Source organism: Chimaeribacter arupi, from assembly GCF_002858805.1.
Taxonomy (GTDB): Bacteria; Pseudomonadota; Gammaproteobacteria; order Enterobacterales; family Enterobacteriaceae; genus Chimaeribacter; species Chimaeribacter arupi.
Map to the genome: position 1 here is coordinate 1 of NZ_PJZI01000005.1, position 115,343 is coordinate 115,343.

At 57.7% G+C, this 115,343-nt stretch carries 100 protein-coding genes and 7 pseudogenes (1 of these 107 running past the window's edge); 42 read left to right on the plus strand and 65 right to left on the minus strand.

Annotated features, from left to right (window positions below; translation table 11 throughout):
• Nucleotides 1-479 precede the first annotated feature (479 nt).
• The 6 genes from CYR52_RS04340 to CYR52_RS04365 are packed head-to-tail and all read left to right on the plus strand — an operon-like array spanning nt 480 to nt 5,855.
• Complete coding sequence (locus CYR52_RS04340) at nt 480-827, plus strand: transposase (RefSeq protein WP_165698472.1); 348 nt, start codon at nt 480-482, stop codon at nt 825-827.
• Between the two features lie 16 nt (nt 828-843).
• Nucleotides 844-1,878 (plus strand): ATP-grasp domain-containing protein, encoded by a 1,035-nt coding sequence (locus CYR52_RS04345; RefSeq protein WP_165699064.1) that lies wholly within the window; start codon nt 844-846, stop codon nt 1,876-1,878.
• Nucleotides 1,871-3,001, plus strand: coding sequence for a phosphoribosyltransferase domain-containing protein (locus CYR52_RS04350; protein WP_072928247.1), 1,131 nt, complete (start codon nt 1,871-1,873; stop codon nt 2,999-3,001). The genes CYR52_RS04345 and CYR52_RS04350 overlap by 8 nt, the downstream gene beginning before the upstream one ends.
• Before the next feature lie 16 nt (nt 3,002-3,017).
• Nucleotides 3,018-3,815, plus strand: coding sequence for an HAD family hydrolase (locus CYR52_RS04355; protein ID WP_101828092.1), 798 nt, complete (start codon nt 3,018-3,020; stop codon nt 3,813-3,815).
• Between the two features lie 9 nt (nt 3,816-3,824).
• Nucleotides 3,825-4,904 carry a cysteine protease StiP domain-containing protein gene (locus CYR52_RS04360; protein ID WP_072928248.1) on the plus strand — a complete coding sequence of 360 codons (1,080 nt, stop codon included), beginning with the start codon at nt 3,825-3,827 and terminating at the stop codon, nt 4,902-4,904.
• 12 nt (nt 4,905-4,916) lie between these two features.
• On the plus strand, nt 4,917-5,855 hold the full coding sequence (locus tag CYR52_RS04365; protein ID WP_072928249.1) for an HpcH/HpaI aldolase/citrate lyase family protein: 939 nt from the start codon (nt 4,917-4,919) through the stop codon (nt 5,853-5,855).
• A 9-nt stretch (nt 5,856-5,864) separates the two neighbouring features.
• Here CYR52_RS04365 and CYR52_RS04370 read toward each other — a convergent pair whose 3' ends face one another.
• Nucleotides 5,865-6,764 (minus strand): alpha/beta hydrolase, encoded by a 900-nt coding sequence (locus CYR52_RS04370; RefSeq protein ID WP_072928250.1) that lies wholly within the window; start codon nt 6,762-6,764, stop codon nt 5,865-5,867.
• A gap of 265 nt (nt 6,765-7,029) precedes the next feature.
• Complete coding sequence (locus CYR52_RS04375) at nt 7,030-7,899, minus strand: LysR family transcriptional regulator (RefSeq protein ID WP_072928251.1); 870 nt, start codon at nt 7,897-7,899, stop codon at nt 7,030-7,032.
• 96 nt (nt 7,900-7,995) lie between these two features.
• On the opposite strand from CYR52_RS04375, the gene CYR52_RS04380 reads away from it, so the two are divergent.
• Nucleotides 7,996-9,168, plus strand: coding sequence for a YbfB/YjiJ family MFS transporter (locus CYR52_RS04380; RefSeq protein WP_241522384.1), 1,173 nt, complete (start codon nt 7,996-7,998; stop codon nt 9,166-9,168).
• A gap of 124 nt (nt 9,169-9,292) precedes the next feature.
• Nucleotides 9,293-9,925: a LysE family translocator gene (locus CYR52_RS04385; protein ID WP_072928253.1), complete on the plus strand. Its 633-nt coding sequence runs from the start codon at nt 9,293-9,295 to the stop codon at nt 9,923-9,925.
• A gap of 178 nt (nt 9,926-10,103) precedes the next feature.
• Here the strand turns inward: CYR52_RS04385 and CYR52_RS04390 are convergent, their stop codons facing one another.
• The 7 genes from CYR52_RS04390 to CYR52_RS04420 form a co-directional block, all read right to left on the minus strand.
• Complete coding sequence (locus CYR52_RS04390) at nt 10,104-11,096, minus strand: replication initiation protein (RefSeq protein ID WP_072928254.1); 993 nt, start codon at nt 11,094-11,096, stop codon at nt 10,104-10,106.
• A 1,376-nt stretch (nt 11,097-12,472) separates the two neighbouring features.
• Nucleotides 12,473-12,673, minus strand: a complete 201-nt coding sequence (locus CYR52_RS04395; RefSeq protein ID WP_241506125.1) for a plasmid partition protein ParG — start codon at nt 12,671-12,673, stop codon at nt 12,473-12,475.
• A 2-nt stretch (nt 12,674-12,675) separates the two neighbouring features.
• Nucleotides 12,676-13,302 (minus strand): ParA family partition ATPase, encoded by a 627-nt coding sequence (gene parA, locus CYR52_RS04400; protein ID WP_072928257.1) that lies wholly within the window; start codon nt 13,300-13,302, stop codon nt 12,676-12,678.
• A 1,515-nt stretch (nt 13,303-14,817) separates the two neighbouring features.
• A complete protein-coding gene (locus CYR52_RS04405; protein WP_072928259.1) occupies nt 14,818-15,978 on the minus strand; it encodes a M20 aminoacylase family protein in 1,161 nt (386 codons plus the stop codon).
• A 941-nt stretch (nt 15,979-16,919) separates the two neighbouring features.
• Nucleotides 16,920-17,330, minus strand: coding sequence for an H-NS family histone-like protein (locus CYR52_RS04410; RefSeq protein WP_072928260.1), 411 nt, complete (start codon nt 17,328-17,330; stop codon nt 16,920-16,922).
• Nucleotides 17,331-18,057: 727 nt separating this feature from the next.
• Nucleotides 18,058-18,507, minus strand: a complete 450-nt coding sequence (locus tag CYR52_RS04415) for a DUF4385 domain-containing protein (protein WP_072928332.1) — start codon at nt 18,505-18,507, stop codon at nt 18,058-18,060.
• 124 nt (nt 18,508-18,631) lie between these two features.
• A complete protein-coding gene (locus CYR52_RS04420; protein ID WP_072928261.1) occupies nt 18,632-19,708 on the minus strand; it encodes a L,D-transpeptidase family protein in 1,077 nt (358 codons plus the stop codon).
• A gap of 536 nt (nt 19,709-20,244) precedes the next feature.
• Here CYR52_RS04420 and CYR52_RS04425 point away from each other — a divergent pair.
• Together CYR52_RS04425 and CYR52_RS04430 are read left to right on the plus strand one after the other, a co-directional pair.
• Nucleotides 20,245-21,639, plus strand: a complete 1,395-nt coding sequence (locus tag CYR52_RS04425; protein WP_072928262.1) for an MFS transporter — start codon at nt 20,245-20,247, stop codon at nt 21,637-21,639.
• Between the two features lie 11 nt (nt 21,640-21,650).
• Nucleotides 21,651-24,038 (plus strand): glycoside hydrolase family 3 N-terminal domain-containing protein, encoded by a 2,388-nt coding sequence (locus CYR52_RS04430; protein WP_101828022.1) that lies wholly within the window; start codon nt 21,651-21,653, stop codon nt 24,036-24,038.
• A gap of 57 nt (nt 24,039-24,095) precedes the next feature.
• Here the strand turns inward: CYR52_RS04430 and CYR52_RS04435 are convergent, their stop codons facing one another.
• The gene (locus CYR52_RS04435) at nt 24,096-26,228 is read right to left on the minus strand and encodes a TonB-dependent siderophore receptor (protein WP_072928333.1); all 2,133 of its coding nucleotides are present in this window, start codon (nt 26,226-26,228) and stop codon (nt 24,096-24,098) included.
• Between the two features lie 531 nt (nt 26,229-26,759).
• Here CYR52_RS04435 and CYR52_RS04440 point away from each other — a divergent pair.
• A complete protein-coding gene (locus CYR52_RS04440; RefSeq protein WP_072928264.1) occupies nt 26,760-27,515 on the plus strand; it encodes a MerR family transcriptional regulator in 756 nt (251 codons plus the stop codon).
• Nucleotides 27,516-27,660: 145 nt separating this feature from the next.
• Nucleotides 27,661-28,236: a nucleotidyltransferase family protein gene (locus CYR52_RS04445; protein ID WP_165699065.1), complete on the plus strand. Its 576-nt coding sequence runs from the start codon at nt 27,661-27,663 to the stop codon at nt 28,234-28,236.
• Here CYR52_RS04445 and CYR52_RS04450 read toward each other — a convergent pair.
• Both CYR52_RS04450 and CYR52_RS04455 read right to left on the minus strand, forming a co-directional pair.
• Entirely contained in the window at nt 28,230-28,946 is a 717-nt protein-coding gene (locus CYR52_RS04450; RefSeq protein ID WP_072928266.1) for a YnfC family lipoprotein, read from the minus strand. The genes CYR52_RS04445 and CYR52_RS04450 overlap by 7 nt on opposite strands.
• A gap of 159 nt (nt 28,947-29,105) precedes the next feature.
• Nucleotides 29,106-30,044, minus strand: a complete 939-nt coding sequence (locus CYR52_RS04455; protein WP_101828024.1) for an ABC transporter substrate-binding protein — start codon at nt 30,042-30,044, stop codon at nt 29,106-29,108.
• Nucleotides 30,045-30,444: 400 nt separating this feature from the next.
• Here CYR52_RS04455 and CYR52_RS04460 point away from each other — a divergent pair, with 400 nt between their 5' ends.
• Entirely contained in the window at nt 30,445-31,314 is an 870-nt protein-coding gene (locus CYR52_RS04460) for a DMT family transporter (protein WP_072928268.1), read from the plus strand.
• Nucleotides 31,315-31,374: 60 nt separating this feature from the next.
• Here the strand turns inward: CYR52_RS04460 and CYR52_RS04465 are convergent, their stop codons facing one another.
• From CYR52_RS04465 to CYR52_RS04495, 6 genes and pseudogenes are all read right to left on the minus strand, one after another.
• Nucleotides 31,375-32,172 (minus strand): amino acid ABC transporter ATP-binding protein, encoded by a 798-nt coding sequence (locus CYR52_RS04465; RefSeq protein WP_101828025.1) that lies wholly within the window; start codon nt 32,170-32,172, stop codon nt 31,375-31,377.
• A 2-nt stretch (nt 32,173-32,174) separates the two neighbouring features.
• Nucleotides 32,175-33,086: an amino acid ABC transporter permease gene (locus tag CYR52_RS04470; protein WP_101828026.1), complete on the minus strand. Its 912-nt coding sequence runs from the start codon at nt 33,084-33,086 to the stop codon at nt 32,175-32,177.
• A 10-nt stretch (nt 33,087-33,096) separates the two neighbouring features.
• The gene (locus CYR52_RS04475) at nt 33,097-33,630 is read right to left on the minus strand and encodes a GNAT family N-acetyltransferase (protein WP_101828027.1); all 534 of its coding nucleotides are present in this window, start codon (nt 33,628-33,630) and stop codon (nt 33,097-33,099) included.
• A 10-nt stretch (nt 33,631-33,640) separates the two neighbouring features.
• A pseudogene (locus CYR52_RS22865) lies at nt 33,641-35,907 on the minus strand (NtaA/DmoA family FMN-dependent monooxygenase).
• Between the two features lie 113 nt (nt 35,908-36,020).
• Entirely contained in the window at nt 36,021-37,151 is a 1,131-nt protein-coding gene (locus tag CYR52_RS04490) for an amidohydrolase (protein WP_101828030.1), read from the minus strand.
• 37 nt (nt 37,152-37,188) lie between these two features.
• Entirely contained in the window at nt 37,189-38,187 is a 999-nt protein-coding gene (locus CYR52_RS04495; protein WP_072928275.1) for an MsnO8 family LLM class oxidoreductase, read from the minus strand.
• Nucleotides 38,188-38,404: 217 nt separating this feature from the next.
• Between CYR52_RS04495 and CYR52_RS04500 the strand changes: the two genes are divergently transcribed.
• Nucleotides 38,405-39,277, plus strand: a complete 873-nt coding sequence (locus tag CYR52_RS04500) for a pirin family protein (protein WP_101828031.1) — start codon at nt 38,405-38,407, stop codon at nt 39,275-39,277.
• A 198-nt stretch (nt 39,278-39,475) separates the two neighbouring features.
• Here CYR52_RS04500 and CYR52_RS04505 read toward each other — a convergent pair whose 3' ends face one another.
• The 6 genes from CYR52_RS04505 to CYR52_RS04530 form a co-directional block, all read right to left on the minus strand.
• Nucleotides 39,476-40,387, minus strand: a complete 912-nt coding sequence (locus CYR52_RS04505; RefSeq protein ID WP_101828032.1) for an NmrA family NAD(P)-binding protein — start codon at nt 40,385-40,387, stop codon at nt 39,476-39,478.
• Nucleotides 40,388-40,488: 101 nt separating this feature from the next.
• Nucleotides 40,489-41,235, minus strand: coding sequence for an NADPH-dependent F420 reductase (locus CYR52_RS04510; RefSeq protein WP_072928277.1), 747 nt, complete (start codon nt 41,233-41,235; stop codon nt 40,489-40,491).
• Nucleotides 41,236-41,323: 88 nt separating this feature from the next.
• Nucleotides 41,324-42,040, minus strand: coding sequence for a nitroreductase (locus CYR52_RS04515; RefSeq protein ID WP_101828033.1), 717 nt, complete (start codon nt 42,038-42,040; stop codon nt 41,324-41,326).
• A 116-nt stretch (nt 42,041-42,156) separates the two neighbouring features.
• A complete protein-coding gene (locus CYR52_RS04520) occupies nt 42,157-42,588 on the minus strand; it encodes a MarR family winged helix-turn-helix transcriptional regulator (protein WP_072928279.1) in 432 nt (143 codons plus the stop codon).
• Between the two features lie 338 nt (nt 42,589-42,926).
• Entirely contained in the window at nt 42,927-43,451 is a 525-nt protein-coding gene (locus tag CYR52_RS04525; protein ID WP_101828034.1) for a VOC family protein, read from the minus strand.
• A gap of 43 nt (nt 43,452-43,494) precedes the next feature.
• The gene (locus tag CYR52_RS04530) at nt 43,495-44,061 is read right to left on the minus strand and encodes an NADPH-dependent FMN reductase (protein ID WP_101828035.1); all 567 of its coding nucleotides are present in this window, start codon (nt 44,059-44,061) and stop codon (nt 43,495-43,497) included.
• Between the two features lie 127 nt (nt 44,062-44,188).
• Here CYR52_RS04530 and CYR52_RS04535 point away from each other — a divergent pair, with 127 nt between their 5' ends.
• Together CYR52_RS04535 and CYR52_RS04540 are read left to right on the plus strand one after the other, a co-directional pair.
• Nucleotides 44,189-45,118 carry a LysR family transcriptional regulator gene (locus CYR52_RS04535; RefSeq protein WP_101828094.1) on the plus strand — a complete coding sequence of 310 codons (930 nt, stop codon included), beginning with the start codon at nt 44,189-44,191 and terminating at the stop codon, nt 45,116-45,118.
• A gap of 159 nt (nt 45,119-45,277) precedes the next feature.
• Nucleotides 45,278-46,461: pseudogene (locus CYR52_RS04540) on the plus strand (MFS transporter).
• A 582-nt stretch (nt 46,462-47,043) separates the two neighbouring features.
• Here CYR52_RS04540 and CYR52_RS04545 read toward each other — a convergent pair.
• The 6 genes and pseudogenes from CYR52_RS04545 to CYR52_RS04565 all read right to left on the minus strand — a co-directional run bounded on the left by CYR52_RS04545 (nt 47,044) and on the right by CYR52_RS04565 (nt 51,442).
• Nucleotides 47,044-47,529 (minus strand): Hcp family type VI secretion system effector, encoded by a 486-nt coding sequence (locus tag CYR52_RS04545; RefSeq protein WP_101828036.1) that lies wholly within the window; start codon nt 47,527-47,529, stop codon nt 47,044-47,046.
• A 21-nt stretch (nt 47,530-47,550) separates the two neighbouring features.
• A pseudogene (locus tag CYR52_RS04550) lies at nt 47,551-47,882 on the minus strand (DUF1493 family protein).
• Nucleotides 47,876-48,007, minus strand: a pseudogene (locus tag CYR52_RS23065) (STM2901 family protein); the annotation flags it as partial. The pseudogenes CYR52_RS04550 and CYR52_RS23065, both read right to left, overlap by 7 nt.
• Nucleotides 48,008-48,041: 34 nt before the next feature.
• On the minus strand, nt 48,042-48,368 hold the full coding sequence (locus CYR52_RS04555) for a DUF1493 family protein (protein WP_101828037.1): 327 nt from the start codon (nt 48,366-48,368) through the stop codon (nt 48,042-48,044).
• On the minus strand, nt 48,362-48,811 hold the full coding sequence (locus CYR52_RS04560) for an STM2901 family protein (RefSeq protein WP_101828038.1): 450 nt from the start codon (nt 48,809-48,811) through the stop codon (nt 48,362-48,364). Before CYR52_RS04560 ends, CYR52_RS04555 begins: the two co-directional genes overlap by 7 nt.
• A gap of 195 nt (nt 48,812-49,006) precedes the next feature.
• A complete protein-coding gene (locus tag CYR52_RS04565) occupies nt 49,007-51,442 on the minus strand; it encodes a glucose/quinate/shikimate family membrane-bound PQQ-dependent dehydrogenase (RefSeq protein ID WP_072928286.1) in 2,436 nt (811 codons plus the stop codon).
• Between the two features lie 707 nt (nt 51,443-52,149).
• Here CYR52_RS04565 and CYR52_RS04570 point away from each other — a divergent pair.
• From CYR52_RS04570 to CYR52_RS04595, 6 genes are all read left to right on the plus strand, one after another.
• Nucleotides 52,150-52,557, plus strand: a complete 408-nt coding sequence (locus tag CYR52_RS04570) for an ExbD/TolR family protein (protein WP_072928287.1) — start codon at nt 52,150-52,152, stop codon at nt 52,555-52,557.
• 1 nt (nt 52,558) lies between these two features.
• Nucleotides 52,559-53,332, plus strand: coding sequence for an energy transducer TonB family protein (locus tag CYR52_RS04575; RefSeq protein ID WP_072928288.1), 774 nt, complete (start codon nt 52,559-52,561; stop codon nt 53,330-53,332).
• 36 nt (nt 53,333-53,368) lie between these two features.
• Nucleotides 53,369-55,609: a TonB-dependent receptor family protein gene (locus CYR52_RS04580; protein ID WP_101828039.1), complete on the plus strand. Its 2,241-nt coding sequence runs from the start codon at nt 53,369-53,371 to the stop codon at nt 55,607-55,609.
• Between the two features lie 14 nt (nt 55,610-55,623).
• On the plus strand, nt 55,624-56,265 hold the full coding sequence (locus CYR52_RS04585) for a MotA/TolQ/ExbB proton channel family protein (protein WP_101828040.1): 642 nt from the start codon (nt 55,624-55,626) through the stop codon (nt 56,263-56,265).
• Nucleotides 56,258-57,517 carry a phospholipase D-like domain-containing protein gene (locus CYR52_RS04590; RefSeq protein ID WP_101828041.1) on the plus strand — a complete coding sequence of 420 codons (1,260 nt, stop codon included), beginning with the start codon at nt 56,258-56,260 and terminating at the stop codon, nt 57,515-57,517. Before CYR52_RS04585 ends, CYR52_RS04590 begins: the two co-directional genes overlap by 8 nt.
• A 524-nt stretch (nt 57,518-58,041) precedes the next feature.
• The gene (locus CYR52_RS04595; RefSeq protein ID WP_072928292.1) at nt 58,042-58,446 is read left to right on the plus strand and encodes a hypothetical protein; all 405 of its coding nucleotides are present in this window, start codon (nt 58,042-58,044) and stop codon (nt 58,444-58,446) included.
• Nucleotides 58,447-58,537: 91 nt separating this feature from the next.
• Here CYR52_RS04595 and CYR52_RS04600 read toward each other — a convergent pair whose 3' ends face one another.
• From CYR52_RS04600 to CYR52_RS04615, 4 genes are all read right to left on the minus strand, one after another.
• Nucleotides 58,538-59,962, minus strand: coding sequence for a sugar porter family MFS transporter (locus tag CYR52_RS04600; protein ID WP_072928293.1), 1,425 nt, complete (start codon nt 59,960-59,962; stop codon nt 58,538-58,540).
• Between the two features lie 252 nt (nt 59,963-60,214).
• A complete protein-coding gene (locus tag CYR52_RS04605; protein WP_101828042.1) occupies nt 60,215-60,745 on the minus strand; it encodes a DUF4865 family protein in 531 nt (176 codons plus the stop codon).
• A complete protein-coding gene (locus CYR52_RS04610) occupies nt 60,742-61,131 on the minus strand; it encodes a tautomerase family protein (protein ID WP_072928295.1) in 390 nt (129 codons plus the stop codon). Before CYR52_RS04610 ends, CYR52_RS04605 begins: the two co-directional genes overlap by 4 nt.
• Before the next feature lie 17 nt (nt 61,132-61,148).
• Nucleotides 61,149-61,451, minus strand: a complete 303-nt coding sequence (locus CYR52_RS04615; protein ID WP_101828043.1) for a carboxymuconolactone decarboxylase family protein — start codon at nt 61,449-61,451, stop codon at nt 61,149-61,151.
• Between the two features lie 103 nt (nt 61,452-61,554).
• Between CYR52_RS04615 and CYR52_RS04620 the strand changes: the two genes are divergently transcribed.
• Nucleotides 61,555-62,448, plus strand: coding sequence for a LysR substrate-binding domain-containing protein (locus tag CYR52_RS04620; RefSeq protein WP_101828044.1), 894 nt, complete (start codon nt 61,555-61,557; stop codon nt 62,446-62,448).
• 285 nt (nt 62,449-62,733) lie between these two features.
• Here CYR52_RS04620 and CYR52_RS04625 read toward each other — a convergent pair whose 3' ends face one another.
• From CYR52_RS04625 to CYR52_RS22325, 3 genes are all read right to left on the minus strand, one after another.
• Entirely contained in the window at nt 62,734-63,276 is a 543-nt protein-coding gene (locus tag CYR52_RS04625; protein WP_101828045.1) for an antibiotic biosynthesis monooxygenase, read from the minus strand.
• Nucleotides 63,277-63,588: 312 nt separating this feature from the next.
• Nucleotides 63,589-63,870 (minus strand): YjcB family protein, encoded by a 282-nt coding sequence (locus tag CYR52_RS04630; protein WP_072928299.1) that lies wholly within the window; start codon nt 63,868-63,870, stop codon nt 63,589-63,591.
• Between the two features lie 107 nt (nt 63,871-63,977).
• A complete protein-coding gene (locus CYR52_RS22325; protein WP_139300285.1) occupies nt 63,978-64,223 on the minus strand; it encodes a hypothetical protein in 246 nt (81 codons plus the stop codon).
• Here CYR52_RS22325 and CYR52_RS04635 point away from each other — a divergent pair.
• Nucleotides 64,222-64,830, plus strand: a complete 609-nt coding sequence (locus tag CYR52_RS04635; protein WP_072928300.1) for an alpha/beta hydrolase — start codon at nt 64,222-64,224, stop codon at nt 64,828-64,830. The genes CYR52_RS22325 and CYR52_RS04635 overlap by 2 nt on opposite strands.
• Nucleotides 64,831-64,835: 5 nt before the next feature.
• Here the strand turns inward: CYR52_RS04635 and CYR52_RS04640 are convergent, their stop codons facing one another.
• On the minus strand, nt 64,836-65,495 hold the full coding sequence (locus tag CYR52_RS04640) for an O-methyltransferase (protein ID WP_072928301.1): 660 nt from the start codon (nt 65,493-65,495) through the stop codon (nt 64,836-64,838).
• A gap of 529 nt (nt 65,496-66,024) precedes the next feature.
• Between CYR52_RS04640 and CYR52_RS04645 the strand changes: the two genes are divergently transcribed.
• Nucleotides 66,025-67,104 carry a hypothetical protein gene (locus CYR52_RS04645; RefSeq protein ID WP_101828046.1) on the plus strand — a complete coding sequence of 360 codons (1,080 nt, stop codon included), beginning with the start codon at nt 66,025-66,027 and terminating at the stop codon, nt 67,102-67,104.
• On the opposite strand, the gene CYR52_RS04650 is transcribed toward CYR52_RS04645, so the two are convergent.
• Nucleotides 67,101-68,051 carry a LysR family transcriptional regulator gene (locus CYR52_RS04650; protein WP_101828047.1) on the minus strand — a complete coding sequence of 317 codons (951 nt, stop codon included), beginning with the start codon at nt 68,049-68,051 and terminating at the stop codon, nt 67,101-67,103. The two genes, CYR52_RS04645 and CYR52_RS04650, sit on opposite strands and share 4 nt — an antisense overlap.
• 87 nt (nt 68,052-68,138) lie before the next feature.
• Between CYR52_RS04650 and CYR52_RS04655 the strand changes: the two genes are divergently transcribed.
• The gene (locus tag CYR52_RS04655) at nt 68,139-68,774 is read left to right on the plus strand and encodes an alanyl-tRNA editing protein (RefSeq protein ID WP_072928304.1); all 636 of its coding nucleotides are present in this window, start codon (nt 68,139-68,141) and stop codon (nt 68,772-68,774) included.
• A gap of 196 nt (nt 68,775-68,970) precedes the next feature.
• On the opposite strand, the pseudogene CYR52_RS04660 reads toward CYR52_RS04655, so the two are convergent.
• Nucleotides 68,971-69,798: pseudogene (locus tag CYR52_RS04660) on the minus strand (OBAP family protein); the annotation flags it as partial.
• 130 nt (nt 69,799-69,928) lie between these two features.
• Entirely contained in the window at nt 69,929-70,096 is a 168-nt protein-coding gene (locus tag CYR52_RS04665; RefSeq protein WP_072928305.1) for a con-10 family general stress protein, read from the minus strand.
• Nucleotides 70,097-70,519: 423 nt separating this feature from the next.
• On the opposite strand from CYR52_RS04665, the gene CYR52_RS04670 reads away from it, so the two are divergent.
• A complete protein-coding gene (locus tag CYR52_RS04670; protein ID WP_072928306.1) occupies nt 70,520-70,717 on the plus strand; it encodes a hypothetical protein in 198 nt (65 codons plus the stop codon).
• 36 nt (nt 70,718-70,753) lie between these two features.
• On the opposite strand, the gene CYR52_RS04675 is transcribed toward CYR52_RS04670, so the two are convergent.
• Nucleotides 70,754-71,635, minus strand: a complete 882-nt coding sequence (locus CYR52_RS04675; protein ID WP_101828049.1) for a PhzF family phenazine biosynthesis protein — start codon at nt 71,633-71,635, stop codon at nt 70,754-70,756.
• A gap of 79 nt (nt 71,636-71,714) precedes the next feature.
• Complete coding sequence (locus CYR52_RS04680; protein WP_101828050.1) at nt 71,715-74,099, minus strand: phosphoketolase family protein; 2,385 nt, start codon at nt 74,097-74,099, stop codon at nt 71,715-71,717.
• Nucleotides 74,100-74,276: 177 nt separating this feature from the next.
• On the opposite strand from CYR52_RS04680, the gene CYR52_RS04685 reads away from it, so the two are divergent.
• A complete protein-coding gene (locus tag CYR52_RS04685) occupies nt 74,277-75,827 on the plus strand; it encodes a GGDEF domain-containing protein (RefSeq protein WP_338152931.1) in 1,551 nt (516 codons plus the stop codon).
• Between the two features lie 179 nt (nt 75,828-76,006).
• On the opposite strand, the gene CYR52_RS04690 is transcribed toward CYR52_RS04685, so the two are convergent.
• Nucleotides 76,007-77,092 (minus strand): type I restriction endonuclease, encoded by a 1,086-nt coding sequence (locus CYR52_RS04690; protein WP_101828052.1) that lies wholly within the window; start codon nt 77,090-77,092, stop codon nt 76,007-76,009.
• 560 nt (nt 77,093-77,652) lie between these two features.
• Between CYR52_RS04690 and msrA the strand changes: the two genes are divergently transcribed.
• Entirely contained in the window at nt 77,653-78,195 is a 543-nt protein-coding gene (gene msrA / locus CYR52_RS04695; protein WP_101828053.1) for a peptide-methionine (S)-S-oxide reductase MsrA, read from the plus strand.
• A gap of 63 nt (nt 78,196-78,258) precedes the next feature.
• Here the strand turns inward: msrA and CYR52_RS04700 are convergent, their stop codons facing one another.
• On the minus strand, nt 78,259-80,532 hold the full coding sequence (locus tag CYR52_RS04700; RefSeq protein WP_175578988.1) for a TonB-dependent siderophore receptor: 2,274 nt from the start codon (nt 80,530-80,532) through the stop codon (nt 78,259-78,261).
• A 286-nt stretch (nt 80,533-80,818) separates the two neighbouring features.
• On the opposite strand from CYR52_RS04700, the gene CYR52_RS04705 reads away from it, so the two are divergent.
• Both CYR52_RS04705 and CYR52_RS04710 read left to right on the plus strand, forming a co-directional pair.
• On the plus strand, nt 80,819-81,226 hold the full coding sequence (locus tag CYR52_RS04705; RefSeq protein ID WP_101828055.1) for an ASCH domain-containing protein: 408 nt from the start codon (nt 80,819-80,821) through the stop codon (nt 81,224-81,226).
• Between the two features lie 25 nt (nt 81,227-81,251).
• A complete protein-coding gene (locus CYR52_RS04710; RefSeq protein ID WP_101828056.1) occupies nt 81,252-81,785 on the plus strand; it encodes a GNAT family N-acetyltransferase in 534 nt (177 codons plus the stop codon).
• On the opposite strand, the gene CYR52_RS04715 is transcribed toward CYR52_RS04710, so the two are convergent.
• The 5 genes from CYR52_RS04715 to CYR52_RS04735 all read right to left on the minus strand — a co-directional run bounded on the left by CYR52_RS04715 (nt 81,782) and on the right by CYR52_RS04735 (nt 86,790).
• Entirely contained in the window at nt 81,782-82,498 is a 717-nt protein-coding gene (locus CYR52_RS04715; protein WP_072927938.1) for an ABC transporter ATP-binding protein, read from the minus strand. The two genes, CYR52_RS04710 and CYR52_RS04715, sit on opposite strands and share 4 nt — an antisense overlap.
• Nucleotides 82,495-83,334 carry an ABC transporter ATP-binding protein gene (locus tag CYR52_RS04720; protein WP_394854019.1) on the minus strand — a complete coding sequence of 280 codons (840 nt, stop codon included), beginning with the start codon at nt 83,332-83,334 and terminating at the stop codon, nt 82,495-82,497. Before CYR52_RS04720 ends, CYR52_RS04715 begins: the two co-directional genes overlap by 4 nt.
• Nucleotides 83,335-83,363: 29 nt before the next feature.
• Complete coding sequence (livM, locus tag CYR52_RS04725) at nt 83,364-84,650, minus strand: high-affinity branched-chain amino acid ABC transporter permease LivM (protein ID WP_072927941.1); 1,287 nt, start codon at nt 84,648-84,650, stop codon at nt 83,364-83,366.
• 9 nt (nt 84,651-84,659) lie between these two features.
• A complete protein-coding gene (locus CYR52_RS04730) occupies nt 84,660-85,577 on the minus strand; it encodes an ABC transporter permease subunit (RefSeq protein WP_072927943.1) in 918 nt (305 codons plus the stop codon).
• Nucleotides 85,578-85,671: 94 nt separating this feature from the next.
• A complete protein-coding gene (locus tag CYR52_RS04735) occupies nt 85,672-86,790 on the minus strand; it encodes a branched-chain amino acid ABC transporter substrate-binding protein (RefSeq protein ID WP_101828057.1) in 1,119 nt (372 codons plus the stop codon).
• Between the two features lie 822 nt (nt 86,791-87,612).
• Between CYR52_RS04735 and CYR52_RS04740 the strand changes: the two genes are divergently transcribed.
• The 5 genes and pseudogenes from CYR52_RS04740 to CYR52_RS22870 all read left to right on the plus strand — a co-directional run.
• On the plus strand, nt 87,613-88,044 hold the full coding sequence (locus CYR52_RS04740) for a YsnF/AvaK domain-containing protein (RefSeq protein ID WP_241506146.1): 432 nt from the start codon (nt 87,613-87,615) through the stop codon (nt 88,042-88,044).
• A 73-nt stretch (nt 88,045-88,117) separates the two neighbouring features.
• Nucleotides 88,118-89,239, plus strand: a complete 1,122-nt coding sequence (locus CYR52_RS04745) for a YsnF/AvaK domain-containing protein (protein ID WP_175578987.1) — start codon at nt 88,118-88,120, stop codon at nt 89,237-89,239.
• Nucleotides 89,240-90,182: 943 nt separating this feature from the next.
• Nucleotides 90,183-91,286 (plus strand): hypothetical protein, encoded by a 1,104-nt coding sequence (locus CYR52_RS04755; RefSeq protein WP_101828058.1) that lies wholly within the window; start codon nt 90,183-90,185, stop codon nt 91,284-91,286.
• Between the two features lie 818 nt (nt 91,287-92,104).
• Entirely contained in the window at nt 92,105-94,498 is a 2,394-nt protein-coding gene (locus CYR52_RS04760) for a glucose/quinate/shikimate family membrane-bound PQQ-dependent dehydrogenase (protein ID WP_072927954.1), read from the plus strand.
• 152 nt (nt 94,499-94,650) lie between these two features.
• Nucleotides 94,651-94,863, plus strand: a pseudogene (locus CYR52_RS22870) (cupin domain-containing protein); the annotation flags it as partial.
• Nucleotides 94,864-95,674: 811 nt separating this feature from the next.
• On the opposite strand, the pseudogene CYR52_RS04770 reads toward CYR52_RS22870, so the two are convergent.
• Nucleotides 95,675-95,929, minus strand: a pseudogene (locus CYR52_RS04770) (GNAT family N-acetyltransferase); the annotation flags it as partial.
• Nucleotides 95,930-96,138: 209 nt separating this feature from the next.
• On the opposite strand from CYR52_RS04770, the gene CYR52_RS04775 reads away from it, so the two are divergent.
• Nucleotides 96,139-96,879 carry an SDR family oxidoreductase gene (locus tag CYR52_RS04775; protein ID WP_101828060.1) on the plus strand — a complete coding sequence of 247 codons (741 nt, stop codon included), beginning with the start codon at nt 96,139-96,141 and terminating at the stop codon, nt 96,877-96,879.
• A gap of 176 nt (nt 96,880-97,055) precedes the next feature.
• Here the strand turns inward: CYR52_RS04775 and CYR52_RS04780 are convergent, their stop codons facing one another.
• The 8 genes from CYR52_RS04780 to CYR52_RS04815 form a co-directional block, all read right to left on the minus strand.
• Nucleotides 97,056-97,367 carry a hypothetical protein gene (locus tag CYR52_RS04780; protein ID WP_146000862.1) on the minus strand — a complete coding sequence of 104 codons (312 nt, stop codon included), beginning with the start codon at nt 97,365-97,367 and terminating at the stop codon, nt 97,056-97,058.
• Between the two features lie 113 nt (nt 97,368-97,480).
• Nucleotides 97,481-98,581 carry an alkylhydroperoxidase domain protein gene (locus tag CYR52_RS04785; RefSeq protein ID WP_101828061.1) on the minus strand — a complete coding sequence of 367 codons (1,101 nt, stop codon included), beginning with the start codon at nt 98,579-98,581 and terminating at the stop codon, nt 97,481-97,483.
• Complete coding sequence (locus CYR52_RS04790) at nt 98,578-99,609, minus strand: putative FMN-dependent luciferase-like monooxygenase (RefSeq protein ID WP_101828062.1); 1,032 nt, start codon at nt 99,607-99,609, stop codon at nt 98,578-98,580. Before CYR52_RS04790 ends, CYR52_RS04785 begins: the two co-directional genes overlap by 4 nt.
• Nucleotides 99,606-101,231 (minus strand): dipeptide ABC transporter ATP-binding protein, encoded by a 1,626-nt coding sequence (locus CYR52_RS04795; RefSeq protein WP_101828063.1) that lies wholly within the window; start codon nt 101,229-101,231, stop codon nt 99,606-99,608. Before CYR52_RS04795 ends, CYR52_RS04790 begins: the two co-directional genes overlap by 4 nt.
• Complete coding sequence (locus tag CYR52_RS04800) at nt 101,228-102,109, minus strand: ABC transporter permease (RefSeq protein WP_072927966.1); 882 nt, start codon at nt 102,107-102,109, stop codon at nt 101,228-101,230. Before CYR52_RS04800 ends, CYR52_RS04795 begins: the two co-directional genes overlap by 4 nt.
• Nucleotides 102,106-103,050 (minus strand): ABC transporter permease, encoded by a 945-nt coding sequence (locus tag CYR52_RS04805; protein WP_101828064.1) that lies wholly within the window; start codon nt 103,048-103,050, stop codon nt 102,106-102,108. The genes CYR52_RS04800 and CYR52_RS04805 overlap by 4 nt, the downstream gene beginning before the upstream one ends.
• A gap of 26 nt (nt 103,051-103,076) precedes the next feature.
• Nucleotides 103,077-104,723 (minus strand): TIGR04028 family ABC transporter substrate-binding protein, encoded by a 1,647-nt coding sequence (locus CYR52_RS04810; protein ID WP_072927969.1) that lies wholly within the window; start codon nt 104,721-104,723, stop codon nt 103,077-103,079.
• A 400-nt stretch (nt 104,724-105,123) separates the two neighbouring features.
• Nucleotides 105,124-106,566, minus strand: a complete 1,443-nt coding sequence (locus tag CYR52_RS04815) for an amidase (RefSeq protein ID WP_101828096.1) — start codon at nt 106,564-106,566, stop codon at nt 105,124-105,126.
• Nucleotides 106,567-106,686: 120 nt separating this feature from the next.
• Here CYR52_RS04815 and CYR52_RS04820 point away from each other — a divergent pair, with 120 nt between their 5' ends.
• The 3 genes from CYR52_RS04820 (at nt 106,687) to CYR52_RS04830 (ending at nt 109,317) form a co-directional block, all read left to right on the plus strand.
• On the plus strand, nt 106,687-107,286 hold the full coding sequence (locus CYR52_RS04820) for a TetR/AcrR family transcriptional regulator (RefSeq protein WP_101828065.1): 600 nt from the start codon (nt 106,687-106,689) through the stop codon (nt 107,284-107,286).
• A gap of 215 nt (nt 107,287-107,501) precedes the next feature.
• Nucleotides 107,502-107,984 (plus strand): hypothetical protein, encoded by a 483-nt coding sequence (locus tag CYR52_RS04825; protein ID WP_101828066.1) that lies wholly within the window; start codon nt 107,502-107,504, stop codon nt 107,982-107,984.
• A 232-nt stretch (nt 107,985-108,216) separates the two neighbouring features.
• Nucleotides 108,217-109,317 (plus strand): FUSC family protein, encoded by a 1,101-nt coding sequence (locus CYR52_RS04830; RefSeq protein ID WP_146001321.1) that lies wholly within the window; start codon nt 108,217-108,219, stop codon nt 109,315-109,317.
• 10 nt (nt 109,318-109,327) lie between these two features.
• On the opposite strand, the gene srlR is transcribed toward CYR52_RS04830, so the two are convergent.
• The 6 genes from srlR to srlA form a co-directional block, all read right to left on the minus strand.
• Entirely contained in the window at nt 109,328-110,095 is a 768-nt protein-coding gene (gene srlR / locus CYR52_RS04835; protein ID WP_072927977.1) for a glucitol operon DNA-binding transcriptional repressor SrlR, read from the minus strand.
• Nucleotides 110,096-110,189: 94 nt separating this feature from the next.
• Nucleotides 110,190-110,552: a transcriptional regulator GutM gene (gene gutM, locus CYR52_RS04840; protein ID WP_072927978.1), complete on the minus strand. Its 363-nt coding sequence runs from the start codon at nt 110,550-110,552 to the stop codon at nt 110,190-110,192.
• A 49-nt stretch (nt 110,553-110,601) separates the two neighbouring features.
• On the minus strand, nt 110,602-111,381 hold the full coding sequence (srlD, locus tag CYR52_RS04845; protein ID WP_101828068.1) for a sorbitol-6-phosphate dehydrogenase: 780 nt from the start codon (nt 111,379-111,381) through the stop codon (nt 110,602-110,604).
• Nucleotides 111,382-111,391: 10 nt separating this feature from the next.
• Nucleotides 111,392-111,757: a PTS glucitol/sorbitol transporter subunit IIA gene (locus CYR52_RS04850; RefSeq protein WP_072927981.1), complete on the minus strand. Its 366-nt coding sequence runs from the start codon at nt 111,755-111,757 to the stop codon at nt 111,392-111,394.
• Nucleotides 111,758-111,769: 12 nt separating this feature from the next.
• Nucleotides 111,770-112,852 (minus strand): PTS glucitol/sorbitol transporter subunit IIB, encoded by a 1,083-nt coding sequence (gene srlE, locus CYR52_RS04855; RefSeq protein ID WP_101828069.1) that lies wholly within the window; start codon nt 112,850-112,852, stop codon nt 111,770-111,772.
• A gap of 24 nt (nt 112,853-112,876) precedes the next feature.
• Nucleotides 112,877-113,425 carry a PTS glucitol/sorbitol transporter subunit IIC gene (gene srlA / locus CYR52_RS04860; RefSeq protein WP_072927984.1) on the minus strand — a complete coding sequence of 183 codons (549 nt, stop codon included), beginning with the start codon at nt 113,423-113,425 and terminating at the stop codon, nt 112,877-112,879.
• A 91-nt stretch (nt 113,426-113,516) separates the two neighbouring features.
• Here srlA and CYR52_RS22330 point away from each other — a divergent pair, with 91 nt between their 5' ends.
• Together CYR52_RS22330 and fhuE are read left to right on the plus strand one after the other, a co-directional pair.
• Nucleotides 113,517-113,906: a hypothetical protein gene (locus tag CYR52_RS22330; protein WP_146000863.1), complete on the plus strand. Its 390-nt coding sequence runs from the start codon at nt 113,517-113,519 to the stop codon at nt 113,904-113,906.
• A 32-nt stretch (nt 113,907-113,938) separates the two neighbouring features.
• Nucleotides 113,939-115,343, plus strand: the 5' portion of a protein-coding gene (gene fhuE, locus CYR52_RS04865; protein WP_072927986.1) for a ferric-rhodotorulic acid/ferric-coprogen receptor FhuE. Its footprint extends 761 nt past the window's final position; the window shows 1,405 of its 2,166 coding nt (coding positions 1-1,405); the start codon lies at nt 113,939-113,941; its stop codon lies beyond the right edge, outside the window.

Consider the following 115,343-nt stretch of genomic DNA (forward strand, 5'->3'; position numbering starts at 1 on the left):
ATAGTAATCCTGGAAACTGTCACTGAAGTTACGAATAAACATAGATAAACGTGATGTCATTGTAAATCTATGTAATCCAATCAGTTACTCTTAAAATATTAAGACGAAAACGTTTTAGATCATCTAATTAATTACGAATGTATTCACATGAAAAATGATTTATTCGGCCCTTTCCTATCGCTTTTTCGCCTAAAAATGGAATTTATATTCCAAAAAATAGAATTATCTCTACATTTCTTGACATAATTTGCAAAGAAAAGTAAATAGCGTTGCGCAAGCTGCTAACTATCCCGCCAACTATAAAGATGGACACCACTTCTTAGCGCATTTTTCAGCGGAAAGAAATCATTGTTACAGCTGAGTATAATCCTTGGTACACCCGCCCGAAGGATTTATTTGGTTGGCAGATTATTTTCCTGTTATTGCAGGCAGGGACAACAATGCTAAAAGCCAACAGATACAATATCTTTGACATAAAAATGCAGCTGATTTTTGCCTTTGATTCGCCTGATAGTGTACAGGACGATGAGCGGCAGATTTTGCAGGAAATTCTCCCCCATTGTACCCGCAATTTACCCTTTACCGTCGAGCAGGTTGGCCTGCTGGAAGAGGGGGTTGAGTTGCTGCTCACTATGTCGCCGGGTACGGAAATTTCCATGCTGGTAAATGCGCTGAAAACACACAGTGCCAAACAACTCGGCGAGCTGACCGGCCGCCGCAAATCAGGCTTATGGTTACGGGGTTACGGTGCGCATTCTTTAGGCGAATTGCCGGCCACCGCGGCGACCCTGGCAGCGTTAATCGCCAAAAACCGGCGGGAGAAATAACATCATGATATGGCTGATGGAAGGATTTTCATCACAGCGCACCATTGCAGAAGGACTGCGGCGTGCCATCCGGGAAAATGCCTGGTGCGGCGCACAAGGCCAGCCGCTGCAGGTGCTGGCGTCGCATCGCCAGTTCCGCCCGGAAATCACGGCGGCGGCAGACATCGCCCTGCGCGAACCTACTAATCTCACAGAAAAATTGACTTTTATCCTTACTACGGCCAGGCAGTATGGCGTCAGCGTGATCCATACAGGCAAACCCTCGGCCTGGTTTGAACAACACCGGCAGCCTATTGAGGCGGCCGGGATCACCCTGATCACCGGTGTGCGTGACGCCCGCTTCCTGACGCTGGCCGAAGATAAAGCCGCCTTTACTGAGGTGTTGGCGGCACACAACATCCCCCACACCCCGGCGGTGCGGGTGAATACCCTCGGTGAGTTGCACGATGCGCTGAACACGCTGAAAAGCAGCTGGCCGCGGCTCTGTATCAAACCCAATACCGGTATTTATGGGCTGGGTTACTGGCGGCTGGATGACGATGCCCCCGCCAACCTGATGCTGAGCGCGCCTGACCAGCGCCGTATCCGCACCTCCACGTATCTCACTGCGCTGGAAGAGAGCGGCGGGCTGAAAGAACCGATGATCGTGATGCCTTACCTGCCGGGGCCGGAGTGCAGTATTGATCTGGTTGTCGATCGCGGCCGGGTCATTGCCGCTTTGGGGCGGCGTAAAAACGGCGCGATGCAAACGCTGTTTGACCGCGGCGAAGAGATTGAGCTGGCCTGCCGTGTGGCCGGGCAACTGGAGGCGGACGGGCTGATTAATGTGCAGACCAGGGCAGACGATCAGGGCAACCCGCGGGTGCTGGAGTGCAACCTGCGCCCGAGCGGCGGGGTCGGCTATGGCCTGCACAGCGGCATTAACCTGCCGGCCATGATGATCGCCCAGCGCCTCGGCCTGCCCCTGCCGTCCCAACAACTGCGCCACACCACGGTGCGTATTGTTGACGAAGCCATCCCGGTTACTGCCAGTGAGTCACACCATGCATAATCCTTACGGCCATGAAGAACATTTTCAGGCACAGTTGCCGTCCGGCACCATGTCACTCGACCTGTTCTGCCGGCCGGGCTGGAGCGCCGATACGCTGTTTTCGATGGCGCAACGGCGTAACCCGCGCCGCGCGTTCCTGTTCGTCAGCAAAGTGCTGGGCCGGCACATCCCCTGCCCGCCCAGCCTGATGCGTAAAGCATTCAGCGACCTGGCGGATCGCATTCCCGCCGGGCTGCCCGGCCCCATCCTGGTCACCGGCATGGCGGAGACGGCCGTAGGCCTCGCCGCAGGTGTCCATGCCGTATTGCGCGCCCGCGGGGAAGACGCGGTGTTGCTGACCACGACCCGCCACCCGCTGGGCGGTGAGCTGCTCTGCCGCTTTGAAGAGGAGCACAGCCACGCCACCGCCCATCTGGTGCACCAGCCTGCCTCTGCGCCCCTGCGCGACAGCGTGCGCCAGGCCCGTACGCTGGTGATGGTGGACGATGAAGCCACCACCGGCAAAACGTTCCTCAATCTCTATCAGGCGCTGCATGAGGCGGGGCTGGATCAGCTTGAGCATATCGTGACCGCGACCCTCACCGACTGGTCTGCCGGGGCGCTGGCTGAAAAGGTGGCGCTGCCGGTCACGGCCGTCTCGCTGGCGGCCGGCCAGTGGCGCTGGACAGTGGCGGAGCAGCCGCCGTTGCTGGATATGCCGCAGGTCAATATTACCGCCCGCGGCAGCCAGCCGCTGAACCACCTGGCGGCCAGTTGGGGGCGGATGGGCGTGCGTGATGTGTCACGCCTGCTGCATACGCCCGCGCCCCGGCCGGGAGAGCGTATTCTGGTACTCGGCTCCGGGGAGTATGTCTGGCAGCCCTTTATGCTGGCAGAATGGCTGGAGAGCCAGGGTGCCCGCGTGCGGTTCGGCTCTACCACCCGCTCACCGGTGGCGCTGGGGCTGGCGATGCGCAGCGCCTTCAGTTTCCAGGATAACTACGGGCTGGGCGTGCCGATGTATCTCTACAATGTCGATCCTGCTGACTATGACCGGGTGATCCTCTGTTCAGAAACCCCGGCCTCCGCCTGGGATCCCGCCTTCCTGGCGCACTTCCCGCAACTTGAATTCCATGAGGGTTGACATGCCGCACGACCATTTGACGCGCCCGATCATCTTTACCGATCTGGATGACACCCTGTTCCAGACGATGCGCAAAATCCCTGACCCGGATGAGCAGGCCAAATCACAACCCGGCGCGCTGGATCGGGAACTGGCACCGCGCAGCTTTATGATGGCGCGGCAGGCTAATCTGGTGCAGTGGATGCTGGCGCAAGCGGAAACCATCCCGGTGACCGCCCGCGGCACGGATGAACTGGCCAGGGTCTGCATTCCGTTCGACTCTTATGCCGTCACCACCCACGGCGCGGTGATTTTAACCCCGCGGGGTGAGCCGGATGCCGCCTGGCAACACCACATCACCACGTCGCTGGCCCCTTACCAGCCGCGCCTTGCTGCGCTGGCGCAACACCTTGACACCATGCTGGCCGATCCGCAGGCGGTGGATGCGGCGTTGCCGGTGGAACCGGGCTGGTGCCGGATGAATGAAGAGTACGGCATTCCTATCTATCTGGTGATGAAAGTAAGAAACAGCGCGCACCTTGAGGCGTTGAACCGCTATGCGGATTGGGTGGCAGAGACGTTTGATCTGGAAGGTTTTTATGTCCATCGGAACGGGAATAATGTTGCCTGGCTGCCGGAGTGCATCGACAAGGGCCATGCCGTGCGCTTTTTGCTGGCGCAGTTGCGCGCCACGGCGCCGGATCGCCCGGTGCTGGGGTTTGGCGACAGCCTGACCGATTACAGCTTTATGCAGCAATGTGATTTTCTGGCGCTGCCCCAACGCAGCCAGTTACTTGCCGCCCTGCAAAATGGATTGCCCCACCCCACAGCGTAAGGAGAGAGTATGCACGCATCCCATCCCCCTTTTTCCGGTGCCTATGCGCCGGGTGATGTGCAGTTTTTGCTGTCGCCGGTGACGGTGGACTACACCCCGGTGGCGGAGAAAGAGCGCCTGATCCAGCGCGGTGAGAAGCACTATTCTGACATGCTCTCGGAAGAACCGGCCCCGTCGGCGGCGCATCAGGCGATTTACCGGCAGGCGATGGCCCAGTTTGGCCCGCGCCTGGCCGGTGAAGTCGCTGCGTTGGCGCTGGGGCTGGCAACCCAGATCAGCGCCCGGCCGCTGGTGCTGGTGTCACTGGTGCGGGCCGGGGTGCCGTTGGGCGTCTGCCTGCTGCATGCCCTGCGTGAACAGGGCATCGAGGCGGTGCATTACGGCGTCAGTATTATCCGCGACCGCGGCATCGATCAGGCGGCGCTGGACTACATCACCACCCGGCACGGCAGTGAGGGCGTGGTGTTTGTGGATGGCTGGACCGGCAAAGGGGCCATTTCACGCGAGCTGACCCGTTCGCTGGCCAACTACCCGGCATTCCGCCGCGCTGCGCGTCTGGCCGTGCTGGCCGACCCCGGCGGCTGCGCCTGGTTATCTGCCTCCGGTGAAGACTGGCTGATGCCGTTCGGCATCCTGGGTGCGCCGGTCTCCGGGCTGGTCAGCCGCTCACTCTGGCGCGATAACGGCTTTCACGGCTCAATGTATTGTGAACATCTGCATGAGCATGACGTCAGCCAGGCGTTCGTGGCAGAGATTGACGCATTACGCGCCGCGCAGACTCAGCCGGTGATTGCGGCCCGGCCCGATCCGGAGCAGCGCACCATGCTGCGCCACCTCAGCCAGCGTGTGATCACCATGCTGGCTGAAACCTATCAGGTGGATTCCCTTAACCGTATTAAACCGGGCATTGCTGAAGCGACCCGCGCAGTGATGCGCCGGGTGCCGGAGCATGTGCTGGTGAGCAACCGGAACGATGTGGATGTGGCGCTGCTGGTGCATCTGGCAGAGAGTGCCGGCATCCGGGTGGAAGAGGCAGGTGACGCGCTGGGGGTTTACCGGGCCGTCACCATCATCAGGAAAGTGGCCTGACAGGAGAAGACGATGAAACTGATTACGCCAAACGATCTGGGCGCCACCATGTATGTGCCCGCCACCCACCCGGAACTGACGGCCATTGCGCAGGGTAAAAAATACCCGGAGCTGCTGTCGATGGTGATCTGCCTGGAAGATGCGGTGCTGGATCGTGATATCCCGCAGGCATTGGACAACCTGCGCCGGACACTGGCCGTGCTGGCCAACGGCCAAACCGGCGGCGACGGCCCGTTGCTGTTTATCCGCCCACGCCATGCGCTGATGGCGTCAGCGTTAATTCGCGATGAGAGCCTGAGCCTGGCGGCTGTCGACGGGCTGGTGTTGCCAAAATTTACCCTGGATTCGCTGGACACCTGGCTTTCACTGACGGCTGGTACGCATCTGCGCTGGATGCCGACCCTGGAAGATGCGCAGGTGTATGACGTCAGCCGGATGCAGGCACTGGCGGATGCCCTGCAGGCGCGGGCTGCGGATCGGGTGCTGGCATTGCGGATCGGCGGCAACGATCTGATGAGTGTGCTGGGGCTGCGCCGCAGCCGGGAGCATACGCTGTATGAGGGGCCGCTCGGTTATGTGATCAAAATGCTGGTCAGTGTATTTGGTTCGCGCGGCTTCTCCCTGACGTCGCCGGTATGTGAACTGATTGATTCACCGGAGATGCTGCGCCGCGAACTGAAACAGGACATGCTGCACGGCATGGTGGGTAAAACAGCGATTCACCCCAGCCAGATCGCGATTATCCACGGTGCGTTGAAAGTGGCCCCACGGGATTATCAGGAAGCGCTACGCATCCTGAATGCGGACAGCGCGGTCTTTAAGTCTGACGGCGCGATGTGTGAACCGGCCACCCACGTTAACTGGGCGCACCGCATCATTCAGCTGGGGCAGAAATATGGCTATGCTGACCCGTCCGCCCCGGATGCGGAGCGCATTAACCACGTCGGCTAGCCGCGGCTTTCAACGGGCAAAATGATCCAGCAGCGCATCCTGCAACGCCAGCGGCATCACCGTCTGGTGTGACTGGCCGGGATAGAGCATAAAACTGACATGCTCGCCCCCCGGTGCCTGTTGCAGGTGCCGGGCCAGTTCCCTTACGCCGTCCACCATCGCCCGTTGCTGCCGGTGTTTCGCCAGCACTTCACGCTGTTTCTCCGGCAACGCCATTTCGCGTTGCTGAAGCGATTGCTCAAACTCCCCGACCGTTAGCCGCATCTTTTCCGGCCAGACCGGGGACGCCTGTTTCAGGGTCTCTGCCGCCAGTTTGCTCAGGTAACGATCATTCCACCACACCGACGGGCTGGCCGCATAAATATGCTGGAACGCCTGCGGATGGGTCAGTCCGGTATAGACCGCAAACAAACCGCCATAGGAATGCCCGAACAGCGCCTGCTGATGATTGTTAATCGGCCACTGCGCGGCAATGTGTGGTTTCAGCACCGTCTCAACAAAGTGATAAAACGCCTGGGCATTGCCCGGCGCACCCGGTGGGTAAGTGCCGCCTGCGGGGTTGCCCTCCAGCGCGACCTGTTCCGTCGCCGGGCGATAATCCACGTCCCGCCGCGATGCGCCCGGATACCCGACTGCCACAATCACGCCCGGCTGCATTGGGCAGCGTGCGCAGCTGTAAGCCGACATCATGCCGGCCGCCAGCGGGAATGTCGCGTTGCCGTCCAGCAGGTAGATGACCGGCCAACCGTCCGCCGGGGGCTTTTCTTGCGGCACATAAGTCATGATCTGGTAGTCGCCGCTCTGGGTGGGCAAGGTTTCAACCTGTGAACCGGGCAAGGTATAGCCCTTCCCGGCCGCCAGTGCGGTAGTCGTCAGGCAGAGGCCGAGCAGAAGGAAAAGTGCGCGCATGGTGTTGTTCCCTGTGGGTGGGCGGCGGGGGGCAATACAGGGTTAAGGCCGCCCCCTTCCGCGCCACGCGAAAAATGGCCGCCGTAGCAGGGGCGGCGCATCACTGTTTTTTATGCGGCAAAACAGTAGCACAGCGCGCAACCATATTGCTAATAATTATCATTTAGATTGAGCGGGCGACATGCTGAAAATCAAGAACCCTATGATTTCAGGATTCTATAATCCCATAATCACAGGATTACAGGATTACAGGATTACAGGATTATCAATCGCTGGGGTATTGCCGGTCAAGCAGCCCGATCAACGCATCCAGGTTCGTATTGCGCGTGCCCTTGCGCCAGATCAGCCAGATATCGGCCACCGTATTTTCCCCGGTCAACGCATGTGCCGTGACCCGCGCCGCGCCCGGCAGCGTCTGCAAGACGGATTCCTGAATCAGGGCAATACCGGCCCCCGTGCTCACACACGCCAGCATACTGTGGTAAGACTCAATTTCGACAATCCGCTTCGGCTGCACATGGCCCTCATCAAACCATTTCCCTAACCGACGCCGGTAAGAACAGGTGTTACGGAACGCAAAGACCGCATCTTCCGTGACATCCTGCGGGCCATGAATAGGGGCATGATCGCGCGATGAGATCAGTACCATTTTCTCTTTATAGAGCGGAATACCTTCCAGCTCCGGCGGCAGGCTCATCACATCCGTGAACGCGGCAGCATAGCGCCAGTTAATCACACTCTCTGTTACCTCATCCGATAAGCCGGTAAACAGCTCCAGCGTTACTTTCGGGTAGCGGTTGTGGTAGGCGGCCATCACATCCGGCAGGCGAATGGCCGCCGTGCTCTCGACCGCGCCCAGGGTAAACAACCCGCCCGGCTCTTGTCGCTGGATGGAGCGCCTGCCCTCCTCCGCCAGCTCCAGCAACCGGGTGGCGTAGCCCAGGAAATTTTTGCCCTCTGCTGATAAATGGATACGCTGTTTCTCACGGATAAACAGCTGGCACCCTAACTCTTCTTCCAGCTGGCGGATGCGGGTCGTGATATTCGAGGGCACTTTATGCAGTTGCCGGGCCGCCCCGGTAATAGAACCCAGCATCGCTGCGGTCCGGAAATACTCCAGCTGTGTGAAGTCCATATTCTTCTCCAGAGAACAACTTTTTAATTATTATTCATTATACAAGAATTACTGCGCCGGATAGGCTGCTGCAGTCATATTTTTTGGAGAAGAGTTGTGTCACCTATCCGTGTTGCCTTGACCGGGTTCTTTACCCTTATTGCTGTGATGGGCATGGGGCGTTTTTCCCTGACGCCACAGTTGCCCCTGATGTTGCAGGAGCACAGTGTTTCACTGTCTTCTGCCGGGCTGTTGGCCTCAATGAACTACATTGGTTATCTGGCCGGTGCCATTTATGCCATGCGGCTGCGCAAACAGTATGCGCGGCATTTGCGCGCCGGGCTGTGGGCAACCATCGCCGCGACGCTGCTGTCAGCGTTTACCCATGACTTTACCGCACAGGCGGTTCTGCGCTTTATTGCCGGATTAGGCGGGGCCTGGGCACTGATCCTGATCACCGCCTGGACGCAAGACCGGCTGGCCGCCGCGCAGACACCGCGCCTGTCGGCAGCAGTATTCACCGGGCCGGGTGCCGGCATCATGCTGACCGGGATTTTGGCGCTGGTGCTGACCCATGACCACGCCTCTTCCGCCCAGGGCTGGATGGTTTACGGGGGCGTTGCGTTGCTGATTGGGCTTTGCCTCCGTCGCGCCTTGCCGGATGAGATCCACCGGACGCAAGCCGCGAGCGACGCGCCCTTCTCCTGGTCACCTGCGCTGAGAAAGCTGCTGATCACTTATACGCTGGCCGGTTTCGGCTACATTTTGCCCGCAACCTTTTTATCCCAGCTGGCGAATGTGATGTTCCCCCACAGTACGCTCGCCGCCCTGTTCTGGCCGCTGTTTGGCCTGGCGGCCATTGCCGGTGTGATGGCGGTGATCTTTTTGGGCACCCGTCTGCCGACCCGGCTGCGCCTGACCCTGACGCTGGTATTACAAGCGCTGGGTGTGGCGTCCGTCGTCGCCCTTCCCGGCACGGGCGGGCTGATTGTAGGGACGCTGCTGACCGGTGGCGGCTTCCTCGCCATCATGCAGCTTGCAATGCGGATGGGGCGTGAAATTGCCCCCAGCCAGACGGCGCAGGTGGTTGGGATATTGACGACCGGTTATGCGACCGGGCAGCTGGTCGGCCCGCTGGTCTCCTCCGCCAGTGTGCACCTGTTTGGCTCGCTTTCCCCGGCACTGGGGGTCGCGGCGGCCGGTCTGCTGATCGCAGCGATCGTGACGGCATGGAACCGCCCGGCGGCAGAAAGCGAACCCGCTATCCGCTGCGAACAGCCCGGTAACTAACCATAAATCCTTTCAGGCCGCCGTTGCGGCCTTTTTTATCGCGTATTTTTCTGCGTTATCTCAAAGCGGTTGTGTACCACGCTCAGAATATCTTTAACTATTCCTTTCACAAGGAGATAAACAGATGATTGAGATGACACAACTTTTACCGTTTGCGGCGATTGCGCTGGGCATGGTGCTGACGCCCGGCCCCAATATGATCTATTTAATCTCGCGTTCGATTTGTCAGGGACGAAAAGCGGGGCTGATCTCACTGGCCGGGGTCGCGCTGGGGTTTGTGTTTTACATGTTGTGTGCTGCGTTGGGGATCACCGCCCTGGTGATGGCCGTTCCCTTTGCTTACGACACATTACGTATCGCCGGCGCACTCTATCTGCTTTATCTCGCCTGGCAAGCGGTAAAGCCCGGCGGCCGCTCCCCCTTTCAGCTGAAAACCCTGACGCCGGACAGCCCGCGTAAGTTATTTACGATGGGGCTCGTCACCAACCTGCTGAACCCGAAAGCCGCGGTGCTTTACCTCTCCTTATTACCGCAATTTATTGTGCCGGCCCACGGCCATGTACTGGCGCAGTCAGTCACGCTGGGGATGACGCAAATTGCCATCAGCGTCACGGTGAATGCGTTGATTGCGATATCTGCCGGGACACTGGCGGCATTTCTGGCCGGGCGGCCGGTATGGTTACGTGTACAACGCTGGCTGATGGGCACAGTTCTGGCAACCCTGGCTCTGCGGATGCTGGCAGACAACCGGACATAACACGAAAAAGCGGGCACCCAGCATAGAATACTGATGTGCCCGCTTTCTGATATTTTTCCTTGAAGTTTCTGAGATTCTGCGGTTCGGCAAAAGTTATTCACAGAAACGGGGGATAACTCTGTGCGTTACTTGGGTGAGACCTTGCATGGATTTTTGCAGCTCACCCGGTAACAGCCGGTCAGCTCTTGGCGGATGTGCGTTTAGAGCGGGCGTTCACTTCAGCCATAATCGCCTTCTGGCTCACCTTATCGCCAATGGTTTTATACCACCCGGCCAGCTTGCGCAGGTCCGGCAAGGCCACCTTTTCCGCCTCATCATACGCCAGCAACTTGACGCGGTACTCCTCAAAAATCTCAATACAGCTGCGCGCCCATTCCCCTTCCAGATCAGACCCAACGGAGGCCCGTGGCCGCCGCGGCAACCGCGGGCGCAAAGGCTTGGTGGCTTCCGGACAGGACTCATCCATATAAGCAAATTTTACGGCAATCACCGTGCGGCCGCTTTTAATCGGCTCCCAGACCACCGAGATATCCGTATTGGCATTGATGCGGTTGATGGTCGGTTCCAGCAATTTCTGCCGGAAGTCGCGGTAGTCCTCATATTTGCCTGCCAGCCCCGCTTTTTCCCGCATCCAGGCGAGATCCAGCGTAACCTCGATGGCTTTTGTGCTGCGGCGCCCATACAGATTTTTAGCCTTGATCAACCAGCCATACAGCCTGACGGAGAAGGGCGTATCCAGTTTGGCAATATTGGTGAAGTTGAGTTTGGTGAAAGACTCTTTGAGCTCGTAAAGGTAAGGGGCCACATCCTGGCCAAAGCGCAGCACCACCGCGCTGTGATCGTCGCTGCTGACATATTCCAGCCGCGAAAACCAGGAAAGTTGTACCGTGCGGATTTTGCCGGTTTTGCCGTCCGGCTTGTAGATGGTCACCGGCTTTTTCATCAGGCTTTCCGCCGCTTCCCGCAGCTGCCGGTGGCTGCTGGAGGGGTTGACCCCATAGATGCGCTGATAATCCTGCGGAAAAAGCCGGTAAAGGGTATCCGGTTGAGGTTTCCTGCTGTCAATTTGCGCCAGTGCCAGGTTGAGCAACCGCATCTCATCCAGCGTGACGCTGTAGGCGCCTTCCAGGAGATCGTTACCCTGAACCACAGTCAGTTTGTTGAGTTCCATGAAGCAGGATCCTAAGTGGAATGTCTTTAAATTATTCCACATAAAAAATAGCCGCGTAAAGTAAAAACAACCCTTTCAATTTATTGAATATAAAGGATTTTATGGAAGGATCTTTTTTTGGCAACAGGAAATTATTCCACATAAGGTTTTTTGGGATGTTTCAGCAATGTTACCCGGCAGGGCATTTTTCCCCTTCTGTATAACAGGAAATTTCTCCACCTTTCGCGTTTACCCCGGTCAGGCCGGCCGTGCTTTTGATGGCATTCACATTCGCATACTGGCTGCAGAGAACATGAAATCTCTCCACCTTTGCGCCCTTAGCCGCAGCAGACCCGGCCGTTAACATGAAATGTCTCCACATAACGCAGCGGATAGCCAGAGCGCCCTGCCCTGCCCCAAGCCTGGCGACACGTTTTATCGGCAGGCACAGGCAACATGAAATCATTCCACCTATCGCATTGACCTGGAGGGGCGGCTTTGGAAAGGCCTTTTTGTCCCGCTCAGGAACATGAAATCTTTCCACATAACGTGCCCGTGCGTGGGCCGTATAACGCATAAAAACGGCCTGCTAACTAACAGGAAATTTCTCCACGTATCGCCGGGGCGCCATCATATTGAGGGCAGGCAGGCAGCACACGGCAATGAACAGGAAATCTCTCCACCTATTCAGGGATAAAATGAGACATGAAATTATTCCACATTACCCATTTCTGCAGATCCTGCTGCGGCATCGCTTAGTGTACAGCTAAAAAAGATCCTTTTTACGTTTTGCCTTTGCTTAAAAAACAAGCAACATGAAATCTTTCCACATAAGAACTGTCTGAGCGTTTTAAGAAAGTTCCCTGATTTATTCTTCCTGAAATCTTATTGAATTTTAAGTTTTTATTACGAAAACAAGTAAGCAGAAACCGTAAGTTATTTAGGGGGGAAAGCAGGAGTTACATGGGGAAGGAACATGAAATTCTTCCACCTTTGAAAATATCTGCCAATCGTGGAAAAATTAAAAATATGCTAATGCAGTGTAAAATTGATCCGCATCAGCCAAAAGTTATCAACAGGAAAAAACTCCACATATAAAAACTTAGCAGGATCAGTAAGTTATCCACAGGAAATCTTTCCACATTAAGCATGAAATCCTTCCACATTAAACATGAAATCTCTCCACATGTGGCATGAAATCTCTCCACATATACGCGTTTAACCTGTTGATCCTTAATACGAAAAAGGGGCCTTAAAGAGAAAGATCTAAACTAAAAAAGAAACAAACCATTATGTTGATCCTGGATCTAACAGCGATCTTTTAAGGCGGGATCGGGGTATGGCAGGACAGACCCGATGTTTTAGAACATCAGGGCCGGAGCGGCCCTGAGAGAGGATCATTGTTCGTTATGCGCCAGCCAGCCCTGGATCAATTCGGTCAGGACATCACGCATTTCACGATCCTTCATGAAACAAGTTGTTTTGAAACGACGGTGAAGATCCTCGTCAATGTTCGTTTGCAGCTTCTTCTGCGCGGCAGAAGGCTTGGCAACAGCGTCCAGTGCAGTGGCCAGCTGTTTATGTTGGCCCAGTTTCATTTTCAATTGAGCAGCTCCAGAATCTCTTTCGTCATGATTTCAATTTCACCTTTGGCATTGCCGTCAGTGGTATCGAACACCGTTCCACCATCGAGCATGGTACGGATATAGACCTGGCGTTGGGTCGTGCCGGTTTTCAGCGCCGGGACACCGGTATCCGCAATCGACTCTTTCAACACGTCCAGCATCTTGGCGGAAGCCACTTTTTTGGTGATTAGGAACCGGGCGATGATAGGTTGCAGGTTTTCACGCGCTTCAACCACCGCCAGAATCGCACCACAGGCCGCAAAGTCCAACGGTGAGGGGGTAACAGGGATCAGCACCAAATCGCTCACCATGACCGCTGCAGACGAAATGGCAGAGATCGCCGCCGCGCCGTCGATGATGACATAGTCATAATCTTTGAGCTGCTTACGGACGGTGTAGACCTCTTTCTCAGAGGCGGCCTCTGCCAAATCAAACAGGCATTTCTCTTCTTCGTACCAGTTACTGATACTGCCCTGAGGGTCGGTGTCTACCATCACGACTCTGTGCCCTTGTCTGGCCAGGCAGGTCGCAATGTTGATGGACGTTGTGGTTTTCCCTACCCCACCCTTCCCGTTGAGGAAAGCGATGATTTTTGCTGCCATGAACTCACCTTATAATCTCAGGATTCCAGGATTCTAGGATTCCAGAATCCTATGATTACAGGATGCCGGATCAGTGTGTTTACTATAATGAAAGTTAACGGCTTCTTCAAACATATGATTCTGGAATCCCAGGATTACAGGATTCCAGAATCCTGAACGAAAGCCCCGTGTGGCCTGCATTTCGAGAAAGAAAAGCGTGGCGATAATCCTGGGATTCCAGAATCCTGGAATCCTGAACGGAGGGAATTGAGGTCTGTGCACTATGCCGCCTCTGTAGGTACGTGCCAGAGAAAAGCAGGCAGCACCCGCACCGTTTGCCGGACAGGTTGCGCCTCTTTTTTCTGTCAGCGTCAGCCCCTTCAGGGGGGCAGGCATACACGGCCTGCTGACCTGAATTAGTGAGTAAAGTGAAAAAGATATGTAACAACGGCCCCTAGTGAGAATCCTGGGATTCCAGGATGGCAGAATCCCAGGATTCTCCTTTTTTGCCTTGTACCCTCATTGTGCAGCAGGGCGGATATCAGGGGGATGAGGGACATTTCCCGAGGGCATCATAAAGCGCCTGACTGAAGTAAAAGCGTCACGGGGCAACACGATGGCCAGGTGTTAAAAAATACCTTAGCAGTGTCATTATTCACGTTGGTACGGACGGGCGAAAGAGGGTTAGTGTACAGCGCTGGGGGCGTACATTAACCTCGGACATCGGCAAAAAAAATCATTGATGGTCTCTATAGGTTCCATATACAAAAGCAGTCTGAGAAATAAAAGGTTTTGCAGCCAGGACGCCTTCAACGTGCACGTTCAGGCGGATACCCGGCACATTTTCGGTTGATCACTAAGGTTTTCACCCTCCGCCGGACAGGGGTAAAAATCAGGCGAAAAAGCCGCATGTTTTCCCAGCCGACAGGTCATCAGGGATATGTGGAGTAATTTCCTGTTGCAGGAGAGAGGCAGCACTTGTCAGACGGCAAACAGGCGGTATGCTGTTTGAAGAATCCCAGAATCCCAGAATCCCAGAATCCCAGAATCCCAGAATCCCAGAATCCTAAGATGGTAGGATCCCAGGATTTTTAAAAAGAAGCGTAATAACCCATTGCATCGGCATGAGTTCCTGGGATCATGCTGCTCAGCATCTCAGCATCTCAGCATCTCAGCATCTCAGCATCTCAGCATCTCAGCATCTCAGGATACTAAGATTCCAGGATTCCAGAATCCTCAGGAGGCAATGCAACAGGAAATCTCTCCACCTAGGGTAGAGATGATAATGGCCGCTCACATCGGCAGGGAGGCTGTGCGTTTATCCGCTCAGCCTGACAGAATGCGGAATTACGCTTATGTGGAAAGATTTCATGTGAGGTGCCGGCGCGAGGATAAAAAGCACTGGACATGCCGGAGCCGGACATAAAATCCTGAGATTACAGGATTACAGGATTACAGGATTACAGGATTACAGGATTACAGGATTACAGGATTACAGGATTACAGGATTACAGGATTCTTGCGTGCCGGTTGCCGTTACGCTTTTACCGGCATCAACTGTTCAGCCAGGGTTGTCCACAGCGTGACCCCGGTTTCGATGATGGCGTCATTAAAATCATAGTGGGCGCTGTGCAGGGAAGGGGAGGGGCAGGCTCCATCCGTGCCAAGCCAGAAATAGGCACCGGGGCACGCCTGTAACATAAAGGCGAAATCTTCTGAGGCCATGGAAGGGTTAATGCCGAATGTCACGTTTGATTCACCCAACGCCCGTTTGGCTGCCCGGCAAACCTGTTCGGCCCAGGGGGCGTGGTTCACCGTTACCGGATAGCCCCGGTGATAATCCATGGTACCGCGCACCCCAAAAGATTGCGGCAGATAAGTAACAAACTCTCCGATCAATTTTTCAACCCGATCGCGCACCGGGGTCTGTAAACAGCGAACCGTCCCTTTAAGCACTGCACGTTCCGGGATCACGTTAATCGCTTCTCCGGCACTCAGCTGCGTCACGCTGATGACGGCAGAATCGAGCGGAGAGAGCCGGCGCGCAGGAATGGTTTGCAGCGCCAGAATCAATTCAGCGGCAGCCACGAGGGGGTCTGCCCCTTCATCCGGCATCGCGGCATGACAGCCCTTGCCGGTCAGGGTGACTTCGAAAGTATCCAGTGATGCCATCATCGCGCCGCTATTCAACGCAACCTGCCCCTGCGGCAGCCCCGGCCAGTTATGCAGGCCAAAAATGGCATCCATCGGGAATAAGCGAAACAGGCCATCCTCAATCATCCGGCGCGCCCCTGCCAGGTTCTCTTCGGCAGGTTGGAAAACCAGGTGCAGTGTCCCGTTAAACTGCCGTGTCTGGCTTAAATGGCGGGCAGCGGCCAACAACATGGCGGTATGGCCGTCATGGCCGCAGGCATGCATCTGGCCGGGGATTTGCGAGGCATAGGGCAGGTTCGTGCCCTCAGTGACCGGCAGGGCGTCCATATCGGCCCGGAAACCGATAACCGGGCCGGAGCCCTGGCGGAGTGTGCCGACCACGCCGGTGCCGCCCAGGCCGCTGTAAACCTCAAACCCAAAGGTTTCCAGCAGGGCTGCAACTTGCTGAGCCGTCTTGTGCTCCTGAAAACCAAGCTCAGGCCAGGCATGAAACTGGTGGCGCCAGGCAATCGCTTCATCAATCAGCGCACGAGAAAGTGTCATGGCAAGGCTCCTGTCAGCAAATCATCAGGCCCGGAAAAGGGCAGGGGGTATATCGCGCGGCAAGGGTGAGGGCTGCGGTAAACTCACGTCATTGCAATGCATCAAGCATAGAGTACGTGAAAACCGCCGGGAAAAGAATTTATGTAAAAGAGTCACGTGGCGAATTTTCATCCATCTGATAAGCACATTGCTTATATGCCCTTCTCTGCTTATATCAAATGACACAGACAGCATTTTCCCTGCCGTCTGTTTCCCTCACTGCGAAGCATAAAAGCCCATAACCGGGAGGATATTGCAAAATTTACCCGCGGCCTTGCCGCAGGCGAAGAACTGCAGGCGAGGCATTAACAGATTTAGCAAGATGATTTTCAGGAGAAATTTATAAAAGTGTGACGGCGCTGCAAAATGGCGTAAAGCCATCACGCCACGCTTTCTGATATAGCCCGGCCTGTACCCCCGGTAATTATTGAGGTGTAAATGATTAGGGCTGGGGCATCGCGCTATGATCGGGTATCACTTCCCGCTGGGGGGATTATCACGCGGTAATGAATGGGGAACGGCACAGAATCATCAGACGGTAGTAATGGATCCTGTTAGTAGGGAAAATTAAGATTAACCCTAAATGCTATAGGGCTGCAGACTATAAACCTGACAAGCTTGCACACGGGTGTCACTGAATTTTGTGAACTGCTGCTGGGAAAAAAGCTGTTTTTTAATGCGATTGCCGTAACATGGCAAGATTAACACTGCGCAAGGTAATAGCAGCCACGCATCGGCATGATGGGCCTATTTACCTGCAAATTTAGCTTATTGCAGAACATAAAAAAACGGCCTGAGATCATCAGGCCGTTTAATTTGTTCAGGGCTGCAAAAAATGCCGCCGGCTGAACACGGATATGAGGCAAGCGCGCTTCGGAAAGCCGCCGTTCATCTCAAAAAAATTACTGCTGAATCAGGAAGCTTTCTAAGGTTTTGCCGGCATCCAGCGCTTCTTTGATCGCTGCCGGGGTGCGGCCCTGGCCGGTCCAGGTTTTCAGCTCGCCTTTCTCATCTTTGTATTCATATTTAGCCGGGCGCGGAGCACGTTTTGCTTTGCCGGTTTTGCTTTTGCTGGCTTCTGCCGCCATCAGATCGCTTGGATCAATACCATCGGCCAGCAGCATTTCGCGGTATTTTGCTAATTTGTCTTCACGCTCTTTTTGCTCTGCGATCATGGATTGTTCTTCATCACGACGTTCAGAGACCACGGACTCCAATTTGGAGAGCATCTCTTCCAGATCTTGCAAAGAAACTTCACGGGCTTGCGCACGCAGAGTACGAATGTTGTTCAGAACCTTCAAAGTATCGCTCATATCATATCCATTAGTTTAGTTAAACCAGCTATAACGCGCATACTATTGGGTGACCGATGCCGCGTTGTTTCTTTGATTATAATTGTAAACATAACTCCGCCTATTAGGCAAAGGATGTTTGTAAAAAAAAACGTAAAAAATTCTATTTCTTCCCGCCGCATTATATAGCGCCGGTGACATCACTTAATCGCGGGAATTTATAGAAACATGATCCCCATCGCCGGGCGCACCTATATTGCACCACGCCGCCGTTTTGCCAATGCAGGCGTGAATTTTTAAGCCATAACCTCTTTTAGCAATGTGTGCGTATTAGTGCCGTTAACCTGGAAAATGTTCCCCATTGTTGACCGGGCATTGAGTGGATTTACTTATTGATGGCGTTTTCTTAACGCAATACCGCCTGTGCAGGCCAGGGTGTGGGTGCCGATACACGCTAATTTCCCGGTGGTGACAGGAATAGAAAATCAGGGCAGCCCGGCAAAAGGGGAATCACTATTTCCCGCCTGTTTTTGTCAGGCAAACGCAGAATAATCTGAGAACGGGATTCTGTTTTAACACAAATTACCTGACGCGTTGCCGCTTATTCCCCCTGTAAATAAGCGGCGCGATTTTTTCAATGCGCAGAGAATTTAGAAAAAATTGCCGGGTTAGCTGATGAATCGTAAAGGTTTTCACCAGCAGCAGGGCAGGGCAGGCCGTTTCCCGGCCTGCCGCTTATGTTGCCTGATCAGCCATATTGTTGCTGATGGGCTTTCTTGCGGCGCTGATAGTCTTCATCTTCGCGCAGCCGGTCCCAATAGGCTTTAAAGACGGCGGCGGCGGCCGCTTTCTCTTCATTAACGCTGTAAGGCAGCACGTTACCGGCCTCATCATATTTGCGGCCGCCTTTATGGTTGGCGTAACGGCGCGCCCGCGTATACCCCATCTGAATAAACTTACGGGCCATATCCATCCCGACAAAGTCATCCTGTTGGCGGTACTGCTCAAACAGCTGGTAAATCGCCTCAGCGGACTCTTTGGCGACAGGCACCGTCCGGAAACGCCAGTAAGGCAGAATTTCGCTTTTATAGGGCTCTACCAGCAATACCCCCTGTTCCCCGCGGCCGACCTGGTAGCATTCAGGGTGAAGGCGGAAATCGAGGGTGGTGAAGTCCTGCTGGTAATTGAAAGGGGGCATCGGCATAAGAGATCAACGGCTCCTGTGTGGAAAGACGTAACCTAAGCGTAGCAAATCGGGGCTGGGGCAAAAAAAACGGGAGCCGTTAAGGCTCCCGTTACAGGTACAGCGAATGCGGCGGTTATCAGCCTGCGCTTGGCTCGGTCGCCGTTGGCTGGCTCTCTGCCGGGGCGGCAGGCTCACTGTTCACCGGCTGGATAACCGGCGGCTGCGGGACAACTTCCGGCTGAGGTTGTGCCTGCGGCTGATCGGTCTCACCCGGCTGCACCTGCGGCTGGGCCTCCTGCAAACCGTTTACCTTCACCGGCATCCCGGTGCGGGCCTGAATCGCCTGATCCACATCGCTGGTGTTGACGCTGGCATCACCCAGCACCTTACTGACCACCGGGGTCAGGGTAATCGGCACCGGCTGAGTCGATTTCCACTGCTCTTCAGTCTGGGAGAGCGGATTGTGTACTTCAACGTAGCGGGAGCCATCCGGTTCTACGGTGGCTTTTACCGGCTCATCGATGAACTGTACGCGGGTGCCGACCGGCACATTCTCAAACAGCCATTTGATGTCATCAGCACGCAAGCGCACACAGCCGTGGCTGACGCGCAAACCGATGCCGAAGTTGGCATTGGTGCCGTGGATAGCATACAGGCGGCCCACATAGAGCGCGTACAGGCCCATCGGGTTGTCCGGGCCGGCCGGGAAGACTTCCGGCAGGGTTTCACCGCGTGCCTGATACTCCGCATGCATCGCTTTGGTCGGCGTCCAGGTCGGGCCGTCTTTCTTACGTTGTACGGACGTCACCCAGTTAACCGGCGTGTCTTTGCCCAGCTCACCGATACCGATAGGCAGTACCACCACGGTATTGGTGCCTTTCGGGTAGTAGTACAGGCGCATCTCGGCGCTGTTGATGATGATGCCTTCACGCGGGGTGTCCGGCAGGATCAGCTGATGCGGGATCACCAGTTTGCCGGGTTGCGGCAACAACGGATCGACGCCGGGGTTGGCTTCCATCATGTTGCTCAGGCCCATCTGGAACTGTGCGGCGAAGTGCTCCAGCGGATCGGTGCTGCCTTTCGGCACATCAATGACGATGTTTTCACCCACCAGACGGCTGTTCTTGGCCGGCAGCGGATACACGACCGCAAAGGCAGCCTGGCTATAGGCGGCCACTGCGAAAATTACTGTGAATAATGCACGTATTCTCATATTGTCGTTTCGTTGAGTGTTATGCCAATTGGCAGAGGGTTAACGTCATGGCCGGGCGCTGGGCGCCAGCTGTATAGTGTAGTTTTACAAGGTACCGATAAAAATAAAGATGTGTAACCAATCACATTTTTGGGCTGTGATTATAAAGATTTATTGCCCGGCCGCCACTGTTTGTTAAACAAACAGACCATGCCATTTTTCTTATCATTTTTCGACTGCCGCAATTTGCCTTAGTACGCGGGAAACATTGCGCTAAGGCCCCGTTCTGTCTGGATATTTCCGGTGAAAGTTGTTCCCGGTCACAAACTCCGGACAAAGTAAGATTACGTAAATAGTCTGTTAATTTTCTCAATTTCACCTTTTCCCGCGTCCCACCATACTCATTCCGGCAGCAACGCCGCGCCACCTCTCCGGCGTTTTGCTGTGACGTTGCGCCTTCTATTACCAACGCGTCGCCGGATACCCGGTATGCCGTCAAAAAATAACGCAGTGGCCGGGCGGCCGTTATCTTTTTGACCTTACATGAGAAGATACACATGACCCGTTTCCCCGCACTCTCCGTCACTGACAAAATAGGCTATGGCCTGGGCGATATGGCCAGCGCGCTGGTCTGGCAAACTGCCACCCTGTTTCTGGCCTATTTCTATACCGATGTGTTTGGCCTGCCGGCCGCCATCATGGGCACCCTGTTCCTGGTGGTGCGCGCAGTCGATGCGCTGATCGACCCCTGCATCGGCACGCTGGTAGACCGCACCCAGACCCGCCACGGCAAATTCCGCCCCTGGCTGCTCTGGATGGCGATCCCGTTCGGTGTCTGCTGCCTGATCACCTTCTATGTGCCGCCGGTCTCCGCCACGCTGAAAATTGTTTACGCCTGCGTAACGTACAGCCTGCTGAGCCTGGTCTACTCCGCCATTAATGTGCCCTATTGCGCCATGCCCGGCTCCCTGACGCTTGACCCGCGCGAACGGCATTCGCTGCAATCGTGGCGGTTTGCGCTCTCCTTTATTGGCGGGCTGGTGGTCACCGTCGTGGCGCTGCCGCTGGTGGACTGGCTGGGCAGCGGCAACCCGCAGCGCGGTTATTTCTTTGCGATGGGCTTAATGGGATTGCTCGGCGTGGTGCTGTTTCTTGCCTGCTTTATGTTGACCAAAGAGCGCTACCACTCGCCTCACGATAAACGCCACAGCCTGCTGGGCGACTTGCGGGTGCTGTCGCAGAACCGCCAGTGGCGTCTGGTGTTTGTTTTTAACATCCTGTTACTGGTGGCCGTGGTCACCCGCGGCTCGGCGACCATCTATTACGTGAAATATGTGATGCTGCGGCCTGAGCTGGTGTTCGCCTTTATTGTCTCCGGCATGTTGGCTGCCCTGTTCGGCGCGCTGCTGTCTGAAACGCTGCTCGGCAAATTCGACCGGGTACGCGCCTACCAGTGGACCATTGCCGCTTACGTCATCATCGGCGGCCTGATCTTCTTTATCCCACCGTCTGCCGTCTGGCTGATTTTCACCATCAACATCGTGTTCAGCTTTGTGCAGAACCTCTCCACCCCCCTGCAATGGGCCATGTTCTCCGACGTGGTGGACTACGAGGAGCACCGCAGCGGCCGCCGCCTGGATGGGCTGGTGTTCTCCACCGCGCTGTTTGCCATCAAATTTGGTCTGGCGCTGGGCGGGGCGGTTGTGGGTTGGGTGCTGGGGTTTGTGGACTATTTGCCGAATACCGCCCAGCAGCCTGCCGGGGTGGTCACCACCATCAATGCCCTGTTTACCCTGGTGCCGTCCGTGCTGTTTATCGCGATGGCGCTGCTGCTGTTTGCCTACAAGCTCAACAGCCAATATGTGCGGGAAATCGCCGCCCAGCTGGCAAAAAAACGTGATAACGCCCGGCCGGACGATCTGCCGGCCCCCGGTTCCGCCCACGCTTTATAAGGAGCATTTTGATGTCTTTTCTCTATAAGGATGCCACGCAGCCGATCGCGGCGCGCGTACAGGATTTGTTGTCCCGCATGACGGATGAAGAGAAATATGCCCAGATGCACGCTTTCTGGCTGATCCTCTCGCCGGACGGCCAACACCGCAACCGCGGCGACCTCAGCGACGATTTCGCCGGTGCCGCCGCAGAAGATGATCTGGCGACCCGCCTGTTTGCCGGGATCGGCCAGATAACCCGCCCGCTCGGCACGCATATCGTCGGGCCGAAAGAGGGCGTGCGGGCGCTCAACCGGCTGCAAAAAACGCTGATGGAAGAGACGCGGCTCGGCATCCCGGCGATGTTTCATGAGGAGTGCCTGGTCGGGCTGCTGTGCAAAGATGCGACGCTGTTTCCCTCGTCGCTCAGTTACGGCGCGACCTGGGACCCGGATCTGATTGAACAGGTGGCGGCGGCCATCCGCACCGAGGCGCAACGCGTCGGCTGCCATCAGGGGCTGGCGCCGGTACTGGATGTCTCGCGGGATGTGCGCTGGGGCCGCACTGAAGAGACATTCGGCGAAGACCCGTATCTGGTCGGCAAAATGGCAACCGCCTATGTGCGTGGGTTGCAGGGGCCGGGCCGCGATCTGCTGGCGACGCTGAAACACTATGTGGGCCACTCGTTCAGTGAGGGGGCGCGGAACCATGCGCCGGTGCATCTGGGCTTCCGCGAACTCAATGACACCTTCCTGCTGCCGTTTGAGATGGCTGTCAAACTGGCAAATGCCGGATCGGTGATGCCCGCTTACCATGACATCGACAACCAACCCTGCCACAGCGACGCATTTTTGCTGACGGACGTGCTGCGCAATCGCTGGGGCTTCGACGGCCTGATTGTGGCGGACTACGGCGGCGTCAGTCTGCTGCACCAGCACCACGGCATCAGTGCGGACGGCGCGGAGTCCGCCGCGCTGGCGTTTAACGCCGGGCTGGACATCGAACTGCCGAAGGATGATTGCGCCCGCCACCTGGCAGAGGCGCGGCAGCGCGGGCTGATTTCCGCTGAAAAGATCGATGAAATCGTGGGCCGTATCCTGCATGAGAAATTCCGGCTGGGGCTGTTTGAACACCCCTATGCCGATGAAAACGCCGTGGTGCTGCAAGAGGAGAGTACCCGGCAGCTGGCGTGGCGGGCGGCGGTGCGCTCGGTCACGATGCTGGAAAACAACGGCATCCTGCCGCTGAAGCCGCAGGCGGGGCAGACGATCGCGGTGATCGGCCCGACCGCTGACGATCCGCTGGCGTTATTGAGCGGGTACAGTTTCCCGGTGCATCTGATCATCAGTGACATGACGGCGCAAACCGGGCAGATCACCACGCCGTTACAGGCACTGCGCAACTGTTATGGTGAGGCAGCGATCCGTTACGCCAAGGGGTGCCACATTCTGGAACAGCGCACGGCGGGCGCACCGGTGTTCCCCGGTGACAGCGGCAAACCGCTGCAACATTCGCCGGTGTCGCAGGACACCCACCTGATTGCGGCGGCGGTGGAGCAGGCGCGGCAGAGTGAGGTGGCGCTGGTGTTCGTCGGCGATCTGGCCGGGCTGTTCCAGAGCGGCACCGTGGGCGAAGGGTCAGACACCGACAGCCTGCAACTGCCGGGTGTGCAGCAGCAGTTGCTGGAAGCCGTCGTCGCGACCGGCACGCCGACCATCGCCATCCTCACCGGCGGCCGCCCCTATTTCCTGAACGGGGTGGAAGAGAAGCTGGCGGGTTACCTGGTGGCGTTTGCGCCGGGGCAGGAGGGCGGCCGCGCCATTGCCGACGTTCTCAGCGGGCGCGAGCCGCCGTCAGGCCGTCTGGTGCTGTCGGTGCCGAAAAGCGCCGGGGCGATGCCCTACTACTACAACCATAAACTGAAAAGCGGCGGCACGCCGATCGCCTTCCCGTTCGGCGCGCGCTATCCCTTTGGCTATGGCCTGAGCGGCACCACTTTCCGCTATGACGATCTGCACCTGGAAGAACCGGCGGTGCCCGGCGAGAACGGCACGCTGAAGGTGCACGTCCGCGTGACCAACAGCGGCGAGCGGGCCGGCAGTGAGGTGGTGCAGGTGTATGTCAAAGACCGGCTGGCTTCGCTGGTGCGGCCTGTCCATGAGCTGAAAGCGTTCCAGCGTGTGGCGTTGCAACCCGGCGAAACGGCCCGGCTATGCTTCTCACTGCCCACAGACATGCTGAACTTCACCGATGCGCAGGGCCGCCGGGTGGTGGAGCCGGGCGAATTTGAGATTCAGGTGGGAGCGTCAAGCGCGGACATCCGCGCCAGGGTGGTGGCGAACGTTACCGGCCCGCTTTGGGTGCTGCCGAAATACTGGCGGATGGAGAGCCAGTGTGACGTAACGATTGGGCGTGACTGACACGCATAAAAAAGCCCGGCATCTGCCGGGCTTTTTGTGGGTTGCTTGCCGCTGAAATCAGAAATCGTAACCCACGGTCGCGACCACGGTGCGCTCCTGGCCCCAGTAGCAGTAGCCGGTGCCGTAGCAGGCGGCGACGTACTTCTTGTCGGTCAGGTTGTTGACGTTAAGCTGCACGAAGGCACCTTTCAGCTCTGGGCTGAACTGGGCCAGATTCATCCGTACCGAGGCGTCAAACAGCGTGGCGGACGGCATACGCAGGGTATTTTCGTTGTCTGCCCACTGGGTGCCGATGTAACGCACACCTGCGCCCAGATCCACCCCGATCGCGGAGTTGTACTGGCCCCACAGGGATGCCATCTGCTTCGGCGTGACGTACGGGGTATTGCCGTCGTTGCCGTCAACCGCATCTTTGAAGCGCACTTTGTTATAGGTGTACCCGGCGATTACGTTGAAACGATCGGTGATCGGCGTACGCGCTTCCAGCTCCAGCCCCTGGGAATGGACTTTCCCGGCCGGGACATAATAGCTGCCCTGTACGATGCGGTTCGCCACATCTTTTTGGGTCAGGTCATACAGCGCGGCGGAGTACAGTGAGGCACTGCCCACCGGCTGGTATTTCACGCCCACTTCATACTGCTCGCTGGTGGTCGGCTTCAGCAGATTGCCGTTAATGTCGGACAACGTCGCCGGGGTGACGGCGGTGCTGTAGCTCATGTACGGCGAAATGCCGTTATCGAACGCGTACAACAGGGAGGCGCGGCCGGTCACATGATCGTCGCTGCGCTCATCGGTCACGTCGGTTTCATAGGTGGTGGCCTTGGACTTCAGGTTGTCATAGCGGCCGGACAGGGTCAGGTGCCACTTGTCGAGCTTCATGTCATCCTGCAAATACCCGCCGGTCTGGGTGTATTTGCGTTTAACGTGGCTGCCGAACACGCCGGGGGTAGTGAAGGCGCCGTCCTGGTAGAGCGTGTCGCCGCCGGTTGTGCCGGTATACGGATTAAGGTTGGTGGCGTAGCCGCTCTCAGACGAGGTGTCATTGGTGAAGTGCTGGAAGTCAAAGCCCACCACCACTTTATGCTCCAGCATCCCGGTGGCGAAATCCGCTTCGAGCTGGTTATCAATCGCAAAGGCATCCAGCGAAGAGTCTTCACCGGAGTAGTAGCGGCTCATCTCCGTGCGGTCAGCATTCCAGCCAATACCATAGACCTGCTCCAGTTTGGTGTTGGAGTGGGTATAGCTGGCGTTCTGGCGGAATGACCAGGTTTCGTTGAACGCGTGCTGGAATTCGTAGCTGTAGATCTGCTCCCAGCGCTTGAAGACGTTGTGGCTGCTTTCACCGTCGAAGAAGCCGCGGCTCAGGCGATCGCCATACAGGCTGCCGTCAGCCGGGACGGCGGAGTGGTAGCCGCCGGACGGATCTTTTTGCAGGTACGCGCGCAGCAGCAGGGAGGTGTTCTCATCCGGCTGCCACAGCAATTGCGGGGAGATGGCGTAACGCTCTTCGCGCTGGTGGTCGTATTGGGTGTCACTGCTGCGGGTCATGCCGGTGATGCGGTAGGCCCACTGTTCGTTGATCGCGTCGGTGTAGTCAAACGCGCCGCCTTTGGTATTGAAGTTACCGCCGGAGAGGCGCACATGGCCTTCAGGGGCGAACTGCGGGCGCTTGGTGCTCTCGATCACCACGCCGCCGGGAATGCCCTGGCCGTACAGCGCGGAGGAGGGGCCTTTCAGCACATCAATGCGCTCCAGGAACCACGGGTCAACCTGCAGGGCGTTATAGCTGCTGCCGTCGCTTAACAGGCGCAGGCCATCCAGGAAGGTGTTGTTCACGTCGCCGCCGTGGAAACCACGCAGGGACACGGTGTCATAACGGGTTGCGCCACCGGCAAAGTTGGTGAACACGCCCGGCGTGTAGTTCAGCGCGGCGTTAACGGTGGTGGCGTTCTGGTCATCCATTTGCTGGCGGGTGACCACAGACACCGCCTGGCCGGTGGTAATCAGGGGCTGGTCGGTTTTGGTGGCACTCCGGCTGGTTTTTGCACTGTAGCCCTGGGTGGGGGTATCGGCCGTTTCGGCCGGTTGGGCGGTGACGACCACCGTATCTTCCGCCAGGGAGGCGAGGGGAACAAACAGCGCAAGGGAACACAGCAGGCTGGAGCGCTTCAGGTTAAAAGCCGACAACATATTCATCATCCCTATAAAAATCTTTTGCAGTTAAGAGAAAGAGCAACGCGTGTGAGTCATACAAAAATCTCATCTGCCTGCCCTTTTCCGGCCCGCGAGATGAGATAAAGTCATATAGTGTAAATCTAATGATAATTATTATCATTATTGTTGGTTGGATTCAAGAGGATGTATCAAGATATTGCTGTGGAAAACCGTGGTTTATCCGCATGATGGGAAAGGAATAATCCGGCAATGTTAAACTAAAGTTAAGGAAAAGTGTCAGTGAATTCTGCCCCGGCAAGGCGCGGGCTGAACAACGCCTCACGTTTAATAAAAGGTGTTAAACCATTTTTTTGCTTCAGTAGAAAATAAAAAACTCCCCGCCTGTCCGTTTCCCCCGCTTTTGGCAATCACCGCCGTTGCCCTGCCAAATGTTATGTCAGTGATAAATCTTTAGAGGAAAAAAGTATCTTTTTTCACCTATAGCGCGCAGGCTATCCCTTCACTCGCTGAAATTATCAGAGTGATGTTTTTCTGAATGGGAAATTTATGACGCTTTATACCAATGATACCCTGTGCGCGATGACCGGCATCCTCCCTGCAACCTTGCGCAGCTGGCGGCGCGCGGGGTTGGTGCCGCACACCGGCAATTGCCGCGGCATCTATAGCAGCCAGACGTTCGCCCGTGTGCGTTATGTGCTGGATCTCACCAATACGGGCGATACCCTGGCCGAAATCCACCGGTTACTCAATGCCCCCCACCGTTATCGCCGCAGCGGCTGGCAGTGCCGTACCGAAGAGGTGCTGACCCAACTGGGCCACAGCGCCACCGATGAGCTGAACCGGCTGCTGCGTACCCTCGGCACCCATTACAGCGGCGAAGCGTTCGTCAACAGCCTGCTCAGGCCGCTGAACCTGTGGTTAAGGCATGATGACCGCCCCGGCGCGGCGCTCCGGCTGGCCCGCTTCCATACGGCAGTGCTGCACCATGCCGGGCGGGTGATGGCGTTATCAGAACGGCAGAAAAGTGTGCCGATCTTTCTGGAAACGGCCAGCACCACAGATGAGACAGAAATCTGGCTGGAAGCGATCAGGTTGACCGGGCAAGGGTGCCGGGTAGAACTCTCCCCCAATGTCACCCATGTGCCCGCAGTGCCGACGCGCAACTATGAGCATCACCTGGTCTGGTGCGGCGCAGGCATCAGCCGTGACATGAAACAACACTTTATCCGCAAGCGTGAGCAGGATTACCCGGTCATGCTGTGCGGCACCAATACGCAGGAATGCGTTTTCCCCCTCACCTGAGCCTGAACCAGGCTTTGCCTTCTGCCTCCCTTTTCCCCTGACCCCTGACCGGCAGGCGGCCGCATGGTGCGCCTGCATGGCTTTTTCCCCTACACTGACGTCATACCCTTTCGACACGACCCTTTTCAGAACGGGAGCAACACGGTTGAACGCAGGCATTTTATTGATGGCGGCCGGGCTGAGCCGTCGCTATCGCGCCGCATCCGGCGGGCAGCATAAATTATCCGGCCGGCTGCCGGGCGGCGGAACGGTTTTCGGGCAGAGTGTGCACCATGCGCAGCAGAGCGGCCTGCCGGTGACGGTGATCCTGCGGCCGGAAGATACCGGGCTACAGGCACTTGCCGCCCGCGCCGGGGTGCCGTTTCACTGCGTCGCAAGTGGGGGGCTGGGTGAGTCAATTGCGGCAGGGGTAGCGGCCACGCCCACCTGGCCGGGTTGGCTGGTGGCGCTGGCGGATATGCCGTTGCTGGCCCCGGAGACTTACCTGCAGGTCAATGCGGCACTGGCGCACGCGGTGTGTGCACGGGCGGTATACGGGGAAGAGGCCGGGCATCCGGTGGGGTTCCGGGCGGAGATGAGAACGGCGCTCTGTGCGCTGACCGGCGACCAGGGGGCGCGTGCGCTGTTGAAAAGCACACCGCCGCGCCGGGTGCCGGTGGACGATCCCGGCTGTGTCTGGGACATCGACCTGCCGGATCAGCTGCCGCGCGCCGCTCAGTAATAGGTGGTCTGGTAAGTCTGGGTATAATTCAGGGTGGCGCTGCCGTAATCCCCTTCGGCGACCATCGCTGCGGCGCACTGCACCGGGTTGAAGTGGTCATCATAATGGCAACGGATTTTGGTGATCCCGGCCAGCCTGCCGTCTACCCTGGCTTCCAGGGTGGCGTCCATTCGTTTGCTGTCCGGCGCGTCCTCTTTGACGTCAATCTCGGTTTTGCCCTGCGCGCTCTGGAACAGGGTATGGCGCGGGTAGCCGAGTGCGTCGTAACGGTAGCTGGCAAAGGCGTCATCGTTCTCGGTTTTCACCACTTCGGTAATAAAACCGCGTGCATCCTTTTTATAAAGCAGGCTGCCGTCAACCGTGCGTTCAAGGCGGCAGTGCGCATCCAACTGGTACATCTTTTTCCGGCTGGTGCGATCGACAAAATAATCGCCCTCTTTCACCAGATCGACATCCACCTTCATGGCGGGCTGGAACGAGCGCAATTGCTGCACGCAGCCCTGCGCATCCAGTGAGGCAGTGACCCTGGCAGACACTTTCCCGCCGTCATCCTTCTGGATCTGGGTGAAGTGTTTAACCTGGCCGCGCAATGCATCAAAACCAAAAATATTGGCCAGGCTTGCCAGCGAAGGGTTGACCGGCTCCGGCCCGCGATCATCGCAGGCTGCCAGCGCACTCGCGGCAGCGATCAGAAGTACGGCCTTATTCACTTTCCTGTCCTTTTCAAAAGAGAGCGTGGCGCATCATAACATGCGAAATTTCAGGCACGTAGTGTATCTTTTGAGCGGATTTTTATTTTTCAACCAGAAAAAATCATGACAGGAAAATTGCTGTTAAGGCTCGTATTTATCTGCTGTTAAGCAAAATTTTCAGCCCGGATTATCCGGCAGGGCATCGGCCGGGCCATCCCCCATGCCGGGCGGGTTAACCTGCGAATAGGTTATCTGCTCATCACTCTCCCCCCAGCGCGCCAGCACCCGTGCATACTCCCCGCTGCCTATTGTTCCGTTGATCGCCTCGCTCAGCGCCGCCGCCAGCCCGTTTCCTTTGCGGGTGGTGGCCGCCACCCAGGCCGTGCGCGGGCCGTTGCCCACGACCCGCGTGGTGCCGGTGAGGGCGGCTTTATAGACGGCAGTAGAGTGGGGGCCGAAAAAGGCATCCACCCGGCCGGATTGCAGCGCCAGGCTGGCCGCTGCGTCATCCGTGACGTACACCGGCAGCGCCGCCGGCAGGCCCTGCGCGCGGTTTTGCTTGTCCCAGGTCAGCAGGATGTTCTCCTGATTGGTGCCGGAGCCGACAATCACCTTCAACCCGGCGACATCGGCGGGTTGGTTAATCGTCTGAATCGGGCTGTGGCTGCGTACCGAAAAACTCAGCGTATCGGTGCGGTAAGTGGCGAAATCAAAGCGGGTTTTGCGCTCCCGCGTCACGGCGATATTAAACAGCGCCACATCATATTTACCGGAGGCGATCCCCAGCGGCCACTGCTCCCAGGAAGCCGGCACCAGGTTCAGCTCCAGCCCCAGGCTGTCCGCCAGCAGGTGCGCGATATCAATGTCACTGCCGATGCGGGTGCGGTTATCCTCCGCCAGCACCGACAGCGGCGGTGAATTCAGCGCGCTGACCACCACCGTGAGCTTGCCCGGCACGGCAAAGGTAAAACCGGGCGGCAGCAGGGCCACGGCGGCGCTGTTTTTGGCGGTATGGATAACCTGCTGGTTGGCCGCCAGATCGATACGCGCCGCTTCTGCCTGGGCGACACCAAACGGCAGCGCCAGCAGCAGCGTCAGCAGGGGGAAGGTTTTCATAAGGTGATGTCCTGTCGGGGTATTTTCCCTACTATGGCAAAGCGGACGTGCCTGATGGAAATAACAATCTTGCATGTGCTTTTGAGGAAATCGGCAGGCCGAATAAACGCATGACAATTAATAAACATTTTGCTAACTTTTACGGACGATCCTTTTACAGGCTGAACAGATGATGATGACCCCTATGCAGGCTGACGTAGATACCGGTTCTCCGGTAGGCTGCGTTGCGTCGTCATTGCATCATGTTTACGCCATCACCTGTCCGCCACCGCCTCCTCCCGGAACTGTGCCCGTTAAGGGCTGATATTTTTCCTGATTAACCGGCCTTCGCCCGGCGCATTTTTTGCGCGGTGCATCCCTGTGCCGGTAACACATACATTCTGGAATTCCGGAGAGAGTAATGACGTTTACCCGTTCCACGCTTGCGTCTCAGGGCGCGACGTCCGGCTTTGTGCTGCTCTGGGGCAGTGCCGCCATTTTTACCCGACTGGGGCTGGATAACGCCTCACCCTTTATGCTGCTGGTATGCCGTTTTGCGCTGGCGCTGGCGACGCTGCTGATCGTGGGCTGTTTCCGTCGCCGCTGGCTGCCGAAACAGGGCACCCGCAAACAGGTGGCGCTGACCGGCCTGCTGCTGATTGGCGGCTATTCGGTCTGCTATTTTCAGGCGATGGCGCACGGCGTCACGCCGGGCCTGATCGCGACGATCATGGGCATCCAGCCGATCCTGACGCTCTGTCTGGTGGAGCGAAGGATGCAGGGCACCCGGCTGCTGGGCCTGCTGGTGGCGCTTTCCGGCTTGATCCTGCTGGTCTGGCGCAGCCTGGCAGCGTCACATTTGCCCGCGTCCGGCATCCTCTTTGCATTGGCGGCCCTGCTGTTTATGACTTTCGGGGCCATCATGCAGAAGAGAACCCCGCAGGCCCCGGCGGATGTGCTGCCGCTGCAATATGGCGTCAGTTTGCTGCTCTGTCTGCTGATGCTTCCCGTCGGCAGTCTGCACGTCACGCTGAACCGCGAGTTCCTGCTCTCGGTGCTGTTTCTGGGGGTGTTGATCTCGGTGGTGGCCCAATTGCTGCTCTACCGTCTGCTCAATGCCGGCAGTATCGTGAATGTCACCAGCCTGTTTTATCTGGTGCCGGTGATCACCGCCGCGCTGGATTACCTGTTGCTGGGGAATGCGCTGCCGTGGTCAGGCATGGCCGGGATGGCGGCGATCCTGCTGGGGATTATGATGGTATTCCGCACGCCACAGCCGGCCACAGCGTAGCCAGGCAGTAAAAAGTGATGACCAGACCGGCTGCTTACGCAGCCGGTTTTTTTATGCCCGTCACAGCACATTCGCCAGAAAACGGCGGGTACGCGGATGCTGCGGGGCGTTAATCACCTGCCGCGCTGCGCCCTGTTCCACAATTTTGCCGTCCACCATAAACACAATCTGATCCGCCACTTCGCGGGCGAACCCGATTTCGTGCGTCACCACCACCAGCGTCACGCCCGACTGCGCCAGCGTGCGGATCACGTCCAGCACTTCGCCCACCAGCTCCGGGTCGAGCGCGGAGGTCGGCTCATCAAACAGCATCACCCTGGGGTTCAGCGCCAGCGCGCGCGCAATCGCAATGCGTTGTTGCTGCCCGCCCGAAAGCTGGCGCGGCCAGGCGTCGGCTTTATGGCGCAGCCCGACGGTGTCGAGCAATTCCAGCGCCCGTGCCACTGCCTGCGGCCGGGTCAGTTTTTTATGCACGATCGGCGCTTCGATGATGTTCTCCAGTACCGTCAGGTGCGGGAACAGGTTGAAATTCTGGAACACGTAGCCCACTTCCGTGCGCTGGCGCAGAATGGCGCTCTCCTTCAATTCATACAGCCGGTCGCCGTGCTGCCGGTAGCCGATGTAGTCACCGTCAATCTGGATAAACCCCTCGTCCACCCGCTCGAGATGGTTAATGGCGCGCAACAGCGTGGATTTGCCGGAGCCGGAGGGGCCGAGGATCACCGTGACCGAGCCGGGGGCCAGCTCCAGCGACACCTCATCCAGCGCTTTGTGTTTGCCGAAATATTTGGTGACGCCGGTAATGCTGATATGGCCGCGGGCAGTGGCCGCACGTGTGTAATCGATCGCTTCTGACATGGTCAGCTCCTTACTGCGCCCAGCGGGGCGCGGCGGGTTTTCAGGCGGAAACGGTGCCACAGGGCAGGGCGTTGCTCACGGTGGGCGCTGCGTGCCAGCCAGCGTTCAACATAATGCTGCACCACCGACAACAACGTGGTGATCACCAGGTACCAGACCGCGCCCACCATCAGCAGCGGGATCACCTGCTGGGTGCGGTTGTAGATCATCTGGATGGTGTAAAACAGCTCCGGCATCGCCAGCACATACACAATCGAGGTGCCTTTCGCCAGGCTGATGATCTCATTGAAAGCGGTCGGGATAATCGCCCGCAGCGCCTGCGGCAGGATGATGCGGAACGTGCGGTGGCGGCTGGGCAGGCCCAGTGCGGCGGCCGCCTCAAACTGGCCATGGTCCACCCCCAGGATGCCGCCGCGGATAATCTCCGCGGTATAGGCGGACTGCACCAGCGTCAGGCCAATCACCGCCGTAGGGAACTGGCCGAGCACATCAATCGTGGCGTAATGCCCCCAGGCGAGGCCGGTAAACGGAATCCCGAGCGACAGCGTGTCGTACAGGTAGGAGAAGTTGTAGAGAATGATCAGCACCACCACCAGCGGCAACGAGCGGAACAGCCAGATGTAACTCCAGGCCAGCCCGGAGAGCAGCCAGGAGGGCGAGAGCCGCGCCAGCGCCAGTGCGGTGCCGAGCACAATACTGAACAGGGAACCGAGCAGCGTCAGCAATAATGTCTGCTGAAGCCCTTCCAGGATCACCGGATCGAAGAACCAGCGGGCAAACACATCCCACTCCCAGCGGGGGTTAAAGGCGATGGACTGCACCACCGCCGCCAGGATAAACAGGGTAAACACCGCGCCGAGCAGGCGCAGCGGGTAGCGCGCGGGCACCACGCGCAGGGTGGCATGTTGTTTCATGCGGTTCTCCTTACCCGGCACGGGCGTCAGCGGGGGTTGCCGTGGCCGGTACGGGGCTGCCCAGCACTTTCAGAAAGCGCAGGCGGCCGTCATAGGGTGGGCGGCTGTACTCTTCCGGGTCGCGGTGGATATCAAATTGCGGCTGATACCCCTGCGCAAGGTAAAGGCGCACCGCCTCCGGCTGGCGGAAGCCGGTGGTCAGGTAGACCTTGCGGTAACCGGCGAGCTGGGCGCGGCGCTCCAGCTCCGCCACCACCAGCAACCCCAGCCCTTTGCGCCGCTGGTCACGGCGCGTCCAGATGCGCTTCAGCTCAGCGGTGTCGGCATCAAAGGGTTTATACGCCCCCATCGCCAGGGTTTCGCCGTCGCGCTCCATCACGATAAACAGCCCCTGCGGCGGCAGATACCACTCGGTCAGCTCCTCTTCCGCCGTGCGTGAGAAGAAATCGCCGTAACGCGCCTCATATTCGCCGAACAACCCGATAATGATCGGTTGCAGCTCAGCATCCTCTGGGGAGACATCGCGGAAAGTGAATGTGCTCATGCTGCCTCCTTCAGTCGCCCAGGCCCGGCGGGTTGATCTCAGACCGGTCAAGGCGCTCGACGCCTTCCCCCCAGCGGTTCAGCACCTGGTCATACGCGCCGCTCTGGATCACGCCGTTCAGCGCGGTATTCACCGGTTGCACCAGGCCGCTGCCTTTCTTCAGGGTGACGGCAATGTGCGCCGCATTGGGCCAGCCGCCGTCCACTGAGCCAACCAGCCGGGTTTTGCCGTTCAGCGCCGCTTTCCAGGCACCGATCACGTTCGGGCCGAAATAGGCATCCGCCCGGCCGGACTGCAACGCCAGCGTCTGCGCGGCGTCGTCAGTGCTGTAGACCGGGATAAACGGCTTCAGCCCTTTTTTGCGGTTCGCCTGATCCCAGCTGAGCAGGATCGACTCCTGATTGGTGCCGGAGCCGACGATGATCCGCAGCCCGGCGATATCCTCAGCTTTCTCAATGCGGGTGATCGGGCCGTCGGCTTTCACATAAAAGCCCAGCGAGTCCTTGCGGTAGGTGGCGAAATCAAATTTCGCCTTGCGGTCTTTGGTCACGGTGATGTTGCTGATGGCGGCATCATACTTGCCGGAGGCCACGCCCAGCGGCCAGTCTTCCCAGGAGGTGCGCACCAGGTTCAGCGGCAACCCAAGGCTGTCTGCCACCAGCCGGGCGATATCCGCCTCGCTGCCGAGCATGGTTTTGTTGTCATCGGCCAGCAGCGTCAGCGGCGGGGAGTTCAGCCCGGCAATCGCCACGGTAAATTTTCCCGGCACGGCGAAGCGGTAACCCGCGGGGATCTGCGCCACGGCCGCCGGGTTAGCGGCCACGTGGATGGGGGTGGCATTGGCTTTGAGGTCAATCCCATTGCCTGCGGCCTGTGTCATTCCGGAAAACAGCAGGGCGGCGGTCAATAAAGCGGTTTTCTGCATAGCGCGGCTCTCTCTTATTATTGTCGGGAAGCAGGGGATCAGGCGGTAAACTGGTTGGCCGGTTGCGCCAGCCCAAAACTGTCACGCAGCGTTTTTCCGGGGTATTCCGTGCGGAACAGCCCGCGCGCCTGCAACAGCGGCACCACCTGATCCACAAAATGCGTAAACGTCACCGGCGTGCCGCCGTTGATGATGAAGCCGTCAGCCGCGCCGTGTTCAAACCAGCGCTGGAGGCCGTCCGCCACCTGCTCCGGTGTGCCGTGGAATAGCGGGCGCGGCGTGGCCGCTTCCAGCGCCGCCTGGCGCAGCGTCAGCCCCTTTTCGCGGGCATGGCGTTTGATCTCATCCGTGGTGCTGCGGAAACTGTTCTGGCCAATCTCACCCAGCGCCGGGAACGGGGCATCCAGCGGGTATTGGCTGAAGTCGTGGTGGTCAAAGAAGCGGCCGAGGTAATTCAGTGCATCCTCAACTGACACCAGCGCCGCCGTCTGCTGGTATTGCCGCTCCACATCTTCTGCACTGCTGCCGACAATCACGCTGACGCCCTGGAAAATGTGCAGCTCATCCGGCTGGCGGCCATTTGCCGTGACCTGCCGTTTCACATCCTGATAAAACGCCTGCGCCTCTTCCAGCGTCGGGTGGTGGGTGAAAATGGCGTCGGCATGGCGCGCCGCCAGCTTTTTACCGTCTTCCGATGCCCCGGCCTGGAACAGCACCGGGCGGCCCTGCGGCGTACGGCCGATATTCAGCGGCCCCTGTACCTGGAAGAAATCGCCGTGGTGGTTCAGCGTGTGCAGTTTGCCGGCATCGAAAAACTGCCCGGAGGCTTTGTCGCGCACAAACGCGCCTTCTTCCCAGGAATCCCACAGCCCTTTGGTGACCGTCAGATATTCGTCGGCAATGCGGTAACGCAGCGCGTGGTCCGGGTGCTGCGCGCGGGAAAAGTTTTTTGCCGAGCCTTCCAGCGGCGAGGTCACCACGTTCCAGCCCGCCCGCCCGCCGCTGAGGTGGTCGAGGCTGGCAAACTGGCGCGCCACGGTAAACGGCTCGCTGTAGGAGGTGGAGAGGGTGCCGACCAGCCCGAGGTGCTCCGTCACCGTTGCCAGCGCAGAGAGCAGGGTGATCGGTTCGAACCGGTTAAGGAAATGCGGAATCGACTTCTCATTAATAAACAGCCCATCGGCCACAAAAATAAAATCGAGCTTTCCCTGTTCGGCTTTTTTCGCCACGCTTTTGGCAAACTCAAAATTAATACTGGCATCGGCCTGGGCATCCGGGTGACGCCAGGCGGACATATTGCCGGAAGCACCGTGTAATATTGTGCCGAGGCGTAATTGGCGGCGGGTAGACATTATTTCACCTGCATGGTCAGAGTGGGGTTGAATTGACTATTCCCGAGCAGAGGCGGGAAGTAAAATAACAATTCCCGCAATTCAAATATAAAATTGGGCATAGCGCAGCATCATTACGCCAGATGGGTTAACGCCTGTTCTGCCAGCCGGGCAAAATAGCAGGCAGCCGGGTAGATCAGCCGCTCATCAGGGTTAAAACCGGGGTGGTGCAACCCCTCCGTGCTGGCGCTGCCGATGCTGACAAACGTACCAGGCACATGGTGCAGGTAGAGCGCAAAATCTTCGCCGCCCATCTGTGGCTCTGACGTCAGCACCTGGTAGCCATTTTCGGCCGCCACCTGAGAGGCGAAATCGGCCCAGTGCGGCGTATTCACCAGCGCAGGCGGGCCGGGCTGCCACACCAGTTCCGCCGACGCGCCCGACGCGGCGGCAATGCCGTGGATAATCTGGCGGATATTGTCCGGCAGGGTTTCACGAATGGCGCTGTCATGAGTGCGCACCGTGCCTTCCAGCTCCACCTGCTGCGGCAGCACGTTCCAGGTATTGCCGCCGGCGATGCGTGTCACGCTCACCACCACCGACGCCAGCGGGCTGTAGCGGCGGCTCGCCAGGGTTTGCAGGGCGCCAATCATCTGCCCGGCCACCACAATCGCATCAATGCCCTCTTGCGGGCGGGCGGCATGTGCCCCTTTGCCGGTAATACGGATAATAAAGCGGTCAACGTTGGCGTAGAAGGCACCGCCGCGGGTGGCAAAGGTGCCGACCGGCAATTCCGGCGCGTTATGCATCCCGAAAATTGCCTGTACCCCTTCCAGCACCCCGGCGTTAATCAACGCCTTCGCCCCAACAAATGTCTCTTCAGCGGGCTGGAACAGAATGCGCACCCGGCCGGGCAGCTCTGCTTCCCGCGCTTTCAGCAACCGCGCCGCCCCCAGCATCACGCTGGTATGGATATCGTGGCCGCAGGCGTGCATCACGCCCGGCTGTTGGGAGGCAAACGCCACCGGCGCAATTTCCTCAATCGGCAGGGCATCAATATCCGCCCGCAAGGCAATTAACGGGCCGCCGTGGCCTATTTCCACCACCAGCCCGGTTTTTAAAGGATAAGGCAGCGGCGTAATGCCGTGTTTATTCAGCCAGCCGGTAATCCGTTGGGTGGTGGCTATTTCTTTGCCCGAGAGTTCCGGGTGTTGGTGTAATTCACGTCGCCATGAAATAAGCTGTTCTTCTATCGGGAGTGTCATGGAAAACCTTTTATTTTTTCAAGGGGCGGGAAATAAATCAGGCAGTGACAGCCAGGTGCGCGGCTAATAATTCCAGCGACGTCATCCGGGCATCGGCATCACTGATCGGCGTATCAATAATAAATTCGTCGATGCCGTAACGGTGTTGCAGGCTGCTGAGCTGGGCATGTACCTGCGCGGCAGTGCCTTTCAGCGTGGCGCTCTGGCGCGGTTCGATCTGGTAATCGGTGAGGCCCGCCTGCCGGACAAAGGCCTCGGCCTGCTCAACACTGCCGACGGTGACGCTCTGCCCCTGTGGGCTGGTGACCCGGTAATGCTGCAAATCCGCGGCCAGCAGGGCGGCTTCCGCCGGGGAGGCCGCCGCGATCGCCTGCACTGCCACCAGCGCCCGCCCGCCGCCGCTGTTAACGTGGTAAGCGTCCAGCGCCTGCGCCAGATCGCTTTCACTGCCGTTCAGGTGCGCGGCAAACACAAACTGCCAGCCAAGCCGGGCGGCCAGCCGCGCGCTGCCTTCACTGGCCCCCAACAGGAAACGCTGGGCGGGCTGTGCGGGCAGCGGTGTGGCGAGGAGTTCATCACGGCCATCGCCGCTGGGCGTGGCGTCCAGCCAGTGGTTCAGCTGCTCGAGTTGCTGGGGAAACTCCCCTTTTTCTGCGGCATTGATCCCCTGTTGCAGGGCGCGGGTGGAGAGCGGCAGCCCGCCGGGCGCTTTACCGATGCCGATATCCACCCGGCCGGGGGCCAGCGACGCCAGCAGGTTAAAATTCTCCGCCACTTTATAGGGGCTGTAGTGTTGCAGCATCACGCCGCCCGCCCCGACACGCAGCGTGCGCGTCTGCGCCAGAATCCAGGCAATCAGCACCTCCGGCGACGGGCCGGCCAGCGCCGCGGTGTTGTGGTGTTCTGCCACCCAGAAGCGGTGGAACCCCCACGCTTCGGCCCGCGTGGCCAGCGCCAGGGTGCGTGCCAGCGCCTGCGTGGCGGTTTCACCCGCGGCAATCGGGCTTTTGTCCAGCAAGCTGAGTCGGTATGCCATGCGTGTCTCTTCCTTTTTGTGCGTTCATGGCGGCAATTATTGAAAGCCCCCGCCGCAGATGTAAAAGAAGAAATATCGCTTAAGGCAGACAGGAAGTGGGATTGCGCGGCAGGCAGTTCGCGCCCGGCTGCATTAGCGACTATCACTAAAGGAAAGAGATGGGGTATGCTCGTTCCCTTTTCCGTGACAATGTCACGTTATGTACAGGCAGATTGATATGACTTCCAGAACATGCAAACAACAGCACCTGGCCACCCGCGATGACATCGGCGATCTGGTGACCCGTCGGCCGCTGCCCGGTGCCGGGCTGCCGCAGCTTGACCCGTTTTTGTTCCTTAACCACCACGGGCCGCAGACCTACCCGGCCAATAACCACGGCCTGCCGTTCGGCCCGCACCCGCACCGCGGTTTTGAAACCGTAACCTTTATCCTGGAAGGGGAGCTGGCGCACCTCGACAGCGGCGGCCATGAGAGCGTCATCACCCAGGGCGGCATCCAGTGGATGACCGCCGGTGCCGGGCTGGTACACGCGGAGATTTCGCCTGCCTCGTTCAAACGCCACGGCGGCCCGCTGGAGATCCTGCAACTCTGGGTAAACCTGCCGTCACGCCTGAAAATGAGCAACCCCGCTTACACCGGCCTCCAGCAGGATCAGATCCCAGTGATTGAAGCCGCAGGCGGCAAGGCCACGGTGAACCTGATTTCCGGTGAATTCGGGCATCAGCACGGGCCGTTTATCTCGCTGACCGGCGTCACTATGATGACGGTACAGTGCCGCGCCGGCGCAGAGATCACCTTACCGGCCCCGGCCGGGCGCACGGTATTTTGCTATGTGGTCAACGGCGCACTGACGCTGGGGGGCGAGGCACTGAAAGCCCATCACCTGATTGAGATGAACGAGGATGGCGACTGCGTGGCGCTCACCGCCCACAGTGATGCGGTGATCCTTTATGGCCATGCTGACCCGATTGGCGAACCGGTGGTCTCTTACGGCCCGTTTGTGATGAACAGCCGTGACGAGATTAACCAGGCGATTGCCGATTATCAGTCCGGCCAGTTCGGTAACGTGGAAGTGGACAGCCACCACTGAGGGGAGGGATAAGTGGCTGAGGGCGTGGCGCGTTTTACCTGGCTGCTGCCAGGTTAAAACAGGCAAACGCCCCTGTAGCTTATCTGCGTCTGCGCACCGGCCAAGCCGGACCTGTGGCAAAGATTTTTAAACTTCATCAAGGCTGGCTAAAGCGCGCTCGTGAAGAAAATGCCAACATCTTACGAGCGCTTCCCCTTCTTATTGAGGGGCCTTTGCTGAAGCGATGAGTAGACTTTTATTTTCAGTCAAAAATTCCCGAAGTGTTTTCGCCGGCCTTCCGAGGATATAGGGAATATCGTTCTGAACCATCGACATATAGGACATGCGGCCGTCAAGCATCTGAGTAAAAAAATCAATATTCGCACCGGCATACCAGCTCTCAAACCCCTGAGAGATGAGCGAGTCAATCAGTTGACGGAACCCCTCAAGTCCTTTGTCTTCACACCGAATCTCAAGTTCTGTTATCTCGCTTAAAAGCGCGGCAATCTCTTCCCCGTTAAAACTTTCCACGCTCAACCAGTTATGCTGACCGGCGTGACGTACAGGTCCATCAAGGAGCACTTTTGCTGCTACGGCGGCAATGTCCTCCGGCGCAACATAGCCGACTCGCCGGTCACCCCAGTAAGTCGTGTAGGTGAAATTTTTGGGGGTATAAAGGCCGGTGAAGACATTCATGAACATATTCGGATGAAGATGTGTCCACGCAATACCACTCGCCTCGATATATTTTTCAATCATCTGGTGCCATACAAAGTGGGCATCGGTGGTATCCCATTCAGCGAACACACCCACATGAACGATATGGCTCACACCCGCCTTTTTGGCTGCATCCACCAGGGTTTTACTCTGCGTGAGCATGGCAACGCTGTAGCCGGTTAAAAGGAAGATCCGATCAACACCCGCCAGCGCGAGCGCGAAGGTCTCAGGTTTATCAAGATCGAGATATACGCCATCTTTTCCTTCGCGGCGCAGCTGGTCTACTTTGCCTTGCTTACGCGAAGCGATACGAAGATGGACATCTTTGCCGTCAAGTTCTTTGACGATATGGCTACCGATGGTTCCACTGGCTCCCAGAACCAGTACGACGGGTCGCTGAATGGGTGTCATCATTACAGTACCTTATTCAGTTTGATGATATAGCCTGCAGGAAGCGTTGAGGCACCGTCACTTAAACACTTAACGGGCTGGATATTCTCAACTCGTTTTGCCAGTCACATAAAGAGCGCGCGGGTCAGACGCACGGCATAGTCCGAGTCGGGGTTAGTGGTGCTGTCACCAACCCTTTCCATGATCGCCTCGATCGCGAGGTCGCGGCGCTTCGGCAGGCGCGCCCGTTCGGTTGCGGCCAGGGCATCGGGCAGTTCATCGCGCGTCAGATCCGTACAGTAAACCGGCGCGCCGGGCTGCTGACGCCATGACTCGCTGAGCGGTCCCGAATAAACCGCGTCAAGCCCGGTCTCGTCGACCAGTTTCATCGCCACATCGCGTTCCCGCTCGCCGTCGGCCGCCACGGGAATGGCGATCCGCCCGGCGGTTCCGGCAGGGACGCCTTTCTGCGCGAAGGACGCGGAGGTAATGGCGTTCCATGCTTTGGCGATGGGGCGGCCAAGCTGCCCGGCAACCCACTCACTCTCGGTTTGTCCGGCTTCGATGTCAGCGATTTCGCCGTCACGTTTGGGATAGTAGTTGGATGTGTCGATGACAACGGTGTTAGCAGGCACGCTCGCGAACAGCGGGGCGATCTTCGTAATGGCGCTGAGCGGCGTCGACAGGATCACCACGTCGACATCCTTCATCGCTTCACTGGACGTGACGGCCTGAGCACCGTGGGCCAGGATGTCGCCTTCGATCGTGTCAGGGCCGCGCGAATTGGCGACCTTTACGTCATGGCCTGCCGCGCTGAGTTTCATCACCAGCGTTTTACCGATGTTGCCTGTGCCCAGTATGCCAATTTTCATGATGTCGTCCTCGTTGTGATTAATGACCGCCGCGTGATTGATGCGGTGGAGGTCGGGGCGGCAAAAACGATGCCGCTCCCGTGGAGTTTCAGTCGTGGAAAGTCACACTCGTGTCGACCGGCACGCGATCCATATGGATCCGGTTGCCGGGTGCCGCTTCGTCCGGGTAGCCGAAAGAGATGCCAAAGAGCAATTTCAACTCATCGGGAATGCCGAGGAATTCACGGATTGTCTGGGCAAAAAAACCAAGCGCGGTTTGGGGAATACCACCGAGACCGCGCGCCGCGAGCGACAGCAGGAAGGTCTGGCCATACATACCGATGTCACCTGCAACACGGACATTGTCACCAAATGAGGGCATAAACAGGAACGCGACCTGGGGAGCATTAAAGAACGAGTAGTTCATCGCGCCTACGCGACGCCGCCCCTCCTTGTCCTCGCGCATCACGTTCATGGCTTCGTAATAGGCCTTGCCCAGCGCATCGTTACGCTTCCGGTATTCGCCGTAGTAGTCGTTCTGGTCGAAAGAGAAATCCGGCGTGAATTCTCCGGCGTCGTTTTTGGCATGCAGGATTTTGGATAGCTGCTTAAGCTTCTCGCCGCGGACAATGTGGGTATTCCAGGGCTGCGTGTTGCAGTTGGAGGGCGCGCACTGGGCATCCTCCAACACCTCACGGATAATGCTTAACGGCACGGGCTTGTCGAGAAAGCCACGGATAGAGCGACGCGTGCGGGCTGCCTCGCTGAATGCCAGTGTCTCATCTGATGATGTTTCGGTTCGGGGATGGACTGGAGTCATCGTCATAACGGCTTCCTTTGTCTGGGGGTTAGTGGTTATCACCCTTTCGCACAAACATCTCTTGCTTACAAGACTGTAGTGCACTAGATAAAATGGCGCAAAAAAGGTTGTGTACGGTCTCTTTAATCCTGACGTGGCCTACTGAGATCGCGCAAGGTGTCGCGAAGCTCGATCAGTCCCGCTTCATCCAGTTTACAGGCGCTCTTGATCTTCTGACTAACGCTCAGGATTTCTTCCCGGATGCTCTCGACGCGAGGGGTCAGATCGACCAGCACACGTCGTTCATCGTTTGGGTCACGGGTACGACTAACAAATCCCGCATTCTCAAGGCGTTTGACAAGAGGCGTGATAGTCCCCGTGTCCATGTCGAGACAGGCACCCAGCGTGCCCACAGATAAGGGCGAGTTGTTCAGCAGTTCGAGCATCACCAGATACTGCGGGAACGTCAGGCCTAACGGCTCCAGGAAGGGCTTGTGCATCCTGGCCATACGGTTAGCCGCTCCATAGAGAGCAAAAGAGAGCTCCATACCAACGCTGCGGGATTGTGTCATCATTAATTCGCCTGATATCTTCTAGTGCACTAGATTAAACCAGCTTAAAATAATTTCAAGTGCTGTCGTCGGCTGTGTAGGTAATAAAGCGTCACCGTGCCGCGTTTTATAAGCCTTGAACGCCTTTCTGGATGAGCTGGTAAAAGAAGCCAGGACTGTTCTGCAATTAACGTAACATGAAAGTTGCAACGCCCGCTTCTGGCACAGGGCTGCTGTTGCAGCCTTTATACGTCAGGCTTCTATCGACTCTGATATCTCCAGGGTATCAACTGCTTCAATGTCAAGGTAACGCACTGTAATACGGTAACAAGGTTGCGCCCTGGCAGACGCAACCGAGTCACTCAGGGCTTCCAGCGACGCAGAGATGTCTGGTCTTCATACGGAAGCTTTGAGGGCAGAGAAATCAGTTCAATGACGCTGCCCCATGGGGTGCGGCCATAGCAGAAAAAGTTATTTTCTCCGACCTCGGTCGGGAACATCAGGGGCTGAGGGGGCGTAAACATTTTCCCGCCGGCCCGCTCGAAAAGGCTGACTGCTTCATTAATATCATCAACGTAAACGGCAAAATGCTGGATACCGTAATCGCTGGGCCGCACAGGCTGGCTTTGCTCCGGCCCCTTCATTTCAAAAAGCTCCAGCCCTGGACCGTGCTTGAGCTTCATCATTCTTACCGTGGTGATTTTCGTTCCCGGAAACAGGTTCAGAATGCTTTCTGTTTCTTCGCCTTTTACATCGTCATCAGAGGGGGCGACGGAGTCATAGATAACTTCCGCACCAAAAGCCGCAGTAAAAAAGCGGGTAGCTTCATCAATATCGGAAACGGTAATGCCGACGTGGTCCATACCGCGAATAATGTCGGTAGACATAGTTTTCTCCCTGTGGTTTTACAGATATGTGTGATTTTGAAAATCAGCCCTGCCGGATCGCCATTTCTGCGAGCGCACTGAGCTGCGCCGTAATCAGGCTGCGGGTGTCCGCATCCGTTATGCTGCCGGTTTCCGGGTCAAGCCGGGATGGCGCCTGACCCACCATGATCTCCGGCTTGTTAAGCACTCTGCCATCCAGAAAGACCAGAATCTGGCGCAGGTGATACTGCGCCCGCGCGCCCCCGATGGCACCGGGTGAAGCCGTGACTATGGCGACGGGCTTGCCTGCAACCGGGGTATCCGGCAGGCGTGAAAGCCAGTCAAGTGCGTTCTTCAGCGCACCCGGCACGGAATAGTTATATTCAGGCGTGACGATAATCACTCCGTCCGCTGCCGCTATCGCTTTTCCCATTTCCAAAACGGCTTCAGGGAAGCCCTGAGCCTGCAGGTCTTCGTCATAGTGGGGAATGTCTCTGACCGAGCCGAGTGCGTTGACTTCCACGCCTTCCGGTGCCAGCAGGCCCAGATTGCGGGCCACCACGGCGTTAAAAGAACCCGCGCGAAGGCTGCCCAGCAGTGAGACAAATTTCAGAGGTTGTGCCTGTGACATGACTGCTCCCTGTGTTTTTAAAACGGATACGCCAACTCATGTCGGCGCGTTGTTTACGAACTCACTCAAGCCTGGTATAGAATTACACATCAATAAACACACCATGAGTCGCCAGAGAGTCAACTTTATGTCTACTGTATTAACCGCCGAATCTCTGCGGGGAATTACAAATTTTGTCACGACGGCCAGGTCGAGCAGCTTTACTGAGGCCGCAGAGCAGTTGGGCATCACAAAATCTGCCGTTGGAAAAAGCGTGGCACGACTTGAGGAGAGGCTGGGAACGCGGCTGTTTCACCGATCAACCCGTAAGCTGAGCCTGACCAGTGACGGAGAGGCTTATCTGGTCAGCTGCCTTTCGGCGCTGGAAATCCTGGACTCGGCGGAAAATACGCTGAGCAGGCGTCAGGACAACCCGGCCGGAACGGTCCGGATAGATATGCCGGCCTCATTCGGGCGCAACCTGATGATGCCGGTGTTGCTTGAACTGATGACCCGTTATCCGGCTCTGCGCCTGGCGCTGACCTTTAACGATCGGCTGATTGACCCGGTAGAGGAAGGCGTCGACCTGGTACTTCGTCTGGGCGAACTGCAGAGCACCGATGAGCTGATTGCGCGTCGTCTTAGCCGACAGCGTCTCATGCTGTGCGCGTCTCCCGCTTATATTGAGCGGCACGGTCAGCCCTCTGATATTGATGCGCTGAAAAAACACTGCTGCATTATGGGTTACCGACGGGGGGCGCCTCTTGCCTGGCGTCTGCGGCCAGCCGGGGAGCGGGAGATAAAGTTTATCTCTGGCTCGGCGCACCAGATAAGCGACGGCGATGCCATGCTTCAGGCCTGTCTGGCGGGAGCCGGGATTGCTCAGTTTCCGGAATCGATGGTGAACGACCTTATTGATGATGGCAGGCTTGTTGCCGTTATGCCCGATCATATGCCCGTACCGATCGAGCTGAACGTCGTCTGGCCCCGTACCAGGCACCTGATCCCCAAAGTCAGGTTTATTGTCGATGAGCTGCTCAGGAAGGCCGGCGAAGGATATTTCGGCGCTCTGAAGTAGAGTTTTTGTCACCACTCAGGCGATTTCAGGGTTATTTATCAACTTTCAGCGAACTTATATTCTGCACGTCTCAGTGCTGCCAATGGCTACCGCTCTGGTTTTTTAACGGTGTCATGCGCAGCTCAGACACAATTATTGTTAACTGACAGGATATTTGTTATGCCATTTGCTCTCTGGGCGCTGGCGATGGGTGCATTCGGTATAGGAACCACTGAATTCATCATTGCCGGCCTGCTTCCCGTTATTGCCGCTGACTTCAACGTCAGTATTCCCGTGGCCGGAAACCTGGCGACGGCTTACGCCCTGGGCGTTTTTGTCGGCGCGCCGGCCTTGATTATTCTGGGCTCAAAAGTACCCCGTAAAGCCATGCTGGTTTTCCTGATGCTGCTGTTTATGGCGGGTAACCTTGTAACAGCATTTGCGCCGACGCTGGGCGTTGCCATTCTGGGCCGGATCATCACGTCCATGACTCACGGGCCTTCTTTGGTATCGGCTCGGTTATTGCCGCAGATATGGTCGCGCCGTCTAAGCGCGTCAGGGCGATTGCCTTTATGTTTATGGGGCTGACGGTAGCGAACCTTATCGGGGTTCCCGTCGGCACGTGGATTGGACAGCATCTCTCATGGCGGGAAGCCTTTATGGCCATTGCCGTAATCGGCGCCATCACGGTTATCAGCGTTGGCATGCTCATCCCGCATCAGCCCCGTCCGGAAAACCATAATTTTGCGCATGAGTTTAATGCCTTCCGGAACAGCAACGTACTGCTGGCGATGGGCATAACGGTCTTTGGACCGGGCGCATTTTTTACCTCAATTACCTATATCGCACCCATGATGACAGAGCTTGCCGGATATCACGAAAGCAGTCTGGTATGGCTGATGCTATTGTTCGGCCTGGGATTATTTGTTGGCAACCAGCTGGGGGGTAAATATGCCGATCGCGCGCTGATGCCGATGCTGTACGTGACGCTGGCCGCTCAGGCCATGATTTTGGTAATTTTCAACTTTACTGCCCACAGTCAGGTTATGTCGGCGCTTTGTATTTTCCTGATGGCTGCTTTCGGGTTTGCTACCGTATCTCCCATCCAGAAACTGGTAATGGACAAAGCACGGGCAGCAGGTGCGCCGACGCTGGCAGCAGCCGTTAACATAGGTCTTTTCAATCTCGGCAATGCAGTCGGTGCATGGCTGGGTGGTGCGGTTATAGCCGCCGGCTTTGGTCTACAGTCGCCTAACTGGGCCGGAGCTGTACTTTCTGTTATAGCGCTGATTCTGGCAGTTTTATCCGGACTGACTGACAAAACAGGGCATGCAGCAGAAGCACTGCCAACCCGCAAAGCTTAAGCGCAGTAACTCCGACCCTAATCACAAAGCTGCCAAGCATTCTGCTTTTCACAATGATCAACGTCCGCTTCTGGCACAAAGCAGAGAAAAGGTGGCTTTCTCTTTCTGCTATACGCGAAAAGCGGGCTTTTTGGTCAATAAAAACAGCCTGTACATAATGGGACAAAGCCAGCGTCAGGGAGCAGGAAAATGGCTTAGCATGAGTTTTCGTTTCATTGCGCGTCAGACCCCTTGTCTATCGCGCCGGTATGCAGCGGCAACCGTACCCAACCTGCCCGCTGGCGGGAGAGTTCTTGAGGCAAACGCTGTGAAACCGTTGCTTATGAGCGCACAGGAAAGATGCGACAGACAAGCCAGATAAAAAAACGGCTCCCATCAGGGAGTCGTTTTTATTCTCAGTACAGCAGCTTACGCGTTGTGCTTATTTGTCCAGCGCGTAGGCAATCACGTAGTCACCGCGATCCGGGGGCTGGCGTGCGCCGCCGGCGGAGATCAGGATGTACTGTTTGCCGGTGATCGGGGCGGGTGGCAGATTGGCAGTGCACTTGCCCGGCAGCCTGAAAAAGCCCGGCAGGCTTCTGGTTAAGCAGTAGGGCGCTCATCCCATGCATCATGCGCTGACAGATTGCCGTCTTTGTACAGAACGGTGACCTTCTCGTAATTCAGTGCAACCTCTTCCATGTGGCCTGTACCCTGACAGCTTCGCGTATCGTACATAACCGGGCCGACCAAAATGACTTTTACGTTTTCCAGGACGATCCGGTAATACTCCACTTCCTGTCCGGCATCGTTGATATGGTAGAACCTGAACTCAGCAGATTTCAGCGTCTGTCCTGTTGCCGACGCTTTAAAGAGATACGGCGATGCGCTATCAAGCTCTTTAGTAAAGTGGAACGGAGAGTGCTGACGCGTGCTGGTCACCTTTCCTGTCATGGGATCGGTAGGGAGGCTTAAGCTGTGGTGCAAGGCCCGAACCTCCATGCTTCCTTCCCGACCTTGCACATCGGAAGAACCACGGATCAGCGCGCCGCCATCATCGGTCAAAAATAAATGAACAGGTATAGCCATGTAAATGCTCCTTGCTTGTGTTTAGTCGTATAACCAGCGCCCCGCTTTTGCTGATTCGATCAACATGCCGATAGTGAAATCAGGGACAGGTATGGGGGGAATTTTTTGAAGGGATTCCATGAGAAAGGTTCGTCAGGATAGTAGGTTTCAATTTTGAAGTTTCCCTTATCAACCTGGAAAGTTGTAAAAAACTCTTCCATAAGTTCTTCTGCTTCACCTACATCCAACTGCATATCTGTATCCAGATCGGTATCAGGATTTAACAGCCTTTGCTTTTTCTCATTTTGGAACAAATAAACGCCATTGTAGCGTCTGACCAGTGCGTAAATCCGGTGGTCAATATTGTCTACCATAATTTATCGCCATCCCTTGCTATGCGGTTGTAATCACGTACAGAGCGGTAAATGATCTGCGATACATCAGCAACAAGGGTAACTTCGCCGTTCAAAGGTATTGAGCGGCCAACAAATGGCGCAATGAGGTATAGCCACGTGAAAACCCCTTGCTTGTGCCTAGTCATATAACCAGCGCCCGGCTTTTGCTGATTCTGCGAACATTCGTACAGTAAGTGGTTTTGAAACTTGTTTGAGCGGTTCTTTAGTCATCCATTTGCGAAAAAACCATTCCAGTTTCCAAGGATAGTAATGCGCCATATCCAGCTCTGACACATCAACTCCATATACCTCATCATATTTTTCTATTGCATCGCCTAACTCATCAGCAGCAGCATAACTCTGTAAAGGCGTGTCCAGCTCAATGAGTATCGGCTTCATGGTGAGCGTGGTCATTAGCGATAATTCCTTACGGAAAAAGGCAAGTACCTCGTCATTAGTTACCATATTTTATCGTTACCCCTGGCTATCCTGTTGTAATGACAGGTGGCTTTGTAAACGATAGTTGCTACGTCACTGGTGAGAAGAACCCACCCTATTACCGGTACAGCGCGTCCTACGAATTTACCTAAATTATTTACCCACATCGGCTTAAGATATTTAAGGCTTGCATTCGTGAAGGTGGGGAGGCGGAAAGGTAATTCAACATCAAGGTAGCGACGGGCATAAATTGAAGCAACCGACGTTCCTTCAGTGGCTGTGCGGAATTTTCTGCGGGTTCCGATTACGGGCTGCCCTAGGATGATGAGCGTTACCGTCCCCAGATCGCCAATTTCACCCATCTGTTCGGCTACGGCATCAAGGAGAATCCAGAAAAACAGTTCGCCGGCGGAAATATTGTTAATGCCTTTATAAAAATATGTCCCGTTAAGCTCTTCCACCGTATCCATCGACCTGCTACTCCTTTAGAGGTGCATTTTTCCCGCATAATAACTATGTGTATTGAGTTTGGGCAATAAAAACAGCCTGTGCATAATGGGACAAAGCCAGCGTCAGGCCCCTGGTTTAAGAAGCAGTAACCATAAAAAAACGGCCCCTTTTCAGGAGCCGTTTTCATTAACGGTATAACCGGTTAAGCGTAACGCTTACTTGTCCAGCGCGTAGGCAATCACGTAGTCACCGCGATCCGGGGACTGGCGTGCGCCGCCGGCGGAGATCAGGATGTACTGTTTGCCGGTGGTCGGGGAGACATAGCTCATCGGGCCGCCCTGGCTGCCGACCGGCAGGCGTGCTTTCCACACCTCTTTACCGGTAGAGGAGTCAAACGCGCGCAGGTAGTAGTCCTGCGTACCGGCGATGAACACCAGGCCGCCCTGGGTGGCGAGTGTGCCGCCCAGCGTCGGCATACCGACCGGCATCTGCACACGCATTTTCACGCCGAACGGGCCGGTGTCCTGCACGGTGCCGACCGGCACCTGCCAGACGATTTTCTGGGTTTTCAGGTCAATGGCGGACAGCGTACCAAATGGCGGTTTCTGGCACGGGATGCCCAGCGGGGACATAAAGCGGTTTTTATTGACCGCATACGGTGTGCCTTTCAGCGGCACCGCGCCCATACCGGTATTGATCGCCTCACCGCCGTTGCTGCCGCGGTCGATCTTACTGGTGTCAGCCGGAATCATCTGCACCCACAGGCCAAGACGCATGTCATTGACGAAGATGTAGTGATTGTTCGGGTCGGTCGAGAGGCTGCCCCAGTTCATGCCGCCCAGGGAACCTGGGAAGCTGAGCGCTTTGTCCGTGCCCGGCACGGTGAACAGGCCGTCATAACGCATCGATTTGAAACCAATGCGGCAGGCGAGCTGGTCAAACGGCGTCGCGCCCCACATGTCGGACTCTTTCAGGGTTTCCGCGCCAATCTGCGGCATCCCGGTGGAGAACGGCTGGGTATCGGAATACTGCTCGTCTTTGATGTTGCTTTTCTTAACCGGCTTCTCTTCCACTTTGGTCAGCGGTTGGCCGGTCATACGGTCCAGCACAAAGATCTGGCCCGCTTTGGTGCCGAACACCACGGCCGGTTTGCTGCTGCCGTCTTTTTCCGGGAAGTTGATCAGGCTCGGCTGCATCGGTACGTCGAAGTCCCACAGATCGTTGTGCACGGTCTGGTAAACCCACTTCTCTTTACCGGTGGTGGCGTCCAGCGCCAGGATTGAGGTCGCGTATTTGTGGTCCAGCGGGGTACGGTTGCCGCCCCACAGGTCAACCGAGGAGCTGCCCATCGGGATAAATACGGTATTCATCGCCGGATCGTAAGACATCGGCGCCCAGGAGTTCGGGGTGCTGCGGGCGTAAGTCTGGCCCGGTTGCAGCTTCATGTTCGGGTCCTGGTTGCCTGGGTCAAACGCCCAGCGCATTTCACCGGTGATCACGTCAAAGCCACGCAATACGCCGCCCGGCATGTCGGTCTGCACGTTATCCGCGATACGGCCGCCTACCACCACGGTTGTCCCGGCCAGGGTCGGGGCAGAGGTCAGCTGGTATTTCGGATCCTGCGCGTCGCCAAGGCCCGCTTTCAGGTCAACCACGCCGTTGGTGCCGAAGTTCTGGCAGAGCTGGCCGTTGTCAGCGTTGATCTCAATCAGGCGCGCGTCGATGGTGTTCATGATCAGGCGACGCTGGCAGGTGTCACCGGCGGCCAGCGCCGGGGCCGGTACCGGGGTTGAACCCGGCGCGGACGGCTGGGTCAGCGGTTTGGTGGCGTCAAAGTAGGCCAGGCCGCGGCAGCGGTTCCAGACTTCCGCCTGCGCGTTCACTTCGTGACGCCAGATCTCTTTACCGTTGTCGGCATTCACGGCAATCACGTTGTTATGCGGCGTACACAGGAAGATGCGGTCACCCACCTGCAACGGGGTCTGCTGATCTTCCGCACCGTTACCGGTCGGGCTGTCAGGGATGTCGCCGGTGCGGAACGTCCAGGCGACTTTCAGATCTTTCACGTTGTCACGGGTGATCTGGTCAAGCGCCACGAAGCGGCTGCCTTCCGGCGTGTTGCCGTAGTTTGCCCAGTCTTTCTGCGCCTGCGCCTTATCAACCGGCACCAATGGAAGCGGTTTACCTTCAAACGCAACAGTCGGGTGCGGCTGGAACATTTGCACCAGCGTCGCCACCATGCCGACGGCCAGCACCACGGCCAGGCCATAGGAGGCCCCGGCCAGCGGCGCTTTGCCTTCCCGCTTACGCAGGGCAGGCCAGGTGGCGAAGGCCACCAGCATGACCCCAGCCGGCACCATCAGGCGGGAAACCAGCGGCCAGAAGTCGATCCCGACTTCGCTCACGGCCCAAATCACTGTGCCGATAAAGAACAGCAGCAACAGCGCCACCGCCGACGATTTACGGCGGAAGAACTGGATGGCAGACAGCACCACCACAATACCCGCAATCAGGAAGTACCAGCTCCCGCCGAGTGAAACCAGTTGGCCTCCCCCAATTGCGAAGAACAGGCCGATGGCAAGCAGCACCAGCCCAAACAGTACAGACCATATGCCCAGCGCGCGGGAGGCGCGGGCGTTTGTTTCAGCCATAACACAAACTCCTGGAGAAATAGTGTGCCAGTGACAAGAGGGGGTGCTCAGGGAAACCCGCGTTGGCATAACGGCAGGCAGGCCGGGCAAAAACACTCTTTATCAATCGGGCTATTTCTGGATAGAAAAACGGAACTGACTCCGTAACAGACCCATTACAGTTCGCCATAGGGTTAATAAATAGCCTGTGAACCATAAAGCGCGCGTAGTGTACCATCTGGTACATAGGGAGTGAATAACCCATAACAATGAGACTACTAGCTAATAGCATTTTTGCTACAAAAAGGCGGGAATATGATAAGCCGCCTGTCACAATGAAGTCTGGGTTTTCATTTTTTATCGTGCAATGAGATCCGGTTCTATCCAGTTCTTGCAGGGCTTACAGCGAATTTAATCACGAGAACGCGGCTTTTTCATCCTCACACGTCTGCCATTTTTCTTTTTATTAATATTAACAATTAATTAATAACTGCACTGACGCATTTCTCAGCAAAACAACAGGATAACGTTCCGAATGATACGCAATAGACCTCTGTCTGGCGTCAATCCGGTTTTTGCGGTTTCTGCGTGAAATGTGATTCAGCAATAATTTCAGCATGTAATTATTGTGTGTGAATCGATAAGAGTGTGAGTAAAACATCTTCAAAACGTAACAAAAATTAAACATGCGCTGACTATATTGGCTGCTTTCTTAACGAGGGAGCGCTATGCGTAACTGGAACGAACCGAAAAAGAATAAGGCGCACATCGAGTTAATCCCGATGATCGACGTCATGATGTTTCTGCTGGTGTTCTTTGTGCTGATTAGCCTGAATGTCATTCCGTCACAGGGATTAAAAACCCAGTTACCGGGGGCCGCCACCGCACAGCAACTGAAGCCGCAAAAACGCGCCATTGTCACGCTCGGCAATAACGATCAGCTTCAGCTTGATGGCCAGCCGGTCGCGCTGGACGCACTGGTCACCACGCTGAAACAGCAGCAACCCGCCGGCCAGACCACCACCATCATCCTCAACAGCGACAAAGGCGTGGCGGTGGAGCGGCTGGTGGCGGTGATGGACAACCTGCGCAAAGGCGGCTTTACCGCTGTCTCCCTCGCGACGCGGAAGCTGTGACATGTATCTCCTCTACCGTTCACGACACCTGATCAGCTGGCTGCCGGTACTGGCAGTGGCGGGCTGGGCGCTGGTGGTCAGCCAGCAGCCGCCGCTGAAGATCCAGCCCCGATACGATGAATCCACGATGGAGCTGGCGCTGGTGGAGCCGCCCGCGCCGGAACCTGAACCCCAGCCGGAACCCGAACCGCAGCCCGAGCCGCAACCCGAACCTGAGCCGCTGCCGTTACCGGAACCCTTGCCGCCGCCGGTGCCGGTTATCGAAACACCGGCACCGGTGGTGCCGCCACCGCCGAAACCCAAGCCGGTGCCAAAACCAAAAGAAAAGCGCCCGGAGCCGAAGCCGGTAAAAACCAAACCGGCCGAGAAACCGCGTGCCTTTGTGGCACCGAAAGCCGTCACCGCACCCGCCGCCCCGGCAAAACCCGCTGCGTCCGCGCCGGCGACAGCCAGACCGGCGACTAATGCACCGGCGCTGGAAGGCGCCTGGCAACAGGCACTGCGCCGCGATCTGGATGCGCGCAAGCGTTACCCGACTGGGCGACAGGCGTCACTGGAGCGCCCGGAAGGCAACGTGGAGGTCTGGCTGGAAGTCGATCGCAGTGGCCGCGTGCTGGCCTCCGGCATCAGCACCAAAGCCCGCAGCATGTTACTGAACCGCGCCGCGCTGAGCAGTTTGCAAGGGATAAGCCAGGTGAAGCCGTTCCCGCCCGAGGCGTTCGCCGGGCAGAGCAGCCGCCGCTTTACCGCCACCTTTACTTACCGGGCACCCTGACGCCCGGAACACCATAACGATGCACAGGAACACGCTATGAAAACCTTTAAACGCTCTGGGATCTGTCTGGCGGTGATTTCCGCGCTGTTGCCTTATGCAACACACGCGGCAGAAAGCACCGATGTGGGGAACATCACGGTCGAAGGCCAGTCATTGGGCGGCGGCATGATGGTGCAGGAGGAGACGCCCAAGGCGCGATCCACCATCACCAAAGAGGCGATGGATAAACAGCCCGGCGCGGGCAACGCCATCGACAAACTGAAATTCACCCCCGGCCTGAACGTCAACAGCACCGACTCCACCGGGCTGAGCGGCTTTGACTACACCATGCGCGGGCTGAAATCCGATCAGATCGGCATGTCCATCGACGGCATCCCGATGAACGACTCCGGCAACTACGAGGTGTACGCCAACCAGGTAGGCGACGAGGAGAACATCGAGCAGATCTTTGTCACCCAAGGCTCGTCCGAGGCGGACGGCCCGCACATCGGCTCCAGCGGCGGCAACATCGGCATGGTGACGCACCGCCCGTCGAAAGAGTTCGGCGGTTTCGTCAAGCAGATCCTCGGCAGCAATAACCTCAGCAAAACCTTTGCGCGGCTCGAGACCGGCGAGGTCAACGGCTTCAGCAACTGGATCTCCTACTCCCATACTGAGGCGAAAAAGTGGCGCGGCGAGGGGCGGCTCTACTCCAACAAATTCGAGATGAGCTCGCTGTTTGAGGCGGAGAACGGCAACAGCAGCAACCTGATCGTGAAATATAACCGGCAGGAAAATAACAACTACAACACCCTGAGCAAGGCGCAGTTTGAGCAGGGCGGGCGTGACCAGGATTACCCGACCACCCCGCAGTACAATAGCCGCGGCCAGCTCACCAGCTACTACAAACTCAACCGCAACCCGTTTGAGACGCTGAACCTGAGCTTTACCCAGAAACTGCAACTGCGTGATGACCTGACGCTCACCGTGCAGCCTTACTATTACTGGGGTAATGGCGGCAGCTTTACCGGGCAGTCGGCCAACTCACTCTCTTCCACCTCCGATCGCTTCGGGCAGTATGACCTCAGCAACCTGAGTTCAGACACCTATTACCGCCCTTCGTGGACGGAAACCTGGCGGCCGGGTGTGACCACCAAACTGAAGTGGGACATCAACGAGCAGCACAGCATGGATGTCGGCTACTGGTATGAGCGCACGCGCCAGTCGCAGACCCAGCCGTTCATCGCCATCAAAGGCGACGGCAACCCGGCGGACGTCTGGGGCGAGTCCGGCGGCAGCGGGCAGGTCAGGGATGCCGACGGCAATGTGGTGCAGGGGCGTGACCAGTACACCGTGACCCCGGCGCAAAAAGTCTGGGTGCAGGACACCTGGTACGTCACGCCGGACTGGACGCTGATCGGCGGGCTGGCGTACCAGCACGTTTCACGCGAGGGCAAAAACCGCGGCAGCCTGAACAGTGCGCCGGAGAACCGCAGCACCAGCTACCACGAGTTCCTGCCGAACTTCAGCGCCAGCTACCGCGTGAACCCGGAAAATCAGGTGTTCTACAACCTGTCGCGCAACATGCGTACCCCGCCGAACTACGTGCTGTATAACGTCGGCGACTCGGTGAACACCAAGCCGGAGCTGAGCTGGAACCACGAACTGGGCTGGCGTTTCCAGCGTGAGGATATGCTGGTGGCCGCCACCCTGTTCTACCTGCGCTATACCGACCGCCAGATTTCCACCACCAACCCGGATGGCGACTATGAGTTCCTGAACGTCGGCAAAGTGGAGAACAGCGGGCTGGAGCTGGAGTGGAGCGGCCAGTTACCGCACCACTTCAACTACTACACCTCCTATACCTACACCAACTCTGAACAACAGGATGACGTGACCAACCGCGGCGGCCTGTTGCCGACCAGCGGCAAGCAGATCCCGAACGCGCCGAAAAACCTGTTCAACATGACGCTGGGCTATGACGACAGCCGCTACTACGGCAGCGTCAGCGGCAAGTATGTCGGCTCCTTCTATGGCGACATGACCAATGATGAGGAGATCGGCGGCCGCACGGTGTTTGATTTAGCGGCGGGCGTCTACCTGCCGGTGGATAAAGTGATGGTGAAAAGCGCCGTGCTGCGCTTCGGCATCAACAACCTGTTTGACAAAGAGTACCTGACCTCGGCGCGGACCACGGTGTTTAACGCCGCTGCCTATAATGGTGTGAGTGCCGCCACACCCTATTACAACGTTGGCGAGGAGCGCACCTTCAGCGTCTCGCTGGAAGCCACCTTCTGATTAAGAGCCAAACCATGAACGCCACTCTGTTACACGACATTATTTTTTACGTGATGTACGCCGCGCTGGCGGTGTCGCTGGTGATTATTATTGAGCGCGCCATCAGCTTCGCCTGGACGCAGAAACAGGCCGCCCGGCTGGCGCAGATCCTGACGCCGGACGTCGAAAACGCCGCCGCGCTGCCGGATGAGCTGACCCGCCGCAACAGCCTGCCGCTGCGGGTGATCCAGCCGGTGCTGGCGCAGAAAAACCGCACCACGCCGGAGGCGATGGGGGATTTGATCGACACACAATACCTGATGAGCAAACCGCACCTGACGCGCGGCATCTGGCTGCTGGAGACGGTGGTCACCGCCGCGCCGCTGCTGGGGCTGCTCGGCACGGTGATGGGGATCATCGACACCTTCAAGGCGCTTTCGGCGTCCGGCATCTCGGATGCCAGCCAGGTCTCCGCCGGGATGGGCACCGCGCTGTACGCCACCGGCCTCGGCATCGCCATTGCGCTGATTTGCCTGGTCGGCAACAACTACCTGCAAAGCCGCATGGAGCGCATCAGCGAGCTGCTGAAAGTGCTGCTGATCCGTGCCGGCAGCCACACGGCGGTAGAGCAGGCGGAGACGCCCTGGGTGAAGGGCGGGGCGCAGCGTTATGCCTGACGGCCGGATTTTCAGGTGGCTGCGACGCCACCTGCATCGCCTGATCTACGGCAGTTGCCTGTTGACGCTGGCGCACCCGGCGGCGGCCGGTTTCGGGATACCCGGCTATGAGCTGGTCTACAACGCCCCGGCGGAGACGCCGCTCCAGGCGGATGACCTGCGCACCGGCGACGCGGTGTGGCGCGAGATGTTTGCCGCGGCGCGTGAGCGCATCGACATCGCCCAGTTTTACGTGGCGGGCCAGCCCGGCTCCCGGCTGGAGACGGTATTGGCTGCCCTGCGTGAGGCGGCGGGGCGCGGGGTGAAAATCCGCGTCCTGCTGGAGGACAAAGGGCTGCGCATCAGCACGCCGGAGACGCTGGCACAGCTTCAGGCGATCCCCGGCCTGGAACTGCGGATCATCCCGTTCGGCAAACTCTCCGGCGGCATTATCCACGCCAAATACCTGGTAGTGGACGGCAACACGGCGTTTGTCGGCAGCCAGAATTTTGACTGGCGCGCGCTGGAGCATATCCAGGAAACCGGGTTGCGCATCACGGACGCGCCGGTGGTGGCGCAGATCGCGGCAGTGTTTGAGCAGGACTGGCAGGCACAGCCGCGACTGGTGACCGGCCAGCCGGTGCCGAAGGTGCCGCAACAGACACCGGCGGGGGATCTATTCCACGGCAACTATCTGGTGGCCAGCCCGCGGGATTGGAACCCGCCGGGCGTGCGCGATGCACAGGCGGTGCTGCCGCGCCTGCTGGATTCCGCCACGCAACGCATCCGCGTGCAGGTGATGGAGTATGCGCCGCTCTCTTACGGGCCGGGCAAAACGCGCCCTTTCTACCCGGTGATCGACAACGCCTTGCGCCGCGCCGCAGCGCGCGGGGTGAAGGTTGAGCTGATGGTCGCAGACTGGAACACCGGTATGCCCGCGATTGCCTGGCTGAAAAGCCTGGCGCTGGTGCCGAATGTACAGATCAAAATCGTGACCATTCCCCCGGCATCGGGCGGCTTTATCCCGTATGCGCGGGTGGTGCACAGTAAAATCATGACCATTGACGGTCGGCTCGGCTGGGTCGGCACCAGTAACTGGAGCGGCGGTTATTTTGACAACTCCCGCAATCTGGAACTGGTGATGAATAATGAGGCAATGGCTGCGCGGCTGGATGGGCTTTACCAGCAACTCTGGGAAAGTGCGTTTGCTGCGCCGCTGCGTATAGAGTATGACTACCCGACGCCGAAACCGGGCGGTGAAAAGGGGCCGTGAAGGAGAAGGCGGCAAGATAATGTCTGCCCCGGATCGGCAGGCAGCCAATCCGGGGCATCAAAAACGGGGCGCGATAATAAAGTAATTATATGGAAATAATTTCGTCATAAGAAAAATGTATAAAGAAGCGGGCGGCATCGCTGCCTGGCCGGTGCAGGTATTCCCAGGTTAAAAGGCAATGCCCTTTCCTGATTTGATTTATTTCCGGGTTTGATAAAACGCTTTTCCCGCAGCTACTTTTTTGATAATTAATGGTTTTACTCAGCGGCATGTTTGTCAGTGGGTATCAACGGCGTAAATTCCCGGCAGCATACGCATCAGGCCATTGACAAAGCCGGCGGGGGATTTTAGTTTTTACAGGTATTTTCATCTCAATATTCTCTTTTATTGCAGTTATCCTTAACGTTTTATTTCTGGGCTGTGGTTATCAACGGAATGTAAATAGCCTGAGTATTCATCGTGCGGTATATCGGCATGACGCCGGTTTCCCCTGCGGTGCGTTATTCATAATGTCAGGAGAGATAATGCTAAACGATCTTGCCCGCCTTGCTGAACGCAGTGTGATGGATATGCATGACACTATTCAGCAGATATACAGCTTACCCACCGAGGATGCCCAGGCCAGGGTGTTGGATCTGATGTCGCAATTCCAGCCGGATTTCCGGATGCTGACGCCGCAGGGAACCTGGCTCAGTTATGGTCAGGTTAAACGGCTTTTCAAAAGCCAGGCGGGCATCCAACCGGCGCTGCGCATTGAGGTCAGCCAATGTGAAACCCTGGCGATTGAAGGCTCGCTGGTCGCCGTGCGTTACCGTAAAACGCACTCTGTGCCGGGGGAAACCTTCCAGCGCGTCTCAGTGGCGATGATTGATGTCTCGACCCGCCCGGCGCGCTGGCGCTACCTGCAAGAGCGCAGCCTCAGCGCCTGACCATGCCCCAGCCCTGCCAATGGCCCGCCTGCCGTTCTGACGCCACAAAAAAGCCCCTCACAAGGAGGGGCTGGTTTTTTCAGCGGGCAACTCAGGTTGCCGGGGTTTGTGAAGGCGGTGGGGTGTCGTCGGAGAAGTGCTTCTTGAAGTGCTTCTCCAGTTGCTCCAGCGTTTTGCCCTGCGTCTCCGGGGCGAACAGCACCACGAATATCCCGCCGGCGACGCCGATGGCGGCAAACACAAAGAAGCTCATCGACAGGCCAATCGCCTGCAACAGCATCGGGAACGACAGCGTAATGGTGAAGTTGGTCATCTGCATCGCAAAGACGGAGATCCCATTCGCGCGGCCACGGATGCGCTGCGGGAACATCTCAGACAGCAGCAGCCAGGTCACCGGTGACAGCGCCGCCTGCTGGAAGCAGAGGAACAGCAGCATACCGGCCAGGATCATGTAACTGCGTACCATGTTCGGCTCGCCGTTAAGGGTTTCCGGCATAAAGTAGCTCAGCGCACCGATGAACAGCAGCATGGACGTACACCCCATCTGGCCAATCATCAGCAGCGGACGGCGGCCGATTTTGCTCAGCATCATAATCCCGACGAAGGTCATGATCACCGAGATGGCCCCGTTACCAATGGTGGCAAACAGCGCGGCATTGGTGCCCATCCCGGTCGACTGCAACATGGTCGGCGCATAGAACATGATGGTGTTGACGCCGGAAAGTTGCTGCAACATCGCCACCCCGATCCCCAACAGCACCAGCCGTTTCATCCAGGTGGAAATGGTTTTTTTGCGGCGGGAATGGCGCTCATCTTTCTGGGTGGCGGCTTTGCGGATCTCCGCCATCTCACGCTCGACAAAGCGGGAATGACGGGTACGCTCCAGCACGTCACGCGCTTCGCTGAAGCGGCCATGCATCGCATACCAGCGCGGTGTATCCGGCAGGAACAGCATCCCGACCCACATCACCACCGCCGGCACACACGCGATACCGAGCATCCAGCGCCAGGTGGCCTCACCGCCCCAGACTTCGTTGATCGCGGCATTACTGGTGTACGCCAGCAACTGGCCGGAAACCAGCATCAGCTCCTGAAGCGTCACGAACTGCCAGCGGCGGTTCGCCGGGACAATCTCCGCGATATAGACCGGCACAATCGCCGCGGCGGCACCGACGGCCAGGCCGAGGATAAAGCGGCACAGGATCATGATGTAGGCCGTGGGCGCGGTGGCGCAACCCAATGAACCGGCCATAAAGATCAGCGCCATGACCAGGATGACTTTTTTGCGCCCGAAGCGGTCAGCAACACGCCCCGCCACAATGGCCCCAAATGCTGACCCCAGGATCAGGGAACTGGTTACCAGCCCGGTGGTCAGTGGGGTCAGGTGCAGGTCATGTTTCATAAACAACAAGGCACCGGCGATAACCCCGGTGTCGTAGCCAAACAGCAGGCCCCCCAATGTCGCGATAACCGCGATGACTTTTACCAGCGGTTCTACCGGCGTTTTGGCGGTCATCTTCGCGCCCGCTTGCTCATTAATCGTACTGTTCGTCACACACACTCTCCCTATAATTATTGTCGTGATGACATCCGGTGACGTTCACGCGTCACTCTTCAATTGGTGCAACAAGAATTAAGACTAGGCAGAGATGTGACGCAGCGCTAATTTTTGGCATTCAATCGCTATAAAAAGCAGCAGGCGTCACAATTTGTACAGAAATAGTTTCGCTATGGAACGAATTTTTCCGGCACGCCGTAAGCCCCCTCATTAACGGCCGGGAGAGAGGTGCCCGATACGGAAATAGTGCGCGCCCGGCTCAGGTGCGGCGGGTATCTCCGGCATAAAGCGCATCTGCAAACGCTCCCAGCGGGCGGTGTCCCACGCCAGCAGCTCTCCCGGTGCCTGCGTGGCGGCAGTGACGGAGGTGAGATCGCTGAAAGGCGCAATCGGCGTCAGCTGGCGGCACGCCACCCGGCACTGGGCCAGCCAGGCGACGTCCGGGGCGTGCAGCACCGGCCAGCAGAGGATGTGCGGCCAGCCGAAATCGCGGCTTAGCGCGGCAAAACCGGGGCTGCACAGGAAACGCTGCATGGCGCGGCTCTCGCGCCACAGGTAAAACGGCGCGTAACTGTTCTCCTGTGTGCAGGGTAGGGCGTCTTGCCGGTCAGCATAGAGGTATGCCTTAAACACCAGGCCGGGGAAACCGTCCAGCTTCGCGCCGTTGTCACGGATGCGGCGGGTGATGATGCCCATGTCATAGTCTGCGGGCAGCACGAAACGGTATTGCATCGCAATCATAGGGCCTCCGGGCTGAACATTTCACCGCGGCTGAAACTCCACTCCTCGGCCTGATTAAACGTTATCACCACCATCACATCTTCCGGCGGGATGCCCAGCTCACGGTGCAGCGCCTCTGCCAGATGGTGATAAAGCGCTTCTTTCTGCGCCCGGCTGCGCGGCTTACCGGCGGTAATCGAAAACAGGATAAACTGGTCACTGCGCGGGCCGCCGAGATAATCCCGGTCGGCGATCAGCCGGTGGGCCGGGTAGCAATCAATCACCTGAAAGCAGTCAGCGGGCGGGACGGCGAAATGCGCCACCAGCTGCTGGTGGAACAGGGTGGAAAGCTGTTGCAGCCATGCCGCAGAGCGGCCTTCGCGCAAGGCAATACGGGTAACAGGCATAGTGAAATCCTCAGGGTTCAGGGTTCAAGCCGGGTCAGCGCGCTGGCTGCGGCGGGCCAACCGGCATAAAACGCCAGATGGGTCACGACTTCCGCCAGCTCCTCCTCACGCACGCCATGTTCTCTGGCGAGGGCAAAGTGAAAAGGCAATTGCTCCAGGCGGCTCTGCGCAATCAGGACGGCCACGGTGATCAGGCTGCGGTCGCGTGGGGAAAGATGAGGGCGCTGCCAGAGATCGCCAAACAGGATGCGGTCAGTCAGCTCAGCCAGTTTTGGCGTTTTCGTTTTCATCACTGCCGGGGCAGAAAGGGAAGGGCGCATCGTGTTCTCCATGACAGGGTAGATGTCCCAAAGCATAAGTGTCTAAAATGATACTGAATATCGAATTCATCAGGACTCACCGTCCCGAAAAACAGGATTGATGATGAGTAAGCGGCCGTGGTGTTTTGATCTGGATGCATTGCAGAGTTTTGTGACCGGCATTGAGCTGGGCAGTTTCGCCCAGGCAGCCGACCGCCTGGGGCGCTCGACCTCCGCGGTGAGCGCGCAACTGAAAAAGCTTGAGCAACAGTGTGGCGTGGCGCTGGTGGAGAAATCGGGCCGGCATCTGGTGCCGAGCCGTCAGGGCGAGGTGCTGCTGGGGTATGCGCGCCGTTTGCTGGCGCTCAACAGCGAGGCTGCGCTGGCGGTATGCGGCGAAACGCTCTCCGGGCCGTTGCGCGTCGGGATGCAGGAAGATTTCGGTGAGCGGCTGTTACCGGCGGTGCTGGGTGCCTTTTCCCGCGCGCACCCGGAGGTGCAACTCACGGCGCGTATTGGCCGTAATGCGGAGCTCCTGCGCGGCATCACCGCCGGGGAGCTGGATTTGGCACTCTGTTGGCAGTGGCAGCAGAGCACACCGTGGATGGCGTCACTCGGGTCGGTGCCGCTTTGCTGGATCGGCGCGCAGCCGGGGGACGTGATGCGCTTTCGCCAGACCCACACCCCCTTGCCGTTGGTGATGTTTGAAGCGCCGTGCCTGATGCGGCAGCGCGCCACGGAGGCGTTGGATCGCGCAGGTATTCCCTGGCGGATTGCCCTGGAGAGCCGCAGCCTGCAAGGCATCTGGGCGGCGGTGTCGGCGGGGCTGGGCGTGACGGTGCGGGCCGATGCCGGATTGCCGGAAAACCTGCACCGGCTGGACGCGGCAACGCTGCCCGCGCTCGGCGATGCCGGGATCACGCTGCATCAGGGCAGCGCCGGGCTGACGGATGCCGCCCTCAGCCTGAAAAAGCAGATCTGCCATGAACTGGCACTGAAGAATAATCCGGCAACGTAAACCGTGCTTAAACAAAAATTTATGCTTTCATATGGTAAAAACGCCGTACTCATCTATAGTGATGAGCACCCCCGTCAATGAGGGATTGTCTGAAAAACAGGCAAGAACAACAGCGTTTGCAAGGATACACGGAATGTTTTACCGGATTGTTACCATCATGATTGCTTGCTCTTTTTCCCTGTGGATTCTTTTTATTTCCCACCCTTCGCAACTCGGTACCTTGTCCCAGCTCGGTATCCGGTTGATTAGCAAGTAGATGTCGGCTGCGTTGCGCAGCCGGACAATTCAGCGTTTCAGCCAGCCTGCCAGTGTCCGCGTCAGCCACGGCATCCAGAAAAACACCACCAGCGCCACCACTGTGGCGTCATTCAACAGGTGGCCGGGCAGGGTACCGGTCAGCGAAGGCACGATCTGATGCCAGAAACGCGGGACCAGTTCGGCTGAGGGGAAAATCACCCCCAGCGTCAGCAGGTACTGTTTCCAGCGTGCAGGGCGGCGGATGCCCGGTTGCGGCGGGGTAAACCAGAACTGGCTCCCGGCCTGCACCTCAATGCGATCGCCGCCGTCCAGCAGCGACTCGGCATCCGCCAGCAACGATTTCCGTTCGGCGGAGGCTGTCCAGCGGGTCAGGTTTTCCAGCGTGTCAAAGCGGATCAACACCGTATAGGTCTGGCCTTCCGCGCCGGGCCGGATGACATTCACCCCGCGATGCCCCTCAAACTGCTCTGCCACCGGCATAATGCGCCGCAACCAGCGTTCATACGCCTCGTGTTGCTGCGGCTGAAGGGTATGGGTAATCACCAGCGTAACCGGTTCTGCATGTGTCATGGCCTGTGTCCCTTATTCTTATCTTACTGGATCGCGATAAGGCGTAATAACGCCGCATGAGAATGACGCACCCAAAAGCCATTGGCGCGGGGCAACCCCTATTTTACGCAGCACGTGTTAAAAAAAATAATGAGTATTATTAACGCTGTTGTTCAAAGGAAAAGAAAAACAGGGCACCGGGTCCGGCAGGTGAGCCAGAAATAAAGGGGGACGTAAACGGAGGAGAGAAAAGGAAAGAAAGGGCGGAGGAGAAAAAAGGGTAAAAGAACGGAAACCGCAATGCCGGGTCAGGGCATTGCGGCAGCGCACCGGTTACGGCATCGGCATTGGCCAGTTTTCCGGGGTGTGGCTCATGATTTCCACAAACAGATCTTTGGCGTGTTGCCCGTACAGCGCCATATCCGCGCTGGTAATGCCTAACAGCCCCATCACAAACCAGCAGGACATGGTAATACCGATGCCGCTGCTCAGAATCGCCAGGCCGTGGCGGCTGGCTTTACGTAACGTAATATTCAGGGTACTGGCAAAAAACATGATAATGGCGCTGAGAATTTCCCAACGCGCCAACACGACGCTGGTGGCAATGGCACTCATGGTTCTGATCCTTAATAACTCGATGCTGACCGCGTGCCGGCGTTATTGGGGTCGCACGTTGCGCGGTGTAAGCACTTAAGACAAATTGCACGAAAGTGTGATAGTGCTCACATTGTATACGGCTTTTTTTCAGCGATCAAAAAATAAACGCTCAGAAAATCAATTACCGGCACAGGCTGCTTAAAAAATGTTTTAAGCAGCCCGCTATTTGTTGAATTCTTGTTTCTAAAGTGTTCACTTTTTATGGCAGGGTTGCCATGATGAAGGGCGATAACGCACAGTGTTCTGATGTTTACCTCACGGGCAGGCCGGATCGTCCGGCCGCCGGCCCCTGAAACGCAAGGAGTCATCATGGCGGATTCTTTAGTGATTTTTTTACACGGCGTCGGCAGCCGCGGCAGCGATCTGTCGGTGCTGGCCTCTTTCTGGCAATCCCGGCTGCCGGGTGCGCGCTTTACCGGGCCGGATGCGCCGTTTCCGTTTGATGGGGGCGGGAACGGGTTCCAGTGGTTCAGCCTGAACGGCGTCACGCCGGAAAACCGCCCGGCGCGCATTCAGGCTGCGCGCGAGGCATTCGACAGTACGCTGGCCCGCCTGATTGCGCAGCATAATATGGCCGACCGGCTGGATCGCGTGGCGCTGGTGGGCTTTTCGCAAGGCTCCATCATGGCCCTGGATGCCGTCTTGCGCGGGCGCTGGCCGGTGGCGGCCGTGGTGGCGTTCTCCGGCCGCCTGGCTTCGCCGCCGCCCTACCAACCGGGGCAAAACAGCCGCGTGATGCTGATCCACGGCACGGCCGATGCCGTCATTCCCTATCAGGAGAGCGAAAAGGCGAACCAGGCGCTGCTGGCCGCCGGGGTTGACAGCCAATTGCTGATTGAGCCGGGGCTGGGTCATACCTTGTCTGAAGAGGGCGCAACCCGCGCCGGGGCATTTCTGGTTGAGGCGTTAAAAGGGTAACCCCTTTAATGCATCACCCGCGCCAGCGTAAAACCGTCCCAGCCTTTACTGCCCACGGTTTGCAGGGCAGTGGCGGTCAGGCGCGGTTCATTCGCCATCATGTCGATAAATGTCCGGACGCCCTGCACACGCGGATCGTTACTCTGCGCATCCGTGACTGCACCTTCGCGCACCACGTTGTCACCAATAATCAGGGTGCCCGGCCGTGCCAGCTTCAGGGCCCAGCGCAGGTAATCCGGGTTGTTGGGTTTGTCGGCATCGATAAAGATCAGGTCAAAGGGGGCCTCCCCGGCCAGCATCGGCAACGTGTCCAGCGCCGGGCCGACGTATAGCCGCACCTGCTCCGCCAGCCCGGCCAGCGTGATGTTCTGTTGCGCAATTCCGGCATGGCGCGCATCGGCTTCCAGCGTCACCATTTTTCCACCCGGCGGCAGGGCACGTGCCAGCCACACCGTGCTATAGCCGCCCAGGGTGCCAATTTCCAGAATGCGTGTTGCCTGAGTCATCAGCGCGAATAAGTGCAGCAGTTTGCCCTGGTTAGGGGCCACATCATGTGCCGGCAGCCCGGCCCGGGCATTATTTTCCAGGATCTCCGTCATGACCTCATCGGGTGGGACAAGCTGGCTGACCAGATAATCATCTACCTCTGACCACTTTTGATGCATAACGCCTCCTATAGCGATGCGCCCTGTATGCGCGCTCAACCTGAACGGCACACGCCCCGTGCCAGTTCCCCCTTAAGGGATAGCATAAAATAGCGCCATTGCCGTGCTCACGGTTATCACTGGCCTGCGCTGATGACCTCATTGAGGGAGGCCGGGGCCGGGCCAGGATTCGCTGCTGAAAATCAGAGGTGAGACAGAAAATAAATGATAACGGCGAGGTTGGTTTAAAACGCTGCCATAAATAAAAAATAAGCGCGTCATGGTACGCAGCACTCACTTTATTTCACTTTTTTTAGTGACTTTTTTTATCCTGATATAATAGCCAATATGATGGTTATTCCCGATGCGAAGGCTATAGTTTTTTATAATAATATCAGCGTGGCTAATGGTTATTGCCGTAATCAGGCATTGCCTTATTGAAAATGGATGCCAAAAATAAAGTGCGAATAAGGTGGCAGCAGGAAAGCTGAAGGAAGGTTATCTGAATTGCATGCGCTTTTCCATGTAATCTTAAAGGGGTGACAAACATATGAAATTCAGCAGTAAACAAATCTATTATGAATATATCAACTTTTTGATGCGGGTCGGCTATATCAACGATGAGATCGTACTGGAACTGATGCCGTTGTTAAGCAGTGACAGAATGGCCGAAGTGGACAGTTTACTGGAGGATTTGGAGCAGAGTTTTCACAGCCGGCAAAAAGATTACCTGAATAATACCTTCTATAAAGATCTTGAGTCAGGGGAAATTGGCGGGGTATTAGAGGAAAGCGGCCAGAATTACCTCTATGAGTTACTGGTGAAGCACCATAATAAAGAAATAGAGTCCCTGAACCAGACGATTGAAAGCCAGAATGTGCGGCTGGCAAAGAAGCGGATGGATATCCAGCAGCTTACCGATCGCGCCCAACTGCTGGAAAAAGCGGCCCTGCGTTATAAAACCTTGCAGGAGTCGTCAGAAACGTTAGTGATCGAAAATGAGGAGTTGCGCAAAGAGAATAAGGAGCTGAAGGAATTGTCACAGCAAAAAAGAATCGACGGGAAAATTCCCGGCTATGTCAAAGAAGTCAGTGCGAAGCTGGACCTGGATGATAAATCGTTCGCCAGGCTGGCAAATAAATGGTCGGTTGCCGGTTTTACCGCAGCTTCTGCGGCGGTATTTGCCGCCTTTTACACCTTTGCGGAAGGGACCGTATTGCTGGCCAACGCCAAAGTCTATGATGAAATCGCGCTGTTATATGTGTTTTTCCGCGGGGTATTAGGGGTTGGCTTACTCTCCTGGCTGGCGAATGTCTGTTTCAGCACCTCACGCAATTACACCCATGAATCTATCCGGCGTAAGGATCGGCAACATGCGCTGAACTTCGGCCGCCTCTATTTGCAGATTTACGGGGCCAGCGCCCAGAAAGAGGAGATGCTGACGGTGTTCAAGGACTGGAACATGGCGGGCGATTCCTCGTTCTCCAAAGAGGGGGCTGCACCGCCCAGCATGATGGAGATGATCGAAGGGCTGAACAAAATGAGATCCGGGTTAGTGAACAAAGCCAAAGCGGGGGGAAGCGGCAACGGCACCACTGCCCCGCCTCCCACGATACCGCCGGTGCCTTAACGCGCCTCAGGGGGGCTGTTTTGCCGGGAGGGATACTCCCGGCTGAGCGCCTCGCTCAGGTAATCAATAAACACCCGGATTTTCGGCGGCAGGAAACGGGCCGGGTGGTAGAGCAGCCAGGCCCCGCCGGTATAGCGGGTAGTGAACGTCCAGCCCGGCAAAACCTGCACCACGTCACCGTTGGCCAGCGCCTGGCGGGCGGTAAACCACGGCAGGCTGCCGATACCGAGATGGTGGCGTACCGCATCCAGCCGGACTTCGGTGTGGTTGGCGGCATAGCGGCCGCGCACCCGCACGCGGCTGGTCTGCGCGCCCTGGCGGAACGACCACAGCGCATCGCCTGGGTCTTCCCCTAAACAGAGGCAACTGTGCGCCGCCAAATCACGCGGGTGCTGCGGCACCCCGTGCTCCGCCAGATAGCGGGGCGTGGCACACAGCAGGTGGTCTATGTCCATCAACCGCCGTCCTTTCAGGCCGGGCGGCGGCCGGTCGGTGATACGGATGGCGATGTCTACCTGATCGTCAATCAGATCCATCACGGCATCATTCAGCGCCATCTGGATATCAATCGCCGGGTAGCGCGCCAGAAAGGCAGGCATCAGCGGATGGATGACCACCCGCCCGACCGCTTTCGGCACGCTGATGTGCAATACCCCTTCCGGCTGCGGGTTAAACTGCCCCCCGGCCTCTACCGCCGCCCTGGCGGAGTTCAGCATATCCAGACAGTGGCGATACACCGCCACACCCTCTTCACTCAGGCGCAATTTACGCGTGGTGCGGTGCAGCAGCCGGGTGGCGAGCGCTTTTTCCAGCCGGGTCACGCTGCGGCTGGTGGCAGAGGGCGTCATGCCCAACTGGCGCGCCGCTTCAGAGAAGCTGCCGCAGTCGACCACCCTCACCAGCACGGCCATTTCCGGCAGTAAAGGCAGCAGTTGATCTGTGCGCATCAGGCAAGAATCATTTGTCAGGTGAACGGATTATCACTCTACCATGCAGCACTTATAATAAAAATCCGATGACCAAAGGAGACCACCATGACCATTCGCCTCTATCTGAACAGTGATGCGCTTACCGCTCAAACGCAGGTGCTGCGTTGCGACCCTCTGGAGGAGGGCTATGCGGTGGAGCTGGCGAGCACGCCGTTCCACCCTCAGGGCGGCGGCCAACCGGCAGACAGCGGGACGATAGGCGACGCACAGGTGCTGAACGTGAGTAACGACGGCGAGCGGGTGATTCACCATGTCAGCCGGCCGGTGCCGCTGGGGCCGGTCACGGCAGAGGTGGATGCGGCGCGCCGCGCATTGCATACCCGGCTGCACTCGGCCGGCCATGTGCTGGGGTACCTGGGGGAACAACTGGGCTGGCAGCCGGTAAAAGCCAACCACCGGCCGGGCGAAGCAAAAGTCACCTTTAACGCCGGGCCGGACAGCCGCCAGCCCGAGGCGGAGGCACTGCAACAGGGGTATGCGCAATTGCTGGCTGAACGACTGCCGCGCCGGATTGTGCTGCGTGAGGATGGCCTGCGGGAAGTCAGTTTTGGTGACAAAGTCGCGTATGCCTGCGGCGGCACCCACGTCACCGATACCGGCGAGCTGCCTGCGCTGGCGGCCTTGCAAATCAAGGTGAAGAAAGGGCAGTTACAGATAGGCTACGCGCTGGCTGAAGCGTAATGGCGTCGCTGCCCGGCGGGGGCAGGGAACCTTCAGGCTCCCCGCGCGCCGGGCGGCACAGTCAATTGCCGGAGGATGGCGTGCCTTCAGCCGGTCTGGCGCTGTCAGCCGGTTTGGTACTGTCAGCCGGTATAGTGTTTTCTGCGGGTTTCGTACCCTCCACCGGTTTCGTGCCTTCCGCCTGTTTACGGACCTCCTGCTCGGCATGGCCGGTAAAGCCGGTGTCACCGTGCTGGTGCTCACCGCCGCCTTCCACACGCTGAAGCTGGATGACTTTGCCTTTCTCCCACGCATTTGACAGCGGGTCCGGCGGGTTGGTGGGTAAATCGGCACGGTTCTGCTGCCGCTCTTTCGAGTCAATCCCGACCCGCTCGTCGCGGTCTTTCAACAGTTTCTGATCGAGCTGGCCCTCGCCGGTGAAGCCCATCATCAGCGCCGGAATGCCATACGGCAGGTCTTTGTCGCGGTCAGTGTGCCAGGTGTGCCAGGTTTTGCCGTAGGTGTTCACAATCTTGCCCATCAGCACTTTCTCGGCCGCTTCCGGCAGGCCGGGGGCCAGCAGGCTGCCTGATTTCACTTCGTAATGGTGGCTGTGCCACAGCACTTTCTCTTCCGGCGGCAGGGTTTTGTACAGCCGCTCGCTGATGATGTATTCCACCCCCATCAGCTTGGCATCTTTGCCGTTACCGTCATAAATCACCGCCTGCATCACGTCGTCATTTAAAATCGTGACGTAGTGGTGCGCTTCCATCTGGCCGTTTTTGTCACCGTTGTAAAAGTGGAAGCCGTCCAGATAGGCGCTGATGGCATCAATCGGTGCGCGATCCTGCAAGGCCGAGGCCCCGGTTTCCAGCAAGCTGTCTTTGGTGGTTTTTTCCGCGCCCGGCGCTTTTACGTTGCTCGGCGCGGTGGCCTGCGCCAGCGGCGATGCCAGCAGCACCGCGCACAGCGTCGCACTGAACAAGGCGCGGGCAGGGGAGTGGGACGGTTTTTTCAGGGGAATTGACAGGGGAGAGTAATGCATGAATACGCCTTCCTTCGCATAACATCATCACGCGGCACTGCCGCGTACTATGAATAAAAAGCTGACTGGGGTTGAGAAACCCCAGTCAGCTTGCCAGTGAGGTGAGACTGCCGTCAGGGTTCATACGGTGTCATTCAGCCTGATTACGGTGCAGACCACCTTTTCGTCCAGCTTCGGACGCGCGGGCCGGGTCATGTTTGAAATTTCCGCCGCTGCGCTGTCCACCCTTTTTGCCTGCTTCAGATGCTTTTTCTCTGTTTTCCGCAAAATTTCCCGAACCTCCACGATGCTCGGCCATGACACCTCCTATCAACGAGTGAGAATGGGGCTGTGAGCGCCCGGCGGCTGTTATGAAACCAGACGAATGACACCGGATATTGCTCACACCTTGAGCTTAGCCAATCACTTAATATTGACAAGCGAAGCGGCATTAAAAATACCGGCCCCCTTTCGCACCGGGAAAATAACGGCCTTCATGTCGCCATAAATAAAAGAGGTATAGTGACGGCTCAATATCTTAGGCCGGAGAAACCTGTACCGCGCTTTTTTTCTGTACAGATGGTTGGTTAATAAAGACGCATATTTACGGGATAGGAATCGTCTTAATTACTATTTCAGGCGCTCATTCCAGAGGCGCGGGAAATGTCGCGACGGTTGCGCCGGCCGGGTTTTACGCTATAACTAACAGAGCACTGACGCGTGATGTCCCTCAGGAGATAAAATGTTAAAGCAAATAATTGGGCTATTTTCCAGCCCCGATAATTTTCTGAATATGATTTCAGCCCGTAATCTCGAAGAAGACCTGGACGATAAAGAGCGTATTTTTATCGACGAAGATGGGACGGCATTTGTTAACCCGCGCAGTGAAGAGGTAAAAAAAGATTTTGCGCGCCACGTAGAAGTGATGCGCAATATCTGACCGGCAGCGCATTGCCCGCCGGATGACCTTGCCTGATTAAAAGGCAGTGGTGCCGTCAATCACCGTATGGCAAAGGCCGCCCACCCAGGGTGCGCCGTCAGCATACCGGATTTCCACGCAGCCGTTGCGCTGTTTGCAGGTGCCCTGGCGTACCTGATACCCCTGCCGGAACGCTTCCAGCCCGGCAAAATCCTGCTGCAGCAGCAGCCGCGCCAGGCAGGCATTGGCGCTGCCGGTGACCGGGTCTTCCACCAGCGCGCCCTGTTCCACCAGCAACGCCCGCACTTCCAGGTGCGCCGGGCCGCCTGCCGGGTGCACGCCATACAGCGCCACGCCGTTGCAGCTGCTCCCGGCCAGCAATGCCGCCAGCGCTGCCACGTCAGCTTTCACCGCCAGCACATCCTCCGCGCTCTCCATTTTCACCACCAGCCAGCGGATGCCCATCGACACCGCCTGCGGCACCGCGCGGTGCGCCACATGGCCGCCCGGCAAGGCCGCAGACACCTGCGCCCGCAGCGGCTCCGGCAGGGGGGCAATCTGCGCCGCCGGGGATTTGAACGTCAGCGCCCGCGGGCTTTGCACGGCGACTTCCACCAACCCCACGCCGCACTGTTGCACCAGCTTGCCGTGGCGCGGCGTAACGATCCCCGCTTCCAGCAGCGCATAGGCGGTGCCGAGCGTCGGGTGCCCGGCAAACGGCAATTCGCCGTCCGGGGTAAAAATCCGCACCTGATAATCTGCCGCCGGGTCGGTCGGCGGCAGCGCAAAGGTAGTTTCAGAGAGATTGGTCCAGCGCGCCATGGCGTGCATGTCGGCGGCGCTCAGGCCGTCCGACTCCATGATCACGGCGAGCGGGTTGCCCCGCAGGGGAGTGGAACCGAATACATCGATCTGTTTGAAACGGCGCTGGCGGGTCATCGCAGCTCCTTGGCGTCTGTTGAGGGATCAGCAGGTTAGCCGATTTACCGGACGCCAGCCAGCGCCGTGCAGGCTACGGTCAGCGGGTCACGGCCTGCCATTTCCAGTTTTGCACATCCGGCAGATCCTCACCATGTTCCCGCACGTACTGGTAGTGGGCGTCCAGCTTGTCATGCAGCATCTGCACCACGTCACCGGCTCGTTCCGCCAGCCCCGGTACCCGCTCAATGGCGGCCAGCGCCAGGTGGTAGCGATCCATTTCGTTCAGCACCGTCATATCAAACGGCGTGGTGGTGGTGCCTTCCTCCATAAAACCATGGACGTGGAACTGGCTGTGGTTGGTGCGTTTGTAGATCAGCCGGTGAATCAGGTGCGGATAGCCGTGATAGGCAAAGATCACCGGTTTGCTGCGGGTGAACAGCTGGTCAAAATCGACGTCACTGCGGCCGTGCGGGTGCTGGTCCGGTGATTGCAGCGCCATCAGATCCACCACATTCACCACGCGGATGCGCAGGGAAGGCAGGTGCTGACGCAGCAACTCCACCGCGGCCAGCGTCTCCATCGTCGGCACATCCCCGGCACAGGCCATCACGATGTCCGGTTCGCTGCCCGCCTCTTCGTTGCCGGCCCACGGCCAGATGCCCAGCCCCGCCTCGCAATGGGCGATGGCCTCATCCATGCTCAGCCACTGCGGCTCCGGCTGTTTACCGGCAATGATCACGTTGATGCGGTCATAGGTTTTCAGGCAGTGATCGCCCACCCATAACAGGGTGTTGGCATCCGGCGGCAGGTAAACGCGCACCACATCCGCTTTCTTGTTGACCACCACATCCACAAAACCGGGGTCCTGATGGCTGTAGCCGTTGTGGTCCTGACGCCAGACGTGGGAAGAGAGCAGGTAGTTAAGGGAGGAAACCGGCTTGCGCCACGGCAGGGTACGCGTGACTTTAAGCCACTTCGCGTGCTGGTTGAACATCGAGTCAACGATATGGATGAACGCCTCATAGCAGGAGAACAGCCCGTGGCGGCCGGTCAGCAGGTAGCCTTCCAGCCAGCCCTGGCAAAGGTGCTCACTCAGCACTTCCATTACCCGGCCATCTTTCGCCAGTTGCTCATCGTAAGATTTGATCTCTTCCATCCAGACGCGGTCAGTGGCTTCGAACACGCTGCTTAAGCGGTTGGAGGCGGTTTCATCCGGGCCAAAGATGCGGAAATTCTTCTCCTGCTCGTTCAGCCGGAAAATGTCACGCAGGTATTCGCCAAAAATCGCCGTCGATTGCCCCTGGGTGCTGCCGCGCTCACCAATCTCTACGGCATAATCCTGGATCGCCGGCACTTTGAGCGTCTGGCGCAGCAGGCCGCCATTGGCAAACGGCGTTGCGCCCATGCGTTTTTCACCCTGCGGGGCGAGCTGCCGCAACTCCTCTTTCAGCCGCCCCTGCTCATCAAACAGGTCATCCGGCTGGTAGCTGCGCATCCATTGTTCCAGCAGTTGCCGGTGTTCCTCGTTATCGCGGCAGTTGGCCACCGGCACCTGGTGGGCGCGCCAGAACCCTTCGGTTTTTTTGCCGTCCACCTCTTTCGGGCCGGTCCAGCCTTTTGGGCTGCGGAAAATAACCAGCGGCCAGTGCGGGACTTTCTGCTCCGGGGAACCGTGGCGGGCCTCATGCTGGATATGGCGGATCTGTTCCATCGCCTGGTCCAGCGCGGCGGCGGTTTGCTGGTGCATGTCGGCGGGTTCGTGCCCTTCGACAAAGATCGGCGCGTAGCCATAGCCTTTGAACAGCTGCGCCAGATCCTCATCCGTGCAGCGTGCCAGCAGCGTCGGGTTGGCAATCTTGTAGCCGTTGAGGTGCAGGATCGGCAGCACCGCGCCGTCACGCGCCGGGTTTATGAATTTGTTGGAGTGCCAGCTGGCTGCCAGCGGGCCGGTTTCCGCTTCGCCATCCCCAATCACACAGGCGGCAATCAGGTCAGGGTTGTCAAACACCGCGCCGTAGGCGTGCACCAGCGAGTAACCCAGTTCACCGCCTTCGTGGATTGATCCCGGCGTTTCCGGGGCCGCATGGCTGGGAATGCCGCCGGGAAACGAAAACTGCCGGAACAATTTGCGTATCCCGTCTGCATCCTCGCTGATGTCAGGGTAGATTTCGCTGTAAGTGCCTTCCAGGTAAGTATTCGCCACCATGCCCGGCCCGCCGTGGCCCGGCCCGCAGATGTAAATCATGTTCACATCCTGCTGTTTGATGATGCGGTTCAGGTGGGCGTATAAAAAGTTCAGGCCGGGCGTGGTGCCCCAGTGGCCGAGCAGCCGTGGTTTGATATGTTCAGCGGCCAGCGGCTCACGCAACAGCGGGTTTTCCAGCAGGTAGATCTGGCCGACGGAGAGGTAATTGGCGGCGCGCCAATAGCGATCAATCAGCGATAAAGTCTGGTCGTCCAGTGCGGGCGAGGTGTGTCCCATAGCAAGGTTCCTCCGGTTCAGGCGTGATGAATAAAGCCTAAGTCTAGTGAAAGACGGGGGATTGTGCCTGCCGGGGCGGCAGCGGTGGCAGCAAGCGGTGCCGGAAACACGTCAATCCGGCTGAAAACGATAAGCTATGCTTTACTTAGGTATTTCCTGCGGAGTTGAACCCTGCCCATGATGCGTGCCACTGATCCCTTACCTTCCATTTTCCGCTCGTCGCTTGGCCGTTCAATGGTGATTTTCCTGATCATCATGAGCATTGCGGTGGTGGGCATTAATGGCTGGACGTTGTGGGATTCCTACGACCGTACCCTGCGCGCCACCCACGACCAGGCGAAGAACCTCTCTGTCTCGCTGGCGCGGCAGGCGGAAGACACGTTTTTACAGGTGGAGATTACGCTGACGGATATCGCCCGTGAAATAAGCGGGAAGCCGGTGGCCAGCGACCAGCTTGAGGCGCTGCGCAGCGTGCTGCGCGGGCGGCAGGCGATTCTGCCGCAGTTGCATGGGTTATTTATTTATGATGCCGAGGGCAACTGGCTCGCGACTTCCGGCAATACGATCCCGGTGAACGCCAACAACGCTGACCGGGAATATTTTATCTGGCACCGTACCCATGCAGACCCGGAGATCCATATCGGCAAGGTGATCCGCAGCCGTTCGACCGGCGATCTGGTGATCCCGGTCTCTTTGCGGCTGACCAGCAGAGAGGGCCGCTTTGCCGGCGTGGCGCTGGCAACGGTCAGCATTGACTATTTCCGCCAGCATTACAGCTATTACGTGCTCAGCGAACGCAGCCTGCTGGGGCTGTTTATGGCGGACAGCACCGTGATGTATGTGCGCCCGTTCCCGGATTCGGTGATCAATACCAGCCTCTCCAGCAGCCCGCTGTTTACCCATGCCCTGAAAGCCTCTGCCAGCGGCAGTGGTGCCTGGCGTTCGGCGATGGACAACGAAGTGCGCATCTTTGGCTATGCGCGCCTCAACCGCTACCCGCTGATTGTCGCGGCCGGGTATGACAAGCGTGACATCCAGGCGCAATGGCGGGCGGACAACCTGCTGAGCGTTGTCCTCAGCCTCTCGCTGCTGGCCGCGCTGTTCCTGCTGGGCTTCTTTGTGCTGCGTCAGGTGCGCGTCAGCATGAAGAACCACCTGGAGATGACGCAACTGCGGGACGATCTCACCACCATCAACCATACGCTTCAGGCGCTGGCGCTGGTGGACGGGCTGACAGGGCTGGCCAACCGGCGGCAATTTGATATTTTCCTCGAGCAGAGCCTCCAGCGTTCGGCGCGCAATCAGGAGCCGGTGTCACTTATCATGATGGATATCGACTTTTTCAAACGTTACAACGATGCCTACGGCCACGTCGCCGGGGACGAGTGCCTGAAAAAGGTCGGGGAAGCGTTGCTGCACCTGCCGCACCGGCAGTCTGACCTGATCGCCCGCTATGGCGGCGAGGAGTTCGCGATTGTGCTGCCTTACACCGGCATCAAAGACGCCGCGAAGTTCGCGCAACGCGCCGTGGAGGCTGTCCGGGCGATTGGCCTGCCCCATGCAGAAACCGATGTGCCGGGGAAAATCGTCACCATCAGTGCCGGCAGTTATAGCTGCATCGTTAAAGGAAACGGGCCGGACGCCAGGGCGTTCAAGGAACACGCCGATCAGGCGCTCTACCAGGCCAAACACTCCGGCCGCAACTGCGGGATCAGCACCGAGGGGTGAGGGTGATGAAGAGTAAGCGATTTTACGTTTTGGTCGTTTAAGAAGAGTAGAGGAAGCCTACGTTATATGATTTTTTAAATAGTGGAGAGAGTGCTTTCACTCTGCATCAGATAAAAAGAAAATTAAGCATTGTAAAAATAGAGGAGGCCAGGCTGATTTTTTAAGCCTGGCACAATTTATTATGCTGATAAGTAAGATTGAGCTGCGCTTTTAAGCTGTTCTGTGAATTGATAAATGTCATCTAATTCAGAAATAGGATGACGAGTCTCTTTTTTCTCTTCATCAAAGAGGCCTATATAGCGCTGGCTTCGGTTAAAATGAAGACGGCATATTGGTTTGCGATTATTGTCATCAATTAAAATGCCAAAATAGCTTTTCGTATCGCGGTGGGTAATGCGCTTAGGGTCAATGGAAGTGCGAATTATCGATTTAACAATGTGAAAGCCCTCCAACTCTTCAGGAGTAGTAATAATGCCGTCGTCCTGTTCATCAATTGCTACAACTTCAGGAGGCGTGGCATCTACCATTGTCGCAGGGGCAGAAGGAAGCGAACCGGCCAATGCTGATTTTAAACGTTCATTTACCTGGTCATTTAACCATTGGTTTGCTGCTTTTTTTGTTAATCCTGTAAATAAATCCCTTACTTTTTGGGTCAGCATGCCATCATACACACGTGAGGCAAAGAACTTAACAAAGTCATCTTCAGGAGATGACATTTGAGATGAAAGAATTTTTTTAATTTGGCTTACATACTTTAATTCACCTGCTGCATTTAGAATGGACTCAACATCAAAAGCTGTTTTAGTTAATTTTTTTATTTCTGGAACAACATTCTCATCAATTTCAAGTAAATCTAATTCCAGAAATGGTTTCTCATCCATTTTGTTGGGCGCATCAAGGTCAGTAAAGAATTTATAGCACTGACCATTAGTCAGAATGGATATTCTGGCACTTGTAACATGGAAATATCTGAATAATTGTGAAGCATGGTTTATATGAAGAGGCTCACCTATTTTCTTACATTCAATTAAAATTTGTATTTCATTATCCTTAAGAATGGCATAATCAATTTTTTCGCCTTTCTTGGTGCCAACATCACAGATAAATTCTGGCAAAACCTCGGTAGGATCGAAAACATCATATCCCATTACTTTATTTATAAAAGGTAAAACGAATGCGTTTTTAGTCGCTTCTTCTGTTGTTATAAATGAAGATTGTTGCTTGATTTTAGCAGCTAAGCTATTGAGCTGTTCCAACGTTTCCATAGCATTTCCTTTACTTTACATGGGTATATTAGTTATCAATAAAAACGTGTAGGGATAAGAAGCAGTTTTTGATGGCCTTTTAAAACGCTGTGCGAAGTAATAAGAAAGAATGATAATGTTATAACATGAAGATGAATTTTTTATATATAAAATTTTTTTTGATTATCAGTAACTCAAAGATAAAGACAGAATAACTATTAATTTAGTGAATGAAGATTGCGTAGATGTATTTCGTTGATAAATATAATTATCTGAGCACAATTGTTTTAATAAAGATAAAATAGTGATAAATAACAATAAATTATGAGGATTTAGTTGTTTTTTTGCTTAAAGCAGCACTGAAAAATTTGGATTATCTATAATGCTAAGATATTGATGTAATTCAGAGAAGTTATTATTTATTTGGTGAAAGTTCCTTTCTCTCTCCCATTCCGCTTAGAACTTTGTGCCTTTTCGCCCCGTCGGGCTGGCGATTGTTGCCATAAACCGTCAGTATGAATGGTTAAGAAAACCGTTGTCCCGTCAATGACGGGTGTAGAGAACCCTGCTGAGGAGACCTTATGGCAATTGAATATGCAACGCTGGCTGGTGGCTGCTTCTGGTGTACCGAGGCGGTATTTAATGATGTGGTCGGGGTGGTCTCGGTAGAGAGCGGCTACACCGGCGGCCAGGTGGCGAACCCGACCTATCGCCAGGTGTGCACCGGTGAAACCGGCCATGCTGAGGCGATCCGCGTCGGTTTTGACCCGGAAAAGATCAGCTACGGCGATATCCTCGACATCAGCTTCGCGACCCATGACCCAACCCAGCTTAACCGCCAGGGTAATGACATCGGCACGCAGTACCGCTCGGCCATCTTCCCGGCCACACCGGAACAGCATGAAGAGGCTCAGGCCGCCATTCGCCGTGCGCAGGCTGATAACAGCCAGCCGGTGGTGACCACCATTGAGGCGCTCGGCACCTGGTATCCGGCAGAGGATTACCACCAGAACTACTGGGAAGGCGAAGGCCAGGAGAACCGCTACTGCATGGCCGTGATCCCACCGAAGCTGCAAAAACTGCGCAAAAGCTTTGCCAACCGCACCAAATCTGCGAACAGCTAAGCAGGGCGTCATAAAAAAGCCGGCGATATCAGCCGGCTTTTTTTATGGGTGGAACACCTGTGATCAGAAGTGGGTGTTCAGGCTCATGTAATAGGTGCGGCCCGACTCGTTATACGTGTTGGCCCCGGCACCGTACAGGTAGGAGCTGGTCGTGGCGTTGCCGGTGGTCTGGGCGTTGCCCTGGCGGAAGTGGCGCTTGTCGAACAGGTTGTCGATGCCCAGCGTGACGCTGACATATTTCGTCACGTCATAAGTGCCGCTCATGCCCAGCAGGGAATAGGGGCTGACTTTCCAGGTTTCGCTGCCGGTCACGGCCTCACCCTTGTAGTTGTACTTTTTCGGCGTCTGTGTGCCGTACCAGGTCAGGGTGGTTTGCAGCGAAAGCTGTTGGGTTGCCTGCCAACTCAGGGTCGAGTTCAGCGTGTACTCCGGGATAATCGACAGCCGATCGCCGGTGGTTTTGTTTTTGCTCTGCAACATGTAGGTCAGGTTGTTATTCCACTGCACCGCGTCGCTGAACGGAATATTGACCGTCCCTTCCAGCCCTTCCACCACGGCTTTCGGCACGTTTTCCCATTTATAGACATCCGTGGCGCCGTTGGTGGAGGTGCTGACCGGCAGGTAGCCGGACTCAATCTTGTTGCGGTAATCATTGCGGAACCAGGTAATGCCCGCCTGATAGCCGTCATGTTTCCATTCCAGCCCGACTTCTTTATTGATGCTGGTTTCAGCCTCCAGATCGCTGTTGCCGACCAGGTAACAGCCGGCGGTGCTGGCCGGGCAGCCCTGGCCGCGGCTGTAGAGCAGGTAGTTGGGGTTGGTCTGGTAAAGGCTTGGCGCTTTATAGGCGCGGGCGATGCCCAGTTTCAACGTGACATCGTCACTTAACCCTTGCGACAGGTTCAGGGACGGGCTCCAGTTGTCGCCTACGATGCTGTGATGGTCAAAACGCAGCGCCGGGGTCAGCATGGTGCTGTCGGTCAGCTCAATATTGTCTTCCGCGAACAGGGAAAAGATCTCCGCAGAGGAGTAAGGGCTGCGGCCGGTGCTGGCGATGCCGTCCACCGCGCCGCCGGAGAGCGCCTGGGTGTTGGAGATATTGTCTTTCATCCGCTGCTGGTTCCACTCTGCGCCGAAGGTCGCGGTCTGGTTAACCCACAATTCGAACGGAATGCTGATTTCACTGTGCAGCAGCACATCATCAAGCTGGATGGAGGAGAAGCCGTCATCCGAGAAGATCCCCTCGGTGCCGCCCGCCAGCCCTTCATTCATGCGGGTGTTGCGGGTGTTCTCATACTGGGCGTAGTTCCTGGTGCTGATGCCGTTGTCCCATGCACCGTTCCACTTCACCGCGAAATTCTGGCGGTAGAGCCGGTTGGTCTCTTTGCCGTAATTTTCATGCACCAGCGCACTGGTATTGGTGTTCTGGGTATCCCCGGCATAGAGGTTGCCCTGGCGGCTGTAGCCTGCCTCAAACTCCAGTGACTGCATCGGGGCGAACGCCCAGTGGATCATGGCGTTGATGTCTTTGTTCACCGAGCCTTCACGACCGGCCGGAACGGAACCGGCGTAACTGCCGGTGCGCAGCGCCTCATGCCCGGCGTTGATGTACTCGGCGTCCGCCTGGGTTTTCGCCAGCCCGCCATACAAACGGAAGGTGACGTCATCCCCCAGCGGGCCGGAGAGGCTGAAGTTGGTGCGTTTGGTTGAGCCTTCCTCATCATGCTGCGGCACATTGAAGTAGGTATTCCAGCTTCCGTGCCATTGCGGCGTATCTTTTTTGGTGATGATGTTAACCACGCCGCCTGCCGCACCGTTGCCGTAGCGGGCGGCAGCCGGGCCGCGGATCACCTCGATATGGTCGATCATTTCCGGCGGCACCCAGTTGCTGTCACCGCGTGTGTCACGCTCACCGCGCCAGCCCAGGCGCACGGAATTGCGGCTGGTGACCGGCACATCATCAATCAGGATCAGGGTGTTTTCCGGCCCCATGCCGCGGATGTCAATCTGGCGGCTGTTGCCGCGCTGGCCGCTGGTGGAGTTGCCGGTCAGGTTAACGCCCGGCATGGTGCGGATTATCTCGGAGACATCCCGCGCCGGGGGGCGCTTTTTAATCTCATCGGCGGTAATGGTGGAGACGCCCGGCGCTTGCAGTGTCTGCTCGGCGGCGGTCACCAGCATGGTATCGCCGCTGTCACCGGCAGCGACGTCAGCCGCCGCCGCATCGGCCACGGCTGCCTGGGTGGTGATGTTGTGTTGATCCACTGGCGTACTCTGTTCTGCCGCCTGGGTATTCCCTGCCAGAATTAATGTGCCGATGCCTGCTTTAATCAGCATCGCTAATGGGTAACGCGTCATTATTTTCATTTTGCTGTCCCGGCTGAACCCGTTCCGGCAGCCCTCAGCCGGCGCGGTTCTTAGCGCAATCAATATTTAACCAATTTGTTATTTTCCCTTTCCCCTGGGAACAGGTAACCTCTTGAAAAACCATTGACCCTGATACACCGGGACGCGGTTTTTCACAGGCTGCAACACACTATTTCAAATACAAATAATTATCAATAACATTCTCAAATGAGAATTGTTCATGTTAAGAATATTGACAGGCAGAGGAACCGCAAGAATGAACAACGAACGCTACCTGCAAGCCGTGCATTTCAGTTTCGGCGACTCCCCGGCGATGGCCGACCAGCTTCTGGCGCTGGTGCTGGCAGGGAAAAAGCGTGCCACCTGTGGCGCATTGCAGTCCTATTACGATGACAATGAACCGCTGCCGCAGGCCGGGGCGTTTAATGTGATCGAAGACGGGCGCGGGCGCGCCGCCTGTGCCATCGAAATCAAAGAAGTCTCTATCCTGCGTTACTGCGATGTGCCGGAAGAGTTTGCGCTGGCGGAAGGAGAGGGTACTTTTGAGGAGTGGAAGCGCGAGCACCGGGACTTTTTCACCCGCACCGGTGAATTCAGCGAAGAGATGAAACTGGTCTGCCTGCGGTTTGACGTCGTCGAGGTGTTTGACGCGCCTGCCGCGTAATTATTTGTTTGATAAAGGAGTTATCATGGACGCATTGATTCCGGTGATCACCACCGATCGCCTGGTATTGCGGGCGCACACACTGGCGGATGCCGCTGAGCAGGCGGAGCTATGGGCAAATGAGAATGTCACCCGGTTTATCGGCGGCAACCCCTCCACGACGGAGGAGAGCTGGAGCCGTCTGCTGCGTTATGCCGGGCACTGGCATATGCTGGGGTTTGGGTACTGGGCGGTCGAGGAGCGCAGCAGCGGGCGCTATATCGGCTGTACCGGCTTTGCGGATTACCAGCGGGCATTAACCCGTGACGTCAGCGGCAAAGCGGAAATGGGCTGGACGTTTCTGCCCGCGTTCCACGGAAAAGGGTACGCCACCGAAGCGGTGCAGGCCGCGCAGGCGTGGGCGGCGGGGAATTTGAAAAAGCCCATTTTCTGCATGATCAACCCGGATAACCAGCCGTCGATCCGGCTGGCGTTGAAAGCCGGGTTCCTCCCGGACGGCGAAGACCAGTACCACGGCCGCCCGGTTAACCTCTACGCCTACCGCGCGGCGGGCGTTTAACCCCCGCCAAGGTACGCTTTGCGCACCTCCTGGTTTTGCAGCAATTCACTGCCGCTGCCGGTCAGGCGGATCTGGCCGGTGGCCATCACATAGCCCCGGTCAGAGAGTTTCAGCGCATGGTTGGCGTTCTGTTCCACCAGAAACAGCGTCATGCCGCTTTGGGTCAGTTCCCGCAGGATGGAGAAAATCTGCTTCACCACAATCGGTGCCAGCCCAAGGCTCGGCTCATCCAGCAACAACAGCTTCGGGCGGCTCATCAGGGCGCGGGCAATCGCCAGCATCTGCTGTTCACCGCCGGACAGCGTCATCGCCCGCTGGGCGCGCCGTTCCTCTAGCCGGGGAAACAGTGAGAACATCCGCGCCAGGTCCTCTTTCACATAGCGGTTGCCGATGGGGATAGTGCCCATCAGCAGATTCTCCTCCACGCTCATATCCGGGAAAATGCGCCGTCCCTCCGGGGACTGGGCAATGCCGTTGCTGGCGATAAAATGGGTGGAACGGCGGCTGATCGGTTCGCCGCGATAAAAAATCTCCCCGGCGGCAATCCGGGGCTGACCAAAAATCGACATCAACAGCGTCGATTTGCCTGCGCCGTTCGCCCCAATCAGTGACACTGTCTCGCCCTCCTGCACGGTCAGTGAGACATTTTTCAACGCCTGCACCGGCCCGTAAAACACATCCACATTGCGGAACTCCAGCATCACGTCCTTCACGCAGCATCCTCCTCGTCGGTGCCCAGATAGGCGGCGATCACCCGGTCATTGTGCTGGATCTGCTGCGGCGTGCCGCGTGCAATCACGTCGCCGTGGTCAAGCACGATGACGTGGTCGGAAATCTCCATCACCATGCCCATATCATGTTCGATCAGCAAAATAGTCAGGCCGTGTTGCTGGCGCAGAAAGCGGATGATGCGGCTCAGCGCGGCGGTCTCCACCGGGTTCAGCCCGGCGGCCGGTTCATCCAGGCAGAGCATCGACGGCAGGGTGCACATGGCGCGGGCGATCTCCAGCCGCCGTTGCTGGCCATACGAGAGCGTGCCGGCCAGCCGGTTGGCGCAGTCCACCAGATCCACCACCTCCAGCCAGTAAAACGCCTGATCGATCGCGCGGTTTTCGGCATGGCGATAGCCCGGCGTGTTAAGGATGCCCGCCAGCAGGTTGCGGTTAACACGCATGTGCTGCGCCACCAGCAGGTTTTCCACCACCGACAGCTCGCGGAACAGCCGGATGTTCTGGAACGTGCGCGCCAGCCCGGCCCGGTTCACCAGATGGGTGCCGCCAAACATTTTGTACCAGAGGCGGCGGCCCAGCCGGGCAGGGTTAATCAGATCGCCGGGGCGCAGCGCTTCGCCCAGAATCTCGATCACGTCAGTGGCGCGCGCGCCGGTATGCAACCGGATGTGGCCGCCGGTGGCGCGGTAAAAGCCGGTCAGGCAGTTGAACACCGTGGTTTTGCCCGCCCCGTTGGGGCCGATCAGCGCAGTAATCGAACCGCGATCGACATCCAGGCTGACGTCATTCAGCGCTTTAATGCCGCCGAAGTGCATCATCAGGTGTTCCACCTGCAGGATTTTTTCACTCAAGGGGCGACTCCTTTACGCACGGCAAACCCACTGCGGCTGGTGCGCACCAGCCCGCGCGGCCGCCAGATCATCATCAGCACCATCAGCACGCCAAACAACAGCACCCGGTATTCGGCAAAACTGCGTAACAGCTCGGGCGCGACGGTCAGCACAAACGCCGCCAGTACCACGCCGAGTGTCGAGCCCATGCCGCCCAGGACCACAATCGCCAGAATCAGCGCCGACTCAAAGAAGGTGAAGGAGGTCGGGTTCACGAAGCCCTGATAGCTGGCGAAAAACACCCCGGCCAGCCCGGCAGTGGACGCGCCCAGCATAAAGGCGGAGAGCTTTACCAGCACATGGTTCAGGCCCAGCGACCGGCAGGCGATCTCATCCTCACGCAGGGCTTCCCAGGCGCGGCCGATCGGCATCCGGGTCAGCCGGTGTTTGATGTAAAGCACCAGCAGCACTACCAGGCAGAGCACCACATAGATAAAGATGAATTTGAAATTCGGGCTATAGGCAATGCCGAGGAATTCGTGGATCGGCGTGCCGCCTTCCCGCGCGCGGCGGCCGAACTCCAGGCCAAAAAACGTCGGTGCCGGCACGGAAATGCCGTTCGGGCCGCCGGTCACGGCCAGCCAGTTATTCAGCACCAGCCGGATAATCTCACCAAAGCCGAGTGTGACAATCGCCAGGTAGTCGCCATGCATCCGCAATACCGGGAAGCCGAGCAGCGCCCCGGCGCTGGCCGCCAGCAACGCCGCCAGCGGCAGCATCGACCAGAACCCCAGCCCGAGGTGCTGGTAGCCCAGTGCCAGCCCATAGGCGCCAATGGCATAAAAGGCGACGTAGCCGAGGTCAAGCAGCCCGGCCAGCCCGACCACGATGTTCAGCCCCAGCCCCAGTAACACATAAATCAGCCCGAGGATCGCCACCGTGAGCAGGTATTTGGTGGCGACGAACGGGAACAGCGCCGCCAGCAGCACCAGCAGCGGGATGACCCAGCGCAGCCGCGAGCGGTGGCCCACCTGCTGCACATAGACGCCGTGATCCGCGCCTTCAAAGTTTGCCGCCATCCGCCGCCCGCGTTGGCTCTGCCACAGCAGGCTCAGCAGCAGGCGGCCCACCATCACCACCGCGACGATCACCGCCACCCGTTGCGGCTCAGTGTGGTACTGATAGCCGTCCAGCACCACGCCCACCACCGGGCCGAACACCACCAGCGCGATCAGCCCGGCGACCACTGCATCAAGAAGGCTCTGTTTCAGCGTCACGCCTGCGGCGTGTTGTGTCTGCGTCATACCTGCTCCTTACACCTTGGCGACCAGCGGCCGCCCCAGCAGCCCCTGCGGGCGGAAAATCAGGATCACCACCAGCAGCGCGAAGGAGAACACATCCTTGTAATCCGAATTTACCAGCCCGGCGAATTGCGCCTCGGAAATCCCCAACAGCAACCCGCCGAGCATCGCGCCCGGCAGCGAGCCGATGCCGCCCAGCACGGCGGCGGTAAACGCCTTGATGCCGATGATAAAGCCTGCGTAGAAATCAAAGGTGCCGTAGTTCAGCGTGATCAGCACCCCGGCCAGCCCGGCCATCGACGCCCCAATCACAAACACCAGCGAGATCACGCGGTCGGTGTTGATGCCGAGGATTGACGCCATTTTGCGATCCTGCTGGGTGGCGCGGCAGATGCGCCCGAGCCGGGTGCACTGGATAATCCAGGTCAATATCCCCATCCCGGCCAGGGACGCCGCCAGGATAAACACTTTGGTGTAGGTCAATTGCACGATGCCGTCACCGAGTTGCAGGCGGATGGCCCCGCTCAGCAGCGTCGGGATGCCCTGCTGGTTCGGCCCCTGGCTGAGCTGGGCGTAGTTTTGCAGGATTAATGACATGCCGATGGCGGAAATCAGCGGCGCGAGGCGGGTGGAGTTGCGCAGCGGCCGGTAGGCGATGCGTTCAATCACCCAGCCATACACGCCGGTGACCGCCAGCGTAAACACCAGTGTGCCGAGCATCAGCAGCGGGAAAGAGTGCAGCCCGAACGAGGAGAGCAGCGCCAGCGCAATGGCGCACAGGTAGGCGGAGATCATATACACCTCGCCGTGGGCGAAGTTAATCATGCCGATAATGCCGTACACCATCGTATAGCCGATGGCGATCAGCCCATAGACTGCGCCCAGGGTCAGGCCATTCAGCAGCTGTTGCACAAAGATAGCGTCATTCATAGGGAGATTTCCGCGGTTCAGCCAGGCCGCCGGGGCCTGAAAGGCGTATGCAGAGGCCCGCCAACCGCGCGGGCCGGGTGGTCAGCATGCAGGATCAGAGCGGGTGGTAGTGGCCCTTGTCATCCCACTGGTACACCACGTAATCCGACACTTTCAGGTCGCCTTTGCTGTCCCAGGATTTTTTGCCCATCACCGTATCGACGCTGTTTTCCTTCAGCCATTCGCTGGCTTTTTCGCTGTCAGTGCTGCCCACCGCTTTGAACGCGGCGGCAATCGCCTGCACCGAGGCGTAGGAATAGAGGGTGTACCCTTCCGGCTCAAAGCCCCCGGCGCGGAATTTCTCAATTACCGCCTTGCCTTCCGGGAGGGTGCGCGGGTCATTGCCGAAGGTCATCAGCACGCCGTTGGTGTATTGCGGGCCACCGGCCGCCGTGACCATCTCTTCCGTGACCACGCAGTCACCGGAGAAGAATTTCGCCTCCACGCCCTGTTCACGCATCTGGCGTACCAGCGGCCCGGCTTCCGGGTGGCAGCCGCCGAAATAGACCACATCCGGTTTCAGCGCGCCGATTTTTGTGACCAGCGCGTTGAAATCTTTCTCCCCGCGTGACAGCCCCTCGTACAGCACGGCGTTGGTGCCGTGTGCTTTCAGCGCCGCCCGGGTGGCGTCCGCCAGCCCCTGGCCGTAAGTGTCTTTGTCATGGATAACGACGACTTTGGACGCTTTCAGTTTGTCGAACATATAGTTGGCAGCGACGGCGCCTTGCTGGTCGTCCCGGCCGCACATGCGGAACATGCCGTCCATGCCGCGCTCGGTGATCTGTGGGTTGGTGGAGCCGGGGGTAATGCTGATGATACCGGCCTCGTCATACACTTCAGAGGCGGGCATGGTGGAGGAGGAGCAGAAATGGCCGACCACTGCCGCCACATGGGATTGGTCTACCAGCCGGTTAGCCACCGCCACGGCCTGTTTCGGTTCGCAGGCGTCATCCCCCTGCACCAGCGTGATTTTCTCGCCGTTGATGCCCCCGGCGGCGTTGATGTCCGCCGCAGCTTGCGACGCCCCTTTCCAGTATTGCGCGCCGTAGGTGGCGTTCGGCCCGGAGAATGGCCCGGCCACGCCAATCACAATATCCGCCTGGGCGGTGAAAGCCGCCATGCAACAACCTGAGAGCACAGCCATCAGAGGAAGCTTAATCAGTGTCCTGGACATGGTTGAATTCCTTAGCACTAAAGAGTGAAACGCCTGACTGCGGCGCGGGAGAGTTCAATTGTCAGTTATCACAGCATGACCGCGCGATCCGTGTTGATAGCGCAACGGTGAGTAAGCAAGAACCCCGCCATCTCGCCGTGCTGCCTGAAAATAGTGAGTGGCGGAATGAAGGCGGGGTTATCCCGGCATCGGCCGGGCAGGGACGATCGTCCTGGGGGCAGTAGAGGAAGCGTGATCGCATCCGTCGCGATCCTGCCTGAGTATGAAGCTTCTCAAAGCTAGCCGAGCAGGTGGAAATTTTGCACTAACAAAAAACAAAATCGTGAAGCGGGTTAAGAAATCGCCTTGTTTTGGTGCGTTTTTGTTCACTCACGCACTTTTTCTTCACGCTGTACCGGCAGACGTGTCCTGGTTCAGGTTTGCTGTGTCGCCCGGCAGAAGAAATACCCCTGCCTGAGGGCATGGCGAATGTAAATAAATTTTTCAGTGACGCTGTGCACTATTCTGAAAAAATCACGGGTGTTATTTCTGCAGGTAACTCTTTTAAAAGCCTTTTTCAGTTTCCCCTAAAAAGAAAAGCGCATTTTTGGTTATTAGGATTAAGCTTAAAACCCCCTGAAAATAGCCTTTTTGCCTGTCGGACCCGGCATCCTGTACTACAGTTAATTCCTGTGTAGGCAAGATATTCATCTGGTTTTATGAGATAGGCAAAATTTAAATGCTTATTTAAAAGATATGTAAAGCTGAATTGATTATATATCCCCGGTAAAGACCGGGAAATAAAACCAGGCAATATGGCCGGTAGTAAAAGAAAGGGAGTTAATGATGATCAGGAAACCAACACATGCGAAAGAGGAAGCTTCCCAGGAAAGCCGCGAGGTTCAGGAAGCGTTAATTCCCCTTGCGCAAGAACAGGTTGATGTTTCCAAGGAAAAGGTCATCAAAGGCCGTGTAACCGTGACGCGAAAAACGGTACTTCATGAGCAGCCCATTGATGAGCTGCTTCATAAAGAACACGTTGAAGTGCAGCGTATTCCCAAGGGAGAGAGGGTAGACGTTATTCCCGCCATCCGCGAGGAGAATGGGGTCACGATTATTCCGGTGGTTGAAGAGGAGATTGAGGTCATACGTCGCCTGGTTCTCAAGGAGGAGCTTCATATTAAGAAGGTCACTACACAACAGCCGTTTCAGGACAGCGTTACGCTTCGCAGTCAGGAAGTGTCAATTGAGCGGCAGGAAGATGACAAGAAGTAATTATCTCTTCCTATGAATTCATTATCGCTAACGCACAAGACCAATACTCGCTAACGCAAAAGAGGAAAATATCATGGCACACGAAAAAATCGTTACCTTATTTGATACGACTCAACAAGCCGAGGCAGCGCGTAAAAATCTTATTAAAGCCGGGTTCCCTGATAATGACATCAGCCTGATCACCGGTGAACACCTTAAACATGAAGGGAAAGCCATCCGTCACCCAAGCATCTGGCAGCGCCTGTTCGGTGACACCGTAGAGGATGATTACGCAGAAGTGTATACCCGTGCGATGGATACAGGCGGCGTAATCCTGACCTTGCGTGCTGATGAAGATGACACAGCCCGCGCTATGGCCATCCTTGACCGTCACCAGGCAGTGGATGTGCCGTCCCGTACCGGCGGCGCGGGTGCACTGGGCACCACCGGTGCTGCGCTGGGGGCTGCCGGCACCACAGGGACTGCCGGCACCACGGACAACCGTGACGCTATCCATACCTCCCTGACGGGTGATGAGTCAGAAGAAGAGATCCTGCGTCTTGCCGAAGAGAACCTGGAAGTCGGTAAGCGCCTGGTGAAAGAGGGGTCAACCCGCGTTCGCCGTTACGTCACCACGGAAGATGTGAAAGCTGAAGTGGCTCTGCATGAGCAACATGCAGACATTTTCCGCCGCGCCGTCGATGAGCCGGCCTACCTGAATGATATCGACTGGTCTGAAAAAGTCGTCGAGGTAACAGAAACCCATGAGCAACCGGTTGTCAATAAAACGGCCAAAATCGTTGAGGAAGTGGTGGTTCGCAAAGACGAAAGCAGCCGAGTCGAAACCATTAACGACACCGTACGACGTCAGAACGTAGAGGTTGAGCACGTTGATGCTGACCGCGACCTGGCAGCCGGCGGCGTTACCGGCACCACCGGTGTAACCGGCTCCACAACGGGGACGGCCGGCACCACGACGGGTGCAGCAGGTACCGCTGGTGTGACCGGCAGCACCACCGGTGCAGCCAAACCGACCAGCACCACCAGCCCGCTGGGTAATAAAGACCCACTGCTGAATAAAGATCCCCTGGGAAGCAAAAAGCCGCTGGAAAATAATGACCCGCTGGCCAGCCGTGACCCGGTAAGCGATATCACCAAAGGTGCAACATCCGGGACCACCACCCCAGGCGGTGTCATCAACAACCCGAAAAAATAAGGGTAGTGATATCCACCAATAAGCCTTTCTGTGTCTAAGAATGCGCTTCACGAAAAAGCCACCCGTCGGGGTGGCTTTTTTGTTGCTGAAAAATAGGCGGAACAAGATGGCCTTTATCCGAAAACATCGCTTTCCGCCGGTTTTTACCCTGTCAAAAATTCAGCAACCTTTCAGTGGCATTGATTATTGGTATCACAGTATCGCTGCGCGGACGATCGTGCAGGCTTATACATAAGGTAATAAATTAGCCCGGAAAGTTTTATTTCATGGAAACGTTATCACATCTGACGGTTATTTCATTTGCAGAACAGTAAATGAGCCGGTTTCCCGCGTCTTTGCCGGTGTTTCACCGTGAAAGCCCTTGCGTGTACCTGTGTCAGTCTTATCTTTTTCGCCTTGTGTGCAGATGAAATTGCAGGGCGGCAACCTGATTTTGCCTGTTAATTGCACAAAACCGGTGAAATTTCACTTCATAACCCGTTAAAGCTGTTGAAGGGTCAGCTGCTGGTGGCCTGCCCTCCACAAGGGGGTTTTATTAGCATCGTGAAAGTAAATCCGGGCAGGCTCTGAATATAAAAAGGTAAAATAGGAGTGTTCTTGTAGACAAATTACTTGCCAGGGTAAGTTTAATTTCGTTAATTTAGCTCCGTCATCAACGGCCTTCCTCTCGATTTCTTAACCAGGGCAAAGGGTAGAGAGACTTATTTAACGGCGCGCTTATTTAACGCCGCACTCTCCCGCACCAAAAGAAATAGATGAACAGCGTCTTTATATAAGACCGATCCCGATGCCGGTGATAATTACCGGCATGATGTCAGGAATGGCTTTACGTTCAGAAGCGGCATAAGCGCAGGCAGGGATGCGCGGTGCCTGTGATTATCCTTTACTGATTACCCACTATAACAGTGTGAATTAAACATCTATTTCTTGGCGAGGAACTCTTATGGATCTGCACACAGCTGCGTCAGCCGACATCTCTCTTTCTGACTCCTACCAGGCTGAGAGTCATTATACGCTCTCCCCTCAGGTCGTGACGCCGGTATTTATCGGCTGCTTTGCCCACAAAGAGGCAAATAGCGGCATGACCCTGACCCGCGTGACCGATTTACAAGATTTCTCGCGCCAGTTTTTAGGTGGCAACAGCAATGACCTGCTTCAGGCAGACATCCGTGACCTGCCGGTGATGGTCTCCGTGAAAGGGTATGAGCAGAGCATTAACTTCATCCTGAACCCGTACAGCCTGTTTATCCAGCAGGCGATCATGAACTGGCAGGACAGCAGCCTGAGCCTGAACTACAGCGAAGATGAGCTGCTGGGCATGGCTGCCGAGGCAGATGCCGCACTGCCGGCTAATGCGGGCTTTATGGCCGAAATGCTGGAGCAGGTGAGCAATGCCTTTCTGACCAGCTACTACGCCGTGCGCCACTATTTCGAAAATGGCGGCACCCCGTGTTACCTGCTCTCTGTGGGCAACCCGGAGCAGGTGGATATTCATGCCGTGACGGAGATGATTGCCTATCAGCCGGAAATCGACCTGACCTGTTCGCTGCTGGACGCGGCTTACGTTCCGGCGTTGCAGGCGGCATTGCCGGTGCAGGCACCGTTGTTCGAAGTGAACCAGACCCAGCACGGCCAGGCGACCCACGCGCAAAGCAAAGATGAGATCTGCCTGTTTGACCCGCGTGATGAGCGCAGCGTAGCACTGTTTATGCTGACCGACGGTGAAAATGACCCGGTGCCGCTGACCCTGGCAGAACTGCGCGCCCAGCAACCGGCGCTGGCCGAGCAGGTACGCAGCCGCCTGAGCGCCGTGTCACTCCCGGTATTGTTGCCGCTGGCCGCTGCGCAAATCGGCAGTTACTGCCAGCTGGCCAATGCCCAGGGCAGCCGCGCCGGGCTGGTCATGAAAGAGATGCCGCTCTCCGGCATCCGCGCCCTGTTTGACCAGCACGGCCTGCCACTGACCATCGCCACCCCTGCTGACGATCTGACTCGCCTGATGGCCGCCGTCCAGCCGCAGGCATCACTCAGCCATTGCGCGGCCTGAGCCTGAACACCGCCCGACAATAGCCATAATGTTGTTATTGGCATCCGCCCGCCGCCGGGCTTTATTCCCGCGGCGGGCTTTTTATTTTCAACTATCCGACTATTACGTAACCAATTCGTAACAAAAAACTTGAGAACTTAAAACAGAGAGCAGAGAATACCGCGCGTTGTCTTTTCCCGTGGGGGATTTCCCCAGGATAAGGCGGGTTATCAGGCCGGATAACCACTATTTTTCCGGCAACCAGAATGATCTCTCCCGTTATCTCTTCGGTAACGACCAGATAAAGGGCGGTGCGGCCTGCGCGTTACGTTACCGGCACCCCCTGTTGCACGCCCTCGCGCGCCCTGAATGGGCGACAGGCCGCACGGGAGACCTTCAGCGCCCCACTGCCGGGCGCTGGGATGCAGGCACGTTTCCCCGATACACAGCGAAATATCGCCGCGACGTTCCCCTCATTTTTCTGGTTGCCGCCCGGCGACAGCGGTAAAAAGCAGCATAAATTCTGCACAGACACCCACTTAAGCCGCCATTTTGCTGAATACCGGCTAATGTTTTAAGCAGGGCAACGGAATAACGGCACCCAGACTGCCGTCATCGACGCCCGCTGCCGGGAGACTTTTGGTCAACCGGTTTCGTGGTTTCTGTTGCGGTTTGCGCTGATTCCAGCTTGTCGCCGGCAACGAACCGGGCACCTGCCTTGACGCCCCCTGGGGAATCAAGGACAGGCGCGGGGAGGAACGGCCGGAGGGTTCCGGCCGTTTGCAAGAGTTATCTAACAGGTAACTCGATGATACAAAGACACTTTTAAGGTTAATATTATGCAAAGTAAAGCTTCGCTATCACGTACCCTCGTGATACTTACGGCTTTGTTCGCCGCGTTGAGCGGATTGTACTTTTTGATAGGTGGGATATGGCTGGCCACGATTGGTGGCTCTCTTTATTACATTGTTGCCGGTGTGGTTATGCTGGCAATGGCCTGGCTGCTCTATCGCCGTAAGGCCTCAGCCCTGATGCTGTATGCCGTGTTCCTGCTCGGCACACTCATCTGGTCGATCTGGGAAGTCGGTACTGACTTCTGGGCACTGACGCCGCGCCTTGACGTGGTGTTCTTCTTCGGCGTGTGGCTGGTGCTGCCGGTCATCTACCGCTACCTGACGGCCAAAAACGGCACGGCCCGCGGTGCATTAAGCGCCGTGCTGGTTGTCACCGTGCTGGCACTGGCCTGGTCGGTGTTTAACGACCCGCAGGAGATCAACGGTACGCTGGACACCGCAAACCAACCGGCCCCGGCTGCTGAGCAAAACAGCTCCGGTATCCCGGCAGGTGACTGGCCGGCGTATGGCCGTACCCAGGGCGGTACCCGTTACTCCCCGCTGAAACAGATCAACGACAAAAACGTCGGTGAGCTGGAAGAAGCCTGGACGTTCCGTACCGGCGACATGAAAGGCCCTAACGACCCAGGTGAAATCACAGACGAAGTGACGCCGATCAAAATCCGCGACACGCTCTACCTGTGTACGCCGCACCAGAAGCTGATTGCCCTGGATGCTGCGTCCGGTAAGCTGAAATGGCAGTTTGATCCGCAGCTGAAAACCAACCCGACCTTCCAGCACGTGACCTGCCGTGGTGTGTCTTACCACGAGGCCCCGGCGGCTGCCCAGACGGCAACCGCAAGCGCTGCACCGGCCCTGTGTGCCCGCCGCATTCTGCTGCCGGTGAACGACGGCCGCCTGTTCGCGCTGGATGCCCAGACCGGTGATCGTTGCCCGGAATTCGGTAACAACGGCGAGCTGAACCTGCAAGCCAACATGCCGTACGCGACCCCAGGTGCTTACGAGCCGACCTCTCCGCCGGTAGTGACCGACCATGTGATCGTGATGGCCGGGGCAGTGACCGACAACTACTCCACCAAACTGCCGTCTGGTGTGATCCGCGGCTTTGACGTGAACAGCGGCAAACTGCTGTGGGCCTTCGATACCGGCGCGGCCGATCCGAATGTCATCCCGGAAGGTGAGCAGCACTATACGCCGAACTCCCCGAACTCCTGGGCACCGGCAGCCTACGATGAGAAACTGGATCTGGTCTACCTGCCGATTGGCGTCGCGACCCCGGACATCTGGGGCGGTAACCGTTCCAAAGAGATGGAGCGTTTCGCAAGCGGTATGCTGGCGCTGAACGCCTCGACCGGTAAACTGGCCTGGTTCTACCAGACTGTGCACCATGACCTGTGGGACATGGACGTGCCGGCTCAGCCAACCCTGGCTGACATCACCAAAGATGGGCAGACGGTTCCGGCCATCTACGTGCCGACCAAAACCGGTAACATCTTTGTGCTGGACCGCCGTAACGGCAAACCTGTCGTCCCAGCTCCGGAAAAACCGGTTCCGCAGGGCGCAGCAGAAGGTGACTGGACGTCCCCGACCCAGCCGTTCTCTGACCTGACTTTCCGTCCGTCCAAAGACCTGAGCGGTAAAGACATGTGGGGCGCCACGATGTATGACCAGCTGGTCTGCCGCGTGATCTTCCACCGCCTGCGTTATGAAGGCATCTTCACCCCGCCGTCTGAGCAGGGCACCCTGGTATTCCCAGGTAACCTGGGCATGTTCGAGTGGGGCGGTATCTCCGTGGATACTGACCGTCAGGTGGCGATTGCCAACCCGATGGCGCTGCCGTTCGTTTCCCGCCTGATCCCGCGTGGCCCGAACAACCCGTCTGAGCCGCCGGAAGGCGCAGGCGGCACCGGGTCTGAAGTTGGTATTCAGCCGCAGTACGGCGTGCCGTTCGGCGTGACCCTGAACCCGTTCCTTTCTCCGTTTGGCCTGCCGTGCAAACAACCGGCCTGGGGTTACATCTCCGCGGTGGATCTGAAAACTCATCAGATCGTCTGGAAGAAACGTGTGGGTACCGTCTATGACAACACCCCGCTGCCGCTGCCGTTCAAAATGGGTATGCCGATGCTGGGCGGCCCGGTTTCTACCGCCGGTAACGTCTTCTTCATGGCCGCGACCGCAGACAACTTCCTGCGTGCGTTCAACATGAGCACCGGTGAAAAACTGTGGCAGGCACGCCTGCCGGCCGGTGGCCAGGCCACCCCGATGACGTATGAAGTCAATGGCAAGCAATACGTAGTGATTGCTGCCGGTGGCCACGGTTCGTTCGGCACCAAGCTGGGCGACTACGTTGTCGCTTACGCCCTGCCGGACAACAAATAACCGATCCTTGTATCAGCCAAAAGCCCCGCATTGCGGGGCTTTTTTTATGCCTCTGCTTTTGCACTGACACCACGGAGGCGGGAGTAACCCCCCTAAGGAAACGGAATAGAGAGTGGTGGTAGAGGATGGAATCACTTCACCGGAGAATCGCTATGCCGCGGCGTCCCGCATTTATACGGCATTGGCAGGAACTGGAAGGGCAAGATGATGGGCACTATCCCGGCAGTGAGGAATGGCCCGGGATTGGCGCGCCGTCAGGGCGGGCACTGGGATTAACGCGGCTGGGCATCCACCATGAGCGGCTATTGCCGGGGCGGCGTACCTCTTATCCTCATGCTGAACAGCATGAAGAGGAATTTGCGTATCCCCCGCCGCAGGTTTTCGGCCCGCATCCAGGGAAACCAGACAAGCGCTGACCTGAAACTCAGCACATAAAAAAGCCGCTTAACGCGGCTTTTTTATTGGCAGAAAAACAGTTAGCAGGCTGGTGTTCTGCCGCAGAGGAGAGCGAATCCGCTCTGACTCTGAAAGCGTTCAAAATGCGAACACAGGTTGCAAGTCCCGCGTGAAGTTTACAAGATAATTGCGTGAGTGTCATGCGGACAATTACGCCAATTTTCAAAAAGCTGGGTGTGTTTTTACAGAAAAAGTAACGCATATCAAGGTATATGCTGATTTCTTAAAAGCAGGCTAAAAAGCATTTCTTCTTGTAGCACGTCGTTGTTATCTTCTCGCCGGGCCTGTTCCACTGGTTTAGCAGCCGGGCACCGTGCTCAGGGAGCAGTGTTGTCCACCTCCGCGACGCAGGCTGCAAGTCCTGCTTGTGTCGGCATCGGTTTCACGGTGGGCCAATGGCGACGCGCGGTCTTTGCGGAGATCGCAGCATGAAAAAATGCATTATCATTCCGATAATGCTTTTTCTTGCCCTGGTAACGCAACAGCCTGAGGGGGAGGGAGGGAACATCTACTCCGCCATGACCACTCAGCATGTTGTTAATCAGAACAGGTAAAGCTTAAGAAACCGCCGCCTGTATGGGGCGGTCTCTTTTAGCGTCTGGTGGGCGAAAGCACACGGAAGGGCGAGTCATACAGGCCAACGACATACGCCAGGCGGCGGCTGACAGATAACCCAGCGTTACATCCTTATATGAGTTCCATCATACATTCTTCTTAACATGATCTGCCCGGCAATCCGGAAAAACCAATAATGTGTCCTGGATTGTTTTGAAGCGTAATAGCCCAATTACCAACACCGTGCTTTTGCCAGTGTTCCAGCCATCTGGCGATTGCTGCGCGGGCATAGTGAATATCAGGATAAGGGCCTGCCGGATTAAATTGATTTGTCTGCGGATCACCATAAATTCTGAAAAGATCATCAGTATCGGCAAAAGAAACGGGGCGTAGTAACCTCATTTGTGAGCTTAATACCATTGTATTTTCCCGAGGTATAAGTATGCCTGTATTTATACTTTGGATTCCGGCAGGAAGTAAAATTTTGCCCGCCTGTATAGTAATAACAACATCCTGCAATCACTTCGCAACGTGATTATTTCCGCCTGTGAGAATGGCCTTTTCAGAATACCCTGTGATTGATTGCATGATAGGGTGGTGGGCTTACATCGCGTATTTAAGAGGACGGTATGGGACGATTTACTGATAAACGCATATTAATTACCGGCGGCTCCAGCGGCATGGGGTTAGCAGGCGCATTGCGGATTATTCAGGAGGGCGGAAAGGTGGCCCTGACCGGGTTAAATGCGGATCGTCTGGCGGAGGCAAAAGCGCGGCTGCCGGCGGATTGTTTGATCTTATCTAATGACGCAGCTGATGAACACGCCGCAACGGCACTGGCAGAGGCCGTAAAAGGGTGGGGTCAGCTTGACGGCCTGTGGCTCAATGCCGGTTATGCGGAGGTTGGCGCGCCTGAAACAGTCACGGCAGACGCCTTTAACGCCATGATGAATGCGAATGTGCGGGGGCCGATGTTGCAACTGGCTGCGTTGTCACCACTGCTTAATCCCGGCGCTGCGGTATTAGTTACAGCATCCTCTTCGGTTTACGAGGGGGCACCCGCGACCAGCCTGTACGCCGCGACCAAAGGCGCAGTAGTGGCGATGGTGCGCAGCTGGGCGTCGGCATTGGCAGAGCGTAATATCCGGGCGAATGTGCTGGTGCCGGGGCCGATAGAGACAAACTTCCGTGACTTTATGCCGGAAGCGGCACGCAGCCAGTTTGAGGAATTCGTGGTCAGCCAGGTGCCGCTGAAACGGGCAGGGCGCGCCGAGGAAGCCGCCGCCGTGGCGTTGTTCCTGTTGTCAGAGGATGCCTCATACGTTACCGGCAGCCAGTATGCGGTGGACGGCGGGTTGGTGCGTCAGTAAGGCAGTGTGTTCCGAAAGCCGGGGGCTTTACACGGGCGAGGGCAGACATGGCCCTGATACAATCCAGGGGCACCTTCAGCGTAGCCGGTGCGGCATGTCCGCGTTGGCTGTTCTTTAAAGCCATGGTTTAAAACACTTCTTTAAAAAACCTGTGTTTTAAAATGTCTTTAAACCGGCTATTGCCCAAACAGCCCCAGACCTTTACGGCGGATAATCGTGAGCATCCGCAGCGCGGCAACGTCAGGTTCTTTGCTGTCATGTTGCCAGTGTGCGGTGCCTTCAGTGCGTGAAGGGGTGATGAAAACCGGTTCGCGACGGCTGTGTGCTTTTTTGCTTTCCCGTGTTTGAGCTTCCGGTCTGCCTGCTATTGCGGCTTCAGGCACGGTGACTGATTCGTGGCCTGCCTGCGCCCGTTCATCGCGTCTTTTCCATCTGTTCATCATGCTGACTCCGTCATCTGTTCTTCTGCTTTCTTTAAATAGTTCCAACCAAGGTAATTTTCAATCGTTTCTGTTTTTTGACAGCCGTGATGTTTTATCCCCCGGCCTCAATAGCGGCTGAGGGCAGGGGATGACATCAGGAGGTGATTAACGGACGGCCATCACTCTCCAGCGGCAGGCAGGAAGGGTTCGCCCAGGGTCAACATCAGCCGGTTGGCCCACGCAAAGAACGCGGTGGCCTGCACCAGATCGAGCAGTTCCAGCGTATCCAGACCCTGGTCGCGCAACGCCTGGATCTGTTGCCGGCCCGCCACCGGCGGCGTGGCAGAAAGGGCTGCGGCGAAAGTTATCTCCGCCTGCCAGCGCGGCGACTGGCCCCGGCTCAGGCTCTGGCCGGGTGCCACGTCCAGAAGTTGCTGAACCGCCTCCGGCTGCTTCGAGAGTTGCCCGGCCTTGCGCGCATGCACTGAGGCACAATAAATGCAGCCATTGACCTTGCTGGCGACGGTGGCGGCCAGTTCCCGCTCCGCACGCGGCAGCCCGCCGGTGGTATAGAAAATCCCTTTGTCGGTCAGCGTCCGCTGCTCCAGCACCGGCTGGTTGCGGGCGAGCAGGCGGAAGTAGTCGGAGTCCGTATGGCCGAAGCGCGCCAGCGTTGCCTGTTCATCTTCATTGAACTGGGCCAGCGGTTTGGCCGCGATCCAGGGTGTCCAGCCCAGTGCCTGCTGGGTAAAGGCGACCGGGGCCGCTTTGCCGCTGTGGGTCAGCGGCTGGGTGTGCCACTGGCCGGCCGTCGCCACTTGCCCTTGTGATTCACCCTGGCCGTTCAGCAGGCGTAAACCCTCTAACAGACGGCTCTGAAAGCTGACAAACGCCACCAGTTGTGACAACGTCACAATGCCTGCCGGTGTCCAGCCAGCCTGTTGCAATGCCTCCAGATGTGCCGGGGCGGCTGAAACCGGCTGGAAGGTAAGCCGCTCCGCCTGTTCAAGCGCCGTACCGAGGCGTTCGCCGGATGGAAGGCTTTTGCTCTGCTGCGCATAATGGTCAGCCAGCGCCGGGGCCTGATGCCAGGTTGCCACCTGGGCGGCTATCACCAGGCGTTCATTCAGAGGGAAATCAGCGGAGCCTTCCCCAAACAGTGCCTGATAACTGCCCTGGGTTGCATGGGTCGCGGCATCCCGCTGTTGGCGCGCCGCCGCCAGGGCGGAGTCAGGGGCGATACCGGCCAGATCATTGAGTAAGTCATAAGGTTGTGTCATGCGGTTATCTCTTTGGCAGAAGTCAGGGAAGAGGGCGACCAGCCCAGGGCCGGGCCAACGTCAGCAGCAAGTAAATCAATCGAACGCAGAATCTCCGCATGGGGCGGGTCAATCGAGTGCACCTGGAAAGAGATGTCCGTGACCCGTTGCAGGCTGCTGTCTTGCAGCAACGAGGCGCACACCGCCTCCGGCGTGCCGAGGTGCACATCAAAGGCGGCGATGTAATCATCCAGCGTGTCGCCGGGGAGCACGTGGCCCAGCGCCCGGTGGTGCGCCGCCTGCGCCTGTAACACCGGTTGGGCCAGTGCGCGGGCATGGCGGGTGTTTTCGGTCACAAAGGCAGTGCGGGAAGCCAGAATGCGCGGTGCGGTGCCGGGCGGCAGCGCGGCGAGATAGGCATCAATGATCGGGTTCTGGATGGCGTCCAGCGGCAGCCTGGGTTGCCCGGCCGGGCGCGGCTGGGTGCGCGACAGCATCAGGCCGTGCCCGTCGCGGCCCGCCTGCGCGGCGCCTTCCGCTGAAAAGGTAGCGATCCAGACCCGCGAGGCCAGTTGCGGTGCAGGCGGGTAGAGCCGGTTATCCGGGTGGCCGAGCGTCTCGCCGCGCCAGGCACGCAGCAGCGTGTTCAGGTGGTTGGTAAAGGCTTCCCGCCGCTGGTCGCTGGTCAGGCCAAACGGCAGGAAAGAGGTAGGGGTACCGCCGGAACCCAGGCCAATCTCCAGCCGTCCGGCCGCCAGTAGATCAAGCACGGCGGCATCTTCCGCCACCCTCAGCGGGTTCTCCATCGGCAAGGTAATAATGGCGGTGCCAAGCCGGATGCGGTTGGTCTGGGCGGCTACAGAGGCGAGGAAAACCAGTGGCGCGGGCAGGCCACCCTCATGTTCATGAAAATGGTGCTGGGCAATCCAGGCGGTATCAAACCCCGCCCGTTCCGCCCGTTGGATCTGCTCAGTCGCCAGCCGATAGCGTGCCTGGGGCGAGGTTTTATCCAGCAGGCGGGTAAAAAAACCTAACCGTTTATGGCTCATACATACTCCTTAGGGGGAATGCCCAATGCGGGAATGGCATCAATCAGTTCCTGGGTGTAGCTGCTGGAGAGGTGGCTGAACAGCGCTGCCACCGGCCCCTGATCCACCACCTGACCGGCACGCAATACCGTGACGGAGTGCGCGATGCGCCGCACGGTGGCGAGATCGTGTGAAATAAACAGGTACGTCAGCCCCAGTTGCTGCTGGAGTTGCTGAAGCAAGCTGAGGATTTGCGCCTGCACGGTGACATCCAGGGCGGAGGTGGCCTCATCCAGCACCAGAATGGCGGGCCGCAACACCAGCGCCCGCGCAATCGCCACCCGCTGGCGCTGGCCGCCGGATAACGCCCGCGGCTTACGGGCCAGCACCTCAGGCGGCAGCGCCACGCGCGTGGCCACCTCTTCCACCCGCGCCCGGCGTTCGCTTTTGCTCAGCGGCGCAAAGTTCAGCAACGGTTCCTCAATAATCTGGTACAGGCTCTGCGAGGGATCGAGTGAGGCGAAAGGATTCTGGTAAACCAGCTGGATCTTCTGCCTCAACTGCCGCTGCGCCTCCCCGGACAAGCCGGTGGTGTCAATGCCGTCCAGCACTACGCGTCCGCTGTCAGCCGTCTGGAAACCCAGCAGAATACGCGCCAGCGTACTTTTACCGGAACCGGACTCACCCACCAGGGCGTGGGTGGTGCCGCGCGGCACGCTGAAGGAGACATCCCGCAGGGCCTGCAGAGGTGGCGAACCGCGCGGGCCGAGTGAGAAGGCTTTGCTGATCCCTTCTGCCACCAGCGCCGGGGCGGCGAGGGGAGCAGGGCGCGCCGCCACCGGCGGGGCGAGCGCGGAGAGCTCCGCAAACAACTGGCGGGTGTAACTGCTGCTGGGGGCGGCAATCACCCTGGCGGTCGGGCCGTGCTCCTGCACCTCGCCGTGGCGGAACACCAGTAACCGGTCGGCGCGCTGGGCCGCCAGCGCCAGATCGTGCGTTACAAACAGTACGGCGGTACCGGACTCGCGGCGCAGGTCGTCAATCAGGTCGAGGATGCGTTTCTGGACGGTGACATCCAGTGCGCTGGTCGGCTCATCGGCGATGATCAGCGCCGGTTGCAGGGCAATCGCCATGGCGATGAGTACCCGCTGTTTCATGCCGCCGGATAACTGGTGCGGATACTGCTGCGCGCGTTGTTCAGGATGGCTTAAGCCCACGCGGGCCAGCAGGGCGATCACCCGCGCATCCCGCGCTTTCCGGCTTAGCCGCTGGTGCAGCGTCAGCACTTCGGCCACCTGGCTGCCAATGGTTTTAATCGGGTTAAGCGAGCTGCCGGGGTCTTGAGGGATCAGGCTGATACGGGCGCCGCGCAGGCTGTCGAGCCGCCGCTGCGACCAGCGGCTGATCTCCACGCCGTTAAACAGGATGCGCCCGGCGTCGCGCTCGCCGTTTTCAGCCAGCAGGCCGATGATCGCCTGCGCGGTGGTGGTTTTACCGGAGCCGGACTCCCCCACCAGCGCCAGCATTTCCCCGGCTTCCAGCGTAAAGGAGACATTATTGACCACCCGCTGCCGGTGGTGGCCGTTGCGGTAGCTCAGCGTCAGATTCTCTAACGCCAGTAAAGGAACAGGGTGAGCGCTCATCGGCGGCCTCCGGAGAATTGGCGGCTGATGCGGTTGGCGGCCAGCACCACGGCCACCACCACCAGCCCGGGGAAGGTGGTCAGCCACCAGGCGGTTGAGATGTAGTTACGCCCTTCGGCAATCAGCAGCCCCCATTCAGGCGTGGGCGGAGGGGTGCCGTAGCCCAGAAAGCTCAGGGTAGAGAGCGCGAGGATCGCACTGCCGAACTGCAACGCCGAGAAGGCGATCACCGACGTCAGGGAATTGGGCAGAATATGCCGCCACAGCACGCGCCAGAAGGTGCCGCCGCTGCCATAGGCCGCCTCCACATAGTCGCTGTGGCGTATGCGCACCACTTCTGCCCGCGCCAGCCGGGCAAAGTTGGCAATGGAGGTGATACCCACCGCCATGGCCGCATTGACCGTGCCGAAGCCCAGTAAAATAATCACGCTCAGCGAGAGCAGCAAACCGGGGATCGACAGCAGCACATCGATCATCCGCATCAGCACGCCCTCGGTTTTGCCGCCCACCGCCCCGGCGACTACGCCCACCAGGGTGCCGGCCACCAGCCCGAGTGCCACTGCCGCCAGCGCCCCGGCGAGTGAGTGCGCGGCGCCGTAGACGATGCGCGCATAGAGATCGCGCCCCAGCTGGTCCGTGCCGAGCCAGTGCCCGGCCTGCGGGGCGAGCCGCTGCGCCCCGGCAACGCCCTCGGTGCCGCTGTAGCCGGTAAACAACGCCGGGGCAAGGGCCGCCAGGATCACGGTCAGCATCACCAGCCAGGCCAGCAGCGCGCCGGGTTGCAGCCTGCGGCGCGGGCGGCGTACCGGCGTGGCGGCACGTTCACCGTCGGCGGATTCACTCCCGGCGGCGGAGACAGAGTAGTCGACGAGGCTCATAAGGCGGCTCCTGGGTAAACGTGCAGACGCGGATCAATAAGCGGGGTGAGCAGGTCAACGATCAGGTTAATCGCGACAAACCCCACGGCCGAGATCATCACAATCGCCTGTAATACCGCGACGTCCTGATTGTTTACCGCCTGTTGGGTTAACTGGCCGAGGCCGCTCAGGCCGAACACGGTTTCCGTGATCAGCGCCCCGGCGATCAGTTCCCCCAGCAGCAGGCCCGCCACCGTCAGCGCCGGCAGCAGCGCATTCAGGGCCACATGCCGCCAGAGCACCCCGCTGTAGCGCGCCCCTTTGGCGCGGGCAACGGCGACAAACGGCTGGGTCTGTACGTCGTCAATCGACCGGATCAGGATTTGCGCCAGCGGTGCGGAGATCGGCAGCGCCAGCGTGATGATGGGCAGAATCAGCCCTTCCCACTGGCCGGGGTTGATGATTGGGATCCAGCGCAGCTGAAACGAGAAGATCTGAATCAGCGCGATGCCGAGCCAGAAAGTGGGCACCGAGATAAACAGCGAGGGCAGCGCCTGCAACGTGTTTTTCAGCCAGCGCCCGCCCACCAGGTTAGAGACAAACGCCAGCAGTGCGGCCAGCAGCACCGCCAGCGCAAAGCCGGGCAGGGCCAGGCGCAGGGTATCGGGGAAGTTATCGGCAATCAGCTCACTGACCGGCACCCCGGCCTGCACCGAATAGCCTGAATCCCCGTGCAGCATCGCCCACATCGTATGCAAATATTGCTGCCACAGCGGGCTGTCTGCGCCATAGGCCAGCCGCATCTGTGCAATCTGCGCCGGGCTGAGGCCAAGGTCAGGGTTCTGGAATTTAATCAGGATGGCGTCGCCGGGCAGCACCTGCAACAGCACAAAGGAGACGGTAAACGCCGCCCACAGTACCAGCAGGGCCTGTCCGGCGCGCAGCATCAGATAGCGGCTCATCGCCTTACCTCGCGCGTAATGGGGGATTAATGTTTTTCGAGCCAGGCCGCATAGAAACTCGGCCGCCCGACCGCTTCAAACGTCAGCCCTTTCAGCCAGGGCGCCCCGGCAAACACCTGCGGCTCCTCAAAGATCGGGATCACATAGGCGTTATCCAGCAGGTAACGCTGTGCGTCCCCCGCCAGCTGGAGCCGTTTCTGCGGATCCACTTCGGCCGAAATACCTTCCAGCAGCGCATTGAGCCGGTCATCGCGGAAGTTTTTCACCTTGTCGCTGGAACCGCCTTTCTGTAACAGGGCATCACGGTTGGCCGGGTAGAACATGCTTTTAATCACATCCGGATCGGCGCGGCCGACTTCCGATACCGTCAGCGGCGTTTTTGCCGGGTCGAGGCTGTCCAGGGTTTTGCTGCCGGCATCACCGGCCCGCACCGTCAAACTGACACCGATCTGCTTCCACTGCTGGGCCACCAGTTGCAGCACCTCTTTGTTCTGGGGTTGCGGCAGGGATTCATACACCGTCAGCGCCAGCCGTTGTCCCGCCTTCTGGCGGATGCCGTCACTGCCCGGCAGCCAGCCCGCCTCATCCAGCAGCCGTTTTGACAGCGCCGGGTCATAGGTGAGTTTGTCCGCGAGGTTAACGTAACCGGCGGCGGAGCGGGCAATCACGGAGGTGGCCTGCGGGTAGTTGGCGGAGAAGAGGGTATCGACCACCTGTTTCGCATCGGTGGCGTGCAGCAACGCCTGCCGGACTTTCAGGTCAGCCACCCGGGCGTCGTCCGGGCGCAGGCTGATGCTGTCATTCACGCCCCGAGTTGGCGCGGCATACACCGGGAAGTGTTGTTCGGTGGCCTGTTTTTCGTCATAGGCCTGCACCTGGCGGATGACGTCCGCCTGCCCGGCCAGCAGCGCGCCGATGCGCACGCTGTCTTCCGGCGTCACGATGATGTGGATGCCGTCCAGGTTGGCCGGCCCCTGTTGCGGCGAATTTTTCGGCCCCCAGCGATAATCCTTACGGGCGACCAGATTGACCTCCCGCCCCAGTTTTTCGTCACTGACCACAAACGGCCCGGAGCCGATGATGTGGCGCGCACTGCCCAGCGCATCAAAATTACGCGCCAGCGTGCTCAGGGAGACCAGGCCGGAGCCGATAGTGGCGGTGCCCTGGAGGAAGCCCGGCGACGGTTTTTTGAAGAAGAATTTCACTGTCAGCGGGTTCACCACTTCGCTGTGGTCGTAGTTATTGATCACTTCTGACACCGGCAGGCGGTTCTGTTTGTTGCCCAGCCCGTAGGTATCAAAGTTTTTGGCGACAGCGTTGGCATCCAGCGGCGTCCCGTCTGAGAAGGTCACGCCGGGGCGCAGCGTAAAGGTGTATTCGGTTTTGTCGGCGTTGGTGGCCCAGCTTTCGGCAATCCATGGCTCAATCGCCAGCGTCTCCGGGTTCTGCCAGGTCAGTTTGTCAGTGATTTGGTTAAGAATGCCGCCGTTCGGGTAAAAGCCCCCGGCCGGCGGGTAGAGGGTGGTATGCGCCTGTTGTTCAAGGTAAATCAGCGTACCGCCTTTGACCGGTGTATCCGCGGCATAACTGGCGCCCATCCCGGATAACAGGGCGAATGCGGTGCTTAATGCCAGCGTGCGCTGAACAGCATGAAGCCGGAAAGATGTGAGCATGGTGAATTCCTTTTTTATTATGAACTCTGATGGCTGCTTCATCATCCAGCCTGATGCCGGGCAGGGTGAACCAAGGAATTCAGCTAAGTAATACTGGAAATGGTATTTGGCAGGGCCGGGGCCGATGAGTGGGCTGGTTAGCGGCCTGCGCGGTGGTTTGCCCAACGCCCGGGCAGGCGATATCAGCAATAAAAAAGGCGGCGTGAAGACAATAAAAAAACCGCCTATACGCCGCGCCTGTGATGGGCCGCCAGATGGCTGTTTTTAGTTACAACAGACAATATTTTTAAATCTGGGCCTATGGCCGACTACTGCGTATCGTTAAAGGCAGGGCAGAAAAACAAAAATCAGGTCTCCCTGCCAGGCGATAGGACGTTTTTGCCGGGCAGGGTATAGGCCGTCAACGCTGCGGGTGGCCTGCCCAGACAGCGGGACGGCGGGTGTGCCATGGGAATGCGCGCTCCAGCTGGCCCGCCAGTCTGAGCAGCCTGTGCTCGCCGTTAAACCCGGCGAAAAATTGCATCCCGATTGGCAGGTTGTGGGCCGGATCACTCCCCAGCGGGACGGACATGGCCGGGGTGCCGCATACGTTCGCTAAAGCGGTAAAAGGCGACTGGGTAAACACATGATGCATCCAGCCGCGGCCGTCCATTTTCTCCTGCTCAAGGTTATAGTGCCCTGATACCGTGGGAAGCGCAGGTAGGGTCGGGGTCAACAGCATGTCGTATTGCTGGAAAAAGCGGCCCATCTTTTGCGTGACGGTGTTGCGCATATGCATTGCGCCCAGGAGGTCGGCGGCAGTGAGCTGGTGGCCGAGCGCCCAGAGCGCCAAATTAGAAGGTTCCAGTGTCTCTGCGTTCACCGGCCGTTGCATCACTGCCGCCAGCACATCGATCCAGGTGGCGGTATTCGCGGCCCAGAAGCGGGTATTCATCTCGACGAACGCCTCCCAGCTTATGCCGATATCAAGGGTTACCTCCTCAACCCGATGACCCAGCCCGATAAGCCGCTCAACGGTTTCCCCTAACACCTTTGTTACTTCAGGCGAACTCTGACGTTGATTCAGCGGGTGCGCCATGACGGCGATGTTAAGCGGGGCAGGCTCTTCAGCAACGCAGGCGATCAGGCGTTGGGGCAGGGGGGCGATGGTGAAGGGGTCGCCGGCCACATTGCCCTGTACGGCATCCAGCAGCGCAGCGCTGTCCCGGACGGTGCGGCTCACAAAACCGTGTACCGCCAGACCAGACCAGACTTCATCCACGTCCGGCCCCATGCTGATACGCCCGCGGCTCGGTTTCAGCCCAAAAAGGCCGTTGGCTGAAGCGGGCACACGGATCGAACCGCCGCCGTCAGTGGCATGGGCAGCCGGTACCATGCCTGATGCCACGGCCGCCGCCGAGCCGCCGCTTGAGCCTCCGGCGCTGAAATCCTGGTTCCACGGGTTACGCGTCCCGCCATTAAAACGCGGTTCCGTGGTGGTGCTCGCCGCCAGCTCAGGTGTCGTGGTTCGCCCAAGCAACACCATGCCCGCAGCCCGCATTTTTGCCGTGAGATGGGTATCGTGCGGCGACACATAACCCGCCGCCAGCCGGCTGCCCAGCTCGTTCCGGCGGCCCTTAACGGCGATGCCCAAATCCTTCACCAGCATCGGGATGCCCGCCAGGTCGCCTCCGGCGTGATGCTGTTCATCGTCCCAGCTTTCAATGACGGCGTTGATCTCACCGTTAACGGCATCGATCGCCGCCAGTGCTGCCTGCTTCACCTCAGCGGCGCTGACCTCTCCCTTGGCAATAAGCCCGGCCAGGCCAACTGCATCGTATGACGTATATTCTGAAAGCTTCATGATGATCCCGATAATAAAAGAGAAACAATGACACTCCATCAGAGTGTATACTGGTTGGTATCATGCGATACCGATTAGTATCGTATGATACTATCCAGTATCATTGCAATGAGGAAAATCATGACCAGAAGCAGCCAGCCACGTTTACCACCCCGGGATCGCCTGCTGGAGGCGGCGGAAGCGCTGTTCTATCAGGAGGGAATATTGCGTGTCACGGTGGATGCCATCGCTGAAAAAGCGGAATCAACCAAAATGACACTCTACCGGCATTTTGCGTCGAAAGAGGCGCTGGTACTGGCGTGGATAGAGTTACTGATTGAGGATTACAGCCAGATCTGGGCGCGTCTGGCGGAGAAATACCCGGATAATCCGGCTGCGCAAATCACAGGCTTTGCGCAGTTCATTACCGATAATTTGAGCGAGACATTACATCGCGGTTGTCCGTTCACCAATACCCTGGCGGAGGCGGGTGGGCATTTCCCTGAGGTCAGGGCGCTGATCGTGGCGCACAAGCAGAGGCAATATCAGCGGTTGGCCACACTCTGTGCCCAGGCAGGGGCCGCCGAACCGGAAGCACTGGCGAAAGAGATTACCCTCATTCTGGAAGGTGTTCAGGTGGTGGCCCAGAATGCCGGGTTTGATGACGTCGCGGACACAGCGCTTGCCCTGATTCAGGCCAGGTTGCCGGGGCGGGGTGAACCAAGGCATTCAGCTAAGTAATACTGGAAAGGGTATTTGGCAGGGCCGCCGGGCAGACCGCAGAGACATTCAGTGCGACACGCAGGACGGTTTCCTCAACACAGCGGAGTCCGGGAGAAGAAGGGGCAGTTTTAACGGTTAAGCCTATTATTAAGGAAAACTGCCGGGGAGCGCGGGGAAACGACGTAAGGCACTCTCTGAGCAGCGCGCTTACTCCTGATAACATGAGGTGTCATATGAAAGACGTTTCCGCCGCCGGCAGTGACACGTTATTTCTGCGCTTACAGCAAGAGATAGACTCTTTGCCACCTGCGATACTAGCCAATGCCAAACAACTGCTTAACGATGGCACTAACGGCACCACGTTCTACGCCATCGCCAAAATCCTGGCCGAAAAAGAGGTTAACGATATTACGATAACCTTCTCCAATAATTGGCCGTGGGTATTCAGCAGTGACAGTGCCGTGCAATTTATTGATGAAAACATTTATGGCGATTTCGGCATTATTGCGTCTACGGCGATAGGGACGATGGTGCAACTGACGACCAACATTACGGTTTATCTTGATCCAAATTTTTTGCTGATTTTCTTTTTTGACGCCGCACTCGTACAGCTGGGGAGTTATATCGGGGCGGGGACAACGGAAGGAAACACTGCACTGACCCAGTCATTGATTAGCGGTTCCTGGTCGATACCTAAGACGGATAAGGATGCCTGACTATCCCGGCCTTTTAAGTGCGCTTAACGTGCATTATGTTAAATAAGCTGCTGCCTGCATGCTTTGGCCTTTCTCCCCCGGCTGCATTCAAGCAGGTTAATGGTTTTCAAGATATGTTTTCCGCCCCGATGTCTGATGGGTCAGCTATGCTAAGTATTCGTTTTTGCAGGAGAAGCGTGTCCATCCGCCGACACTGCAAAGGAAGTTTACAGGTATAGGGAGATGATGTCAGGTGAAGAACCTTTCTCCGGGAATAAAACACGATATCCATTTGGGGCTGTGCTGCCTGCCGGCGATTGTGCTGATTTTTATGGCAGGCTACGGCATGAACCTGATGCAGGGAGCCAGCATTATGGCCAGCGGTGCGTTGACACTGGCGTTCGGGGCCAATAAAACCTGGGAAGGCTCGTCGTTTATGCTGCTGCTGACTACCGCTGCCGGGGTGAGCGTCTCATCATTTTTAGGTTGTCTGGCCGGCGACGTGCTGCCGCTCTATATCGCCGGGGCCGTGCTTTATGCCGGTGCCTACGCAATGCTGGCCGGGATCGGCGGCGGCCTTTGGTGGTCACTGCTGCAATGCGCGATTGCCTACCTGATCTCCGGTTACTTTGCCGGGTCGGTGGGCCATGCGGCATTGCGGGCGGCTCTGGTCGGTGCGGGCGCGCTGTTGCAGGTTCTCTGTGTCTCGTTGCTGTTCAGCCAGATACGCTTCCAGTTCCAGGATTTCACCCGCCTGTCGTGGCGCGTGTTTCTCCGGCAGGCCACGCATAAATACCGGCAGAAAATCCATCTGCAAGGATCGGTGATTTTCGCCATGCTGACCATGTGCCTGGCACTGGTACTGGTAGAAACCTATCAGGTGAAAAACGGCTACTGGGCAGGTATGACAATGCTGCTCTGTTTGCGCAGCCATTTCCGGGAATCGTTGCTGCGCGTACCGGCCAGAATTGCCGGGACACTCTCCGCCAGCCTGGCCGCGCCCTTTCTGCTCGCGCATCTCGACTCGCCCCGTCTGCTGGCGCTGGGGTTTATCGTCTCAGGTTATCTGGCGTTTACCTATTCCTATACCCTGATCACCAAATCCTATTTTGTGTTCACCTTTTTCGTGACGCTGATGGTGATTTGTATGCTGTCACTGTTTGGGGTGGCCCAGGAGAATGTGGCCGTGGAGCGGCTGATCGCCACTGCCCTCGGCGGCGGCTTTGCGTTGCTGGCGATTTTACTGACCTGGCTGTTCACCGAGTTTCATGTCATGAAGAAACTCAGAAGCCATGTGCCGAGGTTCACTTTTTCGCCCCCGGCCATGCGGAAAACACCCCAGAAGCCGCGCTAAAGGCCGGCGGTTATTTGCTCCCGGCGATCAGCACCTCGATGCCCTTCTCCTGTAACTGCGTCACCAGTGCCGGGGCGATGTCGCTGTCTGTGATCAGCACATCCACCGAGGCCAGTTGGCAGACCACGTTAGGGCTTTTGCGCCCGAATTTGGAGGAGTCCACCAACAGCACAATTTTCTGCGCGGCACGGCACATAGCCTGGCTAACGGCGAACACTTCATTAAAGGTGGTGACGCCCGCGGCGAGATCCACGCCATCGGCCCCGATAAACAGCTTATCGAAACTGAAATGGCTGAACGCCGTTTCCGCCAGGCTGCCGTGGAAAGAGGCGGAGGTTTTGCGGTAGGTGCCGCCCGGCATTAAAATCACCTGATCGTTTTCCAGCTCGACCAGCTCGTTAACGATGCTCAGGCTGTTGGTCATCACCGTAATGTTATTGAAGCGCGCCAGGTGCGGCACCATCTGCAATACGGTGCTGCCCGCGTCAAAAATCAGCGAATCCCCTTCGTTAATCAGCCCGGCGGCCAGGGCGGCAATCTGTTTTTTCTTATCAGTGTTAATCAGCGTCTTGCGGTCAATCGGCTGGTCACCTTCATCACGGTTCAGCATCACCCCGCCGTAGGTGCGGATCACCGCCCCTTCCTGCTCCAGAAACGACAGATCCTTACGGATGGTGGTGCCGGTGGTGTTGAAATGGGCGGTTAACGCCTCCACGGTGACGCGGCCTTTTTGCTGAAGGTATTCCAGGATTTGAGCCTGGCGCTGTTTTGGTTTCATAAGGAAGTCCTTTCATCTTTTCAGTGTGTTCCTTTATCATCCCGAACGGCTGAAAACGTGACGCAAAAGGAATAGTCTTTCAAAATGAAAGGTATCATCTCTTATTTGAAATAGCTAACGCCAGCGCATTGCACATTGCCTGATTCTGCGGAAAAAGCGCCGGCGGGTCGATCTGCGCTAACGCCATTCCTGCCAGTTCAGGCAAGGGTTGGGGGGCTGAAAATACTGTCAGCCCTTTCATGGCGAAACTGCCGTTGACCCTATCATCTTCATCCAGGCTGATCGCCACCAGCACCCTGGGTGAAAAGCGCCCGCCGGCCCGGCCGATGCCTACCCTGCCCTGGGCAGCCAATTGGTCAAACGCGCGGTTAAAACGCCGGAGCTGCACCCAGCCGAGAAAAACCTGCCCCAGCCAGGCGACCACCGCCAGTGAAATTAAAAGATTGACTGAAGCCATCCGTTACCTCCACGTTGGCCCCGGCCGCCTGCACGGCCGGGGCGGACGATCAGAACATTACCTGCCCGCCGGTGATATTGATGGACTGCCCGGTACAGTAGGAGGCTTTATCGCTGGTGTAGAACAGCAGGACATTGAGCACATCCTGGTAATCACACCCGCGTTTGAGCGGCACCTTGTCCACATAATATTGTTCCACCTGATCCGGTTGCAGGCCGAGTTTGTCGGCATATTGCGGGATCAGCGACTGGAACATCGGCGACTTCAGCAGGTTCCCCAGCATCAGGGAGTGCACGGTAATGCCGTAGTCCGCCAGGTCGAGCGCCAGTGACTGCGTCAGCCCCACGCCGCCGAATTTGGCCGCGCTGTAACCGGCGTTGTGCTTGCTGCCGACCTTGCCGGATTTGGAGTTAATCTGGATGATGCGCCCGGCCACGCCGTCCCGGATCATCAGCTTCGAGAATTCACGCGCGCAGAGGAAATACCCCACCAGATTGACCTGCAACGAGAGGTCAAAATCATTGAGCGCGAATTGCGTGATCGGCGCGGCTCTGGCGATGCCGGCGCTGTAAACCAGCGCGTTAACCTGCCCAAAGTGCCTGTCCACTGCCTCAGCCAGCGCCATCACGCTCTGCTCATCGGTCGCGTCTACCCTGAAGCCTGCCGCGCGGCCCTCGCCGTAACGGCCATTAATCCGGTCTGCTACCTCACGCGCATTGGCGACATTCAGATCGGCCACGGCAACCTTATACCCGGCTTCCGCCAGCCCTTCGCTTAAAAAGGCGCCCAGTGTCTGACCACCCCCGATAACCACTGCAACCTGTTCCATCACTGCTCTCCTAGTCACTGACTACACGGAATGTCTGGCCGGGTATGACCGTCGCGGGCACTTGCCCCGCCACGTGGATCATCCCCGGAAATTCTGCCTGCGCGGCGCCATCAAAGCGCAGGGTGATATGCCCCAGCTCGCGCAGATTCTCTGCGGCCACGTCACCGATGGCCGTCACCGGCCAGCTCTGCTCGCCAATGGAAAGCTGTGCCCCGACGCCAATCTCACCGGTGTTAATCACCGGGCGGTGAATAAAGCAGTACTCGGCCACCTCCTGCGGTGCGCCCTCGCCAAAGGTGATCAGGAACGCCTCTTCCAATGACGCCTCTGCGCAGGCACCGACGGCAATGAAGGTTGATTCATAAAGGGTTGTCATCATGTTTCCTTGTTATTGGTAAATGAAGCCGGAGACGGCCCACGCCAGCAATACCGCCGGCGCGCCGGTCAGGAAGCGGCCGACCAGCACCGACGGCACGCCAACGCGCACGGTGTCCTGTTTGGCATCTGCCAGCGACAGGCCGACCGGGATGAAATCGCACGACGCCTGGGCGTTAATCGCAAACAGAGCGGGCAGCGCCAGATGGGGTGGGATGGTGCCCTGGGCGATTTGCACGCCGACCAGCACCCCAATCACCTGGGCGATCACTGCGCCGGGGCCAAGGAACGGCGAAAGCAGCGGGAAAGAGCAGATCAGCGCCAGTGTCACCAGCCCGACCGGGCTGTTGGCCAGCGGGGTCAGCCCGTGGGCAATGAAATCCCCGAGGCCGGACGCCATGATGATGCCGATCAGCGCGGAGACGAACGCCATAAACGGCAGGATGGTTTTGAGCACCGTATCAATGGTTTCCCGGCCCGCCTGGAAAAATACTGCCACCACCGAACCCATGCCCATGCCGACTTTCGCCAGCAGGCCGTCGCTCTGTTCGGTGATCTTTTTCGTGGTGTCATACTCTTTATGCGTGCCGCGGTCGGGGTTATGCGTGCCGCGGTCGGGGTTATGCGTGCCGCGGTCGGGGTTATGCGTGCCGCGGTCAGGATTATGCGTGCCGCTGTCGGAAGCCGCAGCGGCAGCCGGTTGCACCGGGGCCGCTGCGCCCTCTTGCGCCGCGCTTTCGCGGATATCGTTCGGTTTCACGCCGGAGACATAGATGTCTTCAGTAATAAACTGCGCCAGTGGCCCGGATTTGCCGGTCGCATGGATGTTCACGGTGGGAATGCGGCGCTTCGGGTAAAGGCCGCAGCGCAAGGTGCCGCCGCAGTCAATCACCGCCACCCCGATCTCCTCTGCCGCGGGTTCCCCCTCTTTAAAGCCGTCTACCGCCTCCCAACCGGTCAGCGCACGCAGGCGGTCAACAATCGCCGGGCGGGTACCGGCGGTGACATACACAATCTTTTTGCCGGGTGTCACGGTCAGGCAAAGGGGGCCGCCCCAACCGCTCTCACCTTTATGAATCTCAATAACCTTAGCCATACCACCTCCGGGAATTAACGGGAATTACAGGCGCACCTGACGATCCAGCTGGATGCGCATCTTGCGTTCAAACAGTGTGGTGGTGAGGTCAGTGACCCAGCCGCGGAAGAAGTTCATCACCATGCCTACCAGCAGGTAGCTCACGGCCAGCGGCCCAAGCGGCAGATGCAGTGCGGTCAGGCCGTTGGCGATGCCGAGGTAAACAAACAGCTCACCGGGGTTGATGTGGGGAAACAGGCCGTTCATCGAATGGCAGCTATAAGAGGCCGCCGCGTAATAACTTGGTTTGTATTTCTCCGGCATGAATTTGCCGAGGCTGAGCGTCATCGGGTTACAGAACACAAAGGTGCCGATGACCGGCAGGAACAGATACCGTGATACCGGGTTTCCGGCACAGCGCTGCGCCAGCGTCTCAATCCTGCGCTGGCCGACAAACACAATCAGCGCATTCATGATAACCAGCAGGCTTATCAGCAGCGGCAGGATGCCGGTGACCATGCCGACAAACACATCGCCTCCCTTCTGGAACAGGCCGATAAACCACTCGGCGCCCTGGGTAATGCTTTCTATCATTTTTATTCTCCTTCACGGGGGTAGAGACAGAGAACGTTCTGGCATTCACTGTGATAGAAAAATAGCCGATAACATTTAGTTAAAAAGATAATTGGATCACAAAAAGAAAGATAAAACTTTCAATGTGAAAGATATTGGTGAGTTTATTGCGGGTGAGGGGGTACTTTCCGGGAGTGTAAACGGGAAAAATATCTTTTTATTTGAAAGGAAAAAGCAGGGTTTCTTTGAAAGCTCCGTGTGTTTTTGTCAACGCAGGAGACGATTTTTAAGCAACGCAGGGAGCGCTTTTGCCTACCCTGCCCTCTGTTGTCGCTTTACCACTTTCATACCGCATAAAAACGTGCACTTTACCGATGTAATATTCATTTACACCTCAAAAACCAATGCGTATTATTCGCATTCGCTTTATCGCAGGTGGCTGGGGGCCGGCCATGTCTGCGTGACGGCGGAACTTTCACAGGGAATTACTCCAGCAACGTAAGTAAAACAATAATTTATTGAGGAATAAGAAGAATGGTGGCACATCCAGCGGTGACGCGTGCAGGTAATCCGGTTCACGCCCGGCGGGGCAGCAAATGCTTTCCGCTTTCCGTTATCTCCCTGTTGATCTCTGCATCGTTTACGTTTGCGCACGCAGCAGATGACACCCTGGTGGTCACCGCACAGGATGAGAGCGGGAGCAGCACCGGCAGCAGCCAACAGGATTACAGCGTGCCGATCACCAGCGCCGGGACCAAAATGTCGATGGTACCGCGTGATATCCCGCAGTCGGTCAGCATCATCAGCCAGCAACGGATGCAGGACCAGGATTTGCAAACCATCGGTGAGGTGATGACCAACACCACCGGCATCACCGCCAGCAATATTGACTCCGACCGCTCTGATTACTATTCGCGCGGTTTCCTGATCAACAACTACCTGTTTGATGACATCCCGACCACCATCAGTAACCTGTGGAACTTTGGCGACGCCGGTTCAGACACCGCCATCTACCAGCGTATTGAAGTGGTGCGCGGCGCGACCGGCCTGATGACCGGTACCGGCAACCCGTCGGCCGCCATCAATATGGTGCGCAAACATGCTGACAGCCGTGAATTCAAGGGATCGGTCTCCGGCAGCTACGGCAGCTGGGACAAACAGCGCCTGGTCACTGACCTCTCCGCGCCGCTGACGGAGTCCGGCAATGTGCGCGGGCGGGTGATCGCCGGCTATCAGGACAATGACACCTGGCTGGACCGCTACCATACCCGGAAAAAATTCCTGTACGGCACTATAGATGCCGACCTTACCGAGTCTACTACCCTGTCTCTGGGCTATGACTACCAGGAAAGCAAAACCGATGACCCAACCTGGGGCGGCCTGCCGACCTGGTACAGCGACGGCAGCCGCACCCATTATGACCGTGAAACCAACCCGGCACCGGACTGGAGCTACTCCAACCACGAGTCGAAAAAAGTCTTTGCTGACCTGACCCACCGTTTCAGTAACGGCTGGCAGGCGCGCGTGAACGGCACCCATGCGGAAAGTGATTTTGATTCCAAGCTGATGTACGCCTCCGGGTTCCCGGACAAAACCACCGGCAGCGGCGTGAACGCCTACGGCGGCTGGAACAAAGGCAAGCGTAAAGTGGACTCCGTGGACACCTACGCCACTGGGCCGTTTGAGCTGTTTAACCGTACCCATGAGCTGATGGTCGGCGGCAGCTACAGCCGCCAGAACAACCACTACTACAACTCACAGTCGATGCTCAGCGAAGCGGATATCGGCAACTACAACCAGTGGAATGGCTCGGTGGCCGACCCGGTGTGGAGTGACTGGGTTGATTATTCGAACGATACCATCCGGCAGAAATCCTTGTACGCAGCGACCCGCCTGTCGCTGACCGATCCGCTGTCGCTGATCGTGGGCGCACGTTACA

Excerpts from the sequence above, each read along its gene's own strand:
- CYR52_RS04340 (WP_165698472.1), top strand. The coding sequence starts at position 480 with ATGCAGCTGATTTTTGCCTTTGATTCGCCTGATAGTGTACAGGACGAT.
- CYR52_RS04345 (WP_165699064.1), top strand. The coding sequence starts at position 844 with ATGGAAGGATTTTCATCACAGCGCACCATTGCAGAAGGACTGCGGCGT.
- CYR52_RS04350 (WP_072928247.1), top strand. The coding sequence starts at position 1,871 with ATGCATAATCCTTACGGCCATGAAGAACATTTTCAGGCACAGTTGCCG.
- CYR52_RS04360 (WP_072928248.1), top strand. The coding sequence starts at position 3,825 with ATGCACGCATCCCATCCCCCTTTTTCCGGTGCCTATGCGCCGGGTGAT.
- CYR52_RS04365 (WP_072928249.1), top strand. The coding sequence starts at position 4,917 with ATGAAACTGATTACGCCAAACGATCTGGGCGCCACCATGTATGTGCCC.
- CYR52_RS04370 (WP_072928250.1), bottom strand. The coding sequence starts at position 6,764 with ATGCGCGCACTTTTCCTTCTGCTCGGCCTCTGCCTGACGACTACCGCA.
- CYR52_RS04375 (WP_072928251.1), bottom strand. The coding sequence starts at position 7,899 with ATGGACTTCACACAGCTGGAGTATTTCCGGACCGCAGCGATGCTGGGT.
- CYR52_RS04385 (WP_072928253.1), top strand. The coding sequence starts at position 9,293 with ATGATTGAGATGACACAACTTTTACCGTTTGCGGCGATTGCGCTGGGC.
- CYR52_RS04390 (WP_072928254.1), bottom strand. The coding sequence starts at position 11,096 with ATGGAACTCAACAAACTGACTGTGGTTCAGGGTAACGATCTCCTGGAA.
- CYR52_RS04395 (WP_241506125.1), bottom strand. The coding sequence starts at position 12,673 with ATGAAACTGGGCCAACATAAACAGCTGGCCACTGCACTGGACGCTGTT.
- parA (WP_072928257.1), bottom strand. The coding sequence starts at position 13,302 with ATGGCAGCAAAAATCATCGCTTTCCTCAACGGGAAGGGTGGGGTAGGG.
- CYR52_RS04405 (WP_072928259.1), bottom strand. The coding sequence starts at position 15,978 with ATGACACTTTCTCGTGCGCTGATTGATGAAGCGATTGCCTGGCGCCAC.
- CYR52_RS04410 (WP_072928260.1), bottom strand. The coding sequence starts at position 17,330 with ATGAGCGATACTTTGAAGGTTCTGAACAACATTCGTACTCTGCGTGCG.
- CYR52_RS04415 (WP_072928332.1), bottom strand. The coding sequence starts at position 18,507 with ATGCCCCCTTTCAATTACCAGCAGGACTTCACCACCCTCGATTTCCGC.
- CYR52_RS04420 (WP_072928261.1), bottom strand. The coding sequence starts at position 19,708 with ATGAGAATACGTGCATTATTCACAGTAATTTTCGCAGTGGCCGCCTAT.
- CYR52_RS04425 (WP_072928262.1), top strand. The coding sequence starts at position 20,245 with ATGACCCGTTTCCCCGCACTCTCCGTCACTGACAAAATAGGCTATGGC.
- CYR52_RS04430 (WP_101828022.1), top strand. The coding sequence starts at position 21,651 with ATGTCTTTTCTCTATAAGGATGCCACGCAGCCGATCGCGGCGCGCGTA.
- CYR52_RS04435 (WP_072928333.1), bottom strand. The coding sequence starts at position 26,228 with ATGTTGTCGGCTTTTAACCTGAAGCGCTCCAGCCTGCTGTGTTCCCTT.
- CYR52_RS04440 (WP_072928264.1), top strand. The coding sequence starts at position 26,760 with ATGACGCTTTATACCAATGATACCCTGTGCGCGATGACCGGCATCCTC.
- CYR52_RS04455 (WP_101828024.1), bottom strand. The coding sequence starts at position 30,044 with ATGAAAACCTTCCCCCTGCTGACGCTGCTGCTGGCGCTGCCGTTTGGT.
- CYR52_RS04460 (WP_072928268.1), top strand. The coding sequence starts at position 30,445 with ATGACGTTTACCCGTTCCACGCTTGCGTCTCAGGGCGCGACGTCCGGC.
- CYR52_RS04465 (WP_101828025.1), bottom strand. The coding sequence starts at position 32,172 with ATGTCAGAAGCGATCGATTACACACGTGCGGCCACTGCCCGCGGCCAT.
- CYR52_RS04470 (WP_101828026.1), bottom strand. The coding sequence starts at position 33,086 with ATGAAACAACATGCCACCCTGCGCGTGGTGCCCGCGCGCTACCCGCTG.
- CYR52_RS04475 (WP_101828027.1), bottom strand. The coding sequence starts at position 33,630 with ATGAGCACATTCACTTTCCGCGATGTCTCCCCAGAGGATGCTGAGCTG.
- CYR52_RS04490 (WP_101828030.1), bottom strand. The coding sequence starts at position 37,151 with ATGACACTCCCGATAGAAGAACAGCTTATTTCATGGCGACGTGAATTA.
- CYR52_RS04495 (WP_072928275.1), bottom strand. The coding sequence starts at position 38,187 with ATGGCATACCGACTCAGCTTGCTGGACAAAAGCCCGATTGCCGCGGGT.
- CYR52_RS04500 (WP_101828031.1), top strand. The coding sequence starts at position 38,405 with ATGACTTCCAGAACATGCAAACAACAGCACCTGGCCACCCGCGATGAC.
- CYR52_RS04505 (WP_101828032.1), bottom strand. The coding sequence starts at position 40,387 with ATGATGACACCCATTCAGCGACCCGTCGTACTGGTTCTGGGAGCCAGT.
- CYR52_RS04510 (WP_072928277.1), bottom strand. The coding sequence starts at position 41,235 with ATGAAAATTGGCATACTGGGCACAGGCAACATCGGTAAAACGCTGGTG.
- CYR52_RS04515 (WP_101828033.1), bottom strand. The coding sequence starts at position 42,040 with ATGACGATGACTCCAGTCCATCCCCGAACCGAAACATCATCAGATGAG.
- CYR52_RS04520 (WP_072928279.1), bottom strand. The coding sequence starts at position 42,588 with ATGATGACACAATCCCGCAGCGTTGGTATGGAGCTCTCTTTTGCTCTC.
- CYR52_RS04525 (WP_101828034.1), bottom strand. The coding sequence starts at position 43,451 with ATGTCTACCGACATTATTCGCGGTATGGACCACGTCGGCATTACCGTT.
- CYR52_RS04530 (WP_101828035.1), bottom strand. The coding sequence starts at position 44,061 with ATGTCACAGGCACAACCTCTGAAATTTGTCTCACTGCTGGGCAGCCTT.
- CYR52_RS04535 (WP_101828094.1), top strand. The coding sequence starts at position 44,189 with ATGTCTACTGTATTAACCGCCGAATCTCTGCGGGGAATTACAAATTTT.
- CYR52_RS04545 (WP_101828036.1), bottom strand. The coding sequence starts at position 47,529 with ATGGCTATACCTGTTCATTTATTTTTGACCGATGATGGCGGCGCGCTG.
- CYR52_RS04555 (WP_101828037.1), bottom strand. The coding sequence starts at position 48,368 with ATGGTAACTAATGACGAGGTACTTGCCTTTTTCCGTAAGGAATTATCG.
- CYR52_RS04560 (WP_101828038.1), bottom strand. The coding sequence starts at position 48,811 with ATGGATACGGTGGAAGAGCTTAACGGGACATATTTTTATAAAGGCATT.
- CYR52_RS04565 (WP_072928286.1), bottom strand. The coding sequence starts at position 51,442 with ATGGCTGAAACAAACGCCCGCGCCTCCCGCGCGCTGGGCATATGGTCT.
- CYR52_RS04570 (WP_072928287.1), top strand. The coding sequence starts at position 52,150 with ATGCGTAACTGGAACGAACCGAAAAAGAATAAGGCGCACATCGAGTTA.
- CYR52_RS04575 (WP_072928288.1), top strand. The coding sequence starts at position 52,559 with ATGTATCTCCTCTACCGTTCACGACACCTGATCAGCTGGCTGCCGGTA.
- CYR52_RS04580 (WP_101828039.1), top strand. The coding sequence starts at position 53,369 with ATGAAAACCTTTAAACGCTCTGGGATCTGTCTGGCGGTGATTTCCGCG.
- CYR52_RS04585 (WP_101828040.1), top strand. The coding sequence starts at position 55,624 with ATGAACGCCACTCTGTTACACGACATTATTTTTTACGTGATGTACGCC.
- CYR52_RS04590 (WP_101828041.1), top strand. The coding sequence starts at position 56,258 with ATGCCTGACGGCCGGATTTTCAGGTGGCTGCGACGCCACCTGCATCGC.
- CYR52_RS04595 (WP_072928292.1), top strand. The coding sequence starts at position 58,042 with ATGCTAAACGATCTTGCCCGCCTTGCTGAACGCAGTGTGATGGATATG.
- CYR52_RS04600 (WP_072928293.1), bottom strand. The coding sequence starts at position 59,962 with ATGACCGCCAAAACGCCGGTAGAACCGCTGGTAAAAGTCATCGCGGTT.
- CYR52_RS04605 (WP_101828042.1), bottom strand. The coding sequence starts at position 60,745 with ATGATTGCGATGCAATACCGTTTCGTGCTGCCCGCAGACTATGACATG.
- CYR52_RS04610 (WP_072928295.1), bottom strand. The coding sequence starts at position 61,131 with ATGCCTGTTACCCGTATTGCCTTGCGCGAAGGCCGCTCTGCGGCATGG.
- CYR52_RS04615 (WP_101828043.1), bottom strand. The coding sequence starts at position 61,451 with ATGCGCCCTTCCCTTTCTGCCCCGGCAGTGATGAAAACGAAAACGCCA.
- CYR52_RS04620 (WP_101828044.1), top strand. The coding sequence starts at position 61,555 with ATGAGTAAGCGGCCGTGGTGTTTTGATCTGGATGCATTGCAGAGTTTT.
- CYR52_RS04625 (WP_101828045.1), bottom strand. The coding sequence starts at position 63,276 with ATGACACATGCAGAACCGGTTACGCTGGTGATTACCCATACCCTTCAG.
- CYR52_RS04630 (WP_072928299.1), bottom strand. The coding sequence starts at position 63,870 with ATGAGTGCCATTGCCACCAGCGTCGTGTTGGCGCGTTGGGAAATTCTC.
- CYR52_RS04635 (WP_072928300.1), top strand. The coding sequence starts at position 64,222 with ATGGCGGATTCTTTAGTGATTTTTTTACACGGCGTCGGCAGCCGCGGC.
- CYR52_RS22325 (WP_139300285.1), bottom strand. The coding sequence starts at position 64,223 with ATGATGACTCCTTGCGTTTCAGGGGCCGGCGGCCGGACGATCCGGCCT.
- CYR52_RS04640 (WP_072928301.1), bottom strand. The coding sequence starts at position 65,495 with ATGCATCAAAAGTGGTCAGAGGTAGATGATTATCTGGTCAGCCAGCTT.
- CYR52_RS04645 (WP_101828046.1), top strand. The coding sequence starts at position 66,025 with ATGAAATTCAGCAGTAAACAAATCTATTATGAATATATCAACTTTTTG.
- CYR52_RS04650 (WP_101828047.1), bottom strand. The coding sequence starts at position 68,051 with ATGCGCACAGATCAACTGCTGCCTTTACTGCCGGAAATGGCCGTGCTG.
- CYR52_RS04655 (WP_072928304.1), top strand. The coding sequence starts at position 68,139 with ATGACCATTCGCCTCTATCTGAACAGTGATGCGCTTACCGCTCAAACG.
- CYR52_RS04665 (WP_072928305.1), bottom strand. The coding sequence starts at position 70,096 with ATGGCCGAGCATCGTGGAGGTTCGGGAAATTTTGCGGAAAACAGAGAA.
- CYR52_RS04670 (WP_072928306.1), top strand. The coding sequence starts at position 70,520 with ATGTTAAAGCAAATAATTGGGCTATTTTCCAGCCCCGATAATTTTCTG.
- CYR52_RS04675 (WP_101828049.1), bottom strand. The coding sequence starts at position 71,635 with ATGACCCGCCAGCGCCGTTTCAAACAGATCGATGTATTCGGTTCCACT.
- CYR52_RS04680 (WP_101828050.1), bottom strand. The coding sequence starts at position 74,099 with ATGGGACACACCTCGCCCGCACTGGACGACCAGACTTTATCGCTGATT.
- CYR52_RS04685 (WP_338152931.1), top strand. The coding sequence starts at position 74,277 with ATGATGCGTGCCACTGATCCCTTACCTTCCATTTTCCGCTCGTCGCTT.
- CYR52_RS04690 (WP_101828052.1), bottom strand. The coding sequence starts at position 77,092 with ATGGAAACGTTGGAACAGCTCAATAGCTTAGCTGCTAAAATCAAGCAA.
- msrA (WP_101828053.1), top strand. The coding sequence starts at position 77,653 with ATGGCAATTGAATATGCAACGCTGGCTGGTGGCTGCTTCTGGTGTACC.
- CYR52_RS04700 (WP_175578988.1), bottom strand. The coding sequence starts at position 80,532 with ATGCTGATTAAAGCAGGCATCGGCACATTAATTCTGGCAGGGAATACC.
- CYR52_RS04705 (WP_101828055.1), top strand. The coding sequence starts at position 80,819 with ATGAACAACGAACGCTACCTGCAAGCCGTGCATTTCAGTTTCGGCGAC.
- CYR52_RS04710 (WP_101828056.1), top strand. The coding sequence starts at position 81,252 with ATGGACGCATTGATTCCGGTGATCACCACCGATCGCCTGGTATTGCGG.
- CYR52_RS04720 (WP_394854019.1), bottom strand. The coding sequence starts at position 83,334 with ATGATGCACTTCGGCGGCATTAAAGCGCTGAATGACGTCAGCCTGGAT.
- livM (WP_072927941.1), bottom strand. The coding sequence starts at position 84,650 with ATGACGCAGACACAACACGCCGCAGGCGTGACGCTGAAACAGAGCCTT.
- CYR52_RS04730 (WP_072927943.1), bottom strand. The coding sequence starts at position 85,577 with ATGAATGACGCTATCTTTGTGCAACAGCTGCTGAATGGCCTGACCCTG.
- CYR52_RS04735 (WP_101828057.1), bottom strand. The coding sequence starts at position 86,790 with ATGTCCAGGACACTGATTAAGCTTCCTCTGATGGCTGTGCTCTCAGGT.
- CYR52_RS04740 (WP_241506146.1), top strand. The coding sequence starts at position 87,613 with ATGATGATCAGGAAACCAACACATGCGAAAGAGGAAGCTTCCCAGGAA.
- CYR52_RS04745 (WP_175578987.1), top strand. The coding sequence starts at position 88,118 with ATGGCACACGAAAAAATCGTTACCTTATTTGATACGACTCAACAAGCC.
- CYR52_RS04755 (WP_101828058.1), top strand. The coding sequence starts at position 90,183 with ATGGATCTGCACACAGCTGCGTCAGCCGACATCTCTCTTTCTGACTCC.
- CYR52_RS04760 (WP_072927954.1), top strand. The coding sequence starts at position 92,105 with ATGCAAAGTAAAGCTTCGCTATCACGTACCCTCGTGATACTTACGGCT.
- CYR52_RS04775 (WP_101828060.1), top strand. The coding sequence starts at position 96,139 with ATGGGACGATTTACTGATAAACGCATATTAATTACCGGCGGCTCCAGC.
- CYR52_RS04785 (WP_101828061.1), bottom strand. The coding sequence starts at position 98,581 with ATGACACAACCTTATGACTTACTCAATGATCTGGCCGGTATCGCCCCT.
- CYR52_RS04790 (WP_101828062.1), bottom strand. The coding sequence starts at position 99,609 with ATGAGCCATAAACGGTTAGGTTTTTTTACCCGCCTGCTGGATAAAACC.
- CYR52_RS04795 (WP_101828063.1), bottom strand. The coding sequence starts at position 101,231 with ATGAGCGCTCACCCTGTTCCTTTACTGGCGTTAGAGAATCTGACGCTG.
- CYR52_RS04800 (WP_072927966.1), bottom strand. The coding sequence starts at position 102,109 with ATGAGCCTCGTCGACTACTCTGTCTCCGCCGCCGGGAGTGAATCCGCC.
- CYR52_RS04805 (WP_101828064.1), bottom strand. The coding sequence starts at position 103,050 with ATGAGCCGCTATCTGATGCTGCGCGCCGGACAGGCCCTGCTGGTACTG.
- CYR52_RS04810 (WP_072927969.1), bottom strand. The coding sequence starts at position 104,723 with ATGCTCACATCTTTCCGGCTTCATGCTGTTCAGCGCACGCTGGCATTA.
- CYR52_RS04815 (WP_101828096.1), bottom strand. The coding sequence starts at position 106,566 with ATGAAGCTTTCAGAATATACGTCATACGATGCAGTTGGCCTGGCCGGG.
- CYR52_RS04820 (WP_101828065.1), top strand. The coding sequence starts at position 106,687 with ATGACCAGAAGCAGCCAGCCACGTTTACCACCCCGGGATCGCCTGCTG.
- CYR52_RS04825 (WP_101828066.1), top strand. The coding sequence starts at position 107,502 with ATGAAAGACGTTTCCGCCGCCGGCAGTGACACGTTATTTCTGCGCTTA.
- srlR (WP_072927977.1), bottom strand. The coding sequence starts at position 110,095 with ATGAAACCAAAACAGCGCCAGGCTCAAATCCTGGAATACCTTCAGCAA.
- gutM (WP_072927978.1), bottom strand. The coding sequence starts at position 110,552 with ATGGCTTCAGTCAATCTTTTAATTTCACTGGCGGTGGTCGCCTGGCTG.
- srlD (WP_101828068.1), bottom strand. The coding sequence starts at position 111,381 with ATGGAACAGGTTGCAGTGGTTATCGGGGGTGGTCAGACACTGGGCGCC.
- CYR52_RS04850 (WP_072927981.1), bottom strand. The coding sequence starts at position 111,757 with ATGACAACCCTTTATGAATCAACCTTCATTGCCGTCGGTGCCTGCGCA.
- srlE (WP_101828069.1), bottom strand. The coding sequence starts at position 112,852 with ATGGCTAAGGTTATTGAGATTCATAAAGGTGAGAGCGGTTGGGGCGGC.
- srlA (WP_072927984.1), bottom strand. The coding sequence starts at position 113,425 with ATGATAGAAAGCATTACCCAGGGCGCCGAGTGGTTTATCGGCCTGTTC.